Below are 115343 nucleotides of genomic sequence, written 5' to 3' on the forward strand. Positions count from 1 at the left end.
GGCGCAGATGGCCGTATGTTTAGAAAAACAATTCTGTTTAGGAAAACAATGGCGGCGAGCGAGTGCAGCCAACAACGAGTCAATTTGAAAGGCGACGGGTATATTGTTTTGCCAACCGGATTTCTCATCTCACCCGACATTCAGCGCGCTTTGTAAAGTCGCGCTAAACAGGGTTTCCCAGTTTTCTGTATTGTCGGTCACGTTGAATGAGAGTGCTTCCAGGTGGATATCAAAACCCTCAGCATGTTCGGCAATCTCACATGTCAGGTTCCAATGTGACTGGCCGGTTGAGATATTGGGCGTTTCCAGTTGCCGGCAAGGTGTTCCGGCAATGCAGCCGTCAAATCCCTCTTTTTGGAAATAACCGAAAAAGGCCGCCGGCAACAATGCTTGTCTGGATAACACCGGATACTGTGCTGACAGTTCTTCGGCATCAAACAGGTAATGGCGGCAGGCCTCGCGTACCGCGTTGCTCACAGTGTCGAAATCCTGTCTTGCCGATCCGTTGGCATCGCCCTGTAATGTCATCCGCACAGGAAGCACCGTCATCAGTGGAGCGATGACCGTTTGCTGCTCCGGTCTGTCCCTGCCGTGAAATATCATTGAGGTTAGTTGTTCCGGTGAGGTGAAAGAAGCATCGGAAGGCGAATTGGACGAATAGTCGGAAGATAAATTGGAAAAAGAATTCAAACCAGATTCCAACTGCGCTTTAAACCGTAAAAATATCGTCATGAAGAATTCGGGCACACTGATTTTCAGGCGCGATGTGAGCACTTCAACCTGTGCTTTATGCCCGGCATTCAGGCTTATCCGCCAAGAACCCGTAACAGCGTGACTGCCCGCAATGTCGGCAGGAGGCTGCCAATCCTGTAATTTCTCCCGCCAGAAATTCCCGTGCAATTGTTTCAGGGCGGCAAACTCGCTGCTGTAGAACAGGTCAGCATAAGTAGCCAAGCTGATAGCAGAGCTGTTTCCCAAGGTAATGGCGTGACTTGCAGTACTTTCAGCCGCCAATTCGCTGCATATTTGCATCAATCCGGAACCATCAATGCAGGCATGGGAAAAATCCAGCAATAACACAGGATTCGGTTCAGCAACCACCCATCGGCTGCGGACATTCATTCCATCTTCCAACGAGAAAGGACGGACAAAATCACGCAAATCCTCTTCCAGTGAACCGAGGCTCTGGCGTTTCTCCAGACGGAAGACAAAGCGCTTGGCTGGCTGCAAATACAATTCATCATCGAGCAGAATAAATTTCGCACTGAGGCTGGCGTGGCGGGCGAGGACTGACTGCAATACATTGCGCAATTGCTTAAGATCAGGCTCTGCCTCGAACGACAGGGCAACAAAGCTATTGTTGCTCAAATCATGGGGATTGAGTTTCAATGCCTTGTAAATAGCTTTCTGCGCAGGCAATGCCCGAATCATCTCCGCAGAAACTGATTCGGCAACAATCAAGGAATCCGAAGATGCACGATCTTGCACGTTACTCAGTTCCGCATCGATAAGCGCCGCCTGCGAAGCCAGATCCAAATGGCTGACCAATGCATTCAGCAGCACTGACACACCAAATTCTTGATGTATCCGCATCATGAGCGCCACAGCCAATAATGAGTGCCCGCCGGCTTCAAAAAAGTGGGTCTGGCGACCGGGAGGATTGATGTTCAACAGTTCCGCCCACAATTGGGCCAGCCGCGTTTCCGTTCCCGCACGGGGAAGTTCAGTCTCCTCACCCGGTGCACCTGATATCACTGATGCAGCGGGAAGCGGCAATGCTTTACGATCCAGCTTACCGTTGGCGGTCAGGGGAAATGCCGCCAACCAAATGATATGGGATGGAACCATAAACGCCGGCAAGCACGTCTGGAGATGCGCTTTCAGCGCTTGATTCAGGGCTTCCGGTTGTTTGTCCGCCAAATGCGTGTCCGCCGGATCCGTAACAGAAGCAGGAATGACATAAGCGACCAGACGGGCATCCCCCGGCGTATCTTCCCGCACCAGCACCAGACACTCTTTTACACTGTCGTGTGATGACAAGGCGGCTTCCACCTCTCCCAATTCGATACGGAATCCCCGCAATTTCACCTGAAAATCATTGCGCCCCAAATATTCAATATCGCCATTGGGAAGATAGCGGGCCAGATCGCCGGTGCGGTACATCACGCCATCCGGTGCCGGGCCAAAGGGATCTTTGATGAACTTTTCCGCAGTCAGTTCAGGTTGATTGAGATAACCACGGGCAACCCCGACGCCGGCAATATGCAACTCGCCCACTGTTCCCACAGGCAATGGCTGGCCATAGGCATCCAGAATATAGAGCTGAATATTGTCAATTGGCTTGCCGATGGGAATGATGCTTTTTCCAATGCCCGCCTCGGCAATGCCGCCAGCCGTCTCCTCCATCGCCTTCAAACTGCAATTCCATGCACTGACATCTATTGCAGCTTCTGTCGGCCCATACAAGTTATGTAATTCAACATTGGCAAACTGTTCATGAAAGCGCTGTACACTGCGTGCGGGCAGTGCTTCGCCACTGCAAAACACCCGTTTCATGCAATGCTCGGCACCAAGGGAAGCATGCGCCAAAAAGACGGACAACATGGAGGGAACAAAATGAAGGGTTGTGATTTTTTGCTCCCTAATCAGGGCGCTTAAGTAAAGGGGATCTTTATGCCCTTCGGGTTTCGCTACTGATAAACGGGCACCAAACATCAGTGGCCAGAAAAACTCCCAAACGGAGACATCAAAACTGAACGGTGTTTTTTGCAAGACAACATCATCTTCCCCCAGCGCATAAGCCTTTTGCATCCACACCAGACGATTGACGACACCACGGTGTTCATTCATTACCCCTTTCGGCCGGCCAGTCGATCCTGAGGTATAAATCACATAAGCCAGATGGGAGGAGGTCAATCCCGTCTCGTCGGTCGATAAATCATCCGTGTCTTGCGCAGACCACTTGGAGATGTCTTCATTCAGGTCTATCAGCGCGGCACCTGTCTCGGTGGCATAGCCCGCCAGTAATGTACGCACTGTCTCTGAAACCCCGCGATGGGACAGCACGGCACGGGGAGCGGCATCGTGCAGCATGTAATCGAGCCTGTCTGCCGGATAATTCGGGTCAAGGGGCACATAGGCTCCTCCCGCTTTGAGCACTGCCAGCAACGCCACAACCATCTCGATGCTGCGCTCCACACACACGCCCACCAGCGCATCCGGGCCAACACCCAACTCAGTTCGCAAATAACGGGCCAGTTGATTCGCGGTTTGGTTCAGTTGCCGATAGCTCAAAGCATGACATGGCGCGCGACCTTCTGATTCAGTGCCTTCAAGTGCAGCACCATCAAATGTGACAGCGATAGCGTCCGGCGTCCGTGTTACCTGTTCTTCAATCAACGCATGGAGACACGCCTGCTGTGGGAAATCAGCACGCGTCTGGTTCCACTGATACAGCAACTTGTCTCTTTCCTGTGCAGGCAGTGCATTGATGCGGCCAATCCTTCGCTCCGGCGCACTTGTCAGCGCAGCGACAATGTCTGACAACGCGGTCTGCAAGTAATCGCCAATCAACTCCGGATTAAACCCTTCCCCAACTTGGGTATTGATGACAAAATCGCTGGCAAAATCATCCACATTGATGGAAACGGGATAATTCGTCCGCTCCATAACGCCGGAATAGCGGATGCCTTCCACGACCGATGGATTCACCGCCTGAAAAGGATCTGCCGAAGGAACATTGCGCACTTCGCTGTGGCGATAATTCAGCAGTGAGGTGAACAATGGCGTCCCTGCGGCGGCTTGCACAGATTTTTGGGCCAGTGCCAGTGATGCCTGTTCATGCCTGACCAATTGCGTCAGGGTATCCTGCGTTTCCCAAAGGCATTCGAGCACAGGCAAATTCCCCAACCGCATGCGGATTGGCAAGGTATTGATAAACTGCCCCATTACATTGATGGATGCCTCACCAGCAAACAGGCGTCCCAATAGCACCGTACCGAAAACCACATCATCTTGTCCGGTCAGGCAAGAAAGCACCTTGGCCCAAGCCAGATGGAAAATAGCAGCGACACTGACGCCATGCGTTTTAGCCTGTTGGCGGATCTGGTCATTCAACAGTTGCGGCAATGGGCGCCACGCTTCCACAATTGTGTCATTGCCTTTTAATGTCCCTCTTCCCAGAGCATTAGCGCCGGAATCGTTGCCCGCCCCCAATGGGGCCGAAGCCGGTTCATAATCCTGCAACAAGCCAGCAAAGAACGCCTGTTGTTCTTCCGGATGCACCATGTTGAAAAGCGTAACCATCGTCTGCCGGAACGATAAAGGGGAAACCTCGGCCAGTGGCTGCGAAAGCAACTGTGCCTCAATCTCAAGTTGCATCATCTCAATTGTTGCGTGATCTACCGTGATATGGTGAAGCAAATGCAGCAATACCCATTCATCCTGTCTGGCGTCATAACAGTAAAAACAGCGCTGCAAAGGTGCCTTGGTCATGTCAAAGCGCTGCATGGCAGGATCACAGTATTGTTTCAATGCAGCCACGGGCTCATCATGCTCTGCCGTCAATGGCAGTGCTTCCACGACCAAATCAGCATCCCGCCAAACCACCTGTACCGGCTGGGAAAGGCCTTCATAATGGATGCTGACACGAAATGCATCATGGCGGGCAATCGTGCGGCGCAGGACGTCAAGGTAAGCATGCAGCAATAACGGATTGCGAAAACGGGTCACTTGCCAAAGTACATAGGGATCGCCCCCTGAATCAGCAAGGGAGTGATACAAAATGCCTTGTTGCAGCGAACCAAGGGGATAAATAGCCTGAATATTGGCAGCGCCACCGGGGATCACCGCAGATAATGCCTCCATTTCCGCCGGACTCAGCGGTTCCCACGGGAGGGGATTTTCCACCCCGTCGTGAGCCTTGTCAGCGGCATGTTCCTGCCGGAACGCCGCTTCGGGGCACGGCTGCAATTGTTCAGCCAGTTCAGACAATACCGGATATTGATATAGCGTCTGCGCATCCACCCTGAATCCACGGCGGCGCAATGCCAGCATCACATTGACGGCGAGAAGCGAATGGCCGCCCAAACTCAAGAAATGTGAATTCCGGCCAATTTTTTTCACGCCGAGCATTTCACTCCATACCTCAGCGACAGTGTGTTCCAACGCTGTTTTTGGCGGTTCAACGTCTTGTTGCATCAATGCATCAGGAGAGACAGCCGGGAATGCCTTGCGGTCAATCTTGCCGCTGGCGGATAAAGGAAAGTGGTCAACGATAACTATTGCGGCGGGACACAGGTAATCCGGCGCGGCATCCCTGACAAAACGCAGGATGCTCTCTTTGATTCCATCCTGCGATTGGCGTTGCAAAGCCCGTTCAGCAACAATGACAAAACCAACCAGCCGTTTTTCTGCTATTTCTTCTACATTGCCCTGTGGCAGATTCCCCTTCTGTGTATATCCTCCTTGAGCCACGACAACCGCATCTCGTACAGCGGGGTGTGTCATCAGCAGAGCCTCAATTTCCCCCGGCTCTACCCGATGGCCGCGTATTTTGACCTGAAAATCGATCCGGCCAAGCACATTCAGCAAGCCATTTGTCCCCCATTGCGCCAAATCACCGGTTCGGTACATGCGTTTGGATGTTTCCCCATCCACCGCAATATCGACAAACTTAGCCGTGGTCTCTTCCGGGCGTTGGTGATAACCGTATGCCAATGGTATTCCGGCGACACACAGCTCTCCGGCTGAACCGTCCACAATTACCTGGTTCTGATCATCCAGCAGATAAATTTCAGCATTATCGATCGGCGTTCCAACAGAAGGCAGCGCAGGCCAATGGTCGGCGTCTCCCTCTAAGGTATAAGCTGTCACAACATGAGTTTCTGACGGGCCGTAATGATTGTGCAGGCGGCACTGGGGCAAGGTATGGAAAAATTGCCGGATGGCCGCAGTAATCACCAATTGCTCCCCTGCGGTAATGACATCAATAAGATTCGCAGGATAACAATCTTCAGACACAGCGGCCGAGGCCAAACTGTTTAATGCCACATAGGGCAGAAATATCCGTTCAACCCGTTGCTCAGACAAAAACGACAACAATGCAAGCGGATCGAGCCGCAACACATTGGGAATCAAGACCAATTCCCCTCCGCTGGACAGGGTGGAAAAAATCTCCTGAAATGACACATCGAAACTTAACGGCGAGAACTGCAAGGTTTTTTTATGGGCATTGCCGCCGCCAGAACCCTCACTTTGATGTGTATTCTGCCAAACCAGCAGATTCACCAACGCCTTGTGCGGCATGCGGACGCCTTTGGGGTTGCCGGTTGAGCCTGAGGTATAGATAAGATACGCAAGGCTGTCAGGCGTGCATGTTGCCGATAAATTTTCTTCGTCGGCAACATCCGCCTTATCCTGAGCCTGATAGGCAACTTTTGTTTGGGTAACGTCATGCTGATCCAGATCGATACAGCGAATCGAGTCGGGCAGCAAGGAAATAGTATCGCCGCGCGCAATAACCACAGACACGTTAGAATCGTGCAAAATATAGGCTTGGCGCTCTGCGGGATAACTGAGATCAACCGGCACATAAGCGGCACCCGCTTTTAAGACGCCACAAACCGCAACAATCGTATCAATGCCCCGATCCAAGCAGATGCCCACGGTTGAAATGGCATCATCAGACATTTCATTACTATTACTATCGCTATTCCTATCGCTTCCGAACACCTCCGTTTGCCCGCGATGGCGCCCAAGGTGATGGCGGCGCAGGTAATGTGCAAACCGGTTCGCCCGACGGTTCAATTGGTCATAAGATAGCGTCTGATCACCGAACCGAACGGCAATGGCTTCCGGTGTTTTCATGACTTGCTGTTCAACCAATTGATGAACAGTATATTTATGTTGCCCTGATAACAACGACTTCTCACTCATGACTCATTTCCCTCAACTCTCTGTAACCTGTCCTTGGATTTCGCCAAGGGTGAAAAAAACAGGGCGATGGCGTTAACAAACAAAATCAGCCCCGCAGCTGCAACAGGCAGGCTTAAAGGCCCCCACACCCACAAACTTGACCATCCCAATCCCAGCAACAATCGCGGCACCAAAGCCAGCAACGCGATGAGCGCCACATTCAGTACGATGAAATGGATAGAAAGGTGTTTGATGAAATAGTCATAATTGAATTGTTTTTTCCCGCTCTTGTACTGATAAATAAACGCCAGTAACAAGAGTGCGCCCCCCAGCCAAAAAATCACCGCCAGCACAGAGGACACCCAGTCGTTCATGTCGATAGAAGGATTTTCCGGCAGGAGCTGCGGGGAAGCGCCACGCAAGTATTTGAATATAGACTGCCCCAACGCCATGATTTGAGGGCTGTTACTGTTTCCCAGCAAAGTAACGCCGACACCCGCTTCCGGATCGAACGCAACATAGGCGGCTGCGTTGGGATTCTGCCCTGGGTGGCTCCAGTGCGTGGACGCGTAACCAAGGACGTTGTCGGTTTCCACATCCCAGCCATAAGCGTAACCTAGTCCCCCTTCTCCCGCGTAAGGCCGTTTTGCTTGTTCCAATGCCTTATATAACGCAGACAATGAGTGACCTTCCTGCTCCAATGGCAAGCGGTGCAACAAAAACTGCAACCAGACTGCCATGTCCTGCGGCGTGCTGAGTACATAGCCTGCGGGCGCATTTTGCCAATACCGGGGAGCATCATAGGGTAATGCTGCCATGAAACTGATCTTATACCCCGGGATGCGCGTCGATTGAGAGGTTTCCGCCACCGCATTTTCTGCTGGGGCGCTTCCTTCAACCACCGTGTGCTTCATGCCCAAAGGCAGAAACACTTTTTCCCGCAATAACGTAGCAAAAGAGTGCCCCGTTGCCCGTTCAGCCACCAAACCGAGCAGGCTGTAATTCAGCGTGGCGTATTCCTGATGGGTACCGGCCGCATGGGTCAGGGGAACATTTTTAAGCAACTCCGGCAATTGTGATAATGCAGACTGATTAGTATTGGGTTGCAGCAAATCAAGGGTATCGCTTGAAATACCGCTGTTATGGAACAACAGATTCTGTATCTGAATGGAGGAATAGTTCATTTGGAGATTTTCCGTCAGTTCCGGTATCCACTGAGTAATCAAATCCTCCCGATTCAGCACCCCTTCCTGTTCAAGCAACGCAATCAGCAACCCCGTGAAAGCCTTGGAAGTCGAGGCCAGTTCAAACATTCCCTCTTCTTGCTTGCCCAAACGCAGGGTATACACTCTATTGCCGACCACCATGCTTAACCCGCCAGTGGGTGCCTGTACGTTATCCCAGTTCTGCTTTAACTCATCCGCTATTTTCTCCAGATCGATCTGTTCTCTTTCGACCGATTGTTTTTCGATCAGCTTTTTTTTGAACGCTTGTTTTGAACTGATCGATTGATTTGAACTGCTCGATTCACTTGAACTTACTGAGCTTGAATTGTCGGCACCCAAACTAACCTGTGCCGGGCTGACTGGCTCCGGATTAATTTGTTCCGCGTGCCCCGCTAACCCAACCCACATGGCAGCAATGAAAATACCTATCCGGATATTTCGATAATTGGTCATTGGATCTACTCCCTTATTCAGATTCACTGCTTACTCAGAAGCACTGTCCCGTAGCTTGCGGCGAGCCTGCAATGAACGCCGTTTATCCCCCAATCCGGGCTGCGGCATTGGCGATTCATCTTCGGTAGCTGGCTTGTCTGCAAATTGTGGTGAAGCCAGTTCCTTGCTCAATTCACGCAACGATGCTGCCTTAAATAACAAAGTCACGGGGATATCGCGCTCGAGCCGTTGCTCCAGCCGTTTGGCGAATTGGATGAGATCCAGCGAAGTGGCCCCCAAAGAGAAGAAGCTGGCATCCACGTCCACACCGTCAATCCCCAAGAAACCTTCCAGCATGATACGGAGCGATTTAAGCAACTCTTCCGCATTCGCGCCTTTCAGGGATTGTTGGACGCCATCATGGGTGACATTCGGCGCATTCAGTGTTGAGTCGCTGCTGAACAGCATTTGTTGAGTATGGCGCTGTTTTTCCAGCACAGAGCCAATGGGCAGTTTAGAGACCGCAACATAGGATAATGAGGTTTGGCGAACCAATGCTGCCATCGCCAGGGCTATCTGCGTTCCTTCAGCATTAGACAGCCCTTCCGCCCGCAGTTTTTCCACAAAGCTGCGTTCCTGATTGCGTTCATCCATCGCAATGGCAATCTTGCCGATATGTTTTCCCTGAGCCATATACTGGAATGCCCCAGAAATTTCGTTGGCGGGATAGATTTTCGTCGGTAGAGGTTTAAGCACTTCTTGCGCCAGTAAATCGGTAACCTCTGACCACGCTTCTTGATAGGCTGGATGTTCCGCTCCGGCCTGTACTGCATGGAAGCTGCCCCCTTCGGCAAAAATCGACAGACCCAATTGCCAGTTTTGCAAAATGTCCCGTAATCCCAGCTCCAAGAAGCGGCCCTGTGGTGCCAGAAGCGAAACGCTTTCTTCCAGTAATTCCCCTGCCAATGCGTTTAGGATCACATCAAACGGCCGCTCCCCCAACTCACGGCGGAAAACATCCCCGAACTCCCGTGTTCTGGAATTTGCTGCGCCTTTAGCGCCCATGCCCATCAACAAACGGCGTTTTTCTTCGCTGCCAGCAGTCACCCAGACCTCCGCGCCCAAGTAGAGAGCCATCTGCATGGCGGCCATGCCTACGCCACCTGCCGCAGAATGAATCAAGATGCGTTGCCCTGCTTTCAAATTGGCCGTATGTTTCAAGGCAATCCAGGCTGTAGTGAAAGCAACAGGAATGCCCGCAGCCTGCTGGAATCCCAAGATTGACGGGATGTGGGCAACAACATGCTGCGGCATCACGACGTGTTCCGCCAAACAACTATGCCCTGCACACATCACGCGATCTCCCACCTGAATGCCGGTGACATCCCGCCCGACCCGCGTCACGATCCCTGCGGCTTCCTGACCGAAAGTCATTGTTGGATCAATCGGCGCCGGCAATACGCCAAGTGCTATCAAAACGTCCTTAAAGTTAATTCCTGCCGCCTTGACCTGAATTTCCACGTCCAGAGGGCCGGGGATTTTGCGGGCTTCAAGCTGTGTCACAAAGGAAAAATCCGCATTGCCTGTTTCACTGTGCTGCAAACGCATGACGTGGTGCATTGATGCAGTTTGCTCGGTCGGGATTTGTTCGGTCGAAGTTTGTTCGGTCGAGGCTTGCTCCAGCAAAACCGCAGAGGCATCAACCAGCAGCAGATCATTTATCGTCACCAGCAAGGTATCTGTCTGCGAGTAGATATTGACCTGCAACAATTTATTGGTGCCGATATCCTGTATCTGCACATGGCTTTTCACATGGTCGCACATGGGGGCAAATTGCGTGAATCCGCCGATTGAAACAGGGGCAAACTGCACATCATCATTTTCTGGAGAAGCAATCAATGTCGCCGTATCCAACAACGCAACATGCAGGCCATTGGTTTCGGCTTCCCCTTGGTAGGCGAACGGAAGCTGCAACTGGTTCAGGATTTCATGTGAGGCGGTTTGTGCGGCTGAAATAACTTGATCGACCGAAATAACATTGTGCCAGCGCGGGCCGAAAGTCAGCGCTGCTTTCGGGCTGACGCCGATATTATCCGCTGCACGGAACAGGTTCTGGAGAGATGATTCAGGCAGCGGCTTAACCGTCGGGAGAGTTTGGTTATCGCACGGGGTAATTTTACCACTGGCATGTTTATTCCATGTCTCACGGGAAAATTCACCGCGACCCGAGAAAATCTCAAACTCACTCAAGCCAGCAGCAAACACGACAGCGGCATCAAGGCCAATATCGTCATTTTCTGCGATCGGATCATTAACCACGATCTGATCATCAACGGCCATTTTCTCATCAGCGACGATCAGGGGTTTTTCAATGGTGATCCCCTGCAATGAGAAAGCAGACATTGCATCACCACGCAATTCGCCCGCAGCCCGATGCGCAAGCGCTACCATTCCCATTGCCGGCATCACGGTGGTTGATTCATCAAGGCGATGCTCATCCAACCACCAGTCATTTTTGGCATGCAGTGGATAACGCCAGACCACAGCTTCAGTGGCGTCATGCTTCTGCGGGTGCTTGAGCGCCTGATCCAATTGCTGCGCAGAACGCGTTGCCATGCCGGATTCTGCCCAATCATCCCATGCGATGGCCTGTGCTTTGCCGCCGTTGCTGCGCACTTGTTCTGCATAGGCTTCCAGACAGGCGTTGCCGGCAACATAAGCAATCTGCCCAATTTTTTCTTTCGGCAGTAAGTTGCCCAGGCTGGAAAACAGCAACAATGCCGGATTACCCAACCGCTTTAAGTTGTCGCAGAAGAAACGGGTTCCGGTGACTTTGGGAGCCAGTGTCGCAAGGGATTCGGCCTCGGAGCGCATCTGCAACATGGCGCCTTCACCCCGTCCGGCGGTATGGAATAGGTAATCGATCCCTACCCCTCGTTTTGCCAATTGGAATACCGGTTGAAACGCCTTTTCCAGAGAATCACTCAGCCCAAGATCCGCGTGCAGAAATTCAACCCGGCTCCCTTTGGCTTCAAGATCCTGCGCCCATTGCAACAATGCCGCATGGGAAGAGCCATTTTCAATTTCAGTCAGCCACTCTCTTCTTTTCGGCAATGGCTGGCGCATCAACAGCAACAAGTTGCAGTGATAGACCCGCGCCAGATATTCAGCAATCGCTGACCCCATGCCGCCATTGGCTCCCGTAATCAGCACCCAGCTATTTCGGCTGATATTGGGCAGGGTTTGAGCCACAGGCTGTTTTTGCACCCGTGACGTGATGCGGCGGCGCCAAAAACCCTCTTCACCCGCATTGTTATTACCGGAGCCATTGTTTCCATCACTATGGTTGTCGGCATTTTTCTGGCGGAAACAGTAAAATTGTCCGCCCTGCCAGCCCTGTTCTCTCCACGGCTGCAACCCACGAGCGGCACACTCTGCATCCGGGCTGGCTAAATCAACGCAAAGTGTCGCGATATTGGGATACTCTTCCGGCAGGATCAACAATGGCCCCTGAAGCTGATTTTTTTCCGCGTTCAGTGTTTCTGTGCCATTCCATGCCGCCATTTGTGTTGCGGGGAAAAACAGCCGCATGTCCGGCACGAGATTTTGTTCTGCGCTCCATCTTGCTAAAGCAGTAGGCAACCAGAATGCCCAGAATTGAGCCTGTTGTGTGTTTAAATCATCCAACAATCCGGTGATGATCACATCCATCGCTTCCGACGTCTGTAATCCTTGCTGCACCAGCCACGCCGGCAATTCTGTATAGCTATTTGCAAAATCACCGCCGGACTCTTTCATCCTCTCGATATACGCATCCATTTCGATAAACCGCAGTGTGTCGCCGTTCAATCCCAATGCGCCAGCCAGTGTGCGCTCTCTCTCCGTGACCTGTTGACAAATTATCCACGTTGCCGGTATTGCATCCCGCTTGACGCTGTTCTCCGGTGCCGCAACGCTGACTTTTTCCCATTCAAATCCGTAATAATGTGAACCGAAAAATAGTGATGAAAGTTCAGGTAAAGCGGGGGCATTCGCTTGCGTAGTCCGCTCTGGCGGCAAGCAAACCACCCGCTCAAACGCGTGCCCGGGTAAGTGCAGTTTATGCCGGGGTTGCGGGGAATTATCGGATTGCCGGAAATTGTGGAGCCGTGACCACTCGATATTGCCACCATGTGTCCAGGTTTTGGCAATAAACTGCAATACCGAACTCACTTCTTGATCCGCGCCCTCTGCCCCCAGCGTAGAGGTCACTCTTTCTCCGCTAACATGCAGCCACTTGCGCGTATGTTGCAATAAATCCGCGCCAGTGCCGATTTGCACAAAAAGTGCATCCGGATTATCTTGCGCCATGTTTTTTAACGCCGCGCCAAATTGCACAGGCGTGAGTATTTGCTTGATCCAATATTGCGGATCGCTCATTTCTTCAGCGGCGAGTTTCCGGCCCAATGTGGTTGAGTAGACCGTGCATTTGGCAGGTTTCAGATGATAGTTTTTCAACAAATCACCAAACGCTTTCGCAGCCGGTTCAATCATCGGGGTATGAAAAGCATGGGATACCGGCACTCGCTTAAAGGTAAAACCGTTCTGCGTTAACCAATTTTCCGCATCAACCGCCAATTCCCTTTCGGTCGCCAATGCCCACGTATTTGGGCTGAGTTCAGATATGCACCACAATTTGTCCGGAAATTTGCCATCAAACGCTTTTTTCATGGCGCTGTTTTTTGTGGGGCGATAGCTGGCAGCAAAGGCAGCTCCCTTTGGCATGGCCTCCATCAATTGCGCCCGGGCAACCATCAATTCCATGCCCTCTTCGGGAGTGAACACGCCCGCAATCGTCGCAACCGTAAGCTCACCCATACTGAACCCGCATAAGGCGGCAGGCTGGCAACCCAGTTTCTGTAACCAAATGCCCAATGCCACCTGCAAGGCATATAAAATCGGCTGGAGATGATAAGTTGACAGTTTTTCCGGTGGTTGTTTAATCCATTCAATGACAGTGTCTTTATCCACCGATAAAAGCGCCGCCGCTTTATCCAGCAACCCCAGATATATTTCCCCAAACTCTGGGTATTCTGCCGCCAAGCGCAGCCCCATCCCCTGCGATTGCGAACCTTGTCCCGAAAAGAGCCAAGCCTGCCCTGCCATGATTTCGCCAGCGCCATCCATCAGTGACCAATGGTCAAGCTGCTGTTTCCACTCATCACTATTCTGGGCAACGAAAGCGGCGCGGCTCTCATACGCGAGCCGGTTTTCCTGCAATTGGCAGGCGATGGCGGACAGATTTGGCGTTTCCAACCCATCTTGATTCGTATTGGTCACATCAAGGTGATTGGAATACCCTTTCACCAAGGTCGCCAGTGCCAGCGGTGATTTAGCAGAAAGCGGCAGGATTTGCAGTGGTTCACTGCCTTCTGCCCGTTCCGCTGTGTTTTTCTCTTCATGGACGGCTTTTGGCGGCTGCTCAAGCAAGACATGAACATTCGTCCCGCCAATGCCGAATGAGCTGACACCCGCCCGGCGGATTTCTTGTTGCTGCGGCCAATCAGTAGCTTGGGTCGGCACCCAAAAAGGCGTTTTATCCAAATTCAGGTGAGGGTTCGGCTGATTGAAATGCAGCGATGGCGGGATCTTGCCGAAGCGAACGCTTAAAGCGGCTTTGATAAGTCCGGCTATCCCCGCCGCCGCATCCAAATGCCCCATATTCGATTTAACACTTCCCACCGCACACCGAAATTGGTTTAGCGCCTCCGGAGTCAACAGCTCTTGCGCTGCTTTGTTCAGGGCTTGAATTTCAATGGGATCACCCAACACGGTTGCTGTTCCATGTGCTTCAATCATTCCCAGACTTGAAAACGGAATATCTGCCAACTGATAGACCTGCGAGATAACTTCCGCCTGCCCCTGAACACTGGGGGCTTCAAAACTCACTTTTCTATCACCATCGTTGTTCATGCCGGATTCGACAATCACCGCATGGATGGGATCGCCATCCGCCAATGCTTCCTCCAGCAGTTTAAGCAGTACAACCGCAACGCCATTGCCATTTACGGTGCCCTGCCCATCATCGGCAAACGTTTTGCAATGCCCGTCCGGTGACAGGATCATGCCATCTTGGTGCAGGTAGCCGCCCGCAACGGGATCGGTAATGCAGGCCCCCCCTGCCAGCGCCATCTCGCACTCTCCCGCCAACAGCGCCTTGCACGCCAAATGTACGGCAGATAATGACGTGGAACAGGCCGTTTGCACATGTACCGCAGGGCCGTTCAATTTCATGCGATAAGCAATTTGCGCCGCAAACGAAGCCGGATCGTTGTAATTGCTGACATCGAACATTTCCGAAATATCCTGACTGACTCCCGAGAACTGCCCCAATCGGGTCAGGTTCAGCGTGGAGCCGATAAACACACCGGCATTTTTCAATGATTCACCGGGAGTCATTCCGGCATCCAAAAAGGCGTTGTAACTGACTTCATGCAGTACGCGAAGTTGTGGATCCATTTTGCTGGCTTCGCGGTGTGAGTAACCGAAAAAGCCATAATCAAAACACTCAGTATCTTCAAGGACAGCTTTGGCAGGAACGTAATTGGGCTGGTCAATAGTTTCCGGGTTTGCCCCGGCCGCCAGCAATTCTTCACGAGAGAAAAAAGAGACTAATTCCTGCCCTGCCAACAGATTGCGCCAAAAACTTTGCCAATCGGGGCTTTGGGGAAATTTGCAAGAAATGCCAATAATAGCAACTTCATTACCGGTATATTCACGCTTCATGATGCTGAATTTCCTTTTGCTTTACGCCGTCTGTCCGCCAGTCTGTTTTTACCGGAGCGGGCTGACGACAAAGTGGATTCTTGGGATGGCTGATTGCCGGAATCGGGGTGAGTTCTCTCAGGAGCGGCATATTCAGGCGACAGGCAGTTTTGCTTGAGCCAGCCTGCAAAGGCGGCAATGGTCGGGTATTCAAATAAGGTTGCGACACCAATATCCAGATTGAATGCTTGTTGCATCTGGGATTGCAGCGCGATGATTTTGATGGAATCACCCCCTGCATCAAAGAAATTCACATTGGTGGCAATGGCCTGAATATCTAAAATCCCGCACCAAATATTGTGCACCTGAGTTTCAATGGGATCGGTCAACGTTACCGGTGCGGTGGCAGACTGCGCTTGTTGCCATTCAACTGCACACGCCCGCAGCCAGTTACGGTCGACCTTGCCCGTAATCGTGCGCTGGAAGCCGTCCACGATCACAATAAGGGCAGGATCCCACGATGCCGGAAAATGGCGGCGGATATGTTCCCGCACGCAAGGTTCCAATATTGCTGCCGATTCGCGGCTATCGATAAAAAGGTGCCACTGGCGCTTTCCTGCCTGCGCTGCCGGCAGCAGATAACAAGCCTTGACCTGCGCCAACATTTCGACAGTGCGTTCCAGTTCCCGTGGTTCAATGCGAACGCCGTTCACTTTGACTTGATCGTCAATCCGCCCCAGATAATTAAAACCGGATTCATGGGAAAATGTGGCGGCATCCCCTGTGCGATAGAAATATGGTGCAAGGTTCCGCTGCTCAGGGAGCATTCCCGCATTCATCAAATGATTGGCAGGCACGAAATATTTCGCAGACTCAACCGGATTGGTGGTGTAACCGTGGGCGACAGCCCGCCCGCCAACCCAAAGCTCCCCACGGATACCGGCCGGCAATGGGTTGCCGAATATATCCGCGCAGTAAGCAATCACATTTTGGATAGGCCAGCCAATGGATACTGCGGATGACAGTGTTTGTCTGGCGTTGAGGCAATCCACGGTAGTTTCGCTCGGGCCATAGTGATTGCTGACGGCGTAGCCCTGCTGTAACAAATCATCCCTGAGACGTTTCGGCAGCTCTTCTCCCCCGAATATCCACAGCCGCATGGCCGGAAAAAAGGGCGCTCCCTGAATCAATTGCGCGATGGCCCCCGGAATAAAATCGACCAATGTGATGGATTCATTTTGCAGCAGATCGATAAATGCCTGCCTTTCCAGCAAGACGTTAGGTGATGGGTAAACCAGTGTGGCGCCGACGGCAAGGCTGGCAAATAAATCTTCTACGCTGGGATCAAAATTGAGGTCCGTTAATCCCAGAACCCGATCTGCGGATGTCAGGCTGGTTTCTTCGATAAACCAATCCAACAGGTTTGCCACCGATTCGTTGCGAATGGCGATGCCTTTAGGCGTGCCGGTCGTTCCCGATGTGAAGATAAAATAAAATTCGTCTTCTGGCAGGCGATGGTTCAAGCGAATAGGATTCAGGGGTCTTTTTTCGGCTTCGCGGGTCAATGTCTCAATATCCGGCGATGCAGAACCGGACGATGCAATACCGGATAATTCAGTATCAAATGATTCAATATCCAGCAATAAACAACATTCAATGTCAGCACCCAGCTCCCGCTTCAACGCTGAGTTGGCTAATACCAACCGGCACCCCGCCAACGTCAATAACTGTTTTCTGCGTTGCAAGGGATCTTTGGGATTGAGGTAAAAATAGCTCCCGCCACTGAACAAAATTGCCAAGAGAGCCTGCGTGGATAACCGCCCTTTTTCAAGGTGAACAGCTACGCGATCGCCCGGAATAAACCCCGCTTCCTGTAAGCGTGCCTGCAAAATGGCAATGCCCGATAACAGAGTGTGATTGCTTATCCTGTGCTGATGCTCTATCAGGCTGATGTCTTGGGGATGGTCGTTGAGGCGCTGATACATTCGCAATAAGAACTGATTGATATCAGGACAATTCTCTTTGATTTGCCCCACAATCAGTGAGCTGTCAGGCTCTGTTGAGGAAGGAAATACCAACGCCCTATTTTCAAGCAGTTTTTCTGCGGGTTGGTTGAGCAAGTCCGTTGCCAACGATTCAAACGCATTGAATACTCTGGCGACTGCGGCAGGATCACCTTCATAGGTTTCTCCTGCGCTTAATTCAACATGCCATTGTTCGACGCCAGAAACTGTCAGGGTCAAACCAAAGTGAGTTGTCTCTTCACTGTGAAAATCCGTCAGAAATGCCCCGCAGTTTTCATCCCGCAATGTGGCATCAATGGGATAATTATCGAAAACAACAATCGAGTCATAAAGTTCGTCGCGGGTTCCGGCTTCTTCCCGAATAGTCAGGGGCGGTGTTTTTTCATGCAGTTGGGTCTGCTGCAATATTTGAAAAACCGATCGCAATGCCGTTTGCAGATCCCACTGCCCATTGAGTGCAAGGAGAAGCGGCACTGTATTGGTGAACAACCCCAATGGTTGATGATCAGCATGCTGGCTCAATGCCGCTCCCCTGCCAGAAAAAGTGCAACCAAAGGCGACTGTTTTTTGGAAGGTGAATTTGGATAACGTCATTGCCCAACATAAGTAGATGAAGCTGGCCGGTGTCACCCCTGCCCGGCGGCACAGTGTTTCTATCTCAGCCTTACGTTCCTTGTCCCACAATGCGCTCGCCTTGTTGCCTTTCCTGCCCAAGTCATCATTGTCTTGCTTCGTTGCCGTAATGGATTCAGTTGTTGCAGCATGCTCTGATGGCCGGAACAGCGGCTCATCCAGCAATTTGGTCGTGGCAGAATCTTCCCCGTCCGGCAATTGCCGAAATTGGCTTTGCCAATATTCCCGGCTGACCATCAACTCTTCCGGACTCAATCCCTGCCAAAGTTGCTGCGCATATAACCGTGAAGCCAGCGGGACTATTTTTTGCTTACGCAGCCCTTGCACCCACAGGGAAATCAGTAATGAGCTGCTCCAGCCATCCATCAAAATATGGTGGAAGGAGAAAGCAATGCTTAATGTACCTGCTTCAACATCATGAAAAACCACGATGCGAAAGACTTCGCGATTCAATGCAAATGGAGTCGCTTTCGACTGTGCCAGCCAATCAAGGCAGCGCTGTTTCATCGGCAGTGATGGGGCGGCGGAATCAACACGGGTATATTCCAGTGAAACCCGCGGCAAGGCATAGACGAGCTGGTGAGGGATCCGAATGCCTTTCCAGACAAACACCGATCTCAAGGCTGGTTGCGCCTGCTGGATCTGGTGCCATACTTTCCGGATCCCATCTTCTTCGATGTCAACGGATAGGCTGAATGCCACTCCAATGTGATAGGCGCTGTTGCCGTCTTTCAGGGCATGAAACAGTAAGCCATTCGCCTGCGGTGTTACCTGTAGCAATTCTTCAATGTAGTTATGAATATCGTAGTTATGAATATCGCTGTGATTTGCAGTTGTCATCATTAATGCCTCACTGCATCAAAGAGGCTCTGTAACTTCGCTTTTTCCATCAACAGGGGACGATTGCCGCTAACTTCAAGAACGTCCAGCCACTGCTGTGCCATTTGATGGAGAAAATGACACTCCTCAGTATTCAGGCGTGAACCTGTGATCCTTTGTCGGGTTTGCTCCCTGATGCGATGCAGTTGCTCGATTGCCTTCGGTTCCGTCATGGCCGGCACTTTTGAGCTATAAAGATGGAAATGGCAATAACGGGAAAAACGCTCCAACCGGCTCTCTTCGCTATTCAATTCCTGCGCGAATGTGAATAATTCATCGGGTTCACACAGGGAACGCATCGGCAAATTTGTACGTTGGGTGAGGTAACTCAAGACATTTTTCGGTGAAATTTCCAAGTAGCGGGTAACGCCTTTTTGCGCAACGTATTGCAAACTTGGCAGCCACTGCACCGGAGAGATCAGATGCTGCAAAATCGACGATTTCAGGTTTTCTACCTGTAACTCGCCCCCGGTGACATTACAAACCAAGCGGGAAAGCGGAACATGTTGCGGAGCGCTATCCGGCAAGAAATCAAGCAATACGGCTAATTTCTCTTTTGCCTCTGCCATCAAAGGCGAATGAAACGGGCCGCCAATTTTCAGTGGGAAAACCAATCCTCCCAGCGTTTCCATACGGGGGGCAAAGCGCCGGATATCGGCCATCTCACCGGAAATGGTGACCTGGTCAAATGCATCAACGGCGGATATATAAATCTCTATCCCTTCATCTGTGCGGGCTTTTTCCACTTCCTGAATCACAACATCGGCAGGAATGTGCAATACCCAGAACATGTCCCCCTGCTGGAAATCGCGCGCGCAGGCTTCCACCACTTCAGAGCGGATATTGACGATTTTGGTCAAAGTCGCCAGATCAAGGTATCCGGCAGAACAGAGGGCGGGATATTGGCCCAGACTGTGCCCCATCATAAATTCAGGCACCAGCCCCCCATGCCGCCGCAGGATGTTGGCGATGGCGACGGTAGTTGCTGTCAGTGCCAACTGGGCGATGCGTACTTGTTTCAATGAGTCATGCCGCTCGCCGTGAATGACTTCATGCAAGTTGACCTGAGACAAATCCGACACTTCGTCCAAACAAGCCCGGTATTCAGGATAAGTTTTAAATTCAGCAAACATGTCCGGCCGTTGAACACCGACACCGGGAAATAAAAATACGGTTTTGGCTGAGTCGAGAGCGATTTTCATGCTAAGGCTCCATGAATAATGAAATCGAGCTCCGCTTGTGAGAGCTGACAAAAAGGGAAATCCGCAGGGATCAGTGATTGATTCAAACCGTGTTCTGTCGGCCTGTCATGTTGTTCAAATTGGTCATGCTGGATAGCGCCCCAGCTCAAGAGCTTGTCATTCAGTTGAGCTAAATAACATCTGGCTTCCTCAATGCCGGCACCCGCAATTCCCAGCCTCAGCTCAACAACAACAGCGCCTGATTCACGGCAATCACGAATGAGCACGTCGAAATCAGCGGTGCTTTTTTCATCGGGATGGCGGAAACCGCCGGAAAGCGATTGAACCAAGCTAACATTGCTCCATGCCCCGATGCCATCCAAACCCAGGCCAATATCATTGATACAGATAAGTGGCCGTCGAGCTGCGGCATTCAGCCCCAACTGTTTTTGCCAGTCGGCAACATCGGCATATAAGCGATGCTTCAACGTTTGCAACAGGCTGAAAGGATGATCTGAAGGAACATCAAGATCCAAATGGTGGAAGCCAGTAAACCACCCCACCGCATTTGCCATCTCTGCGTTCCAACTGGTGGGCATCTCAGTTTTGGAAAACGCGGCGTTGGATACGCTGGAAAAAAAGCGCCCGTGATTTTCAAACAACACGCTGGGCTGTTCCGGCAGCACACCGTTATCCTGCAACACGGTCAGCAAAGCAGCGGCAATTAACTGTGAGCGATCCGCTTTAGCGCGCAGCGCCATGATGCTGATATCGTCACAGGAAATGAGCATCGTCAGAGTGATTGGCGCCATGGCAGGCGGGCTGTCATTGCGCGGCTCCGGTGTTGGTTCTACGTCCAATTCGTGCCCTTTGCGCCATGTCTGCTCAAACCACATATTCCCAAGCCATTGGCCCCAAAGGAAAGCGCCCTGCTCAGTCTCCACGCTGGCAATAATGTCGTTTTGAGAAATGGTTCCACTTAACGCCTGATCCAATTCATCCAACAAGAAAATCCATGAATGCACATCGCAAATGAGATGATGGCAAACCCAGATCAGATAGCGTTTGTTTGCTGCCGGATCAAAAACCACTTCATGCACACTCGGCTGAACATCCAGACTGACGCGCTCTTGTAATTGATTAAGCCGGTCTTCAAGGGACTCACCTTGCGCCAGCATCGTTCCTTGTTGATTTTCTCCACTCTCTGGCAAGGCGTGTTTCGGCGGTAAAAAATAGAATTCGCTCAAATCTCGATTGGCTCTCAGGGCGAAAATTGGGTGCCTTGTTTTGATGGCGGCGATTGCCGCATTGATATGTTCAACCAAGAGATCGGAAGCCAGTTCAAGCACAACCCCTTGCTGGAATCGATCTGCATAATTAAAGTTCTGCTGCCGGAACCAGCGCACGCTGGGTAAATATTTCAGCCAGTCCGCCGTTAACGCTTTCCGTGCCGTTAATTCATTCGATGTACGCGCATTAGCTGCGGTATCGTTTTGTTGCGCTGCGCTGGCTGTTTCTAACACGGAACCCAATGAGTTTGGGCTTAACAGCGCAGGCGTCCCGACTCTGATACCCTCTTTTGCCAGTAGTGCAACCAAGCGGATTGCCTTGATGGAATCCCCTCCCTGTTCCAGAAAAGAAGCGTTCAAATTGACAGATTGCGGCCAAATTGGTTTGAGAAATTCAGCATTCAACCACGTTGGAAGTTGATAGGCTTTCGCTTCTCCTTGATTTTGTTCATCGGCTATGGTGGAGGTTGCAGAGAATCGAGCCTTGTCGCCCGACGTCCGGCTTGCTGTGGCGACCGCAGTCAGTACGGCCATATCCACTTTACCGTTAGAATTTATTGGCCAAGGCTGTACCGTACAGTACAAGCCGGGCAACCAAGCCTCAGGAAGGCTGCTTTTTAAGCCGCGCTGAAAATCGTGGCTGTCATACGGCACAGGATGGCTGCTGCACAGGACGAGGATCTCCTCACCCGACATTTCATCCATGACCAGTTTCAGTGCTTTCAATTGCCAACCGTGATCATTGTCGTGCCCAAGTTGGGCCAATGTATTCTCTACCGCTTTTTCAATTTCCGCCGGATGGATCCGGTGTCCGCGGACTTTAAATTCATCGTCGATACGCCCAAGGCAATGGAAGATCCCCTGTTCATCCTGCAAACCCAAATCCCCGGTGCGATACCAACGGTGCTGTTCATTGCCGCTGTACACAAATTTTGCGTCGGTCTGAACGCTGTCGTTGAGATACCCGTCCGCCAGAACAGGGCCGCCAATCCAAATTTCGCCGTGGAATCCTTTGGGCATGCATTGCCCCCAACGGTTCCTTATCGATATCTCGGCCCTGCCCAGTGCTGTGCCGATGGGAGTAATGGGCGGTAACGCGGTGTGGGCGACATCATTGAGGAATGGCTGGCTCAGGGGATAGATGCAACACCCGACGGTTGCTTCCGTCGGCCCGTATTCATTGATAATTTTGCTGCCTGACGGAAAGAACGCCAGCGCCTTGCTCACCAGACTGGTAGGTAAATTTTCACCTCCGACAATAAAAGTCAGCGGATTTTGCCTTGCGGAAGTGTGTTCGATAAGTAAAGCAAGGTGGGACGGCGTGCATTTAATACCTGTCAGCGATTCATCAGCGACAAGATTGTGCAATAACTCGGGGTTATCACGCATGTCCTGTTCATGGATTTGCATAAATCCACCGGACAGAACCGGAACCAGAATTGCAGTTTGTGTTAAGTCAAATCCAAAAGAGGTAAATAACGGGACATTGAACGGCGTCTCGCCGGCATAAGCTGTTTTGGCTGCCAGTGCGTAGTTTGCCAATGCCACAGGAGAAATTGCCACGCCCTTGGGTTCTCCGGTTGAGCCGGAAGTATACAGAATATAGGCAGGATTGCGGGAAGCGGGTTTTGATTGCATGTCAGAATAGGGTTCGTTCTCAGCCCAATCTTCACTCCCTGCATATTTTTCCGACGGCATCCCTTGCAGAGCCACCGGCAAGAGCGGTAAATGCAGTGCCTGTGCCAAATCCTGATCCGCTTCGGTGTAAATGCACAGGGCTGCCCCCGAAGCACGAATGATCGTCAATAATCGGGTTATCGGCGTTGTGGTCGGACAAACCGGAATAACCGTCACATTGTCAATCAGGCAGGCCAGATAAGCCAGTGTCGTTTCAGGTGTGCGCCTTCCCAAAAGCAAAACAGGAGCCTGCTCTGACAACGGTTTTGTTACCCGGTGCAACTGTTGTTGCAACTGCGCGCTGAATTGACGGATCCACAGCAACCCTTGACGATAAGTCAATCCGTCAGATCCTGACGCTAATTTAAATAGCCGATTGTCAGCATAACGCCTAAATGCTTGGGATAAATGTTCTCCTATCGGTGTTGTGGGGCTGCTTTCAGCGCTAGCGGGGACTTGGCCTTGCCCTATTATTTGCGGGGATTCGTTTATGCTGTCTTGATTGAGCAGTTCACCGATGGCTGCGACCGCATTTTCTAGAACCGTTTGCAGAAATGCCTGACACTGTTCCAGTGACCATATCTTGCGGAAATCCGCTTCAAGCCAAAAACAGTTTTGGTCAAAACGGTCGTGGATATGAATGGTTGCAAACAGCGACTCAACGGCCTGAGTGTGGTCAATATGCATTTCCCCACCGGAAACAATGCCTTGAAATTCATCGATTTGGTAGGAGACACCAAAAGCCGGAATGATTTTCTTCCAGTCTGATGAGGCAAATTCGTTCCAACGGGTAGCCGGAGTGTAACGTGAATGTACGATGGCTTTTTGCAGTTGAGCTTTCAGTACCTGATAGCAATCTGCAAGTGTTGTATCCGCTTCACGGAATACCGGCAGCAAGATAGGTGCCACCGACATGGATATCGTCCGTTTTGCCTCTTCGCTCCAGCGGTTGACAATGGGTGCCTGCAATAAAACACCATTGCTGTCTTCAACCATCATTTGTGTGTAGGCAACGGCCGAGAAAAATAATCTGAAAATTGAGCCACCACTGTTTTTAAAACGGGATAACAGCGTGTTTTGCTCATCAGTGATGAGTACTTTTACCCGTCTGGCGCGGGGTTCTAATCCACGATAATCACCTATCGGATAGCGGGCGGAAATGTTGCCGGCATTTGTTGACGCCTGATCGCCAAACAGGCTTTTCCAATACGCAGCATCTTTTTCAAAACGCCGGGAAAGCTCATACTGCCGTTCTTCTTCAATATGCAAAGAAAATAAAGGAGATACCGATTGCTCAATTCCGTCTTCCGCCTGCTCCAAGGCTTTAACCAGAGCATCCGTCAAAATGGCCAGTCCGGTGGCATCCGTCAACGCATGGTGTGCCTTAATAAACCAGCCTAATTGCCCTTGCTTGAAATGAACCGCAAAAATTTGTATCGGTATGAGAGATAAATCATCTGCGATTAATAATTGGCGATTGGCCCAGTGTTCAAATGCCTGATCAGGATCGGGATAGTTGCTGAAATTGACTTTCACCACTTCTGATTGCACAGGATCATGCCGATAGCCATGCCACTTGAGTTCTACCGGTTCACTTGCCGATGGGGTCGCTTTTACTTCTAGGCCTTGTTCTTCTGTAGCCTTTTCCACAAAACCAATACGAAAGATATCTTGCGTATTGCGCACAATTTCAGTGGCACGAACCAACTGTTCCAGAGACACGTCGCCATCCAGACGAATAATGCCCCCCAAATAAAACCGATAACCGGACAGATAAAACGCGTCCATTTTGAAAACAGCCTGCTGCGACTGGGTTAATTCAAAAATCGATTCATGCATGGCTTGAACCCCCGCTTTGACCGAAAAACAGATCCCGCAGATTTTGGGCGATCACTTTCCTGTCAAGTTTTCCGGAGCTGGATCTCGGCAACTGCTGCGCCTGCCAATAACGCATGGGCAGCATGTAGGCCGGCATTTGTGTGGAAAGATATTGCCGGATATCCTGCTGTTGAAGCTCTTCTTGCCCTGCCACGATGGCAGCCACCAGCCATTGCTGCTGCTCGCTGTCTTCAACGACACAGACAACCGCTTCCGTAATCTCCGGATAATTGAGCAGGTGATGTTCTATCTCGCCCAATTCGATCCGCAACCCGCGCAGTTTGACTTGGGTATCCTTTCGCCCCTGACAGAAAAAACCGTTTCCTTCCTCATACCACCCGAGGTCGCCAGTCAGATAAATTCGTTCCTGCAATTCAGGGTGGAAAATGAATGCCTTATCGGTCAAATCCGGCCGGTTGTAATACCCTTCCGCCAGACATATGCCGCCGATAGCGATTTCGCCTGTTTGTGACGCTATTTTTAAGGTCAGATTTTCCGGATCAACGATGTACATCCGGCATCCGGTGAGCGGCTGGCCGATTGGAATGTGCGCTGACGACGTTTCCATACCGGCCTCAGACATATCGTCATTAAATATGCAGTCATAAAAGCTGACATCGATGGCCGCTTCTGTCGGGCCATACAAATTGGTCAACAAACAATGCGAAGTAAACATGTCCTGAAATTGCGTCACCAGACTGGCAAGCAATGATTCCCCACTGACATAGACTTTGCGCAATGCCGGCAAGGGTGATTGAGATTCTGCATGGTTGGTTTGGGGTGCCTGTTCCTGTAATTGCTCCTGTAGTTCTTGAAGCACTGGCTTCAACAAACTGGGAACAAAATGAACCACCGTAATGTTTTCATCTACCAACGCCGCCACAATGCCTCTGGGGAAAGACTCCAGACCCGGTTGCAGAAGATAGTTGCTGGCACCATTTAACGCAGGTAAAAAGAGCTCCCACACAGAAACATCGAAAGTCAGCGCCGTCCTTTACAGGATAATGTCCGCATCCGTCATTTCGCTGTGTGCCTGATGCCATTCCAGCCGGTTGATAAATGCCCCATGATTGACCAGAACGCCTTTTGGTGTACCGGTTGTGCCGGACGTGAAAATCAAATACGCAGGATCTGTCGCCCGCAATTGAAGCGCATCTGAGCCGAACGTGTCTTGCAGGGACTGCTCCGAAAGTGGCAAGGTGGTGATTGCTTCCAGACGTTCACGGCTAATCAGTGCCAATTCAACGCCGGTTTGAGTAAACAGATTTTCCTGTCCCGCATGACAAAAAGCGATGCGGCACTGGGCTGTCGAAAGCATGGATGCCAGACGGGCTGCGGGCGTTTTCATGTCTACAGGAAAGTAGACACCTCCGGCCAGCAGCACCGCATATGCCGCCACCAAAAACTCAGGGCTGCGTTCAAGCCCGATGGCAACGCTATCCCCTTTACGCACACCGCGCTCATTAATCAGGTCATGGGCCAGCCGCTGTGAACGTTGATATAACGTCTCCCAAGACAGAGTATTTCCTTTTCCCCAGCGTATCGCTGGAGCCGGGTTATCTCTCGCCGTACTTTTGAAATAATCAGTAATCAATCGTCCTGTTTTCATGACGCTCTCGTCCTCTGATTGCTGGCTTTTCTACCCGCTGTCTTTCAAGTTACAGCTTGGTTGGCGGCACCTTGAAATTCATTGGGTATCGTTTTTATGGTTTCAGATGTGTTTGCGGCCCGATGTCACCACTGAACGGTTAAACAATAGGGAGCCGTCCGCCGAACAGGAGGTTTGGCTTTTCGGGCCATATTTATGGGAATAATGTGTATGGGAATTAATTTATGGATGAAGCGATACGGGTTAATTTATCTTTTAAAGACTTATTGGAGATAACTGTATCGATTACAGACTTCTTTGCCGATCAGCATTTTTTGCAGTTCATTACTTCCTTCAACAACTTGCAGGATTTTTGCATCCCGATAAAGTCGACTGATGCCATTTTTCTCCTCACATCCATGACCGCCGTGGATCTGAACCGCTTTCGCGGCAGCAATGCCGGCTTCATGTGATGCGAATAATTTGGCCTGAAGGATTTGCTCAAGGGCATCTTCATCCTTGGCTTCTTTGGCTTTTGTTGCTGATAGGCAAATGAGTTGTGAGGCGAGCAAGCTACTGGACATCTCAGCTAAATAACCGCGGATAATGCCCTGATCCGCAAGCAATGTGCCAAAAGTAGTGCGTGAATTAGCCCGATGGGCAGATGCAGCCAAGGCGGCTTGCTGTATTCCCAGCGCTGCCCAAGCCACGCTGATGCGGCCATAATCCAGTGCGCTGTTGGAAATGAGGTTTTGTCCAAATCCGGGTTTTCCGACAATATTTGTCTTGGGAATTCGGCAATCGTTGAAATCCAATACGGCCAGATAGGCACTCTTGAATCCCAGCATATTTTTCTTGGCCGTGATGGTTAATCCCGGCGTGTCCTTGGGAACCAAGACGGCGGTATCCAACCCTTGGTATTTACCGAAGACCAGAAACAAATCCGCTATCTGGGCGAATGTAATCCAGCTTTTTTGCCCGGTTACACTCAACTCATCCCCGGAATCTGTGAATTGTGTCGATAAATTTTTAGAATCCCCTCCCGCTGATACTTCCGTTTGCGCGAACGCCCCGATAATCTCCCCTCTCACCAACGATGCCAAAAAGCGTTGTTTTTGATCTTGAGTTCCCCACTCCTCAATGGTTTTAAGCATCATTGAATGTACATTCAGCAACCCTGTCAGTGATCCGCTGCCTGCGCCTATCGCCATATTCAGCAACCCGAATGTGGTGGCGTCAAAGCCCAAACCACCATTTTCAGATCTTGCCAATCCACCCAGCCAGCCATTCTGCGCCAGTTTATGTACAACATGGGCGGGGGTTGCTTCGGCTAAGTCCCATTCGTCAGCATAAGGCGCAACCTCGGCGGCTGAAAACTGCTCAAATTCGTGTAACCATTCCTGCTGTTTTACAGATAAAAAACGATTAAACATTTGCTGCCACCTTCCTACCCAAAAAATCACAGACTGCTTGGATACTGGAAAAATTGGCGTTATCAAGGTCATCAAGCTCAACCTTAATTTTGAAGTTTTTTTCCAGGAAGGAAATGAGTTGAATGGCGGCCAACGAGTTAACCAAACCAGTTTCAAAGATATTGACTGTATCGCCCAAATCTTGCTTACCTGAAAGTTTGCACAAATATTCAGAGACTAACTTTTTATGTTCAGATGTGTTCATTAAGACTTTCCCTTTACCAGCTTAATTTCATGATGAGACTTTTGTTTGCAGTATTCTTCCGAATGATTGATAGCTTTTCCCAATGCCTTTTTCGTCTTTTTGACGTTACGTAATTGTTAACTTAAGATTAAAATTTATTAGACATAGCTACCGCACGGTGGATTATTCCACCAAAAATAAGAAGTAATTGGAATATATATCTATTGAGGATAGTGATTACATGTAGATTAATAACAAAATGGCGTCTTTTACATAACATAAAATATTATGTGGATTTTTATTATTAGGAAGCCAACTATATAAGGCTTAAAGGTATGTTTTGAAAAATGAAATGCCTTTAAAATAAGGGTTTTCTACCTTTGCTTAGAATTAAAAATGAAACTCAATCAATAAATGATATGTTTTTTTTCTTGTCATCTATCTTTCGATATACAGTCAGCTTATTAATTTTTGTTATTCCCAAACGGCAATAAAGTGCCTTCTGACCCTACGCTTTGAAGCACGATTTCAGCCTGAATGAATGCATGACTACTTAAAATCCTGTATTTGGTTGACGCACAGGTGACCTTCCTTCCTCCAAACTCCCTTGTTAAAAAATAGTGAACTTAGTCACATTAGGATGACAAATTCTCATTTTCAGACTGTTGGAAAAAGCAGTTATTTTTTAAAAATGTTTAATAAAAATACAGTTTTTTATCATACCTACCTGCCACTCAATCTGATTATTCAGATAATCATACTAAATTTCCACATTATTACTTAGCCTGTACATTTAATATTTTTTATGCATTGATTTTAATTTAATCACAAACTCGTTTAGCATCCTTGTTTACTTTTGAAGCTACCAGACATAGGCATAAAAGGATTTCATTGATGAGTGATACAGGAAGATTGGACTGCGTATCCTGCCATCAGATATTCAAGTATTGGTTGGAATTTCAACTGACCGATAATCAAGGCAAGCCGTTGGGCGGTATTCCTTATACCCTGAAAAGCTGGGATGGCATTGTGAAAGCCAGTGGTGTGACCGACGGCCAAGGCGTTATACGGGAAGATAACTTACCGCCGAAGCCGATGATCCTACATGTAGATGCGCAAAAATTAGCGGAACAACTTATTGAAAAATCCCCTGCGGAAATAGTGAAAACAGTAAAAAGGACAGGGAATTATCATCAACTGGTGCCGGGTAACATCAGTAACGCAACGCCGAAGGTGGAAGGCTGGACACAAGAATCTCTGCTCGATTCACGATATTACCCCGATCCCAGTTACCCGGGATTTATCGCAAGACCGAGCCATAACCGACGGCATATATTGGAAATTGCCCGCATTGCCAAACCAGTCTTTGCCAAATCCTGTCTGCAACCTGCGGGTTGTACCGATGCCGGGACGGATACTGAACCGCATACCCATTTTGGTGAAATGCAGGTGATAGAACCTGCTCATGGGATGGTGCCTTTACCGCCTCAGATGTTACTGAGAACAGGAATAGGAGGAGCTGGTGCACTTACTGCGGTAGGTGTTGGCTCTACGATGGATAGAGGCCGTGAATTAGATAAAGAAATCACTCGCCTGCTGATATCCCAAAGCGAAAAAAGCAACGTTGACTTATTCCGTTCTGATTCAGTGACCAGCAATGAATTTGCGATGAAAACCCTTCTGGTAACCGCCGGCATCATGCTGCGCAATTGGTGGGAGGGTAGTGACAATGATTTACTGAGTCTCGAAAATTTACAGGAAATTGCCGACAAAAAAGGAACCGCGCCGACCCGCGTTCGCTACCGCTTTGTAGAAGATGCCCAGACAGGACAACTCACCGCCGTGGGATACCATACCAGTGAGCACAGCGGCATGGAGGACGTGAAAGTCCGACGCGTACAATATAGTGCATCATTCAATCGGTATGAATTTTGGGAAGATGACGCTTCATCTCCGGCATTGGTCTGGCATTTTGATACCGTACCGGATGAATTGTCACAAGATGCTGTTAATCGGTATGTCCCGCAAAATTCGAGTGTAAACACCAAGGTAGCCGTACTTGACCCCAACATAACGGGGCAAACTCCGGGGCTTCCGATACCCGATCAAAGAGATTGGCGGGATGGGGCTTATATCAATCCACAACAAGATCTCAATGAGATTGCTGGAAATAGCACGTCAACGCCGATACCGGATGCGAGGGAGCATGGCTCGACCAAATTGACCTCTCCAGCTCCGGAGGAAAAGGATTTTCGCGATTATATTCTGGTATTTCCTATCTCGGGTGTGCCGGCGATTTATGTTTATTTGAATAGCAACCATGAAGAGGTAGAAAAGAAGGAAGCTCATGAAAAATTAGCTAAAAAGATTCAACAGAAAGTAACAGCAGGAAAAATATCAAAAATATCTTCAGGAAAGGTATCTCATACTGGATATCATGGCAGATTGTCAGATGAGAGAATTCAAGAAATTGTTAAAAACCCTGATGGAGTTTATGCTTCTAGTGGTGGGTACAATAACATTATTTTTGCCAAAGATGGTGATATAGTCGTTTTCTCTGGTAATAAAGCAGGAGCATATAAAGGTCAAGCTATAACTGCATATGGTCCATCGGGTCAAAGAGGTAAAAGTGGTGCTGCTATTTATGGTGGTTTAGAAAATGATCCTGGTTTAGCCATTACAAACGATATGATTATTAATGGGAAGATACCTAAACCGGGCGGTGGTTTTTTATCCCCGGCAAATAGTCTAGATATAGGAGGATAATAGTATGGATAAGATTCGTTGGGAGTTATCCAGATTTAATGTTTTTTTTACAGGAAAGTATAATACTATATATGATGTAGAAGAAGATATTAATACATTATATGGCAGTAGTAACTTTAGTGGATTGGATTCAGTAGATTGGTTTTTGCTTAATAAAAAGAATAATAATTTATCTTTTGTATTATTGAGTGTTCCTTCATCATTTTGTAATGATGAACAAGATTTTGAACAGTTTGAAATTGAGAGATTAATACACTTAGAATTAGATGACTGTATTCATAATTTTGTTAAAAAAGTTATAATGCAGGAAAAAGCTTTTTTTTCTCTAAAACGAAACCAATTAATAGTTTCATCTAATATATCATCTGCATTTTACAAAGTGAAAATCTCTGATGACCTTTATTTTTTATTAAACTCAGAACGTGATTATGTTGGTTTTTTGTTGGAAAATTCAACTGAAAATATTGTTGGTTATTCGAGTCCAGTTAATAATACGTTATTCAATGAATTATTACTACGAATGATGAATCTATGTAATGATAAAGCATATGATGCGATGGATGATCAAGATGAAAAATACTTAATTATGTTAAATGAATTGGAAAAAGATTGTCTTAGCGAACAGCATAGAGATGCTCGAATTTCTGAAATAAGAATATTTATAAAAAATTCAAAATCAACTTTTTATGATATTGATGAAGATAATGATTAGAAAATAGATACAGTTATCCGGGCTTTTGGGCACATTGTGCTATAATAAAATCAGCGAGCTAATGTTGAAATATAAAGGCATCGTTTATTGATTTAAATCATCTAACAGGCAATAAATTAAATTTATTGCCCTGTCATTAAAATATAGTCATCACGCCGCTACAAAAATAAAAAATTGCAATCTAAATATAAGAAACATCAATTAATATCATTAATTTGTTAAAAGTAAATAATTCAAACTCTTCTAATTATAATGCCAAGTTTAAAAAATTTGGGGAAACTAATTACATTAATAATCTATCAACTCAAAGCCTTCATGGTTTTGTTAAAAAAATTTCCAAAAAGTGTAATATATCTTTTAAAAATACGATATTTGTCTGTTGATTTATAAAATTCCCTCCGTGTTCAAAAAGCCTAAAGTAGTATGAAGACAAACTATTATAATTCTCTAGAGTAGAATAATATTTTGTGAGTTATTTTTTATTCAAGGTGATCACAGAGGTGATCACCAAGTGCAAATCTTTCCTAATTAAAAAAGTCAGGCATAGAGATTAATTAAATACCCCTGTAGACAAATATCTGTCCCCCCGATCACAAATCACGGTCACAATGACCGCACCGGGATTTTCAGCCGCAATACGCAATGCGCCAGAAACGGCACCTCCCGAACTGACACCACAAAAAATACCTTCTTTCCGAGCCAATAAACGCATTGTGGTTTCAGCTTCTTCTTGTGTGATATCCAAAATCTGATCCACCAGCTCTTTCTGATAAATACCGGGCATATAAGCCGGAGACCAACGTCTGATCCCCGGAATATGGCTATTTTCTGCCGGCTGTAAGCCTACGGTGTGAACGTTGTTTGATTGAGATTTTAAATAGCGGCTCACGCCTGTTATGGTGCCGGTCGTTCCCATGCTGGAAACAAAATGGGTCACTTTCCCCTGTGTCTGCTGCCAAATTTCCGGGCCAGTGGTATTAAAATGCGCCAGTGAATTATCCGCATTATTAAATTGGTCGAGAACTTTGCCTTCGCCATTTTTTTCCATTTCTTGCGCCAAATCCCGTGCACCTTCCATGCCCAGCGCTTTACTGACCAGAATTAATTCAGCACCATAGGCCCGCATTGACGCCTGCCTTTCAAGGCTCATGTTTTCAGGCATCAATAACTTCAAGCGATACCCCTTCACCGCTGCGAGCATGGCCAGTGCGATGCCGGTATTACCACTCGTTGCTTCGATCAGAACTTCACCCGGCGCGATTTCCCCACGCAGTTCCGCTCGCTGGATCATTGAAAGTACCGCCCTGTCTTTTATTGATCCCGCAGGGTTGTTGCCTTCCAGTTTGACCCAAATTTCCGCATCGACACTTTCCGTAAGCCGTTGTAGTTTTACCAGAGGTGTATTACCTATAAATGTTTCCAAACTTGCCACAGCATTACCTAATTCATATTCATATGTGAATGGATAAACAAATAATCACATTCAGAAAACCGTAGCAATATATTGAGCGAAAAAAAATCCCTGTTCCCCGCATAACGGGGAAACAGAGATGCAGTGGTAATCGTAAATAAAATCAGGCGGATTCAGCCAATCTCATCATTTTTAACGGAGATTCTCCCGCGTACAGGCGTGCTCCTGTGCCACCAATAAAATAATGCTCCCCCCTAACGGGAATTGATGAATCATCCATCCAGACCACAGATAAATAATCATCTCCCCATCCCAGAGGTTGAACAGAGATAAGCGAAAAATGCCCGCGTGGGCTGACTTCCATCACCTGAACCGGCAAGGGAGAAAAAGTGGTCTGCTGACTGTTGAGTCTCATATCCCAAGGACGGAAAAACACATCAACTTCACCTTGATGCAGGGGCTTTCCATCCAATGGGAAAATGCTGCCGCCGATCCAAAGCTGGGAGCCTTTAACCTCACCTTGCAGTTTGTTAACCTCTCCCATAAATTCAAGTACAAATCGGCTGTCCGGCTCCCGCCATACTTGATGAGGTGTGCCAACCTGTTCAATGCAACCCTGCTTCATGAGAACCACCCTATCAGCCACTTCCATTGCTTCTTCTTGATCGTGGGTGACGAATACGCTGGTAAATTTCAATTCTTCATGAAGCTGGCGCAACCAACGACGTAATTCTGTCCGTACCTGTGCATCCAGGGCGCCAAAGGGTTCATCCAGCAAGAGGATTTGTGGCTCGACAGCCAGCGCCCTTGCCAATGCCACTCGCTGTTTTTGCCCACCAGAAAGCTGTGACGGATAACGTTCAGCCAGATGGGACAACTGCACCATATCAAGCAGTGCCATCACCTTGCGCCGCAATGCTTCGCCATTGGGACGCTGGCGGCGGGGAAGCACGCTCAGACCAAAAGCCACGTTATCAAATACTGTCATATGACGGAATAAAGCGTAGTGTTGGAATACAAACCCGACCCGCCTGTCTTTCGCGTGTATCCGACTGACATCCTGCCCGTGAAATTTCAACTGGCCTGCGCTTTGTTGTTCAAGACCCGCAATTATCCTCAGCAATGTCGTTTTGCCAGAACCCGATGGGCCGAGCAGGGCGATCATTTCACCCGATTCAATGTTCAGTGAGATTTCATTTAATATTTGAGAGCGGCCAAAAAATTTACTGATTTTATTGATTTCAATACTCATATTCTGCTCCTGCTCTACTCTGACGGCTCAAACGCCATTGCAATGCACTTTTAATTATTAAAGTGATAATCGCCATCACGGCCAATAAAGCGGCGGCGGTAAATGCACCTACGGTGTTGTAATCCTGATACAGCAATTCCACCTGCAAAGGCAGCGTATAGGTCTCCCCCCTAATTGCGCCGGAGACCACAGACACAGCGCCAAATTCTCCAATTGCCCGTGCATTGGTCAGAACGACACCATACAACAGTGCCCAGCGAATATTCGGCAGGGTCACCCGCCAAAACATTTGCCAGCCAGAAGCTCCCAATAACATCGCGGCCTCATCTTCCTGACTGCCCTGACTCAACATCACCGGCACCAATTCTCGAATAACAAATGGGCATGTCACAAATACCGTTACCAGCACCATTCCCGGCCATGAAAACATTAATTGAATGTCATACGTTCCCAACCAACTTCCCAGCCAGCCATTGGCACCATAAAACAGGAGATAAAGCAGCCCGGCCACAACCGGCGAAACGGCAAACGGAATATCAATTAATGTCAGCAATAATTGTCTGCCGGGAAATTGAAAACGTGTCACCAGCCATGCTGTTGTTACGCCAAAAAGCAAATTGACGGGCACCGTGATAAGCGCGATTAATATCGTAAGCCAGATAGCATGCAACATATCGGGATCGGCAAGATTCTGGATCAGAATGTCCACTCCTTTGGAAAAGGCGGTCAGGAAAATCCACGCTATCGGGATCACCAGCAAAAGCACTGAAAAAAGGATGCCCGTGCCAATCAGTAACCATTTTCCCCAGTTTCTGGAAGAGCGCTGCGTCACTGTGTATTCGGTAAACTCGGTCATGATTGCCCTCCTATCCGTTTACCAAAGCGGCTTTGTAAAATATTGACGCTAAATAGCAGTAATAACGATGCCGCAAGGATAACGGATGCAATCGCACTGGCAGCCGGATAATCAAATTCTTGCAACCGCACAAAAATCATCAGGGATACCACTTCGGTTTGCCAAGCAATGTTGCCCGCAATGAAAATGACAGCACCAAATTCCCCCAGACTCCGCGTGAATGAGAGTACGGTTCCGGCCAGCAACGCCGGTGAGACTTCAGGTAAAATGACCCGCCGGAAAGTCTGCCAACGGCTCGCCCCCAATGTTTGTGCTGCTTCTTCATATTCAGGGCCAAGCTCTTCAAGTACCGGCTGTACGGTACGAACAACAAAAGGCAGACTGGTAAATGCCATGGCAACAGCAATGCCCAGCCAAGTATTGGAGACTTTGATATCAAAATTGCCAAGCCAGCCGCCATACCATCCGGTTGCTGAAAACAGTGTGGCCAGCGTTAAGCCCGCCACGGCCGTCGGCAAGGCAAAGGGCAGATCCATCAAACCATCGAGCAAGCCGCGTCCCCAAAATCGATAGCGGGTTAAAATCCATGCCATCAACATGCCAAAAACCATATTGAACAAGCTGGCAACTGCGGCTGCCAGCAATGTCACCTGATAAGCGGCAACAACTTGCGGATTGGCGATCACTTGCCAATATTGCGCCCATGTCATGCTGGAAAGTTGAAGGGTCAATGCACTCAAAGGCAATAACAAAATCAGGCAGGTATAAAATAAGCTGCTGCCTAAACTCAATCCAAATCCGGGCAAGACGCGTTTGTTAAATCCCAACATTATTCACGTCCTTCTGCCAATAGCTGTTCAAGTGTGCCGCCCGCACTGAAATGAGTTTTCATCGCCTCAGGCCAGCTACCGAATTGTTCTTCCAGACGAAATAGTTGGGTCGCGGGAAAATGGGCTTGATGTGCCTGCATAACATTTTTATCCAGCACCCGATAATTAAAGCCGGCGATAATCTGCTGGGCGGCTGGGCTATACAAGTAATTCAAATAGGCTTTTGCCACCGTTTCCGTACCATTTTTCTGAATATTTTTATCTACCCAAGCTACCGGGAATTCAGCCAGAATATTCACCGGAGGCAGGATAATTTGGTAATTCTCTTCGCCATACTGCTTGCGGATGTTATTGATCTCAGATTCAAAACTAATCAAAACATCCCCCAATTCCCGCTCAATAAATGAAGCCGTTGCCCCACGCCCGCCGATATCAAACACGGTGACATTCTGCAAAAAACGCTGCATCAATTGACGGACTTTCTTGGGTGCATGAGGATTTTGCTGCTGAAAGGCACCCCATGCCGCCAAATAGGTATAGCGGCCATTGCCTGAAGTTTTGGGATTCGGGAACACCAGCGCGACATCATTACGCACTAAATCATCCCAAGTGCGGATATTTTTGGGGTTACCCTTGCGGACTAAAAAAGCCATCGTGGAATAATATGGCGAGCTGTTATTCGGCAAGCGCTGCTGCCAGTCGGCCGGAATGAGATCACCACGGTCATGCAGGATCTGGACATCCGGGACTTGGTTATAAGTGACCACATCGGCCCGCAATCCATGCAGGATAGCCAATGCCTGCTTGGATGAACCAGCATGGGATTGTTTGATGGTCAATTGATCTTGCGGATGTTGTTTATGCCACTGTTTTTCAAATTCGGGATTCAGGCTCGAAAACAATTCTCGACCAATGTCATAAGAACTATTCAGCAATTCGGCAGCCAAGGCATGGGTACTAAAGGTACTGAGACAGCCCCAAAGCAACAGGGCACCCCATCCACCCAATAAGTTATTTTTTAGTGTTACGCTATTCATCCTACACCCTGCCCATCCCGCGATTTGATAACTATTTTTTTACCGATAACTATTTCTCTTACCGATAACAATATCTTCTATAGATAACGATGTGTTCTATACCCAATAGGTTTCAAATTGCAGCGTGACAGCAAGTGAGCAGATCCCAGATACATTAATAACTCAGTTATCGGAAAGCGTGAACATAGCCAACAGAGCAGCAACTTGAAAGATGCAAGGTATACTGTATCCAGAATATTTATAACAAGGTAGCTTACTAAGCCCTGTTTTATATACCGAATTTTTATGAGAAATGATGAAATGCAATAAGATGCAGAAAAAATGTAAGGGGATTAATTCCAAAGGAGAATCAAAGAAACTACAGGCATGTTTGATGAAAATGATGGGAAGAAACACTGAGTGGAAATTAAATAATAAGTAAATGATGGTTCCCCGCCCATCGAGCAGGGATTTACGGCGTCATCATAAAAAATGAATAATGCTTTTAACTATGAATCATGTTGTTAATTAAAAGCATTATTGCTGTTACTGTGGTTGATTTAAGGCCGTGTTGCCAAAATAAAAAACATATTCAATATATTATGACGCTTTCCAGATTATCTTGGAGACTTTCCATTCCTTCAAAATATCGTCCGCAGGCATGAATTCTTTTTGCCCATCCCAAGTACCGCTAAAAACATAGCTCACATGCTGACTTTGCGGAGCGGTGCAAATTACTGTCGGTTGTGCGGAGAAATCATCAGAACGTTGGCATGCACCATATGCCTTGTCATACAGGTCAGAAAAAGGGGTGCCGATCTTTGTTCCCCAAACTGTTTTAATATTTGAATCCAATATATCAATGCGATTAACCTTGCCTTTGTCTAAACCATAAAATTCGAGTTTGACTTGGTTGTCTTCCATTCCCTGAATGATGCTAGTTAATTTGCCGTCTTTAGTTTCCATGCCGCTACGCAGACGATATTTTCCGTCCAACCCTTGCTCAATCGCAGATTGCGTCATGTTCGTCTGCCGACTGATCTCTCCCAAACCTTGATCAGACACTTTCAATGAACTGCCAAACCAGTTAAAAGGCGACAGAGAAGGCCATGAAATTCTCATTGTTCCGGCACAGGCTGTTAACAATAATGAGCATCCCACTAGCCCACTGACCATAAAAATGCGCTGTTTTGAAAATACATTGGATGCAAAAAATTTATCCATCACTGTTTCCTACCTTAGTCTTTGCAAGCTGTTACCTGTTTATCAGACCACACGCTCAGAAAATCATTCAGTTGTGAATATAAAAACAGTTCCTAAACACAATCATTGAAAGAGACGTTAATGATTAAACGATTGCAGAACTGTTTACAAAAAGACACATATTATTTTCATATCACTATTTTTGTCTGATTTTCAACAAAAATGAGGTATTTTATGAACATTTATGTGATAGTAACAGCATTTATAACCGTATTAAATGCCCTATATATGCCTAAAGCATTATGTATATCCAAGGCATTATGCTCGTCCAAATCATCATGCATAACCAAGGTATTATGCAAAAACATATTGTGCAAAAATGCACGCAACAAAGAGCTAACGAAAACGCTCAATTGCCCTGCTCACCATCATAATGTACTGGCCAGCAGTTTATCCAAAAATAAAAGCAGCAATTATTGGCCCGAAAGTAAAAACAACAATGAGCAAAAAATGTGTACTAATTACCAAGTGCCTGCTGGGTGGGTTGTCTTGGCAGGGAAAACTGACGTATCCGCACCTGAAGACTATTATTTGTTTAAAGATGATAAAGGTAATATTCAGGTCAAAATAGTTTCCAATGAAAACGATAAACATCCCTTAATGCAGAAAGACCTGCTTATTATAAAAAACAATTTGTTAAAAAAATGGATATGTTCAATTAACGTAAAGGCAATATAAAAACCATAGATAAATAGCGAAGTGTCACTTAGCTATTTAATATTTACAGTTTTTATATTCCCTGTTGCTGCTTTTATACCACCATCATATAGGAATATATTAATCAACAATTAACCGTTTGCTGAAAATAACATTTTCTTGTCCCCAATAATCATATTCCATTTTTTCACACATACAAATAGTTGCGTCATTTTCTTCTGGAACCATAATCACAATGCTTGGGCACCCTCTCGCCAATAATTTTTTCTCTAGGCGAGAGACCAATGCATTGGCAATTCCCCTGCTTCTGAATTCAGGATGAACTCCCAGATAATAAGCATGACCACGATGCCCATCATAGCCCCCCATCACTGTACCAACCACTTCTCCAGCAACTTCAGCAACCAGAAATAAATCAGCATCATGGGTTAGCTTGCGTTCAATATCAGTTTCTGGATCATCACCAGAATTAATCAAATCACAACGTTCCCAAAGTGTGATGACGGCTTCAAAATCGTCTTGCCGAAATACGCGAATTTCCATCGTTAGCCAGCCTATTTAATAAGCAATTTTATCAGTGTTAATTATCACTGCTTTGATTTTGGAATCAATGTGAAAATGCGTTTACTGATACCCGTGGTATACGGTCAACAGAAGACATAAACTAACCAAAATAAAAGCAGAATTGAATATACCTAATGTTAGTTTCATATCTTGGTACTTGTCCATGATTATCATTTAAATATAAAAATCAAATAATTAATATGTTGCTCAAACTGTATGCTGCTCCCGCGTTTACTGGTGTTTTTTCATTCTGGCAGTAAATTGCGTATGAATTTCGTATAAACAGGTGAATAAATATCTTGAATGCTCATGGCAGCCGGATTCAGCAAGATCAGGGCAAAAAACTTCCCGTTCATCACACGGTGGTTCTGAACATGACGTCGCCCTGCATGCACTAAGATACAACTCTATCAGTATCCATGCGTCATAGGAAATAGCGTAATGAGCCATTATCTTTTCCCAGTCATGAGCCCAAATAGATGGGAATAATAGTAATTTACATTGAGAGAGCAAACTAAACATTAAGGGCACAGCCTAAAATAGTAAGCACCCGCATTGTTTAAATACACGGAGAAAATAACTTATTTATATTGCTTATGATTAATAACCGCTCAAAACATCTCTTGATTAATGTAAAAAAGAGCGTATAAGTTATACGATTAGCAAGTTGGTTTAATAAGCCAATCTTTCAAAAACAATTAATTTTTATATTTTAAAATCAGATAATTACCTCCTATAAATATTAAATCGCAGTTCGCAAGATGAAAATTGCTTATTATTGACCCTGCTCTAACTCACTGAACGAGATAAGATAATAACTATATCTTGGTGTTCCCAAAGTATATATGGAGCATTATATGACAATCACAATTGAAGAAATTTTATACGATGCAATCAGAGAAACTAAATCTGTATTTAAAGTAAAATCATATAATATTGGATATTATGACCATAATATGTTGCCGGCAGAAACCAGAGGTTTTTATGGCGAAAAGGGTAATATTCTTAGAAAACGCGCATTTGATATAATATATGATGATACATTAGGAAAAAAATTAAATTGTAAAGAAATATATAATTATTTAAATAGGCAAAAAAATATTATTTTTGTAGGAAACTGCCTCTTATTAGCAATTTACTCCCTATATTACTTGAAGAAAATCCATAAACACACTTTTCGGTATTTATTTTATAAAATGGAATCAAATCATACACATGATTCACCATTATTAACTTTACAAGTCATTTCCCTTCTGAAACCTTATAGCCATTCATTTGTTATGGTTAGCCCTCCCAATAATAATGAAGAAAAACCCTATCTTGGTATGCAAACTCCTCCCAACCAATTTCCACGGGATGCCTGGATATGTGATCCTTGGGCGGATATTATTTGCCCTGCTATAAGTTATGATGAAAAATGGAAAATTACGATGAGTAAATGGAATTTTGCAGGAAAAACCGTCAATATCACCCATGTTAAAGTTAAAGAGGATACGGATCTGTCTCCACTGGGGAGATATGCCTACACTGCAATACAAATGGGACGTAAAATGATTGTTGATATGATTACAATATATCCTGATGGAAAAACCATCTTGCATGAAGACACTTCATCCAAAAGATGTAACATATTGTAAAGTTCAGAATGAAAGCGGCCTTTGGTTAAACCTTATAAATTATGATATTACATGATTTTAGTATGTTCATTTCAACAACAAGTCAGACACATTATGAACAAGAAGGAAAAACTTATTAAGTTTTTCCTTCTTGTTATATTACATGGCATTCAAAAATAGAATTGAAAAGTAGTATTAACAACTTCTATTGTAAAAATATAATGTTATCCCGCCATTGGTGAAATCTTGTGGTCAAGGTTTCACATTCCTAGGATAAGCATACCAGAGCGTCTGCTAGTACCTACTCTCCTTTCTTTCAATAATGATTGAGGCAGGAACAATTTTATATAACAATCGCGTTTTATTAATCATAACGTCTTTCTTTTCTTCCGCATTGTTCTTATCTTATGTTCTGTTTATAGGTTTGTTCAGTGTTCAATGTATAAGCAATTGTATAAACAAACACAAGTTGATTTCGTTACAAACAAAACTTATTTAAATAATATCAAATGGTTATGCTTTAATTATGAATATACCTAATTTATCTCAAGTGAAAGATTTTTTCCTCTCATTACAGGATCGAATCTGCCAGCAACTTGAACAAATTGATGGAAAAGCAGTCTTCATGGAAGATTACTGGCAGCGGGAAGAAGGTGGCAGTGGACGCAGCCGAGTATTAACCAGCGGTAATGTTTTTGAACAAGCAGGCGTTAATTTCTCTCACGTGATGGGAACGTCATTGCCAGGCTCAGCATCAGCCCAGCGCCCTGAATTAGCAGGTCGCAGCTATCAGGCAATGGGCGTATCCCTGGTTATTCACCCACAAAATCCTTACGTACCAACCAGTCATGCAAATGTTCGCTTCTTCATTGCTGAAAAAGAGGGAGAGCCGCCTGTTTGGTGGTTTGGCGGTGGTTTTGATCTCACGCCTTATTATGGATTCAAAGAAGATGTCATTCATTGGCATACCATTGCCAAAACGTTATGCCAACCATTTGGTGATGATATTTATCCCAAATATAAAGAGTGGTGCGACAGTTACTTTTTCCTAAAACACCGGAATGAACCACGCGGTATTGGTGGCTTATTTTATGACGATTTAAATACACCTGATTTTGATACCTGCTTTAAATTGACACAAGCTGTCGGTAATGGATTCCTGTCTGCTTATTTACCGATTGTAGAAAAAAGAAAAGATATGGTCTGGGGTGAGCGCGAAAGACAATTCCAATTGTATCGCCGAGGCCGTTATGTTGAATTCAATTTAGTTTGGGATAGAGGAACACTCTTTGGCCTGCAAAGTGGTGGCAGAACGGAATCTATATTAATGTCTATGCCTCCATTGGTGCGCTGGGAATATGGTTATTCCCCAGAGCCTGATTCGCCAGAGTCTGAATTATATACTTCATTTCTGATAAAAAAAGATTGGGTATAACAACTCAAGGCAGGAATAGAGATCCAATGGATTATATATTCCTGCCTTTATTATTTATGCCTAATAAAAACATTTACTCCTCTGTTAGATAATTATCAGAACCCTGATAAAAATATTTATTTTTTCATTGGCAAAACCCTGCCATAAAAAATCAATACCTCACCTAATGACTCACTTGTTAATTATGGTTAATATCCAAATCGGGCCCACAAAAAAACACAACATCTATACCCTATAGATTTCGAGTTGCATCAAGGCAGCATGGATTTCCATTCTCGGAAACATAGATAACCAGGTGTTTATAAAAATAGTGACCGAGGTAAATGAGCGCAGCCAATAAAGAAGCAATTTGAAAGACAATGGGGATAACAATAAAGAAGGACATTCTTATGGATAATAATCAAATCAACAAATACAGTCTGATCCCTCCTTTTGTTTTGGAAAAAATCTCTAACGACTGTGATGAATGTACGAGTCAATATGTGTCAAAAACACTAGACCATGTTTATCATTTAATGGATTATCGGCTTGAAGAAGATATGACCCTGCTGAAAAATGAGGTAGGCTCTGATAATAAATTAAACCGTACAATTTATAATGCACATAATAAAGAGGACTTTCCTGGAGAAGAGTTATCCCGCAGTGAAGGCATGCCTAAAAACAAAGATATTTCAGTTAATGAAGCATACAAATATCTTGGTATAACATATGACTTCTATAAAGATATTTTTGACCGGAATTCACTGGATAATGAAGGGATGAAGCTAATTGCCACTATTCATTATGGCGAAAATTACCTAAATGCATTTTGGGCCAGAAAGCAAATGGTGTTTGGGGATGGAGACGGGAAATTCTTCAACCGCTTCAGCTCTGCTATTGATGTTATCGCCCATGAATTAACTCATGGTGTCATCGAAAGTGAAGCCAATCTTCATTATAGCCATCAATCCGGTGCATTGAATGAATCGATTTCTGATGTATTTGGCATTATGGTCAAACAGTATGCCAATAATCAAAAAGTCAATGATTCAGACTGGTTATTGGGCCAAGGCCTGCTTGGGCCTAAATTCAATCCAGATAATAGTTCCGATGTTGCTTTGCGCAATTTCATCAACCCCGGAACTGCTTTTGCCGGAGACATCCAAGTCGGCCATATGGAAAAATACCAAGACCTCCATATCACAAAAGATAATGGCGGCGTTCATATAAATTCAGGTATTCCGAACAAAGCCTTTTATCTGGTGGCGACTACGCTTGGAGGATACGCCTGGGAACGAGCAGGAAAAATCTGGTATGAGACCTTGTTGGACAAACGGTTGTCTTCCTCTGCCACATTCGATGACTTTGCCAAGTTGACAGTGACAAATGCTGAAAAGCTATTTGATGATAAGGTTTCAGAGATTGTCAGCAATTCTTGGAAAGAAGTCGGTGTGCTGCTCTAACTCAAAAATCCAAAAAATATTAATAAAATATCAATCAACCCAAGAATACTAATATAAAGATAATTATAAAAATAAACATGAATGGGTTAAGGATGACCCATTATTATATTTACAAATTAACAATCAAAAGGATGAGAAAAATATATTTAAATTAGTGGAAAAGTAGAAAATACCGCTATTTGGATTAATACTTAATTTATAGCTCCCGAGGATAAATATATGTGCCATAGCTAAAAAAGGGGAATTTTTATGCTAAACAATCAAATTAAATTAAATAAATCAGGTATAATTCCACCTTATTTATTGGAATATGTCGTTAACGTTTGCGATCAAGATGATAAGAGCTATATATTAAAAACATTACAGCATGTTTATAATCTAATGAGCAACTATGCTGGAATGGAAATTCCAGTGCCCGGCTATCAACCCGGATTTGAAAAACAATTAAATAGAGATATTTTCAATGCAGAAAATAGCGATCGCTATCCGGGGAAAGTATTGCTTTTAAGTGAAGGCATGGGGCACATTTCCGATAAATCAGCGAATGAAGCTTATGATTATTTAGGTAAAACCTATGAATTTTATAAAGAAATTTTTGGGCGTAATTCCATTGATAACCAAGGCATGAAATTAGTCGCCACTGTGCATTATCAAAGTAACTATATGAATGCTTTTTGGGACAACAACCAAATGGTGTTTGGTGATGGTTACTTACCTTATTTTAATTGCTTTACTTCTTGTATTGATATCACAGCTCATGAGTTAACTCATGGCGTCACTGAAAATGAAGCGAGCCTTGATTATGCTTATCAATCCGGCGCATTGAATGAGTCTATTTCCGACGTGTTTGGGATCATGGTGAAGCAATATACAAACAAGCAAAAGGTGAATGAATCTGATTGGTTAATAGGCCAAGGAATATTTGGCCCCGCTCTCAATCCCAACAATGACCCCAATATTGCTTTACGATCATTCAAAAGCCCCGGAGAAGCAAATCCGAGAGACAATCAAGTTGGGCACATGGATCAATATAAAGACCTGCCTTTTAAAGATGACAACGGGGGAGTCCATAAATACTCAGGCATTCCCAATAAGGCATTTTACTTATTGGCAACGGCGCTGGGCGGCTATGCATGGGAGTACGCAGGAAAAATCTGGTATGAGACATTATTGGATAAGCGTTTATCTCATAAGGCCAACTTTAATGATTTTGCAGTGTTAACCGTTGACAATGCAGAAAAATTATTTGGTAAAGAACTTTCAAGCACGGTGACTCACTCATGGAATAGTGTTGGCATATTACTTTGAAAAAAGTTCCTACTCTTATAATCAAAGGCTAAGGAAGGCCTTTGGTTTTATTTTTTATTTTTTATTTCATTCCCGCCTAAAAAACGCCGTTAATTAAATTTTTCATTCCGCTCTATTTGATATTCATCAATAAAAGTGCATATCTGCCTATCCATTAATTTAATTATTCTACATATTAATACATCACTATAAAAAATTTACATTTTTAGTAGTGACTAATATTGTTGGTTTGGCTAATATTTAAGTTATGGCAAATAGATAAAAACATGGCAACTGATAAAAAAGGTATTATTATGAACAACAATAAAAAATGCAAAAAAAAAATAATTCCACCTTATCTGCTGGAATATATTGCGAATAATTGTGATAGCAATGATAAAAAATGTATATTAAATACATTAGAGCATGTTAATGAGTTAATGAAAAAATCCGTTAAGGAAGATCCTCATCCACCGAAAGACAACTCCATAATTTATAATAAAAAAACACTTCCTGAAACAGAAAATACTTGTTCATCATCAGGTAAGTGAGTTTTGTGCTGAAATCGGGACTGCTAAAATTTAGTTTTCAATTGGCAGCTTCAGCAATCACATTTTTCAATGGCAAGCGAGTGTAACCAACAAAAATGTAACATAAGAAATGACGGTTATATTCCAATTAATAGTTAAGGTAAGGCAACAGTTAAGGGCTAAAAAAATAGCCCTTAACTTTATGTATATATTTTAATTAGCGTTTTTTCATATGTTCCATTAAACGCTTACGCTTACGAAGCTGGGTTGCTGTCAATGTATTCTTCTTGCCTGCATAAGGGTTAGCTCCTTCCTTAAACTGGATACGAATAGGAGTTCCCATTACTTTTAAAGAACGACGGAAATAGTTCATCAAATAGCGTTTATAAGAATCAGGCAGATCTGTTACTTGGTTACCGTGGATAACCACAATCGGCGGGTTATAGCCCCCTGCGTGGGCGTATTTCATTTTAACCCTGCGACCGCGGATCATCGGCGGCTGATGATCATCTTCCGCCATACGCATGATACGGGTTAACAAGGAGGTATTAACACGGCGGGTTGCACTTTCATAAGCTTCCAAAATGGACTCAAATAAGTTGCCAACGCCACTGCCATGCAAGGCTGAAATAAAGTGAACGCGTGCGAAGTCAACAAAGCCCAGACGCAAATCCAGCATATCTTTAACGTGCTCTTTATCTTCCTGAGTCATGCCATCCCATTTATTGACAGCAATAACCAGAGAACGGCCACTGTTAAGGATAAAACCAAGCAAAGAGAGATCCTGATCGGAAATACCTTCACGGGCATCTACCACCAGCAGGACAACGTTGGCGTCTTCAATGGCCTGAAGCGTTTTGATAACAGAAAACTTTTCAACCGTTTCAGTCACTTTCCCGCGCTTACGAACACCTGCGGTATCAATCAGGATATATTCACGGCCATCCCGCTCCATTGGAATATATATGCTGTCACGGGTTGTTCCCGGCATATCGAAAACTACGACACGCTCTTCTCCCAGGATACGGTTAGTTAATGTGGATTTCCCCACATTTGGGCGACCGACAATGGCAAGTTTCAGCGGCAAGGTCGTAGGATCAAAGTTATCCTCTTCTTCCTCTTCGATAAAGGAATCTTGTTCCGCTTGCTCTATCTCTGCCCAATAAGCCGCATTGGCTTCTTCTTCTGTTAATTCAACCTCTTCTGTTTCTTCTTTATCAGAAAAAGGCAACAAGACTCGTTCAATCAGCTGTGTTACGCCACGACCATGAGAAGCAGCGATGGAGTAAATATCGCCCAATCCCAATGAATAGAATTCAGCAACTGAAGTTTCAATATCAATGCCATCGGTTTTATTCGCGACCAAAAAAGTCGCTTTTTCACGACTGCGCAAATGTTTTGCAATTGCATGATCTGCCGGCATTAAGCCTGATCTGGCATCGACCATGAAAAGAACGATATCCGCTTCTTCGATAGCCATCAGAGATTGCGTAGCCATATGTGTTTCTACGCCCTCTTCCGTACCATCAATACCACCCGTATCAATGATGATGAATTCCTGCCCTTCAACCTCTGCCCGTCCATATTTACGGTCGCGGGTTAAGCCAGGAAAATCCGCGACCAGCGCGTCTCTGGTTCGGGTTAATCGGTTAAATAAGGTGGACTTTCCAACATTGGGGCGACCAACCAGCGCAACGATAGGTATCATTTTTTGATGCCTCATGACTAAATGTAAATCGATATCCTACTGAAAGTAAGCGGCCCAATATTGTTCACAACATTGCTTACTCGCTACAACTTTGTTCACTACAATAGTGCTCACTACTGCAAGATACTAAAAAGACGAAACGGCCCCTGTTACTGTCAGCACAGGAGCCGTGTATAGTTTTATGTACAACTTATAACATGTTCTGGAATTAGCGGGTATACAGGTAAACTGTCCCGTCCTTCGCTTGTACCATCAGTTTATCACTGGCAACAACCGGGCGGCTCAACAGACCTGAACCATCCACCTTATGCTGGGCCATAAATTTGCCATCAGTTGTATTCAACCAATGCAAATAACCTTCGCCATCACCAACAACCAGATAGCCATTATACATTTCTGGTGCGGTTAAGTTGCGATGCAAAAGTTCGTCTTGCACCCACAAGGTGACTCCATCGCTCTTGCGCAGGGATAAAACCCGGCTTTCTTGATCAACAATGAAAATATTGTCATCAGTGACAACCATATCATTCACAGAGCCAAGATCGCGTTTCCAGATAATTTGACCGGAACGCATGTCCATTGCCACTAAATTGCCGTTATAGGCAATGGCATAAACCACATTGTTGGAAATGACAGGCGTCATATCAACATCGTTCAGGCGATCAATATCGGTCGTACCAGTCAATTGGGAAATGCGTTGTTGCCAAATCAACTGCCCCTGAGAGAGCAGAACCGCACTGACACGGCCATTATCACCACCCACAATTGCCGCACCATAAGCAGTAGCAGGAGCTGACTCACCACGCACTGATAATGGCGGCGTGTCCATGTTGACTGACCATAAAACCTTGCCATTAGCTTCGTTCAGCGCCTGCAACATACCATTGCCAGTGTGAATCAAAACCAGCCCCTCATCTACAACAGGACGTGACAGAGCTTCACCAGCAACGGTAGATTCCCACGCAATTTCACCGTTGGCAGTATTCAGCGCGATGACTTTCGCTTTTTCTGTACCGACATAGAGATGATCGCCGGACACAGTCAAGCCACCAGAAAGCAATGCTGGCAGATTAGCTGACAGGAGGCCTGTTTTTTCAGCCAAATCAACTGACCACAGCTCTTTTCCACTGTCTATATCAAACGCTTTAACAAGCCCTTTGCGATCAGCAGCGTAAATTGTCGATCCCTGCCAAGCAGGTGACAAGTGAGAATAATAGTCACCAATTCCGTTTCCAACGGATTTATCCCAAACAACACGGGGATTGAATTGATTTTCAATCTTCGGCAACGGTGACATTACTACCGAATCCTGTTCGCTAGAACATCCAGCCAGCAGAACAGAAGCAACCAGCCCAACCAAGAGTGTTTTTCGCAGTTGCATTAGAAGTTGGCTCCCTTAGTTGGATAAATTATTAAGTTTAATTTTCATGAAATCTTTCATTATTTGAGGGCCATCAGCGCCAAGCCCATTGGAATATGCTGCACGCGCACCCGCAATATCGCCTTTTTTGGCCAGAATATCACCACGGATATCTTCAACGGCAACAACCCAACCTTTGCCTTTGATTTGTTCCAGAGTTTTCAATGCAGCATCAGTTTTATCTTCCGCCAATTGAACCCGGGCCAAACGCAGATTGGCAATAGATTGCATGTCGCCATCTTTCGCCTTGCCTGATGCCGCCAGCAAATTTTTCTCTGCTTGAGCTAAGTTATTTTGCTCAACAGCCTGCTTTGCCAGTTCCAGATCGGTCATGACACCGTAAATGTTATTCGTTTCATTAGCGAACGTTTCTGCCGCAGCAATGCTTTCTTTCGACCCTGACACCAGCGATTTGTTCATTTTTTCAAATGATTCGGCTGTTTCATACAATTGGTTTGTCTGATGCCCTTTCCAGTAATTCCAGCCAATCAATGCGCCAATACCCAGAATTAAACCAACAGCAAGGTATTTGCCGTTGGTGGCGAAAAAACGCTTTATCGCGTCTACTTGTTCAGTTTCAGTGGTATAGACTTCCACAGAGTCTCTCTCCTTAGCCTAAAAGTTCGCTCAAACGTGCTGCGATCGCTTGTTGTGACAACGTTTCTTGTTCGCCGTTACGTAAATCTTTTACCGTAACATTGCCGGCTTTAATTTCATCTTCCCCAAGGATCAGGGCAACTTTAGCGCCATGCTTGCCCGCACGAGCCAATTGTTTCTTAAAGTTACCGCCGCCATGATTGGTCATCAGACGTAACTCTGGCAGTTGATCACGAATTTTTTCTGCCAGTATCAGTGCTGATTGCTGACTGCCTTCCCCCAAGGAAGAGAGGTAAACATCTGCAACGGTCAAATCGGCAACAAAGTCAGGATTAACTTCCTGCACTAACAGAACCATACGTTCCAGACCCATTGCAAAACCAACAGCCGGCGTTGCCTTTCCACCCAGTTGTTCAACCAGGCCATCGTAACGCCCGCCGGCACAGACGGTTCCCTGCGCACCCAATGCGGATGTTACCCATTCAAAAACAGTACGGTTGTAGTAATCAAGGCCACGCACCAGACGCTGATTAATGCGATATTTGATACCCGCACTATCAAGAAGTTGGCACAAGCCATCAAAGTGCTCTTTTGATTCGGCATCAAGATAATTAGACAGTTCCGGTGCATCATTAAGAAGTTGCTGAATTTCAGGATTTTTGGAATCCAGAACACGCAATGGGTTGGTATACATACGGCGCAAGCAATCTTCATCCAGCTTATCTTTGTGCTGCTCAAGGAATGCCACGAGTGCTTCGCGATAATTTGCACGTGCTTCCAGTGAACCAATGGAGTTCAATTCAAGCGTAACGTGCTCTGCAATACCTAATTCACGCCACCAACGGGCGGTCATTAAAATAAGCTCAGCATCAATATCCGGCCCTTGCAGACCAAAAACTTCCGCACCCAACTGATGGAATTGGCGATAGCGGCCTTTTTGTGGGCGCTCATAGCGGAACATTTGCCCGATATACCATAAACGCTGTTCCTGATTGTACAGCAGACCATGCTGGATACCCGCACGGACACAACCTGCGGTGTTTTCTGGGCGCAGGGTCAAGCTTTCACCATTGCGATCGTCAAAGGTATACATCTCTTTTTCGACAACATCGGTAACTTCACCAATGGCCCGTTTAAATAACGGGGTCTGCTCTATAATCGGTGTTCGAATTTCGCTGAAACCATAACCTGATAGCACTCGCTTCAGAGTAGATTCAATTCGTTGCCAGATAATAGTATCAGCAGGAAGACAATCGTTCATGCCACGAATAGCCGGAATATTTTTCGTCACGTTTTTATCTCTATTAATATTTCTACGATGGAATGACATCGATTATAAAAGCGAATACTTACAAGGTTCAATCAGCAAAAAAACGATAGCTGCTTACTCTCCGCTTGAAGATCCAAGATAAAAGGATATGCCGGCACATAATTATTTGCACCGGCATGATATCCATCATCATTCAGACAGTCTGTTATTCATCAACCTGATTAATACTAATGCGATTATTAGCATCAAGGATAGCGGCCTTGGCCCGGATCCTTGCTTCAAGCTGGTCTATCATGTCTTTATTATCAAGACGATCTTTCTGACGAATACCATCTTCATAAAATCCACTTTTCGTTTTCGCACCAGTGACACCAAGTGTTGAAACTTCAGCTTCTCCCGGCCCATTAACAACACAGCCAATGATAGAAACATCCATTGGGGTGATTAAGTCTTCGAGGCGCTGTTCAAGCGCATTGACCGTGCCAATGACGTCAAACTCCTGACGTGAGCAAGTTGGGCAAGCAATGAAGTTAATACCTCTGGAGCGAATTCGCAGCGCCTTCAAGATATCAAAACCAACTTTAACTTCTTCCACCGGATCTGCCGCCAAAGAGATACGCAACGTATCACCAATCCCTTCTGACAACAAAATACCCAGACCGATTGATGATTTCACAGCGCCCGCACGAGCCCCGCCTGCTTCGGTGATCCCCAGATGCAACGGCTGGTCAATTTTCTGTGCCAGTAAGCGATAGGCACCTACTGCCAAGAACACATCCGATGCCTTAACACTGACCTTGAACTGGTCGAAATTAAGCCTGTCCAGAATATCCACATGACGCATTGCTGATTCAACTAATGCTTCCGGTGTAGGTTCACCATATTTTTCCTGTAGATCTTTCTCCAGTGACCCACCATTAACCCCAATGCGAATCGGAATATTATTATGGCGAGCGCAATCCACAACCATGCGGATGCGTTCTTCGTTACCAATATTACCGGGGTTAATGCGCAAGCAATCAACGCCATATTCTGCTACTTTCAATGCGATGCGATAATCAAAATGAATATCAGCAACCAGCGGAACATTAACTTGCTGTTTGATGAGTTTGAATGCTTCTGCGGCATCCATGGTTGGAACTGAGACACGAACAATATCAACACCGACACGTTCCAGCGACCGAATCTGGTTGATGGTCGCCTCAACATCAGTTGTCCGTGTGTTAGTCATTGATTGAACCGCGATAGGAGCACCATCCCCCACGGGTACTTTACCGACATAAATACGTGTGGATTTACGTCTTTTTATCGGTGATTCATTATGCATTTTTACATTACTCCCCTACATCCCTGTATTTTGTTTATAAAAATTACAACTATGCTGTGGTGAATAATACACGCTATGCTCAATAATACACACAGGCGAACATGAATTCTTATTCAATGTTCGCCCAAGTCTTTAACATGATAAATTCGCCAAAAGCCAATAATGAGTTTATTTCAATGTCAGTTTGGCTGTTGTACCTTTTTTAATAAAAGTACCGAGATCCACTGGTTTCCCCTGGAACTGGACTTTAGCCCAAGCAGGTGCACCAATAATCAATGAATAAGACTGCTCACCAGAAAACATCAGGCTATCACCTTTATTTTTTATCCCGTTGAACAATGTCTTACCTTTGGCATTTTTGACTTCTACCCAGCATCTCCCACTGAAATTCATAACTAACTCATTGTTAGTTGCCGCTTCAATATTATTTACATCTGTTGCCGAAGTGCTGACTACAGAAGAAATGCTTGCCGCTGAAGAAGTACTCGCGGCAGAATTTGCTGTACCGGCATTAGATATACCAGCATCGGCAGTGCTTGCATTAGCGACAGATGCGTTATTTTCTGCAACAGCACTGGTTGTAGATGGGGTAGCTGCTTTTGATTCTGCGGAAGCCATCGCTGGCGTTCCTGTATTGATTTGTGCTGAAGACAATTTATTTTGGGAAACCTCAACAGGCTGCCCTTCTTTAGCAGGCGCAGATGAAGTCTCTGCTGCCGCTGCTGAATCATTTTCAGTATGTTGAGCACTGGATTGCTCAGCCATTGACGTGAATTCGTTTTGCTGCTCTTTGTGGTTCTGCCACCACCACAGCACAGTCATGCCCAATAGTAGTATGATGACGGCCCATGTTATCTTCATTAACCAGCCATCACGCTTCTTGCGCTTTTTCCCTGATGAGAAACTTTGCATTTGGGAAACCTTGACAGTCTTGACTGGCATTTGTTTGTCCAAGACGCTCAAAATTTCAGCTTCCGGCACCTGAACAAGTTTTGCATAAGCGCGGATATATCCACGAAAGAATGTCGGCGTAATATTGGATGGGATATGATCTTCTTCAATGTCACGAACAGTGGACAGTTTGAGACACAAGCGATCTGCCACATTTTGCTGAGAAAGCTCAAGTTTTTCACGAGCTTGACACAGAATCTGACCTGCTGTCAGATTGGCTTCTTCTGGGTAAGTTTCAGTCTTCATTAGCTAAGGACACTGGTACTGTTCAGGGTTAAAGAATTTACGCAAATTAACTAGAGCATGTAATTTAACTTACGTAGCGAAATAATTTCATACTATCTATGTCTATTACAGAAAACTATATTTATTACAGAAAATTGATGTTTATTACAGAAGATCACCTATCGCAGCTGTAGCTACTCATGCCGCTTTTCGCACTTCCCGTGATCAATTTCTTCGCTTCTGTATACTGCTTTTGTTCACACAGAAAAGCATAATAATGATGCACTACAGTATCATTTCCTGCCGCATACTGCATGGCCGTTCTGTAATGCTGCCCTGCGGTTTCTGGCCGCCCTGCGTACTGCTCATGCAAAGCCATGCCCAAATGAGCCTCTGGGTGGCGTGGTTCTGCCTGCAAAACCTTTTGAAAGTGATAATTGGCAGCCGATAAATTTCGTTCTGCCAAATACGCTTTCCCTAGCCGTAATCGTGTATCTACTGCAATAACCTGCTGACCGTGACGTGCAGAGTGTTCCACACAGCCAGTTAACAGGCTAAAACAAACTATAGACCAAATTATTGATTTCCGTATCATACCATTCTCATTTATAAGAATATGTCAAACTTAAGCAGATTTTTAGCCATTAATCGAGATTAAACAAAAAATTAGATTGTTTTTATCTGAATGGTGTCACCTGCCATGCGTTTTTTCAGTGTCCGTTTGGTTCTATCAATGACATCACCCGCAAGCTGCCCACATGCGGCATCTATGTCATCTCCCCTCGTTTTACGCACGATGGTTGTGAAACCATATCCCATCAGTACCTTGGAAAAACGATCAATTCGGCTGTTGGAACTGCGGCCATAAGGAGCGCCGGGGAACGGGTTCCACGGGATCAGGTTGATCTTGCTCGGGGTATCTTTCAGGCACTCGGCCAATTGGTGGGCTTGTTCAACGCTATCATTGACGTGATCAAGCATGACATATTCCACCGTAACGCGCCCTTGGTTTGCATTGGATTTAGTCAAGTAACGACGAACTCCTGCCAGGAATTCTTCGATGTTGTACTTCCGGTTAATCGGCACGATTTCGTCGCGGACATCATCAGTCGGCGCATGCAAAGAAATAGCGAGTGCAACATCAATCATATCGCCCAGCTTATCCAGTGCCGGTACAACTCCGGATGTTGATAAGGTCACACGACGTTTTGACAGGCCGAAACCAAAATCATCCATCATGATTTCCATTGCTGGCACGACATTGTTCAAATTGAGCAATGGCTCTCCCATTCCCATCATCACTACGTTAGTAATGGGACGGCGGCCACTGGATTTCAGTGAACCGATGATTTTGGCAGCACGCCAAACCTGGCCGATGATTTCAGATACCCGCAGATTGCGGTTAAAACCCTGCTGGGCAGTAGAACAGAATTTACACTCTAAAGCACATCCCACCTGAGATGAAACACACAGTGTCGCGCGATCATCTTCCGGGATATAAACCGTTTCAACCTGTTGATCGCCAACAGTAATCGCCCATTTGATGGTGCCATCGGCGGAGCGTTGCTCTTCAGCGACTTCCGGTGCTTTAATTTCAGCGACTTCCTGTAATTTTGCTCTGAGCACTTTATTGATATCTGTCATCTGCTCAAAGTCGTCATAGCAATAATGGTACATCCATTTCATGACCTGATCGGCACGAAAAGGTTTTTCTCCCATATCGGCAAAAAATTGACGCATTTGCTTACGGTTAAGGTCAAGTAAGTTGATTTTACCGTTTTTCTTTTCAGGTGTGACAGATACAGCGGAAGTTGAAGATGGTACGGTTTCGTTAAGTTGGGACATTTTTTACATCGCCTCGTTGTTACACTTTCGGCTCTGTGCTGATTTTATTTCAACACTAAGTTTCATGCGGTGACTGCCTGTTCAATGTTCATTAGATTCCCGTGCTATCAAATTTCAGCAATAGAAAACGTTGCTAATAGCAAATTTCAGTAACATCAAATGAATTTGAGGGATAAACATCGAAATAAAATAATAAACGCCTCACTAAATTAAATTAGTGGGGCGTAACATTGTACAAACTTTACTGTTTAGATGCTACGAGTAACTGAAAGATTAGTAGCGGGGGAAAATTTCATCATCACTGAAAAAGTAAGCAATTTCGCGATTTGCAGATTCGATAGAATCTGAACCGTGAACCGCATTTTCAGTAAAGCTGTCTGCGTAATCTGCACGCAGAGTACCGGCAAGTGCGTTATCTGGGTTGGTTGCGCCCATCAGGTCACGATGACGCTGAACCGCATTTTCACCTTCCAGAACCTGTACCATAATTGGTCCAGAGGTCATGAATTCTACCAAACCATCAAAGAAAGGACGGCCTTTGTGTTCAGCGTAGAAACCTTCCGCTTGTTCACGGGTCAGATGCAGCATTTTGGCTGCAATAATTTTAAACCCAGCGCTTTCAAAACGGGCATAGATAGAACCGATAGCGTCTTTCTTTACTGCGTTAGGCTTGATAATGGAAAAAGTACGTTCAATTGTCATTCGATAACCTCTTTGGCACTTTCAGCGATAATTCATTTTAATAGTCATGCCCCCCAAACAAAACTGAGGAACAAATTTATCCTGCCATCTGGCGGGAATAAAAATAGGCGTTGATTATAGGAGGAGACTTTCTGCTTTCCCACAAAAAACACAACATTTTATTAAAACTTTCTTATCGAAAATTATAATTTTTTAGCATAAATCACATTTTCTTGTGGTTACATCTGGCGAGTTAAACGCGTTTACGGGTATTCAGCCTTAATTTTGAATAAAACACCTTTACTGTAGCTTCATGCTTTTTGCATGGTTAATTCTATAAAATAATGCCTATTCAGGCGAATGGATCACGAATAGGCTTTCTGATCAAGATCATTGAATTGATTGTTAAAGCGGCCACCTTTCCAGTTTCTTCTTGGCTGATGACAGAAAACAAATTACTGCAACACAAAATTGATTGAGCTGATTTGCCCGCCCAGATCCAACACACTGAGCTGATATTTACCAGACTGCAACAACGTGCTGCTCCATGTTTGATTATTTTCTGTTACTGCAACCTGTTCACCATTCAAAAACCACCATTGCCGCCCGCTGCCTCCTTGCGTTGAAATAGTTAAATCCAATGTTTTTTTACCCGGAATACGCCTCAATATGTCGCCATCACGGATCCCAATAATCAGCAAGGGTATTGCATCCTTTTTCATTGGCGGACATTGAGGGTTGATAGGTGGCAAACGATTTGCCCGTCGTTCCTTGGCTGGTAGCCACGCTTCCAGTGCAATTGGCCACAGGCTTACTGTTTCAGGCTTGCCATCAGGGCAATCAGGTGCAACACGCAAACCTTGTTTATCTACCCATATCTGTTCATTGATCCCCGAAATTCCTTCTTGGTCACTGGTCGATAATGTCGGAGGGACGGTATTGTCCAAAATCCAGCTCAATCGGCGCTGCCGACAATTACTGTTTTCCCGGTATCCCTTTTCCTGAAGCTGTTCTTGAGATGGAACAGTCCCGCTTGGCCAACAAATCGTTGCCTGACTGACACTCGCAGGCCGTGGTTCAACAGGAATGCGCATCGAACCATTGCGCAAATGATCCATTAACAATCCATTGATTTGATTCATGATTGGGATCGCCGTGGCATAACCAAATTGCCCAACGACGGGAGTACCATCAGGCCTGCCAACCCAAACCCCAATGGTATAACGCGCATTCACACCAATCGCCCATGCATCACGATAGCCGTAACTTGTGCCTGTTTTCCATGCCAAAGGCACTTCAGCGGGTAACGTGCTGTCAGGTTGAGGGCGCCCCTCTCCCGCCATAATCCGCCTGACTATCCAGGCTGCGCCGGCAGAAAAAAGTTGCCTGTCCCGTATTTTTTGCTGTGGCATAAAACGTAATGGAGACATTTTTCCTTGGCGGGCAAAAGCGCTGTAAGCCGCTACCAATTCATCCATACGGGTAGCCGTTCCGCCTAAAATAAGCGTTAAGTTCGGCTCACTGCCAAGTGGGAAACGTAATATCATGCCTGCATTGCGTAATTTGGCCGTAAATCGCTTGGAACCATATGCTTCAAGAAGCTGCACTGCCGGTAAATTCAATGACCTGACCAATGCCTCACTGGCGCTAACCGGCCCATTGAAGCCGCTGTCAAAGTTTCCCGGCCTATAATCACTGAAACGACGGGGAACATCCTGCAATAAAGATTCCCCGTGGATCAAACCATCATCCAATGCCATTGCATACAAAAAAGGCTTCAATGTAGAACCTGGTGAGCGCCGGGCACTTATCATATCGACGTGCCCAAAACGGCTTCGGTCTTGAATATCGGCTGATCCAATATACGCTTTAACAGACATATCAGTATGATCGACAACCAGTACCCCGATTGACGTTTTAGCGGCCAGTTGGTATTTCCAGTTAAGAACCATATCTTCCAATTGACGCTGCAAGCCAGTATCAATTGTCGTCTGGATCACTTCCTGCTGATTTTCATTCACCATTCTCCTCGCCAGCAATGGGGCCAGGTGAGGAGCCTGACGTGGTGCCAACCACACATTTTCTTCTTTGATGTCAGCCACTTTTTGGGCCGACCAAACATGATATTGTTCCAATCGCTGCAATACCTTGTCACGGGCAGCCTGAGCCCGTTCAGGATAACGATCAGGGCGCAGTCTGCTGGGCGCCTGCGGTAATACAGCCAATAATGCGGCTTCACCGGATGAAAGTTCAGACGGCGATTTTCCCAGATAAGACCAACTGGCAGCACCAATGCCTTGTAATGTGCCGCCAAATGGCGCTCGGTTCAGGTACATCTCCAAAATTTCATCTTTTGAATAATACCATTCCAACTGCAAAGTACGCCAAATTTGTTTGAATTTTCCTGAAACAGTACGTGGATGTGGATCAATCAATCTGGCAACTTGCATAGAAATAGTGCTGCCACCCGAGACAATTTTCCCTGCGCGAATATCCTGCCATGCTGCCCTTAGCAGAGAAGCCGGATTAATGCCGGGATGCCTGTAAAACCAACGGTCTTCATAAGTCAGCAACGCCTGAAGATATTCCGGCGAAACTTGATCTAAGGTAACAGGATAACGCCAGATCCCCTCGCTGTCGGCAAAACGCCACAATGGTGAGCCATCAGCACCAACCACAACCCGAGCCATTTTGATGTTATGTGCCGGCAACGGCCATATTTTATCTGCCAGCCACATTCCGGTAGGTATCACCAGAAAAATAACCAAAGTCATGATCAGAACATGCCGGTAGATGCGGGAGGACAATTTTCTCATTACAGCGGTATCCGAAAAAAGCGGTGGCCCCTACCTTCACTTCAAGTGATAACTTCAAGTAATAGGGGCCGAGAGTTATTACCGGACTATTTCCAGTGTTGGGTTAGTTGAGCCTACTGCACGCCAATAAGGAACATACATGGATTCAACCTGTGGTGCGGGAATTTGATAAACTCCTGGGGCAACGGCACGGGCTAAATAAAGTAATGTTACTGATTTATAAGCAGGAACGGCCACAGCTGCGACAAAACGATCATCACGATATTCGATATGCCGGATGTCTTCTTTTTGCATCTCTTCAATAGAATATTGCAGGCCTGATGCGCTCTCACCCAAGCTCGCACTACTATTCGCCAAGTTTTGGTTTTCTATTTCCAATCCCGCAGGAAGTAAATCAACAACCAAAGCATCGGGGACGGCTTGAGTTGCACTAATTTTTAGTTTCACAACCACCATTTCACCACTTCTCATACGATCGAAGTAAGTTGGTTTACCTTCTAAATCGAGGTAAGTTCGCTCAATGTTCAGAACATTTGAGTAAGGGGTTGGTGTGTTCAGCGGATACCCCACGACGTTCAGGCGTGAGTACAGCGTACTGTCACCCCTGTTACTGATATCTACGCCCTTCAGGAGTTGTTCCGCCGTTAATGTGTCCGTTAATGCCCTATCATAATTAAGCGGCGGCATTTGCTGGTTAATGGCGGCTTTCCAAGGTTGTTCAGATTCGTTGATGAAGTAACGCCCTGCCAGATAAAGTGCATTGCTTTCTTGGGTTGAGAAATAATGGCGGGTTGTCAGCTCATTGGACAAATCGAGTAATTTTTCATCGCGCTCTTTTAGCAACATCTTGTGTTCTGTCAGCAAAGAAACAATTTGGGCGTCATCACGAATAATACTGCCATAGTCACCCAAACTATGATCTGACTTGCGTGATTTACGTACTCCCAAATCAACAGCCTTATCACCACGGGTATTATCCCCCATGATTTTCAGTGCGATGCCTAATTGAACTAAAGACAAACCACTTCCCGCCATTTCCCTGCGTTCATACAGTTGCCTTAATCCACTCAATGGTGCTTTTTGTTGATTGGCCAAGACTAAACCCGCATAAGCCTGCACCGCGAATTGTGCCGCGGAAAGTGATCTACTGTAACGGGCATCAATAATGCTCTTGTCCTGTAAATAGCGTAATAAGCGATTATTGGCGGCTTTCAGGGCATCAGTTGGAACGCTATAACCCTGCTGGATAGCACGGTACAGAAAATCCGTCGCATAAGCGGTTAACCAAAATTCTTCACTGCCATTGCGATCCCATAATGAAAAACTTCCATTATGACGCTGCATACTCAGTAGATGAGTAATTCCTCTCTCAATGGCGGTCCGACGTGCCTCATCACTTTGCGTTTTGATGCCCAATTTTTTCAATTCAACTTCATTCGAGTAAAGTGATGGATAAAGCCCGCTGATTGTCTGTTCCAGACAGCCATAGGGATAGGCGTACAATTCACGGATATAACGCGCTATTTGCAATGGCGGCCTGCTGGTCAGCAATAGCTGCCCTTCCAAGGTTTCCGGAGCCAGATCAGAAATCGCTGCCGGTGATAACTGCCAATCCTGCCCGTGATGGAGCACATTCGCAAATTGCAGCGTTTTAGCCGGATGTGCCGGACGAACGCCTATTTTCCAGCTATTTTTGTACTGCGTTAAATTTTCATCAGGTAAATTCAGCCCATTGATCGTCAAGAAAATTTCACCTTGCCCAAACCCGTGAACTGCTTTGACAGGGATCTGGAGGGTTGTTCGCTTTCCTTTTTCCAATATGAGCTTCTTGCTTGTCATACCATGTAATTTAATCAGCCCTTCCGCTGCAAAATCCAGCGTCAGTATTTGCGGTTGTTCAGTCAAATTGGTGAGATCCAATGACAGCAGGGATTGATCCCCACCTGCCATAAAACGAGGCAATGACATTTGTGTAACGACAGGGGCTGCAACAATGATTTTACGTTCACTGTGACCAAATTCATTATCGCTCCATGTCTGAGCCATTAACCTGAGTTCCCCGTTGAAATCCGGAATTGGCAGGGTAATTTCACCTTCGCCGTTCGCATTCAGTACAACGGGCTTAGCTTGTTCAGCAATGATTTTGACTTCCGTCAATGGCTTTTTACCACCACGCTCAAATGAACTGTCATCACCATCTCCCCCAAAACGCAGATTTGCCTGACGGCCTTCAGCTTCAATCAAGTGACCATAAACATCATATTGATCAGCTCCATAGCGCTTGCGGCCAAAGAAAGCTTCGTAAGGATCTGGAGTTTTAAAGTCAGTGATACTCAATACACCGGTATCTACCGCTGAGAGCAAGACGTAGACCTGTTTTGGCAACGGATTCCCTTGTTGGGGAGTGGCTTTAATCTTAACTTTGAGATCTTGATTTGGACGTATTTTATCAGGCGCACTCAAGGCGATATCCAGTTTACGACCTTCATCCATCAGAGGCAGATGCAGAACACCTATCGCCCGCTTAGGGGTTGCATGACGGGATTTGTCACCGGGCCGGACAACAACGGCAGTGAGATACAAATCATGACGAGCCCACGATTTATCAATTGGGACGTCAATATTCAGTCCTTTTGCGGGTACGTCAATTTCCTGCCACCATAATGGGCCTTCACTCGATTCCACCAGCAGGTAGCCTTTGCCTTCCTGGGGTGCAAGCATGCGCAGTTTCACTTTATCACCCGGTTTATAGGCAGGTTTATCCAAAGACATTTGGACCTGATCCGGGCGTACTGCCCCTGTTCCTCCAGTATTATCCTGCCATGAATAGCCAGCCCAGAAATTCAGACTGGTGACAAGCTGGTTTTGTGGATTCACAATTTCAATGCGATAAGAACCCCATTCGACAGGGAAACTGATTTTAGCTGTACCATTTTTTGCAATTTGCAACGGTTCATCTTCCATGAGCAGATCTTTCTGGTCATAACCTGATTGCCAACCGTTATTGCTTGACCAACGCCAGTAATAATCACGACGTTCATAGATCAAACGCGCCCTTAAATCCTGAGCTGCATATTTGTTCCCTTTGGCATCAGCATAAACTATTGCAAATTCTGCCAGTGAGTTGTCATCCACGTTATAGCGGCTTTCATCATGACCAGTGTAATAGTCATAGATGGTTTTTTTATTGAAAAGTGGCCGTATGCCAACTAACAGATCCGCCGGCCAGATTGCCTGCTCTGTGCGACGTGTCACCGGACGCCCTCCAGATTCAAGCAAACTGGCTTGCATGATGACTTTTACCGGAGAGGCAACAGATTTCCAATTATCTTCACTGGCCGAAAGCGTTGCTTTTCCTTTGCTGTTCAGGGTGATATCAAACTCATCCAATGTTCGGTTCAAGTCTGTTTCTTTTATAGAGCCAAACTCGTATCCCGGCAGTTTTGCTACTGCGTTACGGGCTGGGCGCAGGAATAATTGCCCTTGCAGGCGGTTATCCGCAGCGGGTGCCCCGTACAGGTAACGGCCCGTTACATCAAATTCAACTGCTTCGCCTGTCAATATCGGTTGGTTATCACTATTGCCGGTTATTTCCAATGCCATGCGTTCAGGCATGAAATCTTCAACGTTAAATTTATAATAACGTGGCGTCTTATCACCTAAGTCAAATCTCAGTGACCACATGCCGGTTTCAGCATTACGAGGAATCGGGTAGCGGTATTGGTAAAGGCCATTTTCAGCTTGCCAAACAAAACTGCGAACAATTTGATTGTCGGCTTTTAATATATCTACTTTAACTGGCTGTGGCTTGAGCGGGCGACCATCGGCATCGCGCAATAATCCGTTGATAATCAATGTCTCGCCGGGCCGGTACAGATCTCTTGGGCCAAAGGCAAAAAACTGTTTGCTATATCCTTGCGGGCCACCAACATCAAACTCAGAGAGATCCAATGCCGGTGTATTCAAGTCAATTATGCTGGTACTGCCGCTTTCGGTAGCCAGCAATAACTTCGCTTCATTGATTTTATCAAGTGATGCATGCCCGTTACTGTCCGTTGTCGTTTTTGCCAAAAGCTGACCTTTGGCATCCAACAGGCGGATCTCAACATTTTTCAGGCTGGAACCTTGCGCCAATGATTGAGTGAAGATATCTACCCTGTCCAGATAACTGTGCATGGAAACACCAATATCACTGAGTGTGAACAGGGTGGCGGGATTACTGTAGCTATATTTCCCTGCTTGCTGCATAACGGCCAGATAAACACCCTCTTTTTGCAGCTCTTTGATATTTTTGAGCGGGAGCAATAATTTTTCGCGGGTATTGGCAGTGGGGTTGAGATCAAAGCGACCGGTGTAAACTAACTCAGTTTCTTTCAGCAGTTCACCAGAATCCCAATACTCCACGTTATTGCGGTATTGCCAATTAGCAATGAATGAGGGTAATGACTGCTCTTTGACCCGGAAAAAGTTGACATCTACGCGGTCAACATTGAGTGCCAGTACTGGTAGCCCTTCAGCGACTTTACTGGGCAATAATAACCCCTTGCTGGTAAAGCCAACCGTCGGTGTAATAGGGGCTGTATTAATTGTTTTTTCATAGGCAGTCGCTAGCTGACGCTCATTTATGCCTTTTACACCCTTGTCAATTGTCAAACGTAATTCACGTGCCGGCGGTAAGTGACGCAACCTGAGTTCTTTTTGGTTATTGGAAAGCTCCCATGCGCCGTCCAATTTCCCTGATTTCACATCAATAAGGTGGACTTTTTGTGAAAAATCTTGGTCAGGATCTAAAGGAATGGAAAAAGTAACCACCATTGCGCTGGCCCCACCCAATTGCAATTCAGAGGCATCTAAAATAGTGACATTTTTACCTGCATAACGCTGCGCTGGAGATTGAGATACCTGTTTTTCGGTACTGGAAGACGTTAGTTGTGCAGCGGATGTTTCCTGTTTTTCCCGGTCTGTTCGCTGATTATCTTGGGACTGGGTAATATTTTGTTGTTTGTTATCTTCTGATTGAGTGCTATCTGTTTTAGTTTTATCTGTATTCTCGGCTTGATCGCACCCAGACAGCGTGAAGAGTGAAAATAGCGCAGCAAGCATTATTGCAAGGCATCGTTTTTTCCTTGCTGCCTTTTGCCAGAATTGACATTGATACATAACCATAATCCTTATTATTTACAGGACAATCTAAGATATTATTTTTTATGGATATTCATATGATGCAGGGATTTAGATATACCTAAAGGAAAGAAAACGCTTTTTACTCTTCCTTTGCCATGTCGTCATGTAATCCATTATTGTGATTTATGATACTGGTTATCATGCACAATCAAAGCGTAGAAAAAATAACGGAATTTCCATCCGGAATAAAACTTACCCGGCACTTTTGCCCTATATTTTTTCAATTCTTCGATAGTTCTCGCACTTATTAGATAAATTCGAGGATTTTTTCATTGCAGCCAAATTGCAACGAGTCATAGGGCAAAAGTTAATCCCGTGTATTCTTGCGCTGACATGCGTTTTTACGCTGACATAAGGGGCAGAAATTTATTGATTGATAACAGGAATAGTATCTCGCAGCCAACTGCCTAATTTTCTCTGATAGAAAGGTTGTGTATGCTGAATCAAATAGTGGCTGATTCCCCCTTCTGTTTCGTCAAGCAGGCAAAAATCAACGGAATCGTCTTCGTCAAGGTATTCACAGGTCAGATTGCCAGCGTCTTGAATTATCTTGTCTATTTCAGATTCTGGCGGAGAATCACTGAACTCCAAACCAATTAACAGATTGGGTTTCTCATCTGTATTTTTATCATGGAACATGGTCAAAAAAGCCCGTCGGACGGGTTTATGCTGCTTGAATAAATCACTCAAGGCTTCGATAAGTTGGGCGGGTTGTTCTTCTGGCTGGCTGAGGGTAATACGGCTTCCACTGGGAACCATTATTTCGGTAGCAACAGACCCATTTGACAAACTCATGAAAATCTCCGAACTATGTTGTTTAAACTGAAGTTAAGCGCAAAATTAAATACAAAATTCAGCCTATCATTCATTGCAGTGTAGCTAAATTCGGTACAGCTAATCATGTTGGAAAGCGCAATGATAGCCTCCCACCAGAGAGGCTATCAAGAAAAGTAACTCGAAGGTGCTGGTGTTTATCTCACCTTTTATTTTGCTTTAGCCAGCAACAAATTGGCAATCGTGCGCACGCCACATCCCGTTGCACCCGCAGACCACTGTTCAACCGCTGATTTACGGTAGGTTGCAGAGCAATCGATATGTATCCAGCCTTTTTTGTAGTTCTCTACAAAGTGAGACAGGAATGCCGCTGCGGTACTTGCTCCCGCACTATGTGCAGGTGATGCAATGTTGTTTAATTCAGCAAAATTAGAAGGCAGTTGACCACGATGGAATTCTGCCAACGGCAAACGCCAGAACAATTCATTTTCAGAGTCAGCCGCTGCCAATAAATCTTGAGCCAATTGATCATCAAAACTGAATATAGCGTGGTAATCCCCGCCCACCGCATTTTTGGCTGCGCCAGTCAACGTTGCGGCATCAATGATCAACGGCGCTTTTTCCGCGCTGGCATCAATCAAGCCATCAGCCAGTACCAGACGCCCTTCTGCGTCGGTATTCATGACTTCAACGGTTTTACCGTTACGGTAACGAATAATGTCACCCAATTTGAATGCATTACCACTGACCATATTATCTGCAATGCACAGGAACAGTTTTACCCGATGTTGCAAACCACGGCTGATTGCCAAGGCCAATGCTCCTGTCAATGTTGCTGAACCGCCCATGTCCGACTTCATTGCATCCATGAACGCAGAAGGTTTAATGCTGTATCCACCTGAGTCGAAGGTAATGCCTTTACCTACCAAACAAACGGCAACCGGCGCTTTTTCATCTTTCGTCGGGTTAAAATCCAATGCAAGGAAAACTGGTTCACGGGAAGAGCCACGGCCAACGGTATGCACACCAGAATAGCCCTGTTCACGCAATGCATCGCCTTTAATGATGCTATAGCTCACAGCATCACCAGCTACGCCAGTCAATAAATCAATTGCTCGTTGGGCAAGGTTCTCTGGCCCCAAATCTTCCGCCGGAAGGTTGATGGTATCACGTACCCAATCAATGAATTTGATTCTGCTTTCCAGCTCTTGTTTTTCCTGAGCCGGCAGTTGTGGCCATTCGATAGTGCGCAATCCCTTGGGAGAACGGAAACCTAACCAGAATGCCCAACTTTTTTCCAAATCCCAATCATCACCGACTAAAGCAACGCTGCGAATTCCTTGACTGTCAATTTTGCGCCCTGCGCGCTGGATGGCTCCTAATTTTCCATTTCCTTCCAAATGGATGGTGATCCCCTGCTCGCCCGAACTAATTAATGCTTTTTCACCCCAGCAAGCGTTAGCCAATTCATAAGACAGTGTTATTGGCATGATTTGTTTTGTCATTTTATCTCACTTCTTATTGTTCACTGCGTCACATCAATCATTGTGCTATACCCTTCGTCTTTCAAGTTGCCCTTTGTTGACTGCGCTCATTCACCCCGGTCACCGTTTTTATCAACATACGGTTATCTATGCACCCGGGGATTATGAGAGGCTCCTGTCTCTCACCGCAGGCCAGCTTTTGGCTGTTTAAATTCGTTCCCAACGAATTTGTCATTCCCTGCCGCCGCGATGCAATTTGAAATCCATTGGGTACACATAAGATAGATCGTTGCTTCACAGAAGGATTGATTAATATAAAAAAACTGGCGATTGCCAGTTTTCCATTGCATTCAAGACTATGCCAAATTTTTAAGCAAAAATCAGTGAATTAGCGCTATTTTTTGTTGTAAACAAATTTTGCGCTATTCGTACTCATCCAGCCATACTGTCAAAATCGCTTCCAGTATTTTTTCGTTAGATTTTTGTGGGTCATCGTCAAAACCGTCCAATTCACAGATCCATCCATGCATATCGGTAAAACGCACTGTTTTTGGATCCAAATCTGGAAATTTATCATACAGGGCTTCGCCAATTTCTTGGCTGTCAGACCATTTCATGTCCTATTTTCTCCTGTCAGTGCTCACGTGCATGGTTAATGGTGTATTTAGGGATTTCAACAACTAAATCCTCATCGGTAACTTTAGCCTGACAGCTCAAGCGGCTTTCAGGCTCCAGCCCCCATGCTTTGTCCAACATGTCATCTTCCAGTTCAGAGCTTTCATCCAGTGAGTCAAACCCTTCTCTGATGATGCAGTGACACGTGGTACATGCACAGGATTTTTCACAGGCATGTTCAATTTCAATACCGTTACGCAATGCAACGTCCAGAATTGATTCGCCTTCTTGAGCGTCTAAAACAGCACCTTCAGGGCAAAGTTCATTGTGAGGTAAAAATACAATTTTAGGCATAATTAAATCTCATCCACAGAGTGACCCGCCAAAGCCCGGCGGATTGATGTATCCATACGGCGCGCGGCAAATTCCTGCGTTTGCTTGTCCAATTGTTTAATTGCACTTTCAATCGCATCAGGAGAACTCCCCTGAGCACATTCAATTAATACTTGTACCGCTTCGTCAATGGCGGTGTGTTCTTCTTGGCTCAGTAAATCAGCATCTTTTTCCAGCGCGCTCGTTAAACTTTCCAAAACTCGGGCAGCTTCTACTTTTTGTTCTGCCAGTTTACGTGCCTGAATGTCTTCCTGCGCGTTGGTCATAGAATCTCTGAGCATGCGCGCAATTTCTTCATCAGATAAGCCGTAGGAAGGTTTTACCTGAATGGAAGATTCAACACCCGTGGATTTTTCCAATGCACTGACGCTCAACAGGCCATCGGCATCCACTTGAAAGGTCACGCGAATATGCGCACCACCTGCCGGCAAGGCCGGGATGCCACGCAATGTAAAACGTGCCAGAGAACGGCAATCATTGACCAGTTCTCTTTCTCCCTGCACCACATGGATACTCATCGCGCTTTGACCATCTTTGAAAGTGGTAAATTCTTGCGCTCTTGCGACAGGGATTGTGGTATTGCGTGGGATGACTTTTTCAACCAGCCCGCCCATCGTTTCTAACCCAAGGGAGAGTGGAATAACATCCAATAACAACATTTCGCTGTCAGGTTTGTTGCCTACCAAAATATCGGCTTGAATGGCAGCACCAACCGCAACTACTTTGTCGGGGTCAATAGAGGTTAATGGAGTTCTATCAAAAAACGCGCCCACGGTGCTGCGTACCAATGGCACACGCGTTGAGCCGCCTACCATGACAACCTGTAGAACTTCATCAGCCGTGACACCCGCATCTTTCAGCGCTCGACGGCAGGAAAGTAGTGTGCGTTTTGTCAGTGGCGTGATCAGCTCGTTGAATTCAGTGCGAGTAATATGACCTTGCCAGCCAGCAATATTGATTTCAGCGCTATCCGCTTCACTCAAGGTAATTTTGGCTGCGGTGGCAATGTCCAGTAATTGTCGCTGTAGCCCGTGGTCATTATCCGTAATTCCCGCTTGTTCACGGATCCAATTTGCCAACAGTAAGTCAAAATCGTCACCGCCCAAAGCAGTATCACCGCCTGTGGCCAACACTTCAAATACACCCCGACTCAGGCGCAGAATCGAAACGTCGAATGTACCGCCACCGAGATCATAAACAGCGATAACGCCTTCCTGACCAGAGTCAAGACCATAGGCAATCGCGGCTGCCGTGGGTTCATTCAAAAGACGCAGGACATGCAAGCCAGCCAAGCGGGCTGCATCTTTGGTTCCCTGACGCTGTGCATCATCAAAATAAGCAGGGACTGTTATTACAACACCATCAAGTTTGCCATCCAGAGTTTCTTCTGCCCGTTGTGCCAACGATTTCAATATGTCAGCAGAAACCTGAATAGGATCAACCAAACCTGAAGCTGTCTTGATCAACGGCAGGCCATTTTCACTTGCCTGAAGCTGGTAGGGTAAATTCGGGTAACGCTGCTGAATGTCAGCCAAAGAGCGCCCCATCATCCGCTTGACTGAACTCACGGTATTAACGGGATCCGATGCCGCTTGCTGGCGTGCCAACCAACCAACCTGAATGTCTTCTTTACGATATTGTACAACGGAAGGAAGCAAGTGACGGTTTTCACTATCCGCCAACGTCTCAGCCTGACCACTGCGGACAGTTGCAACCAGAGAGTGGGTTGTACCCAGATCAATCCCCGCAGCCAGACGGCGCTGGTGTGGTGCGGCAGATAAACCCGGTTCGCTGATTTGTAATAAAGCCATGTGTGCCCCTTTAAATCTACTCAGCCGATATCTATTCAACTGAAAGGTATTCAACTGAAATTCATTCAGCCAAAAGCTATTTCAACTCATGCTAATTAGCTAAAAATCATCCAGCAGCCGCTCTTCCAGCAATTCAACCTGCTGTTGCAATCTATCCAAAAAGCGTAATTTACGGACGGTATCGGCTGCAATTGACCATTCAGCAATGTCGAGTTGTTGTTCCATCTGCTCACTGCGCGTTTTAATCATTTTATTGAGGCGAGATGAGAAACCAGACAGTGCTGTTTCTGGATCTGGGCTGTGTTCAATGGCATCAAGTTCTTCGCGCAATTCCAACTGTTGCATCAGGAAATCAGTATCCTGCATAGTGTGCTGTTCGTTGGACAGATCATACCCTTGCTGCGACAGCATATATTCTGCACGTTTCAGGGGATGTTTCAGCGTTTGGTAACCCGCATTGATAGTAGCTGCTTGTTGGAGTGCCAGCGTTTTTTCACGTTCTGGCTGGTTGGCAAAACGGTCAGGGTGAAACTGTCGTTGCAATTCTTGATAGCGGGTTGCCAACAGTTCACGGTCAATCGCATAACGCGCAGGCAGCCCAAATAAAGTAAAATAGTCCATAAGTTACTCTTAGTTTCGCAAAGTGCGGAGCCAAAAAATGGGATTAAACGTTGAAACTTTCCCCACAGCCGCACTCGCTGGAAACATTGGGGTTGTTGAATTTAAAGCCTTCATTCAGGCCTTCTTTAACAAAATCCAACTCAGTACCGTCAAGGTAAAGGATACTTTTACCATCAACGATAACTTTTACGCCCTTATCTTCAAAAACTTGATCTTCTTCGTTAACCGCATCAACGAATTCAAGTACATATGCCATACCAGAGCAGCCGGATGTTCTCACTCCCAAACGCAACCCGATACCTTTTCCCCGATTGTCAAGGAAGGTCAAAATACGCTGGGCTGCACTTTCTGTCAGGGAAATTGACATACCACACCTCACTATTAAAACTAGCAAAGGTGGATATTGAACCAATATCCACCAAAATTATTTTCTTTTTGTGAAACGTTTCGTGAAAAACATGCTTCTACAAAAGAAGTGATTCTATAAAGATGGCTATTTCGCCTGATGCTTGTTCTTGTAGTCAGCAATGGCTGCTTTAATCGCATCTTCTGCCAAAATAGAACAGTGAATTTTCACTGGCGGCAGTTCTAATTCATCTGCGATCTGAGTATTTTTGATAGCCTCAGCCTGTTCCAGCGATTTTCCTTTCATCCACTCTGTTACCAAAGAGCTGGATGCAATCGCCGAGCCGCAGCCATAGGTTTTAAAACGGGCATCTTCAATGATACCTTCATCGTTAACCTTGATTTGCAGTCGCATGACGTCACCACAAGCAGGCGCACCTACCATGCCACTACCAACTGAAGGGTCTTCACTGTCGAATGAACCAACATTGCGTGGATTTTCGTAGTGATCAATTACTTTGTCGCTGTAAGCCATATCGTTACTCCTGAAACCGTCTGATTAATGATGAGACCATTCGATGGTGCTGATATCCACACCCTGCTTGAACATTTCCCACAATGGAGAAAGATCACGCAAGTGACCAATCGCGTTATGAATCAACTTGATTGCATAGTCTATTTCTTCTTCTGTGGTAAAACGCCCCAAAGAGAAACGAATAGAACTGTGTGCCAGTTCATCATTCATGCCAAGTGCACGCAGGACATAAGAAGGCTCTAAACTTGCGGAAGTACATGCTGAACCCGAAGATACCGCCAAATCTTTTAGTGACATCATTAATGATTCACCTTCAACATAGTTGAAGCTGACATTAAGGATATGTGGCGCACCCAGTTCTAAATCACCGTTCAGATAAACTTCTTCGATATCTTTGATGCCGTTCCACAAACGCAGGCGTAAAGCATGCAGACGTTCTGCTTCTGATTCCAGTTCTTCTTTCGCGATACGGTAAGCTTCGCCCATACCGACTATCTGATGAACAGGCAATGTACCTGAACGCATACCACGCTCATGACCACCGCCGTGCTGCTGTGATTCAATGCGCACGCGAGGTTTACGGCGAACATACAGCGCACCAATTCCCATCGGCCCATAAAGTTTATGCGCAGAGAAAGACATCAGGTCGACTTTCAATTTGCTGAGGTCGATTGGCAATTTGCCCACGCTCTGAGTAGCATCAACATGGAAAATAATGCCACGGCTGCGGCACATTTCGCCAATGGTCACGATATCCTGAACGATGCCGATTTCGTTATTGACGTGCATGATGGAAACCAGAATGGTGTCTTCACGCATGGAAGCTTCCAATTCTTTCAGATCAATCATGCCATTGTTCATTGGCGCAAGGTAAGTGATCTCAAAACCTTCCCGCTCCAATTGACGACAAGTATCTAAAACCGCTTTATGCTCAGTTTTGCTGGTAATAATGTGCTTGCCTTTTTTCTGATAAAATTTTGCAGCACCTTTAATAGCAAGATTGTCTGACTCTGTTGCACCTGAGGTAAATACGATTTCGCGCGGGTCTGCTCCGACTAAATCAGCAATTTGATTACGCGCAATATCCACCGCTTCTTCAGCCTGCCAGCCAAAACGGTGTGAACGGGAGGCTGGGTTACCAAAGATCCCGTCCATTGTCATATAGTTCATCATCTTTTCAGCAACACGTGGATCGACAGGTGTTGTTGCTGAATAGTCCATATAAATGGGTAATTTCATTGCTCACATGCTCCGTAAGACACTTTTAATACTTTTGTTTTATAACAAGTATTTGCTACAACAAGTATTTACCGTAAGGTTACGCCTGTAGGTTAACGTTAATCGTCTCTTGAAGTCTGCCGTTAGGCGCACGACGTTTATCGCTGTCTTGACGATCAGCAACATCTAACACTTCTTGATTATTTACTAATTCTTCTAAACTGATACTGCTCAAGAAACTCGTGATACGATCACTGAGATCACGCCACAATGCATGGGTCAAACAACGATCGCCGCCTTGACAACCTTCTTTCCCCTGACAACGTGTGGCATCCACAGATTCATCAACAGCTGAAATAACTTCGGCAACGAAAATCTTGCTGGATTCTCTACCCAGTAAGTAACCGCCACCTGGACCACGGACGCTAGAAACCAGACCATTTTTACGCAGGCGGGAGAACAACTGCTCAAGATAGGAAAGTGAAATTCCCTGACGTTCAGAAATGTCGGCTAATGGAACCGGCCCTTCTTGTGAATGCAACGCCACATCTAGCATGGCAGTTACCGCATAACGTCCTTTTGATGTCAGTCTCATAACAAAAACTCCATGGTGAAATATGGTTGAAATTGTGGCATTCCTGAGTATTTTAGTCAACTATTTAACCTAGTAATTTACTCAACTATTATTTGGCTGCCTTCTACCTTTTCACCGCCTACTTTCCTTATACTTTCAGTATATTATCTGATTTTTGCCGTATACCTTATGGATTACCATATTGTGCTAATACGTTGTTAATGTATGCGCCAAGGTTATTTTTTGGCCCATTTTTCCATAGATGTCAGTATACCACGCAGGATATTCAGCTCCTGAGTTTCAGGCCGTGCGCGAGTATAAAGCCGTCTTAATCGATTCATTATCTGGCCCGGGTGTGCTTTGCGAATAAAGCCAGATGAATCCAATACGCGTTCCAAATGTTGATAAAAACGCTCCATATCCTCGATAGTCGGATACTCTGCTTCATCATCTGGAGACGTTCCTTTATTGGGCGATGTCGCTGCGTTTTTCAGTAACTCCTGCCCCGCCAGAAATGCCATGCGAATTTCATAACTCACCAATTGAACGGCCATAGCCAGATTCAATGAGCCATATTCCGGATTGGTTGGAATATAAAGGTGATAATTGCACTTTTGCAGCTCTTCGTTCGTCAAACCCACCCGCTCACGACCAAATACAATCGCAACCGGAGAATGACTGGCGGTTTTGACACAACGCTCACCACATTCACGTGGTTCAACCATCGGCCAAGACAGCGTACGGGAACGGGCGCTGGTTCCGATGACCAATTCACATCCGGCCAAGGCTTCATCCAATGTATTCACGATTTTGGCTGCGCCGATAACATCACTCGCACCGGCTGAAAGTGCAATCGCGTGAGAGTCAGGTTGAACGAGCGGATTGACCAGATACAGGTTGGTTAACCCCATTGTTTTCATGGCCCTGGCAGTGGATCCCATGTTACCTGTATGGGACGTTTCTACCAGAATAATGCGGATATTCTCTAGCATGACGGCTTTTAAGTTCAGAATAAGAGCCGAATATCTTAACACAACATTATCCCTGCCGTCTTTCACAGCTTTATTGGCGGTTGGCGGCAAGGGAGTGAACCCTAGGAGCATAGATAACTATGTGACTGGGGTGAATGAACGCAGCCAACAAAGAGGCAACTTGAAAGACGACGGGTATAGTTATTTTGAAAAACTACTGCTATACTGCGCGCCGATTTGTTTCCCGTTCTTTAAAATCTTGTGGAAGATACCCATGCATCCGATGCTAAACATCGCTATACGCGCTGCGCGTAAAGCCGGCAACCATATTGCCAAAAGCTACGAAACCCCTAACGCTATTGAAGCGAGCCAAAAAGGCAGTAATGATTTCGTCACTAATGTTGACCATGAAGCTGAAGCGCTGATCATCGATATTATTCGTAAGTCTTACCCTAAACACACCATTATTACCGAAGAGAGCGGTGAGCACTTAGGTGAAGACAACGATGTTCAATGGGTTATTGATCCACTGGATGGCACCACTAACTTTATCAAACGTCTCCCACATTTTTCTGTTTCCATTGCCGTGCGCATGAAAGGCCGCACTGAAGTGGCCGTGGTTTACGATCCAATGCGTAACGAACTGTTCACCGCAACCCGTGGTCAGGGTGCACAGTTGAACGGCTATCGCCTGCGTGGTTCCAACGCCCGTGATCTGGATGGTACTGTTCTTGCTACCGGTTTCCCATTCAAAGCCAAGCAGCACAGCGTTCCTTACATCAATGTATTGGGTAAATTATTTGAGCGTTGCGCCGATTTCCGACGCACGGGTTCCGCGGCACTGGATTTGGCCTATGTTGCTGCCGGACGTGTAGACGGGTTCTTCGAAATTGGTCTGAAACCGTGGGATTTCTTGGGCGGTGAATTGCTGGTACGTGAATCCGGCTGCATTGTTACCGATTTTGTCGGCGGCCATAATTATATTACCTCCGGCAATATCGTTGCGGGTAGCCCACGTGTGGTTAAAGACATTCTGTCTGAAATGCGTGAAGAATTAACGGAAGCACTGAAGCGTTAATTTTGAAGTAGAAACTACCTTCTGTGTGATGATAGTTAATATATGATGAAAAAACTGCCTCGAAAGAGGCAGTTTTTTGGGTACTGACTTTTCAATCAATAGGCATGGGCTTCTACTTTCGGCCGTATGAATAAAGCCGGGGATGCAACCAGAGCCATCATCCAAAATATACCACTGCCGATACTTTCATACATAAAACCGGCAATAATACTCATGACCGCAATACCGCCGCCCATTGCCAGAGCAGAATACGTTGCCTGCAACCGGATTATTTCATTTTCCTTTCTGGCACCGATGAAACGCATCGCGGCCAAATGACAAACGGTAAACGAGCCACAGTGCAAGATTTGAATGATAATCAAGGCATAGAGTTCGGTTGATGTTCCCATCAGACCCCAGCGAAGTACCCCACAAACGGCCGACAGCAAAAATAAGTTACGGGCGCTCCAACGGCGAAATAGCTGGTTGCTGAAGGTGAACACAACTACTTCGGCGACAACCCCCAATGACCAAAGGTAGCCAATGGTTGATGAAGAATAGCCCGCGCTTTCCCAGTAGATGGAACCAAAACTGTAGTAGCCTGCATGTGCAGCCTGTAATAACGTCACACATATTAAAAATTGCCATACCGATCTTTCAGACAGCAGTTGTTTAAAAGAGACTGCATTGGTATTTGCTGATTTCACTTTGCCGGCTGGCATAATTGCAGGTTTCAACATCATTCCCAACAGCATGCCAGCGACACTGAAAATCAAAAACGCCAGGATAATATGGTGTGTTCCAAACAAATTACTGCCAATCCAATTATTCAGACCGTCAAATGATATATTCCACCCAATATCTAAGCTGCTGATGGATAAATCTATGCCATTGGAAGACATTAATATACCTGTCAGCGAAGAACTGATAACAAATGCAATCGAGCCCCAAACCCTGACTTTGCCATAATCAAACGAAAATTGTTTTTGCCATGTGCCCGCTAAGGCGTCTGATAAAGGGATTAATGGTGAGAAGAATAAGTTGAAGCAGGCAATGATAAAGAAAAGCCATACCCAATAACTATTCATTGCGAACCCAATGGCAAAGAATAATGCTAATAACGAAAGCGTTCTCAACGCCTTAATTAATTTGGATGGATCTTTTACCATCGGTGAAATAAACAGACTGCCGAGAAAACGGGCGATCATCCCAGCGCCCAGTAATACACCAATCATTGAAGGTTCAATACCTTCACCTTTTAGCCACACAGACCAAAACGGCAGGAATATGCCGAAAGAGAAAAAATAAGTGAAATAACTTAACCCCAGCCAAAATGTTGATGGAACAGACATCCAAATTCCCTCATTTTCCATATGGAAAAAACCCGCTCAAAACCAAGGTCATGAGTCGGGTTTTAGTACTATTAATAACATCGTAGTGTTATTAATATTTTATTTTAATTTATGCGTAAACCGGATATTTCGCGCAGATTGCCAGCACTTTTTGCTTCACGCTTTCAATGACGGATTCATCATTGATGTTTTCTAACACATCACAAATCCAACCAGCCAATTCGCGGGTTTCAGCTTCTTTGAAGCCACGGCGGGTAATTGCTGGCGTTCCGATGCGGATGCCGGAAGTCACAAATGGGCTGCGAGGATCGTTAGGCACGCTGTTTTTGTTCACTGTGATATTGGCACGTCCCAAGGCTGCATCAGCGTCTTTACCGGTAATGTCTTTATCCACCAGATCCAGCAGGAACAGATGGTTTTCGGTTTCCCCTGAAACAACTTTATAGCCGCGCTGCAAGAAGACATTAACCATCTCTTTGGCATTTTTGGCAACTTGTTGCTGATAGATCTTAAATTCCGGCTCCATCGCTTCTTTCAATGCAACGGCTTTACCTGCAATCACGTGCATCAACGGGCCGCCTTGAGAGCCTGGGAAAACAGAGGAATTCAGTTTTTTGTAGAATTCTTCATCGCCACCTTTCGCCAGAATCAGACCACCACGTGGGCCTGCCAGTGTTTTATGCGTTGTTGTTGTAACAACGTGGGCGTGAGGAACAGGGTTTGGATAAACGCCTGCGGCTACCAAGCCTGCCACATGAGCCATGTCCACAAACAGGTAGGCGCCAATTTCATCAGCAATTTCACGCATCTTCGCCCAATCAACCACACCGGAATAAGCAGAGAAGCCGCCGATGATCATTTTTGGTTTGTGTTTTTGCGCTTGGGCGCGGATATCGTCGTAATCGATTTTACCGCTGTCATCAATACCATAAGGCACGATGTTATAAAGTTTGCCAGAGAAGTTGACTGGAGAACCGTGAGTCAAATGGCCGCCATGTGCCAGATTCATCCCTAAAACAGTATCGCCGGGTTGCAACAGCGCCATATACACTGCGGCATTTGCCTGAGAACCAGAGTGCGGCTGGACGTTGGCGTAATCGGCGCCAAACAGTTCTTTTGCACGGTCAATGGCAAGTTGTTCTACTACATCGACATACTCACAACCACCGTAGTAACGCTTACTTGGGTAACCTTCGGCATACTTGTTAGTGAGCTGAGATCCTTGAGCCTGCATAACTCTTGGGCTGGTGTAGTTTTCAGAGGCAATCAATTCAATGTGTTCTTCTTGACGACAAACCTCCTGTTCCATCGCTTGCCACAGTTCGGGATCATAATTCGCAATATTCATTTCACGCTTTAACATTAGGTTCTCCTGACTCAGCTACATCTCTAAAAATCACCCCTGAGGGACAGAATGCCACACAGTGTAAACTCTTTTTCTCTAATGAGATAGTCTTGACAGAAGATTTTGCGCAAACGTTTGCATTAACTGTTAACTGCGGATGGAAGGATAAACAGCAAATAACAAGGCTAACGATTTCAAATTTATCAAGAATATTTGTGATCTATCTCAAGGTTTATCGGCGTTAAAATTTCAATTTATTGATTTATATCAAGATGATCTTCTTTTTTTGATTTAGTGTATTCCCAACCCCTAAAAGATGTATTTAAAATGCAACTTATAGATTCTGACACCAATTGAGAAAAATTCGGGAGATCCCCATGCTAGACAATCATGTTATTAACACAGTCAAATCCACCATCCCTTTGATCTTGTCTACCGGCCCGAAACTGACGGCCCATTTTTACGAACGCATGTTCAAGCATAACCCTGAATTAAAAGATATTTTTAACATGAGCCACCAAATAAATGGGGCTCAGCGTGAAGCGCTTTTCAATGCACTGTGCGCCTATGCATCCAACATTGATAACCTGTCCGCCTTGCTGCCAGCCGTGGAAAAAATCGCCCATAAACACGCAAGCCTGAATATCCTGCCAGAGCATTATCAGATTGTAGGAACACACCTGCTGGCAACGATGGATGAAATGTTCCACCCCGGCGATGAAGTGCTCAACGCTTGGGGAAAAGCCTACGCGGTATTAGCCGATGTCTTTATCAATCGGGAAGAAGAGATTTATCAAGATGGGGAATCCTTGGCGGGCGGTTGGCGTGGTGTACGTCAATTCCGGGTCAAACAAAAACAGCCACAAAGTGATGTCATTACCAGTTTTGAATTTGAGCCTGTTGATGGCGGCAAGGTCATGGATTACAGGCCCGGACAATACATAGGGATCTATCTGGATGATCCCGCATTTGAAAACCGTGAAGTTCGCCAGTATTCACTGACAGGCGCACCAAACGACACCAGTTATCGCATTGCCATCAAACGTGAATCGCACGGCAAGGTTTCAAACTATATGCACGATAACGTACACGAAGGCAATATCGTGATGTTGGCAGCACCACGCGGTGACTTTTTCCTCAATGTACAAAAAAATACTCCGGTTACACTGATTTCCGCAGGCGTTGGCTTAACGCCAATGATGAGTATGCTCGAATATTTATACAATCAAAACCATACGGGCACAGTAAACTGGTTCCACGCGGCAGAGCATGGTGGTTATCACGCATTTTCAGACAAGGTTAATCAGATTTCCCACACCATGCCTAATTTGTATTCACAAGTTTGGTATCGTGAGCCAAGAGAAATAGATCAAGCAGGCACAGACTATCAGCACACAGGATTCATGGATTTATCTTTTGTAAAAGATTCACTCACGGCAGAAGGAATGGAATATTATTTCTGCGGACCTATCGCTTTCATGCAATATATTGCCAAGCAGCTTCTGGCAATGGGCGTTGATGAACAACATATGCATTATGAATGTTTTGGCCCACATAAAGTGATTTAATTCAGCACTATTAATAGATTTGCGATGAAGTAAGACATTGAAATCAAACAACTCCCCGCCCTAAAGACATTGCTACAAAAAGGACGGGGAGTAAATTTATTTACCGAGTCACTGCATGTGCTCCCATTGTTATAGGGTTAGCGGCAGTTTTTCGTTAAATGGCTTCTTCGTCCTGCTCCCCGGTGCGAATGCGCACAACACGGGCAACATCGAAAACAAAAATTTTGCCATCACCGATTTTACCTGTTTGCGCAATCTGCATGATTGTTTCGACGCAGGTATCAACAAGATCATCCGGTACGACAATTTCTATTTTGACTTTTGGCAGAAAATCCACCATATATTCAGCACCGCGATAGAGTTCAGTATGCCCTTTCTGGCGACCAAACCCTTTTACTTCTGTCACAGTCATACCAGTGATACCTACTTCAGCCAGAGCTTCACGCACATCATCCAGCTTGAAAGGTTTGATAATTGCATCAATCTTTTTCATGAAGTTTTCCTGTTATTACCAGTTTTTACGCCCGAAACCAGAAGTAATCGGATAGCGCCTGTCTTTCCCAAAGTCACGTTGTGAAATGCGTGGCCCGATAGGTGCCTGACGGCGTTTATATTCGTTGATATCAACCAGACGGATTACCTTACGAACAATGGCTTCATCAAAACCCTCTGCTACCAAATCAGCAACAGATTTATCTTTTTCAACGTATCCCTCAAGAATTGCATCCAGCATGTCATACGGCGGCAGGCTGTCTTGATCTAACTGATCCGGCGCCAATTCCGCAGAGGGTGGACGATCAATCACACGTTGAGGAATTGCCGGAGATACTGTATTACGGTAATTCGATAACGCAAATACCATCGTTTTAGGAACGTCTTTCAACGCATTGAAACCACCGGCCATATCACCATACAAGGTAGAATAACCTACTGCCGATTCACTTTTATTACTGGTGGTCAGCACCAAGCGACGACGTTTGTTTGACATCGCCATTAAGATAACTGCCCGGCAACGTGCCTGCAAATTCTCTTCTGTCGTGTCTTTTTCCGTTCCCGCAAAGAGTGGATCAAGCTGTGTCATAAATGCATCAAACATGGGTTCGATAGACACCACGTCAAATTCAACACCCAGCAATTCCGCCTGTTCTCTGGCATCGTGGATACTCATTTCTGAGGTATAGCGGAATGGCATCATGACCGCTTGTACGTGATCTTTACCCAATGCGTCAACGGCAATCGCCAGCGTCAGGCCCGAATCAATCCCACCCGACAAGCCAAGCAGAGCACCTTTAAAACCATTTTTCTGTACATAATCCCGAACAGAAAGTACGAGGGCCTTATAAATTTGCGCAAGGGGCAGCAATTGAGGAACAGGGTTTGCCATCAGTTCAATAGCCATGTCATTGAAGCGGCACTGCTCAATCTGTTCTTCAAACCCAGCCATGCGATGGGTAACGTCACCATTGGCATCAAAAACTTTGGAACAACCATCAAAGATGAGTTGGTCTTGCCCGCCAACCTGATTGAGGTAAATGATTGGCAATTGGATACGCTGACAATGGTTTTTTATTAATGTACTGCGAATATTGGGTTTTTCACGATTATAAGGAGAAGCATTAATCGAGAGAATAATTTCAGCACCAGCTTGTTTCAGGGCATCGATGGGGCCATCAAACCATAAGTCTTCACAAATCAGTAAACCCAGATTATAACCTTTGAATGGTATAACGCAGCTTTGCTGACCCGCTTCGAAATAACGTTCTTCATCAAAAACGCCATAGTTAGGCAATAGCTGTTTGAAATAGCGAGCGACAATCTCCCCTTTCCAAAACAGGGAAAGCGCATTGTAAATCTTGCCATCCTGCTGCCACGGGTGCCCAACCAAAATCCCCACCTGAGAACTCGCTTCCTGCAAACGCAGCAATTGTTCACGGCAGCGCTCATGAAAATCAGGACGGAACAGTAAATCCTCTGGAAAATAACCGGATAGTGCCAGTTCAGAAAACACCACCAGATCAGCCCCTTTAACTTGCTGATCCTGTACTGTCTGTAACATGCGTTCGGTGTTGCCTTCGATGTCTCCCACCAGCCAATTTAACTGTGCAAGACCAATATTAAGAGTACGACTCATAGAATGTGGCTCTCCTACGCCATAATTCATCTACCTGCCTGACTTAGCCTTAACGCATCAGCAAGGCAGTGCTGCATCCCTCTATCTTCCAAATCAAAACGTTATTAACTGCGATTCGAAATCCATTGGGTATACAATTTTTATTCAGTACAAGAATATCTGAAACAAGAATAAAAGTTACTCTTTAAAATCGCTGGCATCCAGTTCATGGCGCGCCAACAATTTATAAAATTCAGTCCGATTGCGCCCTGCCATACGCGCAGCATGCGTTACATTGCCTTTGGTTATTTGCAGCAATTTACGCAAATAGTTCAGTTCAAACTGCCCGCGCGCCTCCACAAATGTCGGCAATGCTGTATTTTCCCCTTCCAGCGCCTGTGTCACCAAAGCATCACTAATTACCGGCGCCGTTGTCAATGCGACACATTGCTCAATGACGTTAACTAATTGGCGAACATTACCCGGCCAACTTGCCGCCATCAGGCATTTCATGGCATTAGTGGAAAAACTGCGGACAAAAGGCTTGTGGCGCTTGGCAGATTCGCGCAACAAGTGATTGGCCAATAGCGGAATATCTTCTGCGCGTTCATTCAATGCAGGGATTTTCAGGTTAACGACATTCAATCGATAGTAGAGATCTTCACGGAATTCATTTCGCTGCATCGCCTTTGGCAAATCACGGTGGGTAGCAGAAATAATTCTGACATCAATATCTATATCGCGGTTGCTTCCCAATGGGCGAACTTTACGCTCCTGCAATACTCTCAATAATTTAACTTGCAGAGCCAAAGGCATATCGCCGATTTCATCAAGGAATAGCGTTCCTCCTTGAGCCGCCAGAAACAACCCTTCCCGGCTGCTGACTGCGCCGGTAAATGCCCCTTTGGCATGACCAAATAGTTCAGACTCAAGCAGTTGTTCAGGTAAGGCACCGCAGTTAATCGCAATAAACGGTTTTTTCGCCCGGGGGCTTGCACGATGAATGGCTTGGGCCAGCACTTCTTTACCTGTTCCACTTTGGCCGTTAATCAAAACACTGACATCGGATTGGGCAACCATTTTTGCTTGCTCCAATAAACGCAACATCAGAGGGCTGCGAGTGACAATTTGCTCACTCCATTGCCCATCAATGGCAGGCGTTGATAATTCCAGTGCATCATCTATCGCTTTATAAAGCGCATCGCGATCTACCGGCTTTGTCAGGAAACTGAATACGCCCTGCTGAGTTGCAGCCACCGCATCAGGAATAGAGCCATGTGCAGTCAAGATAATGACAGGCATGCCCGGATGCTGTTTCTGGATCTCGGCAAACAGTGCCATGCCATCCATTTCATCCATGCGCAAATCGCTTATCACTAAATCAACTTTTTCTTTCGTCAGTATGCGTAATGCTTCATGCCCGCTCTCTGCGGTCGTGACACGAAAGCCTTCACTGGTCAGACGCATTCCCAATAATTTTAGCAAGCCGGGATCATCATCAACTAAGAGAAGATGGGCGGGATTGCGCACTGTCATTATTGTTTGACTCCTGTTTCTTCTGGGGAGTGAGTTTCTTCTTTATTTCCCACATTTACGGCTGGTTTGCCTTCCGGCGTCGGTTGACTGGATGAAGAGTCTGCATCACTTATTTGCCCTGCATCATCCGGAGGGGCAACGTTGCTTTGGTCTTGTTTGCGGGAGGAAAGTTGACGCTCTATATCTGTCAGGTTTTCCAGTTTGCGTGATATTAAACGAAGTTCATATTCTAAACGTGCCCGAGTGTCTTTCAGCCGGTCGATTTTGTTATCACTATCAAGCTGGAATCGCTGAAACTTAATTCGTTCTTCGGCGAGATTGATTTTCAGGTATTGCTGTTCACGCCATAATTGCAATAAAGGCCGCAAGGACACAGGAAACTGCGCGCTATACCGATTGATGTTTTCAATAATTCTTCGGCGTTCCACTAATGTCGGCGAAGCACGGTTCATCAGAATACTCTGCTTAAATACCTGCGGCCAAGTCGCCAAAGCAAAATATTTTGCCATCTCACGCGCATCCGCCGAAGACAGCCTATCCGTACAATCTGTAAACCTCAGCCAATACAGGCCATTTTCCATTGTCGCGGGTTTTGACATATCCCAGATTAAGTCACAATCTTTAAGACGATAATCCGTGACAGTCTGCTCCGGCAGGATAGATTGTGCAATTGTGGTTAAATTGCCTACTCCTTCAGTTTTAGCGCATCCGACCAATAAAGAGGGAACAAGCAATAACAACACGGCACGGAAACGCAAAATTGAAGCGCATGCCAGAAGTGGCTGCATGACAGCCATTTTGTTCATTGGCCGGGTCTCAATTTTTCGTTGTTCCGTCTTCGTCATAAAGTGATTAATAAACCTGTTATACATATTATTCAGTTATTCTCTGCGGTAAATGGCAGTTCAATTCGAAAACATACGTCAGCAAACTCGGATTCTATCAGATGAAGTTCTCCCCCCATCTGTTTAATACAATCTTGCGCAATGCTCAAACCAAGGCCGCTTCCTTTCACTGCACCTTTACGCTGAAGTTTCCCTTGGTAAAATGGCTCAAAAATCATGGTCTTTTCTACTTCAGGAATCGGTGTTCCGGTGTTGGCAACGTCAATTTGAAGATTTTTTCCCACTTGCCGACTGGAAATCCAAATGTTACCGGATTCAGCGCCATAGTGCACTGCATTGGAGTAGAGATTATCAATCACTTTAGTTAATAAGTTGGGTTCAGCCCAACAAATTTCCATATCTAATTGAATTTCCGTATTAATATTTTTTGTGCGAGCCGGTAATTGGTGTGACAGCACCACACCATCAACAATTTCTTTCAAGGGTACAATTTGGTGTTCCGCAGCACCATCAGCCAGTTTTCGGTTATATTCGAGCAATTGTTCAATAAGCCGTTGTAAATGCTTACTACTGCTGTCCAAAATACCGACAACTTCTTTTTGTTCTTGCGTCAACGGCCCGGCAATTTCATCAGCCAGTAATTCCGTCCCCTCACGCATACTTGCCAGCGGGGTTTTCAATTCATGGGAAATATGGCGTAAGAATTCATGGCGCTGGGACTCCAGCCAAGATAAACGCTCACTCAGCCAAATAATGCGCTGTGCCAGTGATCGCAATTCCCGTGGTCCTTTAAACTCAATCTGGTTTTCTAACGAATGCCCTTCGCCCAATCGATTGATCATCCGCTCTATGCGCTTCACCGGCCCGATAATCATACGCGTAAATAAGGCAATTAAGAATGCACTTAACAGAAACAGAATAAGGCTCTGCCAGCCAAAAAACTGCCCTTTGTCCGCAATCGCTTTTTGCAATTGTTCACCCCGGCTGAAAATGATGTTACGAGTTTCTTGGACTAATAGATTATTGGCAGTAGAGAATTCTTCAAGCAGTTTAGATGTGGCAGGTTCGGGAACGCCGTTGCTACAGGAAATTTTGGTGAGGCCAGCCAGTAGATCGTTAAACTTTTTTGTATACTCCGTATTCGCCAGCAACGTTATCTGGTTATCCAGCATATTCACGTATTTCTGGTATTGTCGTTGATAAAGCTGCTCCAGCCGGGCATCACCCAAGACACAATATTGGCGGTAGCTCCGCTCCATCTCAAGGGCAACACCTATCATCGCCTCACTGCGGCGGGCATCTGACAGCGTTGAACGATTAATTTCTGCGGCTTGGGTACTGAGCTGGTCAAGGCTTTGATAAGCCTGATAGGCCAATACCAATAATGGCAATAATACGAGCCAGAAAGCCATCACAACTAATTGGCGCAGTGAACGGGGAAATAACCGCCATTTTTTCAAAGAAATCATCTTATAACCTGCAATTACATTGATGCTGACCGACATAAAACGGCGAAAAAAATCTGCCAGATAATGAGCCCTACAATAACTCTTTCTTTTCTTATGTTGGAAATGGTCGAAAACAGGAGACTACTAGAAATTACGAAGACGGTACATACATTCGATGGGCAGGCTTAACCCGCTAATGGTGGCGGGATAATAATGACGGCGGGATAGTAACTTTTTTACTATCCCGCCAGTGAGGATACCCCATGCTACCTGATGAGCATGTAGGTGGTGCCTCACTCCACGTGTCGCCCTGTGTTTGATAAGGCCCGAAGGCGAGTATCATTGAGTTGGACGGTAGGCACCTTACTTCGGCATCATTCCGGGCTTATGTGGCATGTTTCCGCCTAATTGCGGGCCGACATAAAAAGTTGAATGAGCAACTGCCCTGTATTATGCACATTGCGTGCCAACTTGCAAAATATTTTTCATATAATTGATTTTATTAATAATTTAAAAAATCACAAATACATTCCATTTTTTAATTAATATTTTTTGGCACTAAACACCTATTTTTGTCGCCAATTTATGACACTTAGCCATGCGTAAATATTTATGCATTAATATCAAGCGATTAAATGTCTCATATTGGAGACATCAAGAAGCCGCATTGTCGCCATATAGAGACACACTGCTGAATTTCATAAATAACATCAAATTAGCGGCAAGATATATTTCATATTGTTTTTATATTATTTATATTGTGAACGAATTGTTTTATGAGCAAAGTAATTCCTTAACTTTAAATTTACATTTAGCGCAAATTCATTAACACACAATCGTGTAATGAGCTTACTGTCAACTGGAGTTCTTGTTGGCGATTTTGCCAATTTTCTTCTTTCCCATTCAAATAAGCTTCCCGCGCCTCCGCCAATACTGCGGCCTGTACAGGCGGAAAACGAGCCGCGGCCCAATCAGCGGCAACATCTTTGGAGACAAATTCGCCGGTCACTAATGTTCGCCACATACGCGCCAGCGTTAGCAAAACATTGCGTTCATCTCCCTTTAGCGATTGGATTAAACCCGGCAGGACATCTTTAATCGCCCGGCGAATGTCCGAGCTTGGAATAACAGGCAAAAGCGTGTTTGCGGCCGGGCCGACCAGAGGTATCGCTTCCTGCCACGACTGAGCCAACACTAAGGTAAGTTCAGGATCACAAACAGAATCGGGAATGCCCTCTGTTTCATATGCGTGACGCAGCCATTCGCCGTACATAAATTCGCTTCGGGCAGGATAACGTGATGCCGTCAAATCAGTGCGCAGGAAAACGATCAGTTCAAGAGGACGACGCCCTTCAGGATCAGAAGGATACCAACCCGATATCATCATCAAGTCGGCAGCAAGGCATTCTCTTTCCCCTGCCGTCATCGGCCGATCAATGACCACGAGCAAATCGACGTCACTGCGGGGGCGAAGGCCGCCGGCCACCACCGAACCATGAAGATAGACAGCAACCAGCGATTCCGCTAATCGCTTCCGGACAATCAACAACGCTTTATCTGCTTCTGGAGGAAGCATCGCTAAATCGTTCATCTTAAATTGAGCCACGATGATGTTTTTGAGGAGTTTATCTGCTCATTCAACTCAGTCAATTTTATTTTCCGGTTCTATTTTCCCAAACCTATTTCCAATCCCTATTTTTCAGTTCCATGTTCCAAGACCCTTTATTCTGGGGCATTACCCAAATCCAAGCAGCCCCAATACACGTGAAGGGTAGAGAATTAATGTCGGAATAAAAATATCGATTAAAAAGAAAAGAGTCGCAGCGACTAACGATAATAGCAGTGATTTTTTCATGCTTCGTTCTGAGATAAAAAAGTAGCTGATTATCATAAACAATGGGAAAAAAATAATAATTCTAAATACTCTTAATGCCAGAAATATCATCCTTATTTCCTTATATCAAAAATTTTTTCTTTCGTTTTAAAATCAACAAAAGCCAATTTAACCTGACAACATGAGATTAGATAAAGAACGATAATAAACACTAAACCTGTCCAATAAAACTTGCTCAATAAAACTTTCTCAATAAAACCATGTTCATTTAAATAAAAACAATAAAGATGGCACAAATGTAATAGAGATAAAAATAGTCACTGCCAGTAATGATGACAATAATGTTTTCTTTATATTTTTATCCAGAAGGAAGAAATAGCTAAATACCATAAACAATGGAATAAAAATAATAACTGATAGAATAGTTGTAATCATCCTCATTTCCTTTTGTCAAAATCCAGCTTGATTCTATAAGCTACCACCTCGCTTTTCAATTTTCTCCAGTACTGAAAATAAATATAAAAAAAATATAATTAGCACCCTACTTTTCTAAAAAAGCCCTGATAAATTTTTTCAGGGCTTTTTAAATAAGAATGCCGCTATGCGATGAATTAATCTAACTGCCTGCGTGCATTACGGAAAATACGCATCCACGGGCTATCTTCTCCCCATTCTTCAGGGTGCCAGGAGTTGCTGACAGTCCGGAATACCCTTTCAGGATGAGGCATCATCACTGTAACTCGCCCGTCAAGGCTGGTCACCGATGTAATCCCGTTCACTGAACCATTTGGGTTCGCCGGATAGTTTTCCGTCGCCATACCGTAGTTATTCACGAAGCGTAAAGCGACCTGCCGGTGTTTTTCAAGTTCTGATAAACTTTGGCTGTTTCTGAACTCCACCTGACCTTCACCATGAGCCACCGCAATCGGTAAGCGGGAACCGGCCATATCTTTCAAGAACAACGAAGGGCTGTCTGCCACTTCCACTAAGCTGAAACGTGCTTCATAGCGTTCTGAGCGGTTGCGGACAAAACGAGGCCAATGCTCTGTACCGGGGATTAATTCATGTAGGTTAGACATCATCTGGCAACCGTTGCATACCCCAAGTGCCAATGTATCCGGCCTTGCGAAGAAACTCGCAAAATCATCGCGTACCCGCGAATTAAACAAGATAGATTTCGCCCAGCCTTCCCCTGCCCCAAGCACATCACCATACGAGAAACCGCCACAAGCCACTAATGTCTGAAATTCAGCCAGCGAAATACGGCCGCTCAACAAGTCACTCATATGGACATCCACTGCTTCAAAACCTGCGCGATGGAATGCCGCAGCCATTTCAACATGAGAATTGACACCCTGTTCGCGCAATACAGCAACGCGTGGGCGTACTTGTTTTGCGATGTAGCAAGCAGCAATATCTTCCGCCGGATCGAAAGACAATTTCACATTCAGGCCCGGATCATTGACATCCTGTTTTGCCAGATGTTCTTGATCCGCACATTCCGGATTGTCACGCAGGCGCTGCATTTGCCAAGTTGTTTCCGCCCACCACAAACGCAATGTACTGCGACTTTGACGGTAAACTTCCATATTATCGCTGGATATAATGAAATCATCACCGGCCTGCGTTTTACCCAAATAGTGTGTACATTCGCTCAAGCCATAATCTGCCAGCAGTTTTTCAACTTGTTCCCTGTCCGTTTCGCGAATTTGAATCACTGCGCCCAATTCTTCATTAAATAGCGCAGCCAAAATATCTTCATCAAATGGGCTGATGTCCACGTTCAAGCCACAATGCCCGGCAAAAGCCATTTCAACCAGAGTTACCAGCAACCCACCATCCGAGCGGTCATGGTAAGCCAGTAATTTTTGTTCTGAAATCAGTTGCTGAATCGCCTTGAAGAAACCAGCCAGTTGCCCAACATCGCGGACATCTGCGGTTTTATCTCCCAACTGACGATACACTTGAGCCAGTGCAGTTCCGCCCAGTGCATTTTGCCCTTTTCCGAGATCTATCAGGATTAATGCATTGTCATCTTCGGTCGATAATTCCGGCGTCACGGTATAACGCACATCTTCCACACGGGCAAACGCACTGATAACCAATGAAAGCGGGGAAGTCATTTCACGCTCTTCCCCCTCTTGGCTCCAGCGGGTTTTCATTGACATTGAGTCTTTGCCTACCGGAATAGTCAATCCCAATGCCGGGCATAATTCTTCACCCACTGCTTTCACCGCAGCATACAAACCCGCATCTTCACCAGCATGACCTGAAGCCGACATCCAGTTAGCCGATAATTTTATCCGCTTCAAATCCTGTACATAGGCAGAAGCAATGTTAGTCAACGCCTCACCGACAGCCATGCGTGCCGAAGCAGCAAAATCCAGCAATGCGATCGGTGCACGCTCTCCCATAGACATGGCTTCACCGTAATAGCTGTCCAGACTGGCTGTCGTGACGGCACAATCCGCCACAGGAATTTGCCACGGGCCAACCATTTGATCACGGGCAACCATCCCGGTGATGGAGCGATCGCCTATCGTTATCAGGAATGTTTTTTCGGCAACCGCCGGTAAATGCAGAACACGTTTTACCGCTTCTTCAAGAGAGATATGTTTGCGTTCCAATTGTTGCCCCGAAGCTGTCAAGATCTGGACATTTTTCAGCATTTTTGGGGTCTTGCCGAGCAGAACATCCAAGGGCATATCGATTGGTTGATTATCGAAATGACTGTCATTCAACAGCAAATGACGCTCTTGCGTTGCTTCTCCAATCACGGCATAAGGTGCGCGCTCACGGCGACACATTTCTTCAAACAACGGAAGCTGCTCCGGCGCCACAGCCAGAACATAACGCTCCTGCGACTCATTGCACCATACCTGCAATGGGCTCATTCCCGGCTCATCATTGAGAATATTGCGCAATTCAAAGCGCCCGCCCCGACCGCCATCATTGACCAATTCAGGCATGGCATTCGACAATCCACCCGCCCCGACATCATGGATAAACAGAATTGGGTTCTTGTCGCCCAATTGCCAGCATCTATCAATGACTTCCTGACAGCGGCGCTCCATTTCTGCATTGTCACGCTGCACAGAAGCGAAATCCAAATCGGCATCAGACTGGCCTGATGTCATTGACGATGCCGCTCCCCCTCCCAAGCCGATATTCATACTTGGCCCGCCAAGTACAATTAGCTTTGCCCCGACCGAAATCTCTCCTTTTTGAACGTGTTCCTCACGGATATTGCCAATCCCGCCGGCCAGCATAATGGGTTTGTGGTAACCACGCAGTTCAGTACCGTTATGGGAATAAACCTTTTCTTCATATGTTCTGAAATACCCCAGCAATGCCGGACGCCCAAACTCATTGTTAAAGGCCGCGCCGCCCAGCGGGCCTTCCAGCATGATATCCAAGGCACTGACAATTCGTTCAGGTTTGCCAAAATCCTCTTCCCACGGCTGTTCAAAACCGGGAATTCTCAAGTTAGATACAGAAAAGCCCACCAATCCGGCTTTAGGCTTGGCACCCCGTCCTGTTGCCCCTTCATCACGGATCTCCCCCCCTGAGCCTGTCGCTGCACCAGGCCACGGTGAAATTGCCGTTGGGTGATTGTGCGTTTCAACTTTCATCAGGATATGCGCAGGTTCTTGATGATAATCATAGATACCGTTTGCAGGATCAGGGAAAAAACGGCCGACATGAGAACCTTCCATCACGGCAGCGTTGTCTTTATAAGCGGAGAGAACATAATCCGGCGTCTGTTCGAATGTATTTTTGATCATCTTGAACAGCGATTTAGCCTGCGCCTGACCATCAATCACCCAATCCGCATTGAAAATTTTGTGGCGGCAGTGTTCAGAGTTTGCCTGAGCAAACATGTAAAGCTCCACATCAGTCGGATTGCGTTCCATTGACTGAAATGCCCGCACCAAATAATCAATTTCATCTGCGGCCAGAGCCAGCCCCAATTCAATATTGGCCGATTCCAGCGCTGCCCGTCCCGACTGTAAAATATCAATTTGCTTCATCGGGGCGGGTTGTTGATGGGAAAACAGTACCTCAGCCTGTTCAAACTGGGTGAATACACTCTCCATCATGCGATCATGCAGCAATGCAGACAAAGATTGCCGTTGTTCATCGTTCATTTCATTAGACTGGATATAATAAGCAATTCCCCTTTCCAAACGGACAATTTTGCTCAACCCACAATTGTGAACAATTTCTGTCGCTTTGGATGACCAGGGGGATATTGTTCCTGGGCGAGGAGTCACCAACAGTAGTTGACCTTTGGGTTCATGTTCAGCCAAAGAAGGTCCATATTTTAACAGTCGGTTTAATTTCTCTCGTTCATCGCCCGTGATCGGAGCATTAGTCTCTGCAAAATGCACATATTCCGCATAGAGCTCTGTAACAGGAAGGCTCTTGTCTTGACACTGGGAAAGGAGCTTAGTAATACGAAACGCTGATAAAGCGGGAGAGCCACGCAGAATTTCCATAGTAATAGATTCTCTCATCTTAGAAGCAAAGCCTGACTGATGCCTCAGGGGAACTTTGCCCATTATAGAGGAATGTTCCACCTGACGAAACCGTTTGCGTGGTTGTTTATTAGACTAATGATACATTTAGTAAGACTCCAAAATTGATTTAATAGGGTTGCACATCCCTATTTTGTTCAGCAAAATTCTCGATTACTGGAAATTTAACCATGCTATCATCTGACGTTTCATACTGAGCCTAAACTGCACTGGCGAGAGATAACTATTTGAGTAACATAAAGATAAATTATTTTGTTATCGTTATTATCGCGCTCCTCTCCGCAGCAATCATTGGTCTAAACATCAATTGGCCCAATAAACAGCAGGAGCAGATAAACAAGATCTTGGCACGGGGAGAACTTCGGGTTAGCACTATCCGTTCTCCTCTCATCACTCTTAACAACAAAAATGAGCCAACAGGTTTTGACTATGAATTAACCAAACGATTTGCTGATTATCTGGGGGTTAAACTCGTTATTAAGTTTAGAACCAACATTAACCAGCTTTTTAACGATTTAGAGAACGATAAAGCCGACTTTTTGGCCGCAGGTCTTATCTACAATAAAGAGAGGCTGGCTCAAACACGTACCGGCCCTGCGTATTCTTTAGTCTTGCAGCAACTGATTTATCGCAAAGGGACAACACGCCCACGTTCATTTGCTGATTTAAAAGGCAAACTTATCGTCACCGCTGGCTCTGCCCATGTCAGTGAATTGAAAAAATGGAAAGAAGACTCTTTTCCGGATTTGACTTGGGAAGAAACCTCGCACGAAAACACGCAGCAATTACTTGAGCAGCTTTCTGATGGGAAAATAGACTATACAATCAGCGATTCAATCAGTGTGGCACTGCAACAGCGCATCCATCCCAATCTGGCCGTTGCTTTTGACGTTAGCGAAGAGCGCCCGCTGACTTGGTATTTAAAACGCAATGGTGACTACAGCCTCAATTCCGCCATGCTTGATTTTTTCAGTATGCTGGCTGAAAACGGCATTATGTCTCGATTGCAAGAAAAGTATTTTAGCCATGTTGGTTCATTCGACTATTTCGATACCATTTCATTTATTCGTGCAATCAATAAGTTACTGCCCACATACCAACCACTTTTTGAAAAGTATGCTGGCCCACTTGACTGGCAATTAGTCGCAGCGATTGCATGGCAAGAATCACACTGGGACCCGCTGGCTACATCTCCCACGGGTGTCCGTGGCCTGATGATGCTCACTCGCCCGACAGCCGAATGGGCGGGTATACGTGATCGCTTGGATCCAGAAGAGAGTGTAAAAGGCGGCATGGCTTATCTGCATTACCTGATGGATCGCCTGCCAAAAACCATTCCTGAAGATGAGCGCATCTGGTTCGCCCTCGCAGCTTATAATATGGGATATGGGCACATCCTTGACGCCAGAAAATTAACTGCGGCACAAAAAGGGAATCCTGACAGCTGGCTCGATGTTAAAACCCGCCTGCCCCAGTTAAGCAAGAAAAAATACTACACCAATACAATGTATGGCTATGCCCGCGGCTATGAAGCTTACCGCTACGTTGAAAACATTCGTCGCTATTATTTAAGTCTGGAAGGCTATTTGCGGGCAAAAAACAATCGCGATAATGCGGTGAAAAATAAAGCAGAAACAGAAATCACTTCAGTCAGCTCTCCTGAACTTGAGAATCGCAAAGAGGATAAATAGAAAAGATGATATGACAAGGACGTAAAATATCGTTTATTTTCATAAAGTGATTATTATACATTAGATAAATGGAATCGCTGGTTCAGGCACTTTACCTGTACTAGCCCATTATCTGAGCCAGTACATTTCAATAAGTTAATCCCTGCAACTATGATAATTCCTGTTGCTGATTCTTTAGTTTCTTCAATGCCTTGTGCTGCTCCCTTCGTTGTTTAAAAAACGTACTCAACATCGCGGAGCACTCTTCTGCCAAAACACCGCCTGTAATTTGAATTTTATGGTTCATGCCGGGATGGCGCAGAATATCAACCAATGACCCCGCTGCACCGGTTTTCATATCGCTGGCGCCATAAACCAAACGTTGTATCCGGCTGTGTACCATTGCCCCTGCACACATTACGCAAGGTTCTAAAGTGACATACAGTGTCGTATTTAACAGGCGGTAGTTCTGCAATTGGATGCCACCACGGCGCAAGGCAATGATTTCTGCATGTGCAGTTGGATCATGCTCAGTAATCGGATGATTAAACCCTTCAGCAATAACTTTATTATCGGCAACCAATACCGCGCCAACGGGGATCTCACCCCGCTCTTGCGCTTGTATTGCCAAATCCATTGCCCGACGCATCCAATATTCATCACTATATATTTCAGTTACTGCATGTATTTCTGTCACTACTTATTCTCTTACTTTTTAAAAAATCGGGGATAACGGGCCATTATCACTGTTATTCATTCATCTCAACTGATTGATTCAGGCTCGACCTGAACTTCATCAAGAAAATCATCAAGGAATTGTTTCATCCGTTCGACTCTTTTACGGGCTAATTCCTTGCCTGATACTGTCTTAAAACCAGACTCTAATTTGAATAATTTGGTATAAAAGTGATCGATAACATAAGACTTATCATCATATTCTCGCTGTGTTGCCAGCGGATCATGGACATCATACAATGAAGACCCCATTCGGCCGGCAATATAAAAGCAGCGTCCGATACCAATCATACCAAGGGAGTCCAGCCGATCTGCATCTTGTACAATTTTGGCTTCCAAAGTTCTGGGGGTTATATTGGCTGAAAAACTATGAGCTTCAATGGCATGGCAAATATCAGCAATATCCTGTTCATTCCACCCTAGATCTTTCAATATCAATTCAGCTTTTTCTGCCGCCATCCGCGAAGCAAAGGGTCTGTTTGGCGAGTTTTTTTCAACACTCACACAATCGTGCAATAACACGGCCACAAAAACTAACCGCAAGTTGCCGGATTCAGCTTCACAAATTTGCTTGGCATTCAGCCACACACGATGAAGATGGGCAATATCATGAGCACCATCATCACCTTCTATCGCCATAGGTAAAAGTTGTTGTGCTAAATCTGTAAATGGTGAAAAAGATAACATAATCTAACAGCCTCTTTTTATGTATATAATATCGACATAGATAAAAATAGAAGGATTAACAACTATGCTGACCGGCCTTAACCACATAACTCTGACCACATCAAACCTGGAACATAGTTTGGATTTCTATATTAACCAGCTTGGCTTCAGACCTCATGTACGCTGGCAGGATGGCGCTTATCTGAGCCTCGGGGAGTTATGGCTTTGTCTTTCTTGTGATGAAACTAAACCAGCACAAGATTATACCCACATTGCCTTTAATATTTCAGTTGACGATTTTCCTGCTTTCAAGCAAAAGCTGCTGGCAGCGGGTATACAGCAATGGAAAGAAAATCGCAGCGAAGGGGAATCAATTTATCTGCTTGACCCTGATGGCCATCAGCTTGAAATCCATGTCGGTTCTCTTGCCAGCCGCCTTGATTCACTTCGAACCAAACCCTATAAAGACTTGGTTTGGTATTAATATCCGCTGCTGGATTGCTGCCGCCATAAATGAGCGCCAACCAATGCTTTCCAAGGCGTGAAATCCGCCAGCCATTTTTCTGCCTGCTCAGCAGTGACTTTTTCTTCTTGCCTGAGCAGATATTGGAGATTGCGCCTGACTGCAACATCACCATGCAATGAGCCATTCAGATAATTAAACCCTCTCAGCAGAGTATAATTTATTGTCCACATGCCCACTCCCTTAATGGCAAGTAAATTGTCCGTGAGTTGTTGAGCCCCATTTTCCCTTTCTGGAATAACTAATTCGATTTCACCAGAATCAATAAGCCGGCTAATATTCAGTAATGCATTGGCTTTCCCGATAGAAAAACCACACTGACGCAGCTCTTGCTCCGAGCATTGCATTACCTGCTTATAGTCCGGATGGCATAATAATCCTGAGGAGTGTTGAACGCCGATAGCCTGAATAAAACGCCGCCGAATAGAGATTGCTGCGCTTACACTAATTTGCTGGCCTATAATTGCCCAACTTAATGCTTCAAAAGGTGTTGCTGATTGGTAAATTCGTAGCCCCGCTTGCCTGGTAATTAATTTTCCAATGACAGGATGCCCTTGATATAGGGATTCAAATTTTTCTATCGGCTGTTTCAGCCCCAACATATGTGAAGCCTGTATTGATAATTCATCATGTGACGAAAGGGAATTATCTCCATCAATATCAAGTTGTATCTGGGCTATATTATTCTTAATTGTAATAGTCAAAAGAGCAGGTTTTTCGTGCCAAATAACGCCTTTTTTAATTTGATTTTGTTGCACGACTTCAGACACACCCATTTCATCCCTTTGATGAAATGCCAGAAAGTCATTCGTATGATAATTACTGGGCAATTTAATTTCCGTTACACAACTTGCTTGCATTAAAGTAGCTCCACAGACATACAAAATTAATCTACTGTTCTAACAGAACACAAGTTCAAAAACAATATAAATAACCTACAAACTCTCGCCATCGATTTTATATTTACTTAATTCTTTATTTAATTCTTGAATTTGATACTTCGATGGACTTAAGGTTAATAAGTAAATACCAAACCCCATAAGTAGCCCCATACTTAAAATAACTAAAAACAAATTCAACGCACTGCCAATAATATTACTGATTTCATCTCCCTTAAATAAAAACACGATCAAAACAACAAACGCAAGAATAAAGAAATAGGCTGAAAATAATTTTTCAAAACAATAGGTAACATAATAAAATGATTTGGTTTTAACCTGAACTACACCGGAATCCAAAACAGTATATGCCTTTAATTTTTTCAAGACATCCAAGTACTCAGAACTTAAACCATTTTCTTTTAATCTGATAAATATATTCCTGAATTTATCAGATTTTATTTTTGTGATTTCAAACATTATTTCAGACGAAATTTCATATTTAATATATTCTTTGCTTAAGTCATCCAAATAGTTATCATACTGGTTTAAATATTTTATATATTTATTTGCCTTCCTTTCTTTAAAAACACTTACGTCAGCATAAAGTTTCTTTAATATGGACAGAATAATACCCACAAAAGTTCCAATGGAACCCAAGACTTTCACGATATCATTACCATATTTCACAATGTATTCAATCATGTTTTTACTCTTGAAAAGTTCTGTATATATTTAAGTATATACCATAATGATCATTGTGCTGGATTGACTTAATTGCCTGAAAATGAAATGAGCAACATATGAGAATTTCAGTTTTTTGGCGGAAACAAGGAATATCAAAGAGTTAAACTATATTTAAGATTGACTTTATTTTGTATTTACTTAATTTTATTCAAAAATACAATCAGTTAAAAACACAATATCATGATAATCACCATTTGAACCACGTTTGCTTAATCACTTCTACTACTCGAAAAAATTTCTGCGTTAAATTTCTCGTGTTAAATTTCTCGTTAAGTAATGTGGCTGATTTCATACTCAGATCTACCTAATTTATCGAAATATTTTAATATAACTTTTTATAACTTTTGCGCTACCGCCACTCAGATTCTCATATGTCAGTCGGTGTAAGAGAGCTTGTGTTCATCCCCACTTGGTGGCAGAGCAAGGCGCAATATAAGAACACAGTATTAAGAACACAATAAATAGACAAACATGACAAATACGGATGTAATATACCCTGTTGATTTTAAGTGATAGTTTTTGTAAGAGACTGAAATGGCACTATTAATTACTAAACGCTGTATTAATTGCGATATGTGTGAACCCGAATGCCCTAATCAGGCCATCACAATGGGTGAAGAAATATACGAAATAGAACCCGAACGCTGTACTGAATGTATAGGGCATTACGAAAAGCCAACTTGCCAGTCTGTCTGCCCTATAACCAATACCATCATCCTTGATCCTGACCACCAGGAAAGCGAGGAGCAATTGTGGGATAAATTTGTGCTCCTGCATCATGCTGATAAAATTTAGCTTTCCAATATCACTGTCGCACAGGCATAACGTCGTTCATCTGCCAGTGTGACGTGCATGGATTTCACATTCAGTGTATTCGCCAATGAACTCGCTTCACCATGAAGCTCTAATGTGGGTTTTCCCAGTGGATCATTGATCACTTCGAACTGATTAAAAGCCAATCCATTGCGTATCCCTGTCCCGAATGCTTTGGCTGCCGCTTCTTTGACAGCAAATCGCTTTGCAAGGAAGCGGATAGGTTGATTATGTTGTTGATATTGCAGCCACTCCCTGTCACTCAGAATTCGCTTTGCCAGACGTTCACCGGAACGCCCGACAATTTCCTCAATGCGGGATATTTCAACAATGTCAGTACCTAATCCAATAATGGCCATTAACTGCGGGCTTCCCGCAACAGCGCTTTCATATCAGCCACAGCAGCGGATAATCCACTGAATACCGCGCGGCCAATGATAGCGTGACCAATATTCAATTCGTAAATTTCAGGCAGGGCGGCGATACGTTGCACATTGTGATAGGTCAAACCATGACCTGCATTGACTGTCAGACCCTTCCCCGCTGCGTAAGTTACCGCTTCTTTAATACGCTGAAACTCTTTTTCCTGCTGAATTTCATTTTCAGCATCGGCATATGCACCTGTGTGAATTTCAATAAATGGTGCCCCAACTTCAGCAGCAGCGTCAATTTGCTGGTGATCGGCATCAATAAATAAGGAAACCTGAATTCCCGCTTCTGATAAAGTTTTCACTGCCTTCGCAATATGTGCTTTCTGCCCGGCAACATCTAATCCACCTTCCGTCGTGACTTCCTCACGTTTTTCAGGCACCAGGCAACAGAATGCAGGTTTAGTTTGAACGGCAATGCCAACCATCTCATCTGTTACAGCCATTTCGAGGTTCATACGAGTTTGAATCGTTTTTTCTAATAATTGAACATCTCTATCGGTAATATGGCGGCGATCTTCTCGCAAGTGAATCGTTATGCCGTCAGCCCCTGCCTGTTCTGCAATAAATGCAGCCTGAACAGGATCGGGATATTTCGTCCCGCGGGCATTACGCAAGGTCGCAATATGATCAATGTTGATACCTAACAATATCTCAGCCATTTTTAACTCCTGAAAGAATATAATATTCAGATAAGTCTACACTTTCCATGATACTTGTGTACCTTACTTTAATTTTCATTTTTCTTATTGGGAAGATCAGTTTTCTTACGTACAAATTGACGAAATAGCTCTCGGCTTTTCAGAGGCTTTCCCCCCAAATAGGGTTTTAATGCAATGCGAGTGAAACGCTTTGCCGCCCTTAAACTTGCATGATCAGGAAATTCACCGGTTGCCAGCGACTTTAATTCGCGACCGGTAAAGCTATAGTGATCAATAACCAAACTCGCGATAAATCCTTTTTCTTCACGATAGCGATACGTCATTGTATCTGATACGGGTTCGCCACTACCTGCACAGTGCAGATAATCTACACCGTATCCCATATTGGCCAACAACGCTAATTCAAAGCGGCGCAAGGCATATTCCGGCGTGGAATCACTTGCTGCAAGCACTTGCAAGCATTGGAGGTAATCGAAGAAAAGTGTGGAGTATGCCGTTCCTTGTTCAAGAACGCGTGATAGCAGTTCATTCACATACAAACCACTGTAAAGCACACTTCCCGTGAGAGGAAGCGCCAATGAGATAGGTTCTGCATCCCGGAGGGTTTTGATTTCACCCCGCCCACTCCAGCGGATAAGCAACGGGGTGAAAGGCTGTAAGCAGCCTTTTAGGTGAGAACGACGGCTGCGTGCACCTTTCGCTAACACGCGCACGCGCCCTTCATTTTCAGTGAAAAAATCCAGCAACAAGCTAGTTTCACTGTAAGGGCGCCCGTGGAGTACAAAGGCTCTCTGCCAGCCGTCCACAAGTCAGCCTTATAAATCGTCGATGTAACCGAGGCTTCTCAGCGCTCGTTCATCATCAGCCCAACCTGCTTTCACTTTCACCCACAATTCCAAGTGGACTTTAACATCAAACAGCCTTTCCATATCCTGACGGGCTTCTGTACCAATCGTCTTGATTTTGCTGCCTTTATTACCAATAACCATTTTCTTCTGGCCATCACGCTCGACCAGAATCAAGCCGTGGATGGTATAACCACCACGCTCATTGACAACAAACTGTTCAATTTCCACTGTCACTGAATACGGCAATTCATCACCCAGAAAACGCATCAGTTTTTCACGGATGATTTCTGACGCCATGAAACGTTGTGAGCGGTCAGTAATGTAATCTTCCGGAAAGTGATGGTCTGCCTGTGGAATATGAGCACGCACAAGTTTGGCAATCGTATCAACATTCATGCCTTTTTCTGCGCTGATCGGCACCACATCAATGAAATTCATCTGCTGGCTAAGGAAGCCAATGTGCGGCAGTAGAATCGTTTTATCGGTGACATTGTCCACTTTATTGATGGCAAGCAAAACCGGACAGCGCAAGTGGCGCAGTTTATTTACCACCATTTCATCATCAGGTGTCCAGTTCGTACCTTCCACAACAAAAATAACCAGTTCGACATCACCAATAGAGCTGCTTGCCGCACGGTTCATTAATCGGTTGATTGCACGTTTTTCTTCAATATGAAGTCCCGGCGTATCAACATAGATGGTTTGATAAGCACCTTCCGTATGAATTCCCATAATACGATGGCGAGTCGTTTGGGGTTTACGGGAGGTGATAGATACTTTCTGGCCCAATAATTGGTTCAATAAAGTTGATTTACCGACGTTAGGCCGACCGACTATTGCAACAAACCCGCAATAGTTTTTTTCTTCGCTCATTCAAGCTCCAGTTGTTTTAATGCTTGTTCCGCAGCCGCCTGTTCTGCCTTGCGGCGACTGGAACCTACTCCTCTGACAGGCTGTTCAAATCCACTGACCTGACAGTGAATTGTAAATTCCTGATCGTGCGCTTCCCCACGAACTTGAACAACCAGATATGTTGGCAACGGCAAATGACGCCCTTGCAAATATTCTTGTAAACGTGTTTTCGGATCTTTTTGTTTATCACCGGGACTAATTTCATTCAAGCGGGTTTCATACCAATTCAAGATAATTTTCTCAATCATATTGATATCGCTATCAAGGAAGATAGCGCCGATTAAGGCTTCGATACTGTCCGCTAAAATGGATTCTCGGCGATGGCCGCCGCTCTTTAACTCGCCCGGCCCCAAACGTAGGCATTCACCTAATTCAAATTCTCGAGCCAGTTCTGCCAATGTATTGCCGCGCACCAAAGTTGCACGCATCCGGCTCATATCCCCTTCATCAACACGGGGAAAGCGATGATAAAGCGCATTGGCAATGACAAAACTGAGAATAGAGTCACCAAGAAATTCCAGACGTTCATTATGCTTACTGCTGGCGCTACGGTGAGTCAAAGCTTGAAGCAATAAATCCTGCTGTGTGAAGGTATATCCTAGCTTACGTTGTAACCGATTCGTTATTATGGCGTTCATGTGCTACCAATTCAGTTAGAATTCATCAAATAAAAGCACACGCAACAGACCTGTGAAGCTAATATCCCTTACAATATATAGCCTTACAAAACTGTTGCGTTTGCACTGGCTCCCTAATCTATGCCTTCCCATAAGGAGCCAGTCATCATGTTTGAAAGAATATTCTACACTGTGAGATGAATTAATGCTGCGCTAATATATATAAATATTAGTGAATTCCACCAATTCGACTCAGACGTACACCTGTAGGCCACTCTCCTTCCTGCTTTTCAAAGCTCATCCAGATAGCGGATGCACGGCCTACCAGGTTTTTCTCCGGTACAAATCCCCATTCGCGGCTATCTGCACTGTTATCACGGTTATCACCCATCGCGAAATAGTGGCCTTCAGGGACAACCCAAGTCCCGGCAGGCAAGCCAGCTTGAGAATAATTCGGTATAGATTGTACTTGAGGGATGGTCAAAATATGGTGTGACACATCACCTAAAGCCTCAATCCGCTCATCTTGACGAAGAGCGTATAAACCTAATGGTTCATCAAGAGGAACCTGATAAACACCGTTTACGCGCTGACCGTTTGATGCTACCCCTGCTCTTATTGTCCACTCACTGGGGAAAGGATCACGATAGGTAACCGGCAAATCCTTACAAACTGTTTTCCAGCCACATCCTGGGTAAACTTGCAGCTCTTTGCTGATATAATCATAAACAATCTTATCACCAGGCAAACCGACAATCCGTTTAACAAAATCGATACTCGGATCTTTCGGATATTTGAAGACTGCAACATCGCCACGCTTCGGCTCACCCGTTTTAATCAAGGTTGTTTGCGTTATCGGATCTTTCAGGCCATAGGCAAATTTTTCAACCAGAATAAAATCCCCAATCAACAATGTCGGCATCATTGAACCTGAAGGGATTTGAAAAGGCTCATAGACAAAAGAACGCAAAACCAAAACAATGGCTAACACCGGAAAGACAGATGCAATTGTATCAAACCATGATGGTTTATTAAGATCCTTAGCCAAAGCTTCCTGAGCTTCCGCGCCTGCCACTTGTTCTTGAAGATTAGCCAGCTTCTTCTTGCGGGCAGGAGCAAGTTTAAATCGCTCGATACACCAGAAAATTCCGGTAATTAACGTTGCTAACGTTAAGATCAAGGCAAAAGTGTTAGCCATTTAAACTCCTTACGACCTTGTTAGTTATCTTTTCCAACATGCAGAATCGCTAAGAAGGCTTCCTGTGGCAGTTCGACATTTCCGACCTGCTTCATGCGTTTCTTACCTTCTTTCTGTTTCTGCAATAGCTTTTTCTTACGGCTAACGTCACCGCCATAACATTTAGCAAGTACGTTTTTACGTAACTGCTTCACTGTCGATCGCGCAATAACGTGTGTCCCAATGGCTGCCTGAATTGCAATATCAAATTGCTGACGTGGAATAAGTTCTTTCATTTTTTCCACCAGCTCACGGCCACGGTACTGTGAGTTGTCACGGTGAGTAATCAGAGCCAGCGCATCAACACGTTCACCGTTAATCAGTACATCCACACGCACCATGTCTGAGTTCTGGAAGCGGGTAAAATTATAATCCAGCGACGCATAACCACGAGATGTTGATTTCAATCGGTCAAAGAAATCCAGAACAACTTCAGCCATCGGAATTTCGTAAGTCAGTGCAACCTGATTACCGTGATAAACCATATTAGTTTGTACACCGCGTTTTTCCACGCAGAGCGTAATGACGTTACCAAGGTACTCTTTCGGCAACAACATGTGACATTCTGCAATCGGCTCACGCAATTCGCTAATATTGTTCAATGCCGGTAATTTAGATGGGCTGTCAACGTAAATAATATCACCGCCCGTGGTCTCAACTTCATAAACAACTGTTGGAGCCGTTGTAATTAAATCGAGATCATATTCACGTTCCAGACGTTCCTGAATGATTTCCATGTGCAGCAGACCAAGGAAACCACAACGGAAACCGAAGCCCAATGCAGTAGAGCTTTCTGGTTCATAGAACAGTGACGCATCATTCAGGCTCAGTTTACCCAATGCATCGCGGAACGCTTCATAATCATCAGAACTTATCGGGAATAATCCGGCATAAACCTGAGGTTTCACTTTCTTGAACCCAGGCAGGGCTTTTTCAGCAGGATGACGTGAAGTTGTCAATGTATCACCGACCGGAGCGCCCAAAATATCTTTGATGGCACATACCAACCAGCCTACTTCACCACAATTCAGCACATCACGATCGATACGCTTAGGTGTGAAAATACCCAGACGGTCAGCGTTATAAACCTGCCCTGTGCTCATGACTTTAACTTTATCGCCTTTGCGCAGTGTTCCGTTTTTAATACGGACAAGTGAAACTACGCCAAGGTAATTGTCAAACCATGAGTCAATGATAAGAGCCTGCAGTGGTGCGTCAGGATCGCCTTCTGGCGGCGGGATTTCCTGTACCAGACGCTCAATGACATCCTGCACGCCAACGCCTGTTTTGGCAGAGCAACGAACAGCATCGGCGGCATCAATGCCGACAATATCTTCGATTTCTTCAGCAACGCGCTCTGGTTCTGCGGCCGGGAGATCAATCTTGTTCAGAACCGGAACAACTTCCAGATCCATTTCAATAGCGGTATAACAGTTAGCCAGAGTCTGGGCTTCAACCCCTTGCCCTGCATCAACAACCAACAAGGCACCTTCACAGGCAGCCAAAGAACGGGAAACTTCGTAAGAGAAGTCAACATGCCCCGGCGTATCAATGAAATTTAATTGGTAAACTTGACCGTCATTTGCCTTGTAATCAAGGGTAACGCTCTGCGCCTTGATGGTGATGCCACGTTCACGTTCAAGATCCATTGAATCCAGTACTTGAGCTGCCATTTCGCGATCTGACAGTCCCCCACAAATTTGAATAATTCGGTCAGATAATGTGGACTTACCGTGGTCGATGTGGGCGATAATGGAGAAATTTCGTATTTGCTTCATTATTAAATCTTTTTTGCCTTAATATTTCTGAATCATTCGCCTATGGACACACTGATGGACATAAAGCGACAGTTTATAGTTCGGCCACTGGCCTGAGGAGCCGTATTCTACATGCCAAACCTATGAAAACCTAGTCATGCCTGTTGTTTTCGGTATGACTTGCGGTTTTCAGTATGACAAATAAAATTTAAACTCGTATGGTAAAACAGATTATTCTTGCTGTAGAACCTTAATCGTATCAGGAGGCAAACCAATTTGTAATACAACTGGCTGGTAGGCTTGCAGCTTATCCCAATACGCAGCAATTTTGCGAGCGATGAAGAAACCAGCAAAACCACCACTGATTCCACCCAAACATATCCATAATTGTTCAGATGTCCAGGACTGGAAGAAAGCAGCTCCCAGAAACAATCCCAATAGCGGTGTTAAATAGACTAGCATTGCTGAACGCAGCAAACTACTTTCAGGAATACCCACTTCCACTTTCTGGCCGGGTTGAAGAGGTTGAGAAATTTCCAATTCCAATTGATGGATGTTTTCTGGCCCTATTTTTTCCAGCAGATAAGAACCACAGGCCGCTTTAGCCTGACAACTTCCACAGCCGGAAGATGAACCATAACGTAGCAATGCGCGACCTTGTTGCCAACGAACAACTGTTGCCCATTCTTTAACCATCAGTTTTCTCCCGTAAACACTATATTTGCAGCAATTCTCTTGGCAGTTGCGAACGGCAGTTCACCAATAACTGAAATATGATTTTTATCTCTGGATAAAGTATAAACCGTTCGTCTGCCTTGCCGAAATGGTTGTTCATCGACAACCTTTTGGGCGGAATTCACAACATTGACAGAAAAATTAAATAACCCATCACTATACATGATGGATTCTAACCATTCTGCTTCTGACAGTTTACGGCTGCTACGGGAAATTTCTTTGAACCCTTCGGGTAACGTACCTATCCGCCAATTGAATTTCACTTTTTCAGAAGACGGGATCAGTAACATCGGTGGTAACTTTAAATCGGTAATCGCATTCAAATCATTTTTAATGTAGTCACTCACCGTCGATGAAACGACACGAAATTGCTCAATGACAGTAATATTATCTCTGTCCAACAATTCAATGAGCAAAGGCAGATGATTTTTCTCATCAATCAGAAGGTTATAATTATAGCGGGAATCATCTTTCGATATGATACGGACAAAGTGCGCGGGATGATCGCCGACATGCGAACTCCCCGCATCAATAAAGCGGTAGTATTTCTGCAATTGTGCAACATTGGCAAAAATGATCGGCGGGAAGTAATCAACGATATGATTGCCCTGCAAACTGAATGAATCCAGCCCCGGTTCATAATAACTGATTTGGTTCCCGCGCTGGACAATCTCGCGACGTGAACCATCCATCTGTATGATTTGAGCAATGGGTTGACCGCCAATAATAGCGTGGCGATAGCGCAGAGGGATGAGAAACTGCTGCGATAAGTTAATGAAACCTAACTCATAGTTCAGTGTTTGTACAGCACTGTTCATTTCCTGCAACAAAGCTTCGGCATTGCTTTCTTGTGCCGAAGCTTTGAGGGGATTAAATAGGCTACCCGCTGATAATAGAATGAAAAACCAAACACGTTTCATTACTGTTGTTGTGCCTGCACTCCAGATGGCTTATCACTCTGTATTGCTTTCTGATTTTGTTCAGCGTGGATGCGTCGGTCAAGTTCATACTGCTGTAGCATTGCATCAATACGCTTATTGCTTTCCCTGACCCGCATATTTAAATCACCGCCGAAGGCATCATCATCCACTGGCGCAGCCAAGCCCACAGGGGAAGCTGAACCCATCACGGGCAATGTATTGAAAACAGGGGTATCAAATTGCGTATCCGTTTCAGTACCGTTATCACTATTGTACTGCTGGACACCAATGATCACCGCCAAAGATACACATGCAGCCATACCGACTTGTGAAATCTGGCTAGCCCATGGACGAATTTTTGCCCAAAATGGTAGCTTGGCCCACGTTTCAGGTTTTGGCTGGGACTCTAAAACAGCCGCTGGATTGATGTGAATAGGCTCTTTTTCCAGTGCCAATGCTACTTGACTTGCAATATCAAGATGCACCACTTTCCCTATCTCACCACGCATTATATCACGAACAAGGTGGTATCTTTCCCACTGCTTTTGCATATCTGCATTTTCAGAGACCAAATGAATTACTTCATTATCAAGAGCTTCTCCATCCATCAATGCGGAAAGTTTTTCTCTTTGCATGCCAAAGTACCCTTAAATATTGTTTTGTCCCACTACTGTTGGATTAGCGGCTGAACTTTATTATCAATGGCTTCCCTTGCCCGGAAAATGCGTGACCGTACTGTACCGACAGGACATTCCATGATTTCAGCTATTTCCTCATAGCTCAACCCATCCAATTCCCTTAGTGTAATCGCTACCCGCAAATCTTCCGGCAGCGATTCAATCGTACGGAAAACTACTTCCTTTAACTCTTCAGACAACATTAAGTTCTCAGGGTTCGAAATTTCTTTTAACGAACTTGACATATCGTAAGTTTCTGCGTCGTTGGCATCCAGATCATTGGATGGCGGACGCCGCCCCTGAGCAACCAAATAGTTCTTCGCGGTATTAACAGCGATACGATACAACCATGTATAAAAAGCACTATCTCCACGGAAAGATGAAAGCGCACGATAAGTCTTGATGAAAACCTCTTGAGCAACATCCGGGACATCACTTTGAGGCACATAGCGAGCAAGCAGGCTCGCTACTTTATGCTGGTATCTTGTGACCAGCAAATTAAATGCTTTTTGGTCGCCTTTTTGGACCTTTTCGACCAGCATTTGATCCGTTAACTGCTCGCTCATCCGAGGTTCACTCTCCTGAGGTAAAACTCCACATTCATGCTCACTGATCCTATATGAAACCCTGCTTTTCTGAGCAAGCATGACTTTGAGCATCAATTTACTGTGAAGTTCAACTTTGACTGTAATTTTATATTACTGCCACCTGTTCTTTCGTATCACATATCTTTAAATGGCAATGCATTTTGTCTTTCAAATTGCTTGGTCAGTGCTGCTCATTTCCCTCCGGGCAGCATGTTAAGACTTTAATTATCCATGCCTTGGAAGGGGGTATTCTCTTAATCGTCGCACCAAAATTCAAAAATTAATTATGTAAAATTTACTGCATGAGGCTAGTACAAATCATAGCTTCAATTTCACGGGACACTCGATTTTAATCCGAGAAAATGGATGTGTTGCTTCATTAATTGCGGAAATTGCAAACATCGTTAATGGCAAAATAGCCATTACGAGACAAAACCAATTTTATCCGCACAATTTCCGCTACATAATTGCCACTCACTGAGTGGCCCTAACATTATCAATAATGAAAGTAAAAATCTGTCACTAACTGGCGAAATTCATCTGAGTATGAGCCATCCACTGCGCGGATTGCCAATTCACATATTTGGGGTTCCTGCTGATTTTGCCGGGATAATCCCAATAACAGCCGATGCAATGGTTTATCCTTTCTGTCACGAATATTCACTCGATAATGAGTAAACCATCCCAGATTCAACGCCATTTTTTCAAAAAACTCCCCAATGTCATAGGGCAAGACGACACAAAATAACCCGGATGGAGTAATTAACTTTTGAACACATTCCAACAATCCTTGATGGGTCAATGATTCTGTATAGCGGGCCTGATTGCGTGCTTCATTCCGACATGCAACAGCAGGGGCAAAATAGGGAGGATTGCTGACAATTAAATCATATTGGGCATGATTTTTTTCCTGCGTTTCTTCCTGACGCACATACTGTTGTGCAACCTGCTGAGTAAAATCATGAATATCTTGCTGGTAAACCTTGATGCGGGAAGGCCACGGAGATTGTTCGACATTATCAACGGCCTGCATTGCCGCTAATTCATCCAGCTCCACGGCATCAATAACCATATTTTCTTTTGTCCGCTGGGCTATCATCAATGAAATCAAACCACTGCCGCACCCAATATCCAGACATCTTTTCCTGTTATATACTGGTGCCCAGGCTCCCAATAACACACCATCCGTCCCGACTTTCATTGCGCATTTATCATGCCCAACAAAGAACTGTTTAAATGTAAAACCACCGCGGCGAAAAACGGGTTTATGTATCGATGCCATGAGTCATATCTGCTGAAATTACAATTTGCCATAGCATAAATCTTATGGCCCGCAGATAAAAGCAACCTGCACATTGGTGTTTTTATAGGATGAAGAATGTGCCCAACCTGTTTATAATCGGCGCCCCAAACAGAGGTATATGATGACTGCGACAAACTTTTCCGAATTCGAACTTGATGAATCCCTGCTTGAAGCGTTGAACGACAAAGGCTACGAACGCCCGACCGCAATTCAAGAGGCTGCCATTCCTGCTGCTATGGATGGGCGTGATGTCCTCGGCTCCGCACCAACTGGTACAGGCAAAACTGCTGCCTATTTGTTGCCGGCAATACAGCATTTATTAGATTTTCCCCGCAAAAAATCGGGGCCGCCACGTATCCTGATTTTGACGCCAACCCGTGAACTGGCAATGCAAGTAGCGGAGCAAGCAAAAGAATTTGCCGCTCATACTCATCTGGATATCGCCACCATCACCGGTGGTGTCGCTTATATGAATCACGCTGAAGTATTCAGTGAGAATCAAGATATTGTTGTCGCAACGACCGGGCGTTTGCTGCAATACATTAAAGAAGAAAACTTCGACTGCCGCGCGGTGGAAACATTAATCCTTGATGAAGCGGATCGCATGCTGGATATGGGATTTGCCAACGACGTCGAAACCATTGCGGGAGAAACTCGCTGGCGCAAGCAAACGATGCTGTTTTCAGCAACGATGGAAGGTGAAGCGATCCGTGACTTTGCCGAGCGCCTGCTGACCGATCCTGTTGAGATAGATGCAGAACCTTCTCGCCGTGAGCGCAAGAAAATCCAGCAATTTTATTACCGCGCCGATACGCTGGAGCATAAAACGGCCTTGCTGTGTAATCTCCTCCAGCAGCCTGACGTTACAAAATCCATTGTTTTCGTGCGTAAACGCGAGCGTGTGCGTGAATTGGTTGAATGGTTAAGCCAAGCAGGTATTCAAGCCAGTTTCCTTGAAGGAGAAATGGTTCAGGCCAAACGTACAGATGCCGTGAAACGCCTGAATGATGGCAGAGTTAAGGTATTGGTCGCAACCGACGTTGCTTCCCGTGGATTGGATATTGAAAATGTCAGCCACGTCTTTAACTTCGATCTGCCCCGCACTGCCGATGTTTATTTGCATCGTATAGGCCGTACAGCGCGCGCAGGCCGTAAAGGAATTGCCATTGCCCTGATTGAAGCACATGACCATCCTCTGTTAGGAAAAATCAGCCGTTACCTCAACGAGCCTTTGAAAATGCGGGTTATCGATGAATTGCGTCCGCAAACCAAAGCGCCAAGTGAGAAGACGAGCTACAAACCTTCCAAAAAAGTCTTGGAAAAGCGCAAAGAGAAGAAAAAAACAGAAGGCGAGAAGAAAAAACGGGTCAAAGTTCGTCATCGCGATAGTAAAAATATCGGTAAACGACGCACTCCTTCGGGTAAAGCGAAACCAGAACTGGCTGAAACCAATGAGGATTAATTGCCAGATTCATTAGCCCGAATCCAATCTGGCAGCTACCGCTTTTTATACAGGTATCTGCCAGATTAAAACGGGTTCAAACTCCTTCCTTAGCCACCATAAATACGAAAAAATCCCAGCATTCAGCGTAATGCAGCCAAACTGTTTTCAATGTTGCCCCATAGCGTTTTCAATCAGGGCCCGATGTCAGGGTGCTCGGCCAACATCTCCTCAGTAGCATCAAGGAGTACATAAGGCGCAGCAAGTGTTGCGCGGGGACTGCATTCCTCTATCAGACGGTAGCCCATAGTTTGCAGCGTTTCAGTGAGGTGTGACTGGGCAAGTTCTGCACGAGTTGCGATATTGGGAAAGGCCAGTGGTTTGTCGACTAATGCTCCACTGCTAACTATCCAGTCCAGTGCGTTTTTCATCATTCCAGACACACCATTTGCGTATTCCGGGCTAACCAACAGAATTAAATCTGCCCATACTCAGCGCATTGCGCCAGTGCGAAACTTCAGGAAGATTTTTGTCTTCGTTGTCTGCATTGAAAGGAGGAATGGCATCCAAACTAGAATAAATCTCAAAATTTATATTTTTAGGGCAAACCCGACCCATAGCACGCAAAAAAAGAGTATTCATTGATGCTTCACGTAAGCTACCTGAAATACCTAAGATATTGTATGTACTTTTCATCAGATTAACCTTCAACCCGGTAGCGGGTATTACACCCAATCAAAACATACCACTTCGGAATCAATCCCTTCTAAGCAGGGCCGGCAGCTACAATAATGAACCCAGTTTAAAGCGAATTGAGATAACAGTATTCAGCACTTGCAAAGACAGAAATCCCCCCTGGCCTATCTTTTGCGGGCCATTGAAGAGAATTTCCTCATTTGCGGAATAAAATTACCCAAGTAAATATTCAATTATTCTATTGAGTATTTTAAATAAATCAAACATGAGAAGTGGCAAATCACCGGAAATTTTGAAAAACAGCGGGATATATTTTAAGACCGGAAAATAACTTGTCTGTTTGTCTCATCCATTCTGACAACAAATGTTCTATCTCCTGCTTCCATAAATCTACTGCTATAAAGAAAGCACAGAGGCTTCTTTTCGGTGCTGATAAAAAGACAAGAAACGGAATTCAAGGGCGAAGTTATTGGCAACTTCGCCTCTTGACTCACGTTGCTCAAATACGATACAGAGTAAAAATACTATGCTAAATAATTTTTCTCACTTCGCTGCGATATGATTTGTTGATAAATTTCCTCAAATTGGCTGCTCATTGCAGGTTCATCTACAGACAGGGCCAAGGCTTGCATAGACATAACATGAGCGTCTGTGCTGTCGCCTCCAATAGCGCTTTCCACAGAGCTATCATTAGCACTTTCCATAGATGCTAACGACGCTAACATAGTACCGCCTTTATTCAGCCAAGGTTTCTGTTCCGTCATTAATTCCAAAACAGCCTCCAAGAAATGCGCCTTAAACGCGTGCAACCCATATCGATGAGGCAAAACATCCAGAATACTGCCCCATTCATACTCATATTCAAGTTCTATCGTATTTCCCAGTACTTGAGGAAGAGGCAGCGTTTTCTGTAAGCCGCCTAACCAATCGTGCTGAACAGAATAATGCCGAATCAAGCCACTTTCCGCCAATTCACGGGCAACTTCAGGTGATAACCCCATATTTTTCAGAGTAGAATCCGAAACTCCTGCGGAATTATAGATAACCGCGGGTTTCCCCGTTGCCAATGCAGCGACACTCGCCAGCCCTCCCCCCAATGAGTGGCCAGTGAAAATAATATTCTCGCCGAATGCCTTTAATGCTTTATTCGCCAATTCAACGGCTTGATTATATTGTTCTTCATTGTAACCAAGCCCCTGACGAATACTTGCCATAAAATCCTTCAACTCATTCGAACCGGTGAAAGAGACAATATATAACCCATTATGTTTATATACTCCGGCTTGAAACCCTGTTGAATCATCATTCAACCCATCAGGATCGATACCCACTTTTGCCAAATCTTCATCAGACAAACGCTCAAAACCGGGGATCCCCAAACTTTGCCCTCGATAAACATCACGTGTTACCAAGGTCAGCTCATAGTCGATTCGTTGAGACTGTTTTCCTGCAATATCATTGGGAGTCAATTGAGGCAATGCCATCGTACTGACACTGAGATTATTAATCAGAGACTGGTAAAGCGCGTTCGCTTGCTTGGTGTTTTCCGAAAGTGAAATGTTTGAAGAGGAGACCTGCTCAATTTTATCTGATGATGGCGCAACTGGAGAGTTAGATTCTGGTTGCAGAAAATTTCCTTTTAATGAAGATAATCCTAATTCACTGAAAAAACTGGTGTTTAATGATATAGACATAAAATTCTCCTACAGATTATTCAGGTTAGGTATAACGGAAACCTAAATTCTCTATCGGCAGAATTTTTAACATCATTACAACAATTTTAGTTTTTATTTAACAATTTTAAATTCCATAAATTATATATGGAATTGAATATCCCTCTATACGCGTCGTACTTCAAGGTGCATGTATTATCATCTCGCGATGCGGGATGATAATACGTTGCTTCCTGAAACTTGGAGTTAATAGGGTATATAACCCAAATAAAAAAGGGAATTCCCCCCCCCTTTTAATTCTTTTATCTATATATAAATTATAGGCTTTCTGTAAAAGTACGCGCGATAACATCACGCTGTTGTTCTGGTGTTAATGAGTTAAAACGCACTGCATAACCAGAGACACGAATAGTCAACTGAGGATATTTTTCAGGATGTTTTACCGCATCTTCCAGAGTTTCACGGCGCAGGACATTCACATTTAGATGCTGGCCACCTTCCACACGTACAGTTGGTTTGACTTCCAACGGAATTTCGCGATATTCAAACTGCCCCAGCTCATCTTTAGCAACGATCTGGCCTTCCTCATATCCTGCTTTCGCGCAAATACAACGTGCTTCATTGTTCTCATCATCCAACAGCCAGAAAGAGTTCATCAATGCTGCATTGTCAGATTGAGTAATTTGAATCCCAGTAATCATTTATACCTCCAACTTCATCATCTTGGTTAGTTAGTCAAACCATTATTTAATCAAAGCACCGTTCTTGATTTCCTGTATACCAGTGCAAATGAGATGATTCTTTGATTGAAGTCAATTAATTACCTGTTGTTATTATAATAAATAACAATTTAATCCATAATAACAATATCGCAATAACTATATTACATAACAAAATTACATAACGAAACCACACAAGAAATGGTTATTACGTAAAAAATCATTATCTTTTTTATTTCTCCCCCTGAATCACATTGATATAACTTATTAATTAGCGTAATAAATATGGCACTCTCAACCTAAAATCAAACATCCCTTTCTTTGAATTATTTATACGTATCGTACTTCAAGGTGCACGTATTATCATCCCGTGACGCGGGATGATAATACGTTGCTTCCTGAAACTTGAAATTAATAGGGTATATCCCATAATTTATCAGAATCCCTCTGGATAATTATTTACCACGTTAACTGCAAAACTTTACTTTCCCGACATTGAACTTATTTAAATTATTTTTATTTTTCATGTCATTTTTATAAAAAATGTCTTATCGAGCATATTCAAGCTTAATTTATTTAAAAAATAAAATTTCATTCAATATGGAAAATAAAAAATCAGGCACAGAATAGTGACGCTGAAATAAAAACGCAGGCAATTAAATAGTTTCCCTGTGGACAAGAAATCGGTAAGCTTAAACCCATCTGATAATCATCTAAAAAAGGTTAGGTTATGTCCGCACCTATTACATGGCACGATGTCATCGGCAATGAAAAAAAAGAGCCTTATTTCGTTGATACATTGGCTTATGTTGCCAACGAACGTCAAGCCGGCAAAACCATTTATCCGCCACAGCAGGATGTTTTCAACGCATTCCGCTATACCGAATTGGCTGATGTAAAAGTGGTGATTCTGGGACAAGACCCTTACCACGGCCCAAATCAAGCACACGGATTGGCTTTTTCAGTACAACCAGGTATTCCTGCCCCTCCTTCTCTCGTCAATATGTACAAAGAGCTGGAATCAGATATTGCGGGATTCACCCGCCCCAATCATGGTTATTTGGTTAGCTGGGCAAAACAAGGAGTATTATTGCTCAATACCGTGCTGACGGTTGAACGCGGAAATGCACATTCCCATGCCAATTTGGGCTGGGAAACGTTTACCGATAAAGTGATAGAAGCCATCAATAAACATCGTAGCGGAGTGGTTTTTTTGCTTTGGGGTTCACATGCCCAGAAAAAAGGCCGTTTTATTGATACTCAACGCCACCATGTTTTGAAAGCGCCACACCCTTCGCCACTGTCAGCCCATCGTGGTTTCTTAGGCTGCAAACATTTCTCACAGGCAAATGCACTGTTGGAGAATCAAGGCCTGACTCCGATAGATTGGACACCTCAGTTGCCTCAATAACTGGCTTTTGCCTACAAAAATGCCGCCATCTAAAGGGCGGCATTACAATCACGAATAGCGTAACTTTATTTAGAAACAGCAACCATCGCAGGACGCAATAAGCGACCATTTAAGATATAGCCTTTCTGCATTACCAACATGACATGGTTTGGTTCATGTTGTTCAGATTCCATCATGGTCATTGCTTGATGCACTTCAGGATTGAAAGGCACATTGATATCACCCACCACTTCAATACCGAACTTACCTACGGCATCGATAAAAGACTTCAGAGTCAGTTCAATACCTTCAACCATTGGCAGCAATGTTTCATTCGTACGATCAGCAGCTTCCAGTGCACGTTCCAAATTATCGATAACTGGCAGAAGCTCATTGGCAAATTTTTCCAATGCAAACTTATGGGCTTTTTCCACATCCTGCTCAGTACGACGACGGATATTTTCCACCTCGGCACGCGCACGTAACATTGCGTCACGCTCGTTAACCTGAGCCTGTTTCAGCTGTTCTTCCAGCTCAGCAACACGCGGGTCAACAATGTTTTCAGCCTCTGGTGTATCTGCTTGTTCAGTATTCATTTGTTGATCTAATACATTTTCTGTATTTTCTGAGACTTGCTCGTCAGGTACTTTTTGGTCTTTACTACTCATGAATATCTCCGCGTATTTTGTATTATCTTCGCCATTCTCGCTTATTATGGGGATGAAAACGCGGGATTCAAGGGAATCCATCATATTGTGAGGGCAAAACCATATGCTGAAGGAAATAACAGCAATGAATAATGAATTCAAATGCATCGGTATTGTCGGTCGTCCACGTCATCCCGAAGCTTTGGCTACCCATGAAATGCTCTATCATTGGCTAGTCTCCAAGGGTTATTGCGTCATTGTGGACAGACAGGTTGCAAGAGATATTAACTTAAAAGACGCCCAAACGGGGGGGCTGACAGAAATCGGTAAAATTGCCGATCTTATTATTGTCGTCGGTGGAGATGGCAATATGCTCGGTGCTGCCAGAGTTTTATCGCGCTATGACATCAAAGTCATTGGTATCAACCGAGGCAATTTAGGTTTTCTGACTGATTTAGATCCCGATAACGCCTTACAGCAACTTTCCGAAGTGCTGGCCGGGGAATACCACAGCGAAAAACGCTTTCTGCTGGAAGCTCAGGTCACGAAAAAAGGACACAAACCCCGACGCAGCACTGCTTTGAACGAAGTGGTACTCCATCCGGGTAAAGTTGCCCATATGATCGAGTTCGAAGTCTATATCGATGAGCGCTTTGCTTTTTCTCAGCGCTCAGATGGCCTGATAATCGCCACGCCTACGGGATCGACCGCATATTCCCTTTCAGCAGGGGGGCCAATATTAACACCAAACCTGAATGCCATTGTGCTGGTGCCCATGTTTCCACATACACTTTCAGCCCGCCCGCTGGTTATCAGCAGTGAAAGCAGCATTCGACTGAAATTTTCTCAAAACAGCAGCGATTATGAAGTAAGTTGTGACAGCCAAATCGTCTTGCCGATTCAGGATGGTGAGGAGGTCATCATTAAGCGCAGTGAATATAACCTGCATTTAATTCACCCGAAAGATTATAATTACTTCAATACATTGAGTACAAAATTGGGTTGGTCAAAAAAAATGTTCTAAAAACGGGAGCTCCCTACTTTACTGTATAAAAAACCAGTTTATACTGTATGGAAGCACAGACATGTTTTTATACACAGTCTCATGTGCTTATGCAAGTGACATGTTTCCATATAAGTGACGTTTTTGTATATCAGTAACGTTTTTTTATAAAAGCAACGTGTTTTTATCAACGTGACATGTTTTTATAACATTGAAAAGCAGGAGGAGCACGATGCTGACTCAGTTGACCATTAGTAATTTTGCTATCGTTCGTGAACTTGAAATCGATTTCCGCTCAGGAA

Annotated in this window: 86 protein-coding genes and 1 pseudogene (2 of these 87 only partly in view); 18 read left to right on the plus strand and 69 right to left on the minus strand. The window is 45.2% G+C overall.

Going from position 1 to position 115343, the window contains the following annotated elements; genetic code table 11:
* Positions 1 to 156: the 3' portion of a hypothetical protein gene (locus BM100_RS22440; protein WP_139216918.1), read on the plus strand. The gene continues 51 nt to the left of window position 1, outside the view; the window shows 156 of its 207 coding nt (coding positions 52-207); its start codon lies off the left edge, out of view; the stop codon is at positions 154 to 156.
* On the opposite strand, the gene BM100_RS02695 is transcribed toward BM100_RS22440, so the two are convergent.
* From BM100_RS02695 to BM100_RS02735, 10 genes and pseudogenes are all read right to left on the minus strand, one after another.
* The gene (locus tag BM100_RS02695) at positions 130 to 6936 is read right to left on the minus strand and encodes a non-ribosomal peptide synthetase (RefSeq protein WP_092507683.1); all 6807 of its coding nucleotides are present in this window, start codon (positions 6934 to 6936) and stop codon (positions 130 to 132) included. The two genes, BM100_RS22440 and BM100_RS02695, sit on opposite strands and share 27 nt — an antisense overlap.
* Entirely contained in the window at positions 6933 to 8594 is a 1662-nt protein-coding gene (locus tag BM100_RS02700; RefSeq protein WP_244590548.1) for a serine hydrolase domain-containing protein, read from the minus strand. The genes BM100_RS02695 and BM100_RS02700 overlap by 4 nt, the downstream gene beginning before the upstream one ends.
* 30 nt (positions 8595 to 8624) lie before the next feature.
* Positions 8625 to 15338, minus strand: a complete 6714-nt coding sequence (locus BM100_RS02705; protein ID WP_092507685.1) for a type I polyketide synthase — start codon at positions 15336 to 15338, stop codon at positions 8625 to 8627.
* A complete protein-coding gene (locus tag BM100_RS02710) occupies positions 15335 to 18817 on the minus strand; it encodes an AMP-binding protein (RefSeq protein ID WP_092507687.1) in 3483 nt (1160 codons plus the stop codon). Before BM100_RS02710 ends, BM100_RS02705 begins: the two co-directional genes overlap by 4 nt.
* Positions 18817 to 20055 carry an ACP S-malonyltransferase gene (locus tag BM100_RS02715; protein WP_092507689.1) on the minus strand — a complete coding sequence of 413 codons (1239 nt, stop codon included), beginning with the start codon at positions 20053 to 20055 and terminating at the stop codon, positions 18817 to 18819. Before BM100_RS02715 ends, BM100_RS02710 begins: the two co-directional genes overlap by 1 nt.
* Positions 20052 to 24839: an AMP-binding protein gene (locus BM100_RS02720; RefSeq protein WP_092507691.1), complete on the minus strand. Its 4788-nt coding sequence runs from the start codon at positions 24837 to 24839 to the stop codon at positions 20052 to 20054. The genes BM100_RS02715 and BM100_RS02720 overlap by 4 nt, the downstream gene beginning before the upstream one ends.
* A complete protein-coding gene (locus BM100_RS23510) occupies positions 24832 to 25284 on the minus strand; it encodes an AMP-binding enzyme (RefSeq protein WP_338066811.1) in 453 nt (150 codons plus the stop codon). Before BM100_RS23510 ends, BM100_RS02720 begins: the two co-directional genes overlap by 8 nt.
* Before the next feature lie 24 nt (positions 25285 to 25308).
* Positions 25309 to 26487: pseudogene (locus tag BM100_RS23515) on the minus strand (AMP-binding protein); the annotation flags it as partial.
* A 263-nt stretch (positions 26488 to 26750) separates the two neighbouring features.
* Positions 26751 to 27899 carry an acyl-CoA dehydrogenase family protein gene (locus BM100_RS02730; RefSeq protein ID WP_092507693.1) on the minus strand — a complete coding sequence of 383 codons (1149 nt, stop codon included), beginning with the start codon at positions 27897 to 27899 and terminating at the stop codon, positions 26751 to 26753.
* Positions 27892 to 28143: an acyl carrier protein gene (locus tag BM100_RS02735; protein ID WP_092507695.1), complete on the minus strand. Its 252-nt coding sequence runs from the start codon at positions 28141 to 28143 to the stop codon at positions 27892 to 27894. The genes BM100_RS02730 and BM100_RS02735 overlap by 8 nt, the downstream gene beginning before the upstream one ends.
* An 873-nt stretch (positions 28144 to 29016) precedes the next feature.
* Between BM100_RS02735 and BM100_RS23520 the strand changes: the two genes are divergently transcribed.
* Both BM100_RS23520 and BM100_RS02745 read left to right on the plus strand, forming a co-directional pair.
* Positions 29017 to 30888: an S-type pyocin domain-containing protein gene (locus BM100_RS23520; RefSeq protein WP_092507697.1), complete on the plus strand. Its 1872-nt coding sequence runs from the start codon at positions 29017 to 29019 to the stop codon at positions 30886 to 30888.
* 4 nt (positions 30889 to 30892) lie between these two features.
* A complete protein-coding gene (locus tag BM100_RS02745) occupies positions 30893 to 31600 on the plus strand; it encodes a hypothetical protein (RefSeq protein ID WP_092507699.1) in 708 nt (235 codons plus the stop codon).
* A 550-nt stretch (positions 31601 to 32150) separates the two neighbouring features.
* Here the strand turns inward: BM100_RS02745 and cysM are convergent.
* The 6 genes from cysM to BM100_RS02775 all read right to left on the minus strand — a co-directional run bounded on the left by cysM (position 32151) and on the right by BM100_RS02775 (position 38189).
* Entirely contained in the window at positions 32151 to 33032 is an 882-nt protein-coding gene (cysM, locus tag BM100_RS02750) for a cysteine synthase CysM (protein WP_092507701.1), read from the minus strand.
* A gap of 142 nt (positions 33033 to 33174) precedes the next feature.
* Positions 33175 to 34263, minus strand: a complete 1089-nt coding sequence (gene cysA, locus BM100_RS02755; protein WP_092507703.1) for a sulfate/thiosulfate ABC transporter ATP-binding protein CysA — start codon at positions 34261 to 34263, stop codon at positions 33175 to 33177.
* Complete coding sequence (cysW, locus tag BM100_RS02760; protein ID WP_092507705.1) at positions 34253 to 35119, minus strand: sulfate/thiosulfate ABC transporter permease CysW; 867 nt, start codon at positions 35117 to 35119, stop codon at positions 34253 to 34255. The genes cysA and cysW overlap by 11 nt, the downstream gene beginning before the upstream one ends.
* A complete protein-coding gene (cysT, locus tag BM100_RS02765; protein WP_092507707.1) occupies positions 35116 to 35949 on the minus strand; it encodes a sulfate/thiosulfate ABC transporter permease CysT in 834 nt (277 codons plus the stop codon). Before cysT ends, cysW begins: the two co-directional genes overlap by 4 nt.
* Positions 35949 to 36986 (minus strand): thiosulfate ABC transporter substrate-binding protein CysP, encoded by a 1038-nt coding sequence (gene cysP, locus BM100_RS02770; protein ID WP_092507709.1) that lies wholly within the window; start codon positions 36984 to 36986, stop codon positions 35949 to 35951. Before cysP ends, cysT begins: the two co-directional genes overlap by 1 nt.
* 579 nt (positions 36987 to 37565) lie before the next feature.
* On the minus strand, positions 37566 to 38189 hold the full coding sequence (locus BM100_RS02775; RefSeq protein ID WP_092507711.1) for an RpoE-regulated lipoprotein: 624 nt from the start codon (positions 38187 to 38189) through the stop codon (positions 37566 to 37568).
* Positions 38190 to 38402: 213 nt separating this feature from the next.
* Between BM100_RS02775 and BM100_RS02780 the strand changes: the two genes are divergently transcribed.
* Entirely contained in the window at positions 38403 to 38906 is a 504-nt protein-coding gene (locus tag BM100_RS02780; RefSeq protein WP_092507713.1) for a hypothetical protein, read from the plus strand.
* A gap of 99 nt (positions 38907 to 39005) precedes the next feature.
* Here BM100_RS02780 and BM100_RS02785 read toward each other — a convergent pair whose 3' ends face one another.
* Complete coding sequence (locus BM100_RS02785; RefSeq protein ID WP_092507715.1) at positions 39006 to 39428, minus strand: GNAT family acetyltransferase; 423 nt, start codon at positions 39426 to 39428, stop codon at positions 39006 to 39008.
* Positions 39429 to 40306: 878 nt separating this feature from the next.
* On the opposite strand from BM100_RS02785, the gene BM100_RS02790 reads away from it, so the two are divergent.
* The 5 genes from BM100_RS02790 to BM100_RS02810 all read left to right on the plus strand — a co-directional run bounded on the left by BM100_RS02790 (position 40307) and on the right by BM100_RS02810 (position 45780).
* Complete coding sequence (locus BM100_RS02790) at positions 40307 to 41086, plus strand: hypothetical protein (RefSeq protein ID WP_092507716.1); 780 nt, start codon at positions 40307 to 40309, stop codon at positions 41084 to 41086.
* A gap of 505 nt (positions 41087 to 41591) precedes the next feature.
* Positions 41592 to 42500, plus strand: a complete 909-nt coding sequence (gene hemF, locus BM100_RS02795; RefSeq protein WP_092507718.1) for an oxygen-dependent coproporphyrinogen oxidase — start codon at positions 41592 to 41594, stop codon at positions 42498 to 42500.
* Positions 42501 to 42889: 389 nt separating this feature from the next.
* Positions 42890 to 43942: a M4 family metallopeptidase gene (locus BM100_RS02800; RefSeq protein ID WP_092507720.1), complete on the plus strand. Its 1053-nt coding sequence runs from the start codon at positions 42890 to 42892 to the stop codon at positions 43940 to 43942.
* A gap of 249 nt (positions 43943 to 44191) precedes the next feature.
* A complete protein-coding gene (locus BM100_RS02805) occupies positions 44192 to 45250 on the plus strand; it encodes a M4 family metallopeptidase (protein ID WP_092507722.1) in 1059 nt (352 codons plus the stop codon).
* 266 nt (positions 45251 to 45516) lie between these two features.
* The gene (locus BM100_RS02810; protein ID WP_244590549.1) at positions 45517 to 45780 is read left to right on the plus strand and encodes a protealysin propeptide domain-containing protein; all 264 of its coding nucleotides are present in this window, start codon (positions 45517 to 45519) and stop codon (positions 45778 to 45780) included.
* Between the two features lie 196 nt (positions 45781 to 45976).
* Here BM100_RS02810 and der read toward each other — a convergent pair whose 3' ends face one another.
* From der to trmJ, 22 genes are all read right to left on the minus strand, one after another.
* Positions 45977 to 47467, minus strand: a complete 1491-nt coding sequence (gene der / locus BM100_RS02815; protein ID WP_092507724.1) for a ribosome biogenesis GTPase Der — start codon at positions 47465 to 47467, stop codon at positions 45977 to 45979.
* A 208-nt stretch (positions 47468 to 47675) separates the two neighbouring features.
* On the minus strand, positions 47676 to 48848 hold the full coding sequence (gene bamB, locus BM100_RS02820) for an outer membrane protein assembly factor BamB (RefSeq protein WP_092507726.1): 1173 nt from the start codon (positions 48846 to 48848) through the stop codon (positions 47676 to 47678).
* A gap of 15 nt (positions 48849 to 48863) precedes the next feature.
* Positions 48864 to 49484, minus strand: coding sequence for a YfgM family protein (locus BM100_RS02825; RefSeq protein WP_092507728.1), 621 nt, complete (start codon positions 49482 to 49484; stop codon positions 48864 to 48866).
* Between the two features lie 13 nt (positions 49485 to 49497).
* The gene (gene hisS / locus BM100_RS02830) at positions 49498 to 50775 is read right to left on the minus strand and encodes a histidine--tRNA ligase (protein ID WP_092507730.1); all 1278 of its coding nucleotides are present in this window, start codon (positions 50773 to 50775) and stop codon (positions 49498 to 49500) included.
* Positions 50776 to 50959: 184 nt separating this feature from the next.
* Positions 50960 to 52081, minus strand: coding sequence for a flavodoxin-dependent (E)-4-hydroxy-3-methylbut-2-enyl-diphosphate synthase (gene ispG, locus BM100_RS02835; RefSeq protein WP_092507732.1), 1122 nt, complete (start codon positions 52079 to 52081; stop codon positions 50960 to 50962).
* Positions 52082 to 52249: 168 nt separating this feature from the next.
* On the minus strand, positions 52250 to 53278 hold the full coding sequence (gene rodZ / locus BM100_RS02840) for a cytoskeleton protein RodZ (RefSeq protein ID WP_092507734.1): 1029 nt from the start codon (positions 53276 to 53278) through the stop codon (positions 52250 to 52252).
* Positions 53279 to 53432: 154 nt separating this feature from the next.
* On the minus strand, positions 53433 to 53852 hold the full coding sequence (locus BM100_RS02845; protein WP_092507736.1) for a tetratricopeptide repeat protein: 420 nt from the start codon (positions 53850 to 53852) through the stop codon (positions 53433 to 53435).
* Positions 53853 to 53923: 71 nt separating this feature from the next.
* Positions 53924 to 55102, minus strand: a complete 1179-nt coding sequence (gene rlmN / locus BM100_RS02850; RefSeq protein WP_092507738.1) for a dual-specificity RNA methyltransferase RlmN — start codon at positions 55100 to 55102, stop codon at positions 53924 to 53926.
* Between the two features lie 273 nt (positions 55103 to 55375).
* On the minus strand, positions 55376 to 55804 hold the full coding sequence (gene ndk / locus BM100_RS02855) for a nucleoside-diphosphate kinase (RefSeq protein WP_092507740.1): 429 nt from the start codon (positions 55802 to 55804) through the stop codon (positions 55376 to 55378).
* 434 nt (positions 55805 to 56238) lie between these two features.
* On the minus strand, positions 56239 to 58599 hold the full coding sequence (gene pbpC, locus BM100_RS02860) for a peptidoglycan glycosyltransferase PbpC (RefSeq protein WP_092507742.1): 2361 nt from the start codon (positions 58597 to 58599) through the stop codon (positions 56239 to 56241).
* A 78-nt stretch (positions 58600 to 58677) separates the two neighbouring features.
* Positions 58678 to 63759: an alpha-2-macroglobulin family protein gene (locus tag BM100_RS02865; RefSeq protein ID WP_092507744.1), complete on the minus strand. Its 5082-nt coding sequence runs from the start codon at positions 63757 to 63759 to the stop codon at positions 58678 to 58680.
* Between the two features lie 390 nt (positions 63760 to 64149).
* Positions 64150 to 64578 (minus strand): enhanced serine sensitivity protein SseB C-terminal domain-containing protein, encoded by a 429-nt coding sequence (locus BM100_RS02870; protein ID WP_092507746.1) that lies wholly within the window; start codon positions 64576 to 64578, stop codon positions 64150 to 64152.
* Between the two features lie 188 nt (positions 64579 to 64766).
* Entirely contained in the window at positions 64767 to 66062 is a 1296-nt protein-coding gene (gene pepB, locus BM100_RS02875) for an aminopeptidase PepB (RefSeq protein WP_092507748.1), read from the minus strand.
* A 401-nt stretch (positions 66063 to 66463) separates the two neighbouring features.
* Positions 66464 to 66658, minus strand: coding sequence for a Fe-S cluster assembly protein IscX (gene iscX / locus BM100_RS02880; RefSeq protein WP_092507750.1), 195 nt, complete (start codon positions 66656 to 66658; stop codon positions 66464 to 66466).
* A 16-nt stretch (positions 66659 to 66674) separates the two neighbouring features.
* Positions 66675 to 67010, minus strand: a complete 336-nt coding sequence (gene fdx / locus BM100_RS02885; protein ID WP_092507752.1) for an ISC system 2Fe-2S type ferredoxin — start codon at positions 67008 to 67010, stop codon at positions 66675 to 66677.
* A 2-nt stretch (positions 67011 to 67012) separates the two neighbouring features.
* Entirely contained in the window at positions 67013 to 68860 is a 1848-nt protein-coding gene (hscA, locus tag BM100_RS02890) for a Fe-S protein assembly chaperone HscA (protein WP_092507754.1), read from the minus strand.
* Between the two features lie 99 nt (positions 68861 to 68959).
* Positions 68960 to 69481, minus strand: coding sequence for a co-chaperone HscB (hscB, locus tag BM100_RS02895; RefSeq protein ID WP_092507756.1), 522 nt, complete (start codon positions 69479 to 69481; stop codon positions 68960 to 68962).
* Positions 69482 to 69524: 43 nt separating this feature from the next.
* Positions 69525 to 69848, minus strand: a complete 324-nt coding sequence (gene iscA, locus BM100_RS02900) for an iron-sulfur cluster assembly protein IscA (protein ID WP_092507758.1) — start codon at positions 69846 to 69848, stop codon at positions 69525 to 69527.
* 126 nt (positions 69849 to 69974) lie between these two features.
* Positions 69975 to 70361, minus strand: a complete 387-nt coding sequence (gene iscU / locus BM100_RS02905) for a Fe-S cluster assembly scaffold IscU (RefSeq protein WP_092507760.1) — start codon at positions 70359 to 70361, stop codon at positions 69975 to 69977.
* A gap of 24 nt (positions 70362 to 70385) precedes the next feature.
* Positions 70386 to 71600 carry an IscS subfamily cysteine desulfurase gene (locus BM100_RS02910; protein ID WP_092507762.1) on the minus strand — a complete coding sequence of 405 codons (1215 nt, stop codon included), beginning with the start codon at positions 71598 to 71600 and terminating at the stop codon, positions 70386 to 70388.
* A 79-nt stretch (positions 71601 to 71679) separates the two neighbouring features.
* A complete protein-coding gene (gene iscR / locus BM100_RS02915) occupies positions 71680 to 72174 on the minus strand; it encodes a Fe-S cluster assembly transcriptional regulator IscR (RefSeq protein ID WP_092507764.1) in 495 nt (164 codons plus the stop codon).
* A gap of 215 nt (positions 72175 to 72389) precedes the next feature.
* Positions 72390 to 73145 (minus strand): tRNA (cytosine(32)/uridine(32)-2'-O)-methyltransferase TrmJ, encoded by a 756-nt coding sequence (gene trmJ / locus BM100_RS02920; protein WP_092507876.1) that lies wholly within the window; start codon positions 73143 to 73145, stop codon positions 72390 to 72392.
* A 253-nt stretch (positions 73146 to 73398) separates the two neighbouring features.
* Between trmJ and suhB the strand changes: the two genes are divergently transcribed.
* Positions 73399 to 74202 carry an inositol-1-monophosphatase gene (gene suhB, locus BM100_RS02925; protein WP_092507766.1) on the plus strand — a complete coding sequence of 268 codons (804 nt, stop codon included), beginning with the start codon at positions 73399 to 73401 and terminating at the stop codon, positions 74200 to 74202.
* Between the two features lie 95 nt (positions 74203 to 74297).
* Here suhB and BM100_RS02930 read toward each other — a convergent pair whose 3' ends face one another.
* Together BM100_RS02930 and glyA are read right to left on the minus strand one after the other, a co-directional pair.
* A complete protein-coding gene (locus BM100_RS02930; protein WP_092507768.1) occupies positions 74298 to 75533 on the minus strand; it encodes a 3-phenylpropionate MFS transporter in 1236 nt (411 codons plus the stop codon).
* 109 nt (positions 75534 to 75642) lie between these two features.
* A complete protein-coding gene (gene glyA / locus BM100_RS02935; protein ID WP_092507771.1) occupies positions 75643 to 76896 on the minus strand; it encodes a serine hydroxymethyltransferase in 1254 nt (417 codons plus the stop codon).
* 359 nt (positions 76897 to 77255) lie between these two features.
* Between glyA and hmpA the strand changes: the two genes are divergently transcribed.
* Entirely contained in the window at positions 77256 to 78446 is a 1191-nt protein-coding gene (gene hmpA / locus BM100_RS02940; protein ID WP_092507773.1) for an NO-inducible flavohemoprotein, read from the plus strand.
* A 154-nt stretch (positions 78447 to 78600) separates the two neighbouring features.
* Here hmpA and glnB read toward each other — a convergent pair whose 3' ends face one another.
* The 7 genes from glnB to purL all read right to left on the minus strand — a co-directional run bounded on the left by glnB (position 78601) and on the right by purL (position 90718).
* Positions 78601 to 78939 (minus strand): nitrogen regulatory protein P-II, encoded by a 339-nt coding sequence (gene glnB / locus BM100_RS02945; RefSeq protein WP_086113167.1) that lies wholly within the window; start codon positions 78937 to 78939, stop codon positions 78601 to 78603.
* 15 nt (positions 78940 to 78954) lie between these two features.
* The gene (locus BM100_RS02950) at positions 78955 to 80577 is read right to left on the minus strand and encodes an NAD+ synthase (protein ID WP_092507775.1); all 1623 of its coding nucleotides are present in this window, start codon (positions 80575 to 80577) and stop codon (positions 78955 to 78957) included.
* A 177-nt stretch (positions 80578 to 80754) separates the two neighbouring features.
* On the minus strand, positions 80755 to 82092 hold the full coding sequence (glrR, locus tag BM100_RS02955) for a two-component system response regulator GlrR (protein WP_092507777.1): 1338 nt from the start codon (positions 82090 to 82092) through the stop codon (positions 80755 to 80757).
* Entirely contained in the window at positions 82092 to 82937 is an 846-nt protein-coding gene (gene qseG, locus BM100_RS02960) for a two-component system QseEF-associated lipoprotein QseG (protein WP_092507779.1), read from the minus strand. The genes glrR and qseG overlap by 1 nt, the downstream gene beginning before the upstream one ends.
* A 32-nt stretch (positions 82938 to 82969) precedes the next feature.
* Positions 82970 to 84406: a sensor histidine kinase gene (locus BM100_RS02965; protein ID WP_092507781.1), complete on the minus strand. Its 1437-nt coding sequence runs from the start codon at positions 84404 to 84406 to the stop codon at positions 82970 to 82972.
* Between the two features lie 790 nt (positions 84407 to 85196).
* Positions 85197 to 85976: an aminoglycoside adenylyltransferase family protein gene (locus BM100_RS02970; protein WP_092507783.1), complete on the minus strand. Its 780-nt coding sequence runs from the start codon at positions 85974 to 85976 to the stop codon at positions 85197 to 85199.
* Between the two features lie 854 nt (positions 85977 to 86830).
* Positions 86831 to 90718 (minus strand): phosphoribosylformylglycinamidine synthase, encoded by a 3888-nt coding sequence (gene purL / locus BM100_RS02980; RefSeq protein WP_092507878.1) that lies wholly within the window; start codon positions 90716 to 90718, stop codon positions 86831 to 86833.
* 266 nt (positions 90719 to 90984) lie between these two features.
* On the opposite strand from purL, the gene mltF reads away from it, so the two are divergent.
* Complete coding sequence (gene mltF, locus BM100_RS02985) at positions 90985 to 92448, plus strand: membrane-bound lytic murein transglycosylase MltF (protein WP_092507787.1); 1464 nt, start codon at positions 90985 to 90987, stop codon at positions 92446 to 92448.
* A gap of 148 nt (positions 92449 to 92596) precedes the next feature.
* On the opposite strand, the gene tadA is transcribed toward mltF, so the two are convergent.
* Both tadA and BM100_RS02995 read right to left on the minus strand, forming a co-directional pair.
* Positions 92597 to 93124, minus strand: a complete 528-nt coding sequence (gene tadA / locus BM100_RS02990; protein ID WP_092507789.1) for a tRNA adenosine(34) deaminase TadA — start codon at positions 93122 to 93124, stop codon at positions 92597 to 92599.
* A 65-nt stretch (positions 93125 to 93189) separates the two neighbouring features.
* On the minus strand, positions 93190 to 93849 hold the full coding sequence (locus tag BM100_RS02995) for an HD domain-containing protein (protein ID WP_092507791.1): 660 nt from the start codon (positions 93847 to 93849) through the stop codon (positions 93190 to 93192).
* Positions 93850 to 93913: 64 nt separating this feature from the next.
* Here BM100_RS02995 and fos point away from each other — a divergent pair, with 64 nt between their 5' ends.
* Positions 93914 to 94312 (plus strand): fosfomycin resistance glutathione transferase, encoded by a 399-nt coding sequence (gene fos, locus BM100_RS03000; RefSeq protein ID WP_092507793.1) that lies wholly within the window; start codon positions 93914 to 93916, stop codon positions 94310 to 94312.
* Here the strand turns inward: fos and BM100_RS03005 are convergent.
* Entirely contained in the window at positions 94309 to 95211 is a 903-nt protein-coding gene (locus BM100_RS03005) for a DNA-3-methyladenine glycosylase 2 (protein ID WP_092507795.1), read from the minus strand. The two genes, fos and BM100_RS03005, sit on opposite strands and share 4 nt — an antisense overlap.
* A gap of 75 nt (positions 95212 to 95286) precedes the next feature.
* A complete protein-coding gene (locus tag BM100_RS03010) occupies positions 95287 to 95934 on the minus strand; it encodes a hypothetical protein (protein WP_092507797.1) in 648 nt (215 codons plus the stop codon).
* A 576-nt stretch (positions 95935 to 96510) separates the two neighbouring features.
* Between BM100_RS03010 and BM100_RS03015 the strand changes: the two genes are divergently transcribed.
* Entirely contained in the window at positions 96511 to 96771 is a 261-nt protein-coding gene (locus BM100_RS03015; RefSeq protein WP_092507799.1) for a YfhL family 4Fe-4S dicluster ferredoxin, read from the plus strand.
* Here the strand turns inward: BM100_RS03015 and acpS are convergent.
* The 12 genes from acpS to trmN all read right to left on the minus strand — a co-directional run bounded on the left by acpS (position 96768) and on the right by trmN (position 107451).
* Complete coding sequence (acpS, locus tag BM100_RS03020) at positions 96768 to 97148, minus strand: holo-ACP synthase (protein WP_092507801.1); 381 nt, start codon at positions 97146 to 97148, stop codon at positions 96768 to 96770. The two genes, BM100_RS03015 and acpS, sit on opposite strands and share 4 nt — an antisense overlap.
* Positions 97148 to 97879 (minus strand): pyridoxine 5'-phosphate synthase, encoded by a 732-nt coding sequence (pdxJ, locus tag BM100_RS03025; RefSeq protein WP_092507803.1) that lies wholly within the window; start codon positions 97877 to 97879, stop codon positions 97148 to 97150. The genes acpS and pdxJ overlap by 1 nt, the downstream gene beginning before the upstream one ends.
* Positions 97880 to 97947: 68 nt before the next feature.
* The gene (gene recO, locus BM100_RS03030) at positions 97948 to 98685 is read right to left on the minus strand and encodes a DNA repair protein RecO (protein ID WP_092507805.1); all 738 of its coding nucleotides are present in this window, start codon (positions 98683 to 98685) and stop codon (positions 97948 to 97950) included.
* Between the two features lie 9 nt (positions 98686 to 98694).
* Positions 98695 to 99600: a GTPase Era gene (gene era, locus BM100_RS03035; protein ID WP_092507807.1), complete on the minus strand. Its 906-nt coding sequence runs from the start codon at positions 99598 to 99600 to the stop codon at positions 98695 to 98697.
* A complete protein-coding gene (gene rnc, locus BM100_RS03040) occupies positions 99597 to 100277 on the minus strand; it encodes a ribonuclease III (protein WP_092507809.1) in 681 nt (226 codons plus the stop codon). The genes era and rnc overlap by 4 nt, the downstream gene beginning before the upstream one ends.
* Positions 100278 to 100485: 208 nt before the next feature.
* Positions 100486 to 101454 carry a signal peptidase I gene (gene lepB / locus BM100_RS03045; RefSeq protein WP_092507811.1) on the minus strand — a complete coding sequence of 323 codons (969 nt, stop codon included), beginning with the start codon at positions 101452 to 101454 and terminating at the stop codon, positions 100486 to 100488.
* A 20-nt stretch (positions 101455 to 101474) separates the two neighbouring features.
* On the minus strand, positions 101475 to 103271 hold the full coding sequence (gene lepA / locus BM100_RS03050; protein WP_092507813.1) for a translation elongation factor 4: 1797 nt from the start codon (positions 103269 to 103271) through the stop codon (positions 101475 to 101477).
* Positions 103272 to 103481: 210 nt separating this feature from the next.
* Positions 103482 to 103946, minus strand: coding sequence for a SoxR-reducing system protein RseC (rseC, locus tag BM100_RS03055; RefSeq protein ID WP_092507815.1), 465 nt, complete (start codon positions 103944 to 103946; stop codon positions 103482 to 103484).
* On the minus strand, positions 103946 to 104905 hold the full coding sequence (gene rseB, locus BM100_RS03060; RefSeq protein WP_092507817.1) for a sigma-E factor regulatory protein RseB: 960 nt from the start codon (positions 104903 to 104905) through the stop codon (positions 103946 to 103948). The genes rseC and rseB overlap by 1 nt, the downstream gene beginning before the upstream one ends.
* Entirely contained in the window at positions 104905 to 105540 is a 636-nt protein-coding gene (gene rseA, locus BM100_RS03065; RefSeq protein WP_092507819.1) for an anti-sigma-E factor RseA, read from the minus strand. Before rseA ends, rseB begins: the two co-directional genes overlap by 1 nt.
* A gap of 32 nt (positions 105541 to 105572) precedes the next feature.
* Complete coding sequence (gene rpoE / locus BM100_RS03070) at positions 105573 to 106148, minus strand: RNA polymerase sigma factor RpoE (protein WP_092507821.1); 576 nt, start codon at positions 106146 to 106148, stop codon at positions 105573 to 105575.
* Between the two features lie 517 nt (positions 106149 to 106665).
* Positions 106666 to 107451: a tRNA(1)(Val) (adenine(37)-N(6))-methyltransferase TrmN gene (gene trmN / locus BM100_RS03075; RefSeq protein ID WP_092507823.1), complete on the minus strand. Its 786-nt coding sequence runs from the start codon at positions 107449 to 107451 to the stop codon at positions 106666 to 106668.
* A gap of 142 nt (positions 107452 to 107593) precedes the next feature.
* Between trmN and srmB the strand changes: the two genes are divergently transcribed.
* Positions 107594 to 108934: an ATP-dependent RNA helicase SrmB gene (srmB, locus tag BM100_RS03080; RefSeq protein ID WP_092507825.1), complete on the plus strand. Its 1341-nt coding sequence runs from the start codon at positions 107594 to 107596 to the stop codon at positions 108932 to 108934.
* A gap of 173 nt (positions 108935 to 109107) precedes the next feature.
* Here srmB and BM100_RS23525 read toward each other — a convergent pair whose 3' ends face one another.
* The 4 genes from BM100_RS23525 to grcA form a co-directional block, all read right to left on the minus strand.
* Entirely contained in the window at positions 109108 to 109347 is a 240-nt protein-coding gene (locus BM100_RS23525) for a hypothetical protein (RefSeq protein ID WP_244590570.1), read from the minus strand.
* Positions 109348 to 109375: 28 nt separating this feature from the next.
* Entirely contained in the window at positions 109376 to 109609 is a 234-nt protein-coding gene (locus tag BM100_RS23530) for an NADPH-dependent FMN reductase (RefSeq protein WP_244590550.1), read from the minus strand.
* Positions 109610 to 110133: 524 nt separating this feature from the next.
* On the minus strand, positions 110134 to 111303 hold the full coding sequence (locus BM100_RS03090; protein ID WP_092507827.1) for a Tle-like phospholipase domain-containing protein: 1170 nt from the start codon (positions 111301 to 111303) through the stop codon (positions 110134 to 110136).
* 296 nt (positions 111304 to 111599) lie between these two features.
* Positions 111600 to 111983, minus strand: coding sequence for an autonomous glycyl radical cofactor GrcA (gene grcA / locus BM100_RS03095; RefSeq protein ID WP_092507829.1), 384 nt, complete (start codon positions 111981 to 111983; stop codon positions 111600 to 111602).
* Between the two features lie 748 nt (positions 111984 to 112731).
* On the opposite strand from grcA, the gene ung reads away from it, so the two are divergent.
* Positions 112732 to 113412: a uracil-DNA glycosylase gene (ung, locus tag BM100_RS03100; RefSeq protein WP_092507831.1), complete on the plus strand. Its 681-nt coding sequence runs from the start codon at positions 112732 to 112734 to the stop codon at positions 113410 to 113412.
* 65 nt (positions 113413 to 113477) lie between these two features.
* Here ung and grpE read toward each other — a convergent pair whose 3' ends face one another.
* Positions 113478 to 114059 (minus strand): nucleotide exchange factor GrpE, encoded by a 582-nt coding sequence (gene grpE, locus BM100_RS03105; RefSeq protein WP_092507833.1) that lies wholly within the window; start codon positions 114057 to 114059, stop codon positions 113478 to 113480.
* A gap of 124 nt (positions 114060 to 114183) precedes the next feature.
* Here grpE and nadK point away from each other — a divergent pair, with 124 nt between their 5' ends.
* Both nadK and recN read left to right on the plus strand, forming a co-directional pair.
* Positions 114184 to 115062 carry an NAD(+) kinase gene (nadK, locus tag BM100_RS03110; protein WP_139216919.1) on the plus strand — a complete coding sequence of 293 codons (879 nt, stop codon included), beginning with the start codon at positions 114184 to 114186 and terminating at the stop codon, positions 115060 to 115062.
* Between the two features lie 211 nt (positions 115063 to 115273).
* Positions 115274 to 115343: the 5' end (the start) of a DNA repair protein RecN gene (gene recN / locus BM100_RS03115; protein ID WP_092507837.1), read on the plus strand. The gene runs 1604 nt beyond the window's last position; 70 of the gene's 1674 nt are visible here — the first part of the coding sequence; the start codon lies at positions 115274 to 115276; its stop codon lies off the right edge, out of view.

It is taken from the genome of Xenorhabdus mauleonii (genome assembly GCF_900113945.1).
Classification (GTDB): domain Bacteria; phylum Pseudomonadota; class Gammaproteobacteria; order Enterobacterales; family Enterobacteriaceae; genus Xenorhabdus; species Xenorhabdus mauleonii.

What these genes read in the sequence shown, in the direction of transcription:
- BM100_RS02715 (WP_092507689.1), bottom strand. Translation starts at nt 20,055, where the DNA reads ATGAAAATCGCTCTCGACTCAGCCAAAACCGTATTTTTATTTCCCGGT.
- ung (WP_092507831.1), top strand. Translation starts at nt 112,732, where the DNA reads ATGTCCGCACCTATTACATGGCACGATGTCATCGGCAATGAAAAAAAA.
- lepA (WP_092507813.1), bottom strand. Translation starts at nt 103,271, where the DNA reads ATGAAGCAAATACGAAATTTCTCCATTATCGCCCACATCGACCACGGT.
- BM100_RS03015 (WP_092507799.1), top strand. Translation starts at nt 96,511, where the DNA reads ATGGCACTATTAATTACTAAACGCTGTATTAATTGCGATATGTGTGAA.
- iscU (WP_092507760.1), bottom strand. Translation starts at nt 70,361, where the DNA reads ATGGCTTACAGCGACAAAGTAATTGATCACTACGAAAATCCACGCAAT.
- BM100_RS02965 (WP_092507781.1), bottom strand. Translation starts at nt 84,406, where the DNA reads ATGATTTCTTTGAAAAAATGGCGGTTATTTCCCCGTTCACTGCGCCAA.
- glnB (WP_086113167.1), bottom strand. Translation starts at nt 78,939, where the DNA reads ATGAAAAAGATTGATGCAATTATCAAACCTTTCAAGCTGGATGATGTG.
- BM100_RS23520 (WP_092507697.1), top strand. Translation starts at nt 29,017, where the DNA reads ATGAGTGATACAGGAAGATTGGACTGCGTATCCTGCCATCAGATATTC.
- nadK (WP_139216919.1), top strand. Translation starts at nt 114,184, where the DNA reads ATGAATAATGAATTCAAATGCATCGGTATTGTCGGTCGTCCACGTCAT.
- grpE (WP_092507833.1), bottom strand. Translation starts at nt 114,059, where the DNA reads ATGAGTAGTAAAGACCAAAAAGTACCTGACGAGCAAGTCTCAGAAAAT.
- BM100_RS02950 (WP_092507775.1), bottom strand. Translation starts at nt 80,577, where the DNA reads ATGAGTCGTACTCTTAATATTGGTCTTGCACAGTTAAATTGGCTGGTG.
- BM100_RS02910 (WP_092507762.1), bottom strand. Translation starts at nt 71,600, where the DNA reads ATGAAATTACCCATTTATATGGACTATTCAGCAACAACACCTGTCGAT.
- BM100_RS03010 (WP_092507797.1), bottom strand. Translation starts at nt 95,934, where the DNA reads ATGATTGAATACATTGTGAAATATGGTAATGATATCGTGAAAGTCTTG.
- BM100_RS02780 (WP_092507713.1), top strand. Translation starts at nt 38,403, where the DNA reads ATGAACATTTATGTGATAGTAACAGCATTTATAACCGTATTAAATGCC.
- pepB (WP_092507748.1), bottom strand. Translation starts at nt 66,062, where the DNA reads ATGACAAAACAAATCATGCCAATAACACTGTCTTATGAATTGGCTAAC.
- BM100_RS02775 (WP_092507711.1), bottom strand. Translation starts at nt 38,189, where the DNA reads ATGGATAAATTTTTTGCATCCAATGTATTTTCAAAACAGCGCATTTTT.
- era (WP_092507807.1), bottom strand. Translation starts at nt 99,600, where the DNA reads ATGAGCGAAGAAAAAAACTATTGCGGGTTTGTTGCAATAGTCGGTCGG.
- rlmN (WP_092507738.1), bottom strand. Translation starts at nt 55,102, where the DNA reads ATGTCCCAACTTAACGAAACCGTACCATCTTCAACTTCCGCTGTATCT.
- BM100_RS02995 (WP_092507791.1), bottom strand. Translation starts at nt 93,849, where the DNA reads ATGTTATCTTTTTCACCATTTACAGATTTAGCACAACAACTTTTACCT.
- rseA (WP_092507819.1), bottom strand. Translation starts at nt 105,540, where the DNA reads ATGCAAAGAGAAAAACTTTCCGCATTGATGGATGGAGAAGCTCTTGAT.
- hscA (WP_092507754.1), bottom strand. Translation starts at nt 68,860, where the DNA reads ATGGCTTTATTACAAATCAGCGAACCGGGTTTATCTGCCGCACCACAC.
- ispG (WP_092507732.1), bottom strand. Translation starts at nt 52,081, where the DNA reads ATGCATAATGAATCACCGATAAAAAGACGTAAATCCACACGTATTTAT.
- fos (WP_092507793.1), top strand. Translation starts at nt 93,914, where the DNA reads ATGCTGACCGGCCTTAACCACATAACTCTGACCACATCAAACCTGGAA.
- cysT (WP_092507707.1), bottom strand. Translation starts at nt 35,949, where the DNA reads ATGTTGGGATTTAACAAACGCGTCTTGCCCGGATTTGGATTGAGTTTA.
- pbpC (WP_092507742.1), bottom strand. Translation starts at nt 58,599, where the DNA reads ATGAGAAAATTGTCCTCCCGCATCTACCGGCATGTTCTGATCATGACT.
- BM100_RS02700 (WP_244590548.1), bottom strand. Translation starts at nt 8,594, where the DNA reads ATGACCAATTATCGAAATATCCGGATAGGTATTTTCATTGCTGCCATG.
- glrR (WP_092507777.1), bottom strand. Translation starts at nt 82,092, where the DNA reads ATGACAGTGCGCAATCCCGCCCATCTTCTCTTAGTTGATGATGATCCC.
- srmB (WP_092507825.1), top strand. Translation starts at nt 107,594, where the DNA reads ATGACTGCGACAAACTTTTCCGAATTCGAACTTGATGAATCCCTGCTT.
- BM100_RS02705 (WP_092507685.1), bottom strand. Translation starts at nt 15,338, where the DNA reads ATGAAGCGTGAATATACCGGTAATGAAGTTGCTATTATTGGCATTTCT.
- fdx (WP_092507752.1), bottom strand. Translation starts at nt 67,010, where the DNA reads ATGCCTAAAATTGTATTTTTACCTCACAATGAACTTTGCCCTGAAGGT.
- qseG (WP_092507779.1), bottom strand. Translation starts at nt 82,937, where the DNA reads ATGACGAAGACGGAACAACGAAAAATTGAGACCCGGCCAATGAACAAA.
- purL (WP_092507878.1), bottom strand. Translation starts at nt 90,718, where the DNA reads ATGGAAATTCTGCGTGGCTCTCCCGCTTTATCAGCGTTTCGTATTACT.
- BM100_RS02695 (WP_092507683.1), bottom strand. Translation starts at nt 6,936, where the DNA reads ATGAGTGAGAAGTCGTTGTTATCAGGGCAACATAAATATACTGTTCAT.
- BM100_RS02870 (WP_092507746.1), bottom strand. Translation starts at nt 64,578, where the DNA reads ATGAGTTTGTCAAATGGGTCTGTTGCTACCGAAATAATGGTTCCCAGT.
- rodZ (WP_092507734.1), bottom strand. Translation starts at nt 53,278, where the DNA reads ATGAAGACTGAAACTTACCCAGAAGAAGCCAATCTGACAGCAGGTCAG.
- BM100_RS03090 (WP_092507827.1), bottom strand. Translation starts at nt 111,303, where the DNA reads ATGTCTATATCATTAAACACCAGTTTTTTCAGTGAATTAGGATTATCT.
- BM100_RS02810 (WP_244590549.1), top strand. Translation starts at nt 45,517, where the DNA reads ATGGCAACTGATAAAAAAGGTATTATTATGAACAACAATAAAAAATGC.
- acpS (WP_092507801.1), bottom strand. Translation starts at nt 97,148, where the DNA reads ATGGCCATTATTGGATTAGGTACTGACATTGTTGAAATATCCCGCATT.
- hmpA (WP_092507773.1), top strand. Translation starts at nt 77,256, where the DNA reads ATGCTAGACAATCATGTTATTAACACAGTCAAATCCACCATCCCTTTG.
- ndk (WP_092507740.1), bottom strand. Translation starts at nt 55,804, where the DNA reads ATGACAATTGAACGTACTTTTTCCATTATCAAGCCTAACGCAGTAAAG.
- BM100_RS02710 (WP_092507687.1), bottom strand. Translation starts at nt 18,817, where the DNA reads ATGATGACAACTGCAAATCACAGCGATATTCATAACTACGATATTCAT.
- BM100_RS02790 (WP_092507716.1), top strand. Translation starts at nt 40,307, where the DNA reads ATGACAATCACAATTGAAGAAATTTTATACGATGCAATCAGAGAAACT.
- hemF (WP_092507718.1), top strand. Translation starts at nt 41,592, where the DNA reads ATGAATATACCTAATTTATCTCAAGTGAAAGATTTTTTCCTCTCATTA.
- lepB (WP_092507811.1), bottom strand. Translation starts at nt 101,454, where the DNA reads ATGGCTAACACTTTTGCCTTGATCTTAACGTTAGCAACGTTAATTACC.
- rnc (WP_092507809.1), bottom strand. Translation starts at nt 100,277, where the DNA reads ATGAACGCCATAATAACGAATCGGTTACAACGTAAGCTAGGATATACC.
- BM100_RS02785 (WP_092507715.1), bottom strand. Translation starts at nt 39,428, where the DNA reads ATGGAAATTCGCGTATTTCGGCAAGACGATTTTGAAGCCGTCATCACA.
- pdxJ (WP_092507803.1), bottom strand. Translation starts at nt 97,879, where the DNA reads ATGGCTGAGATATTGTTAGGTATCAACATTGATCATATTGCGACCTTG.
- BM100_RS23525 (WP_244590570.1), bottom strand. Translation starts at nt 109,347, where the DNA reads ATGATGAAAAACGCACTGGACTGGATAGTTAGCAGTGGAGCATTAGTC.
- grcA (WP_092507829.1), bottom strand. Translation starts at nt 111,983, where the DNA reads ATGATTACTGGGATTCAAATTACTCAATCTGACAATGCAGCATTGATG.
- BM100_RS02805 (WP_092507722.1), top strand. Translation starts at nt 44,192, where the DNA reads ATGCTAAACAATCAAATTAAATTAAATAAATCAGGTATAATTCCACCT.
- bamB (WP_092507726.1), bottom strand. Translation starts at nt 48,848, where the DNA reads ATGCAACTGCGAAAAACACTCTTGGTTGGGCTGGTTGCTTCTGTTCTG.
- BM100_RS02845 (WP_092507736.1), bottom strand. Translation starts at nt 53,852, where the DNA reads ATGATACGGAAATCAATAATTTGGTCTATAGTTTGTTTTAGCCTGTTA.
- BM100_RS02930 (WP_092507768.1), bottom strand. Translation starts at nt 75,533, where the DNA reads ATGTCTGTTCCATCAACATTTTGGCTGGGGTTAAGTTATTTCACTTAT.
- rseC (WP_092507815.1), bottom strand. Translation starts at nt 103,946, where the DNA reads ATGGTTAAAGAATGGGCAACAGTTGTTCGTTGGCAACAAGGTCGCGCA.
- BM100_RS02800 (WP_092507720.1), top strand. Translation starts at nt 42,890, where the DNA reads ATGGATAATAATCAAATCAACAAATACAGTCTGATCCCTCCTTTTGTT.
- BM100_RS02720 (WP_092507691.1), bottom strand. Translation starts at nt 24,839, where the DNA reads ATGCATGAATCGATTTTTGAATTAACCCAGTCGCAGCAGGCTGTTTTC.
- BM100_RS23530 (WP_244590550.1), bottom strand. Translation starts at nt 109,609, where the DNA reads ATGAAAAGTACATACAATATCTTAGGTATTTCAGGTAGCTTACGTGAA.
- suhB (WP_092507766.1), top strand. Translation starts at nt 73,399, where the DNA reads ATGCATCCGATGCTAAACATCGCTATACGCGCTGCGCGTAAAGCCGGC.
- trmN (WP_092507823.1), bottom strand. Translation starts at nt 107,451, where the DNA reads ATGGCATCGATACATAAACCCGTTTTTCGCCGCGGTGGTTTTACATTT.
- BM100_RS02730 (WP_092507693.1), bottom strand. Translation starts at nt 27,899, where the DNA reads ATGTTTAATCGTTTTTTATCTGTAAAACAGCAGGAATGGTTACACGAA.
- BM100_RS03005 (WP_092507795.1), bottom strand. Translation starts at nt 95,211, where the DNA reads ATGCAAGCAAGTTGTGTAACGGAAATTAAATTGCCCAGTAATTATCAT.
- iscR (WP_092507764.1), bottom strand. Translation starts at nt 72,174, where the DNA reads ATGAGACTGACATCAAAAGGACGTTATGCGGTAACTGCCATGCTAGAT.
- BM100_RS02970 (WP_092507783.1), bottom strand. Translation starts at nt 85,976, where the DNA reads ATGAACGATTTAGCGATGCTTCCTCCAGAAGCAGATAAAGCGTTGTTG.
- hscB (WP_092507756.1), bottom strand. Translation starts at nt 69,481, where the DNA reads ATGGACTATTTTACTTTATTTGGGCTGCCTGCGCGTTATGCGATTGAC.
- der (WP_092507724.1), bottom strand. Translation starts at nt 47,467, where the DNA reads ATGATACCTATCGTTGCGCTGGTTGGTCGCCCCAATGTTGGAAAGTCC.
- glyA (WP_092507771.1), bottom strand. Translation starts at nt 76,896, where the DNA reads ATGTTAAAGCGTGAAATGAATATTGCGAATTATGATCCCGAACTGTGG.
- iscX (WP_092507750.1), bottom strand. Translation starts at nt 66,658, where the DNA reads ATGAAATGGTCTGACAGCCAAGAAATTGGCGAAGCCCTGTATGATAAA.
- BM100_RS02735 (WP_092507695.1), bottom strand. Translation starts at nt 28,143, where the DNA reads ATGAACACATCTGAACATAAAAAGTTAGTCTCTGAATATTTGTGCAAA.
- BM100_RS02745 (WP_092507699.1), top strand. Translation starts at nt 30,893, where the DNA reads ATGGATAAGATTCGTTGGGAGTTATCCAGATTTAATGTTTTTTTTACA.
- rseB (WP_092507817.1), bottom strand. Translation starts at nt 104,905, where the DNA reads ATGAAACGTGTTTGGTTTTTCATTCTATTATCAGCGGGTAGCCTATTT.
- cysA (WP_092507703.1), bottom strand. Translation starts at nt 34,263, where the DNA reads ATGAGTATTGAAATCAATAAAATCAGTAAATTTTTTGGCCGCTCTCAA.
- cysP (WP_092507709.1), bottom strand. Translation starts at nt 36,986, where the DNA reads ATGAATAGCGTAACACTAAAAAATAACTTATTGGGTGGATGGGGTGCC.
- rpoE (WP_092507821.1), bottom strand. Translation starts at nt 106,148, where the DNA reads ATGAGCGAGCAGTTAACGGATCAAATGCTGGTCGAAAAGGTCCAAAAA.
- iscA (WP_092507758.1), bottom strand. Translation starts at nt 69,848, where the DNA reads ATGTCAATTTCCCTGACAGAAAGTGCAGCCCAGCGTATTTTGACCTTC.
- trmJ (WP_092507876.1), bottom strand. Translation starts at nt 73,145, where the DNA reads ATGCTAGAGAATATCCGCATTATTCTGGTAGAAACGTCCCATACAGGT.
- BM100_RS02865 (WP_092507744.1), bottom strand. Translation starts at nt 63,759, where the DNA reads ATGTATCAATGTCAATTCTGGCAAAAGGCAGCAAGGAAAAAACGATGC.
- cysW (WP_092507705.1), bottom strand. Translation starts at nt 35,119, where the DNA reads ATGACCGAGTTTACCGAATACACAGTGACGCAGCGCTCTTCCAGAAAC.